At 70.9% G+C, this 105886-nt stretch carries 95 protein-coding genes, 1 tRNA gene and 5 pseudogenes; 43 read left to right on the top strand and 58 right to left on the bottom strand.

The features are described from left to right. Nucleotides 1–498, top strand: a 498-nt coding sequence (locus EF387_RS47185; protein ID WP_162467272.1) for a hypothetical protein, incomplete at its 5' end; no start/stop codon positions are given. Between the two features lie 105 nt (nt 499–603). On the opposite strand, the gene EF387_RS37445 is transcribed toward EF387_RS47185, so the two are convergent. Both EF387_RS37445 and EF387_RS37440 read right to left on the bottom strand, forming a co-directional pair. After that, the gene (locus EF387_RS37445; protein WP_128381066.1) at nt 604–1155 is read right to left on the bottom strand and encodes a GNAT family N-acetyltransferase; all 552 of its coding nucleotides are present in this window, start codon (nt 1153–1155) and stop codon (nt 604–606) included. Between the two features lie 506 nt (nt 1156–1661). Beyond that, nucleotides 1662–2093: a MarR family winged helix-turn-helix transcriptional regulator gene (locus tag EF387_RS37440; RefSeq protein WP_128381065.1), complete on the bottom strand. Its 432-nt coding sequence runs from the start codon at nt 2091–2093 to the stop codon at nt 1662–1664. A gap of 127 nt (nt 2094–2220) precedes the next feature. Here EF387_RS37440 and EF387_RS37435 point away from each other — a divergent pair, with 127 nt between their 5' ends. After that, nucleotides 2221–3249, top strand: coding sequence for an NADP-dependent oxidoreductase (locus tag EF387_RS37435; RefSeq protein WP_128381064.1), 1029 nt, complete (start codon nt 2221–2223; stop codon nt 3247–3249). A 294-nt stretch (nt 3250–3543) separates the two neighbouring features. On the opposite strand, the gene EF387_RS37430 is transcribed toward EF387_RS37435, so the two are convergent. Next, entirely contained in the window at nt 3544–4683 is a 1140-nt protein-coding gene (locus tag EF387_RS37430; RefSeq protein ID WP_128381063.1) for a serine hydrolase domain-containing protein, read from the bottom strand. A 57-nt stretch (nt 4684–4740) separates the two neighbouring features. Then, complete coding sequence (locus EF387_RS37425) at nt 4741–7245, bottom strand: M14 family zinc carboxypeptidase (RefSeq protein WP_128381062.1); 2505 nt, start codon at nt 7243–7245, stop codon at nt 4741–4743. 440 nt (nt 7246–7685) lie between these two features. Between EF387_RS37425 and EF387_RS37420 the strand changes: the two genes are divergently transcribed. After that, nucleotides 7686–8513: an EI24 domain-containing protein gene (locus EF387_RS37420; protein WP_128381061.1), complete on the top strand. Its 828-nt coding sequence runs from the start codon at nt 7686–7688 to the stop codon at nt 8511–8513. A gap of 1 nt (nt 8514) precedes the next feature. Here EF387_RS37420 and EF387_RS37415 read toward each other — a convergent pair whose 3' ends face one another. From EF387_RS37415 to EF387_RS37400, 4 genes are all read right to left on the bottom strand, one after another. Further along, a complete protein-coding gene (locus tag EF387_RS37415; protein ID WP_128381060.1) occupies nt 8515–9828 on the bottom strand; it encodes a pyroglutamyl-peptidase I in 1314 nt (437 codons plus the stop codon). A 250-nt stretch (nt 9829–10078) separates the two neighbouring features. Next, nucleotides 10079–10372 (bottom strand): hypothetical protein, encoded by a 294-nt coding sequence (locus EF387_RS37410; protein WP_128381059.1) that lies wholly within the window; start codon nt 10370–10372, stop codon nt 10079–10081. Between the two features lie 79 nt (nt 10373–10451). After that, the gene (locus tag EF387_RS37405; RefSeq protein WP_162467270.1) at nt 10452–11339 is read right to left on the bottom strand and encodes a helix-turn-helix domain-containing protein; all 888 of its coding nucleotides are present in this window, start codon (nt 11337–11339) and stop codon (nt 10452–10454) included. A gap of 530 nt (nt 11340–11869) precedes the next feature. Next, complete coding sequence (locus tag EF387_RS37400; RefSeq protein WP_128381057.1) at nt 11870–12451, bottom strand: TetR/AcrR family transcriptional regulator; 582 nt, start codon at nt 12449–12451, stop codon at nt 11870–11872. Between the two features lie 126 nt (nt 12452–12577). Here EF387_RS37400 and EF387_RS37395 point away from each other — a divergent pair, with 126 nt between their 5' ends. After that, complete coding sequence (locus EF387_RS37395) at nt 12578–15040, top strand: glycoside hydrolase family 3 protein (protein WP_238431916.1); 2463 nt, start codon at nt 12578–12580, stop codon at nt 15038–15040. A gap of 73 nt (nt 15041–15113) precedes the next feature. Here EF387_RS37395 and EF387_RS37390 read toward each other — a convergent pair whose 3' ends face one another. Beyond that, nucleotides 15114–16028, bottom strand: a complete 915-nt coding sequence (locus EF387_RS37390) for an SGNH/GDSL hydrolase family protein (protein WP_128381056.1) — start codon at nt 16026–16028, stop codon at nt 15114–15116. Between the two features lie 201 nt (nt 16029–16229). Between EF387_RS37390 and EF387_RS37385 the strand changes: the two genes are divergently transcribed. Further along, a complete protein-coding gene (locus EF387_RS37385) occupies nt 16230–16724 on the top strand; it encodes a DUF3145 domain-containing protein (protein ID WP_128381055.1) in 495 nt (164 codons plus the stop codon). Between the two features lie 246 nt (nt 16725–16970). Here EF387_RS37385 and fabF read toward each other — a convergent pair whose 3' ends face one another. From fabF to EF387_RS37360, 5 genes are all read right to left on the bottom strand, one after another. Continuing rightward, nucleotides 16971–18236, bottom strand: a complete 1266-nt coding sequence (gene fabF / locus EF387_RS37380) for a beta-ketoacyl-ACP synthase II (RefSeq protein WP_128381054.1) — start codon at nt 18234–18236, stop codon at nt 16971–16973. An 88-nt stretch (nt 18237–18324) separates the two neighbouring features. Further along, entirely contained in the window at nt 18325–18573 is a 249-nt protein-coding gene (locus tag EF387_RS37375; RefSeq protein WP_103543242.1) for an acyl carrier protein, read from the bottom strand. A gap of 75 nt (nt 18574–18648) precedes the next feature. Then, entirely contained in the window at nt 18649–19680 is a 1032-nt protein-coding gene (locus EF387_RS37370) for a ketoacyl-ACP synthase III (RefSeq protein ID WP_128381053.1), read from the bottom strand. 16 nt (nt 19681–19696) lie between these two features. Continuing rightward, nucleotides 19697–20611, bottom strand: coding sequence for an ACP S-malonyltransferase (locus EF387_RS37365; RefSeq protein WP_128381075.1), 915 nt, complete (start codon nt 20609–20611; stop codon nt 19697–19699). A gap of 89 nt (nt 20612–20700) precedes the next feature. Then, a complete protein-coding gene (locus EF387_RS37360) occupies nt 20701–21906 on the bottom strand; it encodes a PucR family transcriptional regulator (protein WP_128381052.1) in 1206 nt (401 codons plus the stop codon). Between the two features lie 61 nt (nt 21907–21967). Here EF387_RS37360 and EF387_RS37355 point away from each other — a divergent pair, with 61 nt between their 5' ends. Further along, a complete protein-coding gene (locus tag EF387_RS37355; RefSeq protein WP_128381074.1) occupies nt 21968–22621 on the top strand; it encodes a pirin family protein in 654 nt (217 codons plus the stop codon). A gap of 181 nt (nt 22622–22802) precedes the next feature. Here the strand turns inward: EF387_RS37355 and EF387_RS37350 are convergent, their stop codons facing one another. Both EF387_RS37350 and EF387_RS37345 read right to left on the bottom strand, forming a co-directional pair. Beyond that, nucleotides 22803–23633, bottom strand: a complete 831-nt coding sequence (locus tag EF387_RS37350; protein ID WP_128381051.1) for a serine hydrolase domain-containing protein — start codon at nt 23631–23633, stop codon at nt 22803–22805. Nucleotides 23634–23924: 291 nt separating this feature from the next. Beyond that, on the bottom strand, nt 23925–24395 hold the full coding sequence (locus EF387_RS37345; RefSeq protein WP_128381050.1) for a GNAT family N-acetyltransferase: 471 nt from the start codon (nt 24393–24395) through the stop codon (nt 23925–23927). Between the two features lie 96 nt (nt 24396–24491). Between EF387_RS37345 and EF387_RS37340 the strand changes: the two genes are divergently transcribed. Further along, nucleotides 24492–24953, top strand: coding sequence for a MerR family transcriptional regulator (locus EF387_RS37340; RefSeq protein ID WP_128381049.1), 462 nt, complete (start codon nt 24492–24494; stop codon nt 24951–24953). Then, complete coding sequence (locus EF387_RS37335; protein WP_128381048.1) at nt 24953–26017, top strand: aldo/keto reductase; 1065 nt, start codon at nt 24953–24955, stop codon at nt 26015–26017. Before EF387_RS37340 ends, EF387_RS37335 begins: the two co-directional genes overlap by 1 nt. A 385-nt stretch (nt 26018–26402) precedes the next feature. On the opposite strand, the gene EF387_RS37330 is transcribed toward EF387_RS37335, so the two are convergent. The 3 genes from EF387_RS37330 to EF387_RS37320 form a co-directional block, all read right to left on the bottom strand. After that, the gene (locus EF387_RS37330; protein ID WP_202918486.1) at nt 26403–27263 is read right to left on the bottom strand and encodes a DUF4429 domain-containing protein; all 861 of its coding nucleotides are present in this window, start codon (nt 27261–27263) and stop codon (nt 26403–26405) included. Between the two features lie 67 nt (nt 27264–27330). After that, nucleotides 27331–28545 (bottom strand): alpha/beta hydrolase, encoded by a 1215-nt coding sequence (locus tag EF387_RS37325; RefSeq protein ID WP_128381047.1) that lies wholly within the window; start codon nt 28543–28545, stop codon nt 27331–27333. Nucleotides 28546–29101: 556 nt separating this feature from the next. Next, on the bottom strand, nt 29102–29773 hold the full coding sequence (locus tag EF387_RS37320) for a TetR/AcrR family transcriptional regulator (protein WP_420802665.1): 672 nt from the start codon (nt 29771–29773) through the stop codon (nt 29102–29104). Nucleotides 29774–29906: 133 nt separating this feature from the next. Here EF387_RS37320 and EF387_RS37315 point away from each other — a divergent pair, with 133 nt between their 5' ends. Together EF387_RS37315 and EF387_RS37310 are read left to right on the top strand one after the other, a co-directional pair. Then, the gene (locus EF387_RS37315; RefSeq protein ID WP_128381046.1) at nt 29907–31526 is read left to right on the top strand and encodes an MFS transporter; all 1620 of its coding nucleotides are present in this window, start codon (nt 29907–29909) and stop codon (nt 31524–31526) included. 507 nt (nt 31527–32033) lie between these two features. Then, entirely contained in the window at nt 32034–32342 is a 309-nt protein-coding gene (locus EF387_RS37310; RefSeq protein ID WP_128381045.1) for a small hydrophobic protein, read from the top strand. 400 nt (nt 32343–32742) lie between these two features. Here the strand turns inward: EF387_RS37310 and EF387_RS37305 are convergent, their stop codons facing one another. Next, on the bottom strand, nt 32743–33492 hold the full coding sequence (locus EF387_RS37305; RefSeq protein WP_128381044.1) for a potassium channel family protein: 750 nt from the start codon (nt 33490–33492) through the stop codon (nt 32743–32745). A gap of 68 nt (nt 33493–33560) precedes the next feature. Then, a complete protein-coding gene (gene aceE, locus EF387_RS37300) occupies nt 33561–36308 on the bottom strand; it encodes a pyruvate dehydrogenase (acetyl-transferring), homodimeric type (RefSeq protein ID WP_128381043.1) in 2748 nt (915 codons plus the stop codon). A gap of 492 nt (nt 36309–36800) precedes the next feature. Between aceE and EF387_RS37290 the strand changes: the two genes are divergently transcribed. The 6 genes from EF387_RS37290 to EF387_RS37265 all read left to right on the top strand — a co-directional run bounded on the left by EF387_RS37290 (nt 36801) and on the right by EF387_RS37265 (nt 41721). Next, nucleotides 36801–37238 (top strand): DUF3052 domain-containing protein, encoded by a 438-nt coding sequence (locus EF387_RS37290; protein WP_128381042.1) that lies wholly within the window; start codon nt 36801–36803, stop codon nt 37236–37238. A 220-nt stretch (nt 37239–37458) separates the two neighbouring features. Further along, entirely contained in the window at nt 37459–37917 is a 459-nt protein-coding gene (locus EF387_RS37285; RefSeq protein ID WP_128381041.1) for a peroxiredoxin, read from the top strand. Between the two features lie 119 nt (nt 37918–38036). After that, nucleotides 38037–38612, top strand: coding sequence for a TerD family protein (locus EF387_RS37280; RefSeq protein ID WP_128381040.1), 576 nt, complete (start codon nt 38037–38039; stop codon nt 38610–38612). Nucleotides 38613–38949: 337 nt separating this feature from the next. Beyond that, entirely contained in the window at nt 38950–39525 is a 576-nt protein-coding gene (locus tag EF387_RS37275; RefSeq protein WP_128381039.1) for a TerD family protein, read from the top strand. 142 nt (nt 39526–39667) lie between these two features. Continuing rightward, on the top strand, nt 39668–40813 hold the full coding sequence (locus tag EF387_RS37270) for a DUF475 domain-containing protein (RefSeq protein WP_128381038.1): 1146 nt from the start codon (nt 39668–39670) through the stop codon (nt 40811–40813). 170 nt (nt 40814–40983) lie between these two features. After that, complete coding sequence (locus EF387_RS37265) at nt 40984–41721, top strand: TerD family protein (RefSeq protein ID WP_128381037.1); 738 nt, start codon at nt 40984–40986, stop codon at nt 41719–41721. A 68-nt stretch (nt 41722–41789) separates the two neighbouring features. Here the strand turns inward: EF387_RS37265 and EF387_RS37260 are convergent, their stop codons facing one another. Beyond that, entirely contained in the window at nt 41790–42620 is an 831-nt protein-coding gene (locus tag EF387_RS37260; RefSeq protein ID WP_128381036.1) for a TerD family protein, read from the bottom strand. A 210-nt stretch (nt 42621–42830) separates the two neighbouring features. Between EF387_RS37260 and EF387_RS37255 the strand changes: the two genes are divergently transcribed. The 3 genes from EF387_RS37255 (at nt 42831) to EF387_RS37245 (ending at nt 47780) form a co-directional block, all read left to right on the top strand. Next, complete coding sequence (locus EF387_RS37255; protein WP_128381035.1) at nt 42831–44006, top strand: HpcH/HpaI aldolase/citrate lyase family protein; 1176 nt, start codon at nt 42831–42833, stop codon at nt 44004–44006. A gap of 241 nt (nt 44007–44247) precedes the next feature. Then, a complete protein-coding gene (locus EF387_RS37250; RefSeq protein WP_128381034.1) occupies nt 44248–46797 on the top strand; it encodes a phosphoribosyltransferase in 2550 nt (849 codons plus the stop codon). 86 nt (nt 46798–46883) lie between these two features. Beyond that, entirely contained in the window at nt 46884–47780 is an 897-nt protein-coding gene (locus EF387_RS37245) for an HAD family hydrolase (RefSeq protein WP_238431914.1), read from the top strand. A 183-nt stretch (nt 47781–47963) separates the two neighbouring features. On the opposite strand, the gene EF387_RS37240 is transcribed toward EF387_RS37245, so the two are convergent. The 4 genes from EF387_RS37240 to EF387_RS37225 all read right to left on the bottom strand — a co-directional run bounded on the left by EF387_RS37240 (nt 47964) and on the right by EF387_RS37225 (nt 51751). Beyond that, nucleotides 47964–48191 (bottom strand): FmdB family zinc ribbon protein, encoded by a 228-nt coding sequence (locus EF387_RS37240; RefSeq protein WP_128381033.1) that lies wholly within the window; start codon nt 48189–48191, stop codon nt 47964–47966. A gap of 107 nt (nt 48192–48298) precedes the next feature. Continuing rightward, nucleotides 48299–48925 (bottom strand): DUF4383 domain-containing protein, encoded by a 627-nt coding sequence (locus EF387_RS37235; protein ID WP_128381032.1) that lies wholly within the window; start codon nt 48923–48925, stop codon nt 48299–48301. A gap of 321 nt (nt 48926–49246) precedes the next feature. Beyond that, nucleotides 49247–50812, bottom strand: a complete 1566-nt coding sequence (locus EF387_RS37230) for a coiled-coil domain-containing protein (RefSeq protein WP_420802664.1) — start codon at nt 50810–50812, stop codon at nt 49247–49249. Nucleotides 50813–50887: 75 nt separating this feature from the next. Then, entirely contained in the window at nt 50888–51751 is an 864-nt protein-coding gene (locus tag EF387_RS37225; protein WP_128381031.1) for a DUF4097 family beta strand repeat-containing protein, read from the bottom strand. A 282-nt stretch (nt 51752–52033) separates the two neighbouring features. Here EF387_RS37225 and EF387_RS37220 point away from each other — a divergent pair. Further along, nucleotides 52034–52105 (top strand) — tRNA-Val (locus EF387_RS37220). Between the two features lie 95 nt (nt 52106–52200). Here EF387_RS37220 and EF387_RS37215 read toward each other — a convergent pair. The 3 genes from EF387_RS37215 to EF387_RS37205 all read right to left on the bottom strand — a co-directional run bounded on the left by EF387_RS37215 (nt 52201) and on the right by EF387_RS37205 (nt 54083). Beyond that, on the bottom strand, nt 52201–52344 hold the full coding sequence (locus EF387_RS37215; protein WP_420802663.1) for an integrase: 144 nt from the start codon (nt 52342–52344) through the stop codon (nt 52201–52203). Nucleotides 52345–52502: 158 nt separating this feature from the next. Further along, nucleotides 52503–53627, bottom strand: coding sequence for a beta propeller repeat protein (locus EF387_RS37210; RefSeq protein WP_128381030.1), 1125 nt, complete (start codon nt 53625–53627; stop codon nt 52503–52505). A 105-nt stretch (nt 53628–53732) separates the two neighbouring features. Beyond that, nucleotides 53733–54083, bottom strand: a complete 351-nt coding sequence (locus EF387_RS37205) for a hypothetical protein (RefSeq protein ID WP_128381029.1) — start codon at nt 54081–54083, stop codon at nt 53733–53735. 129 nt (nt 54084–54212) lie between these two features. Here EF387_RS37205 and EF387_RS37200 point away from each other — a divergent pair, with 129 nt between their 5' ends. Beyond that, the gene (locus EF387_RS37200) at nt 54213–54533 is read left to right on the top strand and encodes a DUF2277 domain-containing protein (protein WP_420802662.1); all 321 of its coding nucleotides are present in this window, start codon (nt 54213–54215) and stop codon (nt 54531–54533) included. Between the two features lie 65 nt (nt 54534–54598). On the opposite strand, the gene EF387_RS37195 is transcribed toward EF387_RS37200, so the two are convergent. The 5 genes from EF387_RS37195 to EF387_RS37175 all read right to left on the bottom strand — a co-directional run bounded on the left by EF387_RS37195 (nt 54599) and on the right by EF387_RS37175 (nt 60814). After that, nucleotides 54599–55210: a DedA family protein gene (locus tag EF387_RS37195; RefSeq protein WP_128381028.1), complete on the bottom strand. Its 612-nt coding sequence runs from the start codon at nt 55208–55210 to the stop codon at nt 54599–54601. A 232-nt stretch (nt 55211–55442) separates the two neighbouring features. Further along, complete coding sequence (locus tag EF387_RS37190) at nt 55443–55898, bottom strand: DoxX family protein (protein ID WP_128381027.1); 456 nt, start codon at nt 55896–55898, stop codon at nt 55443–55445. A gap of 110 nt (nt 55899–56008) precedes the next feature. Continuing rightward, nucleotides 56009–57988 (bottom strand): FAD/NAD(P)-binding protein, encoded by a 1980-nt coding sequence (locus EF387_RS37185; protein ID WP_128381026.1) that lies wholly within the window; start codon nt 57986–57988, stop codon nt 56009–56011. A gap of 193 nt (nt 57989–58181) precedes the next feature. Further along, on the bottom strand, nt 58182–59828 hold the full coding sequence (locus EF387_RS37180; RefSeq protein ID WP_128381025.1) for an alkaline phosphatase D family protein: 1647 nt from the start codon (nt 59826–59828) through the stop codon (nt 58182–58184). Between the two features lie 341 nt (nt 59829–60169). Next, entirely contained in the window at nt 60170–60814 is a 645-nt protein-coding gene (locus EF387_RS37175; RefSeq protein ID WP_128381024.1) for an HNH endonuclease family protein, read from the bottom strand. A gap of 428 nt (nt 60815–61242) precedes the next feature. On the opposite strand from EF387_RS37175, the gene EF387_RS37170 reads away from it, so the two are divergent. Together EF387_RS37170 and EF387_RS37165 are read left to right on the top strand one after the other, a co-directional pair. Next, the gene (locus tag EF387_RS37170; RefSeq protein WP_128381023.1) at nt 61243–61824 is read left to right on the top strand and encodes a TMEM165/GDT1 family protein; all 582 of its coding nucleotides are present in this window, start codon (nt 61243–61245) and stop codon (nt 61822–61824) included. 256 nt (nt 61825–62080) lie between these two features. Further along, complete coding sequence (locus EF387_RS37165) at nt 62081–62752, top strand: HAD-IA family hydrolase (RefSeq protein ID WP_128381022.1); 672 nt, start codon at nt 62081–62083, stop codon at nt 62750–62752. A gap of 24 nt (nt 62753–62776) precedes the next feature. On the opposite strand, the gene EF387_RS46840 is transcribed toward EF387_RS37165, so the two are convergent. Continuing rightward, complete coding sequence (locus EF387_RS46840) at nt 62777–63553, bottom strand: peptidoglycan-binding domain-containing protein (protein ID WP_155589804.1); 777 nt, start codon at nt 63551–63553, stop codon at nt 62777–62779. A 755-nt stretch (nt 63554–64308) separates the two neighbouring features. Between EF387_RS46840 and EF387_RS37155 the strand changes: the two genes are divergently transcribed. Further along, entirely contained in the window at nt 64309–66366 is a 2058-nt protein-coding gene (locus EF387_RS37155; protein ID WP_128381020.1) for an MFS transporter, read from the top strand. A 212-nt stretch (nt 66367–66578) separates the two neighbouring features. Here EF387_RS37155 and EF387_RS37150 read toward each other — a convergent pair whose 3' ends face one another. After that, the gene (locus EF387_RS37150; RefSeq protein WP_128381019.1) at nt 66579–67082 is read right to left on the bottom strand and encodes a GNAT family N-acetyltransferase; all 504 of its coding nucleotides are present in this window, start codon (nt 67080–67082) and stop codon (nt 66579–66581) included. Nucleotides 67083–67313: 231 nt separating this feature from the next. Here EF387_RS37150 and EF387_RS37145 point away from each other — a divergent pair, with 231 nt between their 5' ends. Both EF387_RS37145 and EF387_RS48790 read left to right on the top strand, forming a co-directional pair. Next, nucleotides 67314–67991 (top strand): hypothetical protein, encoded by a 678-nt coding sequence (locus EF387_RS37145; protein ID WP_128381018.1) that lies wholly within the window; start codon nt 67314–67316, stop codon nt 67989–67991. Nucleotides 67992–68010: 19 nt separating this feature from the next. Further along, a complete protein-coding gene (locus EF387_RS48790; protein WP_238431913.1) occupies nt 68011–68604 on the top strand; it encodes a hypothetical protein in 594 nt (197 codons plus the stop codon). Between the two features lie 161 nt (nt 68605–68765). Here the strand turns inward: EF387_RS48790 and EF387_RS37135 are convergent, their stop codons facing one another. After that, nucleotides 68766–69176 carry a DnaJ family domain-containing protein gene (locus EF387_RS37135; RefSeq protein ID WP_128381017.1) on the bottom strand — a complete coding sequence of 137 codons (411 nt, stop codon included), beginning with the start codon at nt 69174–69176 and terminating at the stop codon, nt 68766–68768. Between the two features lie 115 nt (nt 69177–69291). Between EF387_RS37135 and EF387_RS37130 the strand changes: the two genes are divergently transcribed. After that, nucleotides 69292–69687 carry an FHA domain-containing protein gene (locus tag EF387_RS37130; RefSeq protein WP_128381016.1) on the top strand — a complete coding sequence of 132 codons (396 nt, stop codon included), beginning with the start codon at nt 69292–69294 and terminating at the stop codon, nt 69685–69687. A 150-nt stretch (nt 69688–69837) separates the two neighbouring features. Here the strand turns inward: EF387_RS37130 and EF387_RS37125 are convergent, their stop codons facing one another. Further along, entirely contained in the window at nt 69838–70509 is a 672-nt protein-coding gene (locus EF387_RS37125; protein WP_128381015.1) for an O-methyltransferase, read from the bottom strand. 345 nt (nt 70510–70854) lie between these two features. On the opposite strand from EF387_RS37125, the gene EF387_RS37120 reads away from it, so the two are divergent. Continuing rightward, complete coding sequence (locus EF387_RS37120) at nt 70855–72903, top strand: bifunctional glycosyltransferase 87/phosphatase PAP2 family protein (protein ID WP_128381014.1); 2049 nt, start codon at nt 70855–70857, stop codon at nt 72901–72903. Here the strand turns inward: EF387_RS37120 and EF387_RS37115 are convergent. After that, on the bottom strand, nt 72863–74473 hold the full coding sequence (locus tag EF387_RS37115) for a hypothetical protein (RefSeq protein ID WP_162467273.1): 1611 nt from the start codon (nt 74471–74473) through the stop codon (nt 72863–72865). The genes EF387_RS37120 and EF387_RS37115 overlap by 41 nt on opposite strands. A gap of 231 nt (nt 74474–74704) precedes the next feature. Here EF387_RS37115 and EF387_RS50195 point away from each other — a divergent pair. The 3 genes and pseudogenes from EF387_RS50195 to EF387_RS37105 all read left to right on the top strand — a co-directional run. Then, nucleotides 74705–74833, top strand: a pseudogene (locus EF387_RS50195) (hypothetical protein); the annotation flags it as partial. A 22-nt stretch (nt 74834–74855) separates the two neighbouring features. Continuing rightward, a pseudogene (locus EF387_RS50190) lies at nt 74856–75056 on the top strand (XRE family transcriptional regulator); the annotation flags it as partial. Beyond that, nucleotides 75013–75300 carry a DUF397 domain-containing protein gene (locus EF387_RS37105; RefSeq protein WP_128381013.1) on the top strand — a complete coding sequence of 96 codons (288 nt, stop codon included), beginning with the start codon at nt 75013–75015 and terminating at the stop codon, nt 75298–75300. The pseudogene EF387_RS50190 and the gene EF387_RS37105, both read left to right, overlap by 44 nt. Before the next feature lie 79 nt (nt 75301–75379). Here EF387_RS37105 and EF387_RS37100 read toward each other — a convergent pair whose 3' ends face one another. After that, nucleotides 75380–76615 (bottom strand): cytochrome P450, encoded by a 1236-nt coding sequence (locus EF387_RS37100; protein ID WP_128381012.1) that lies wholly within the window; start codon nt 76613–76615, stop codon nt 75380–75382. 186 nt (nt 76616–76801) lie between these two features. Beyond that, nucleotides 76802–79204 (bottom strand): SpoIIE family protein phosphatase, encoded by a 2403-nt coding sequence (locus EF387_RS37095; RefSeq protein ID WP_128381011.1) that lies wholly within the window; start codon nt 79202–79204, stop codon nt 76802–76804. A gap of 600 nt (nt 79205–79804) precedes the next feature. Between EF387_RS37095 and EF387_RS37090 the strand changes: the two genes are divergently transcribed. Both EF387_RS37090 and EF387_RS37085 read left to right on the top strand, forming a co-directional pair. Beyond that, nucleotides 79805–80974 carry a steroid 3-ketoacyl-CoA thiolase gene (locus tag EF387_RS37090; RefSeq protein WP_128381010.1) on the top strand — a complete coding sequence of 390 codons (1170 nt, stop codon included), beginning with the start codon at nt 79805–79807 and terminating at the stop codon, nt 80972–80974. Between the two features lie 57 nt (nt 80975–81031). Continuing rightward, nucleotides 81032–81691, top strand: a complete 660-nt coding sequence (locus tag EF387_RS37085) for a phosphotransferase (protein ID WP_128381009.1) — start codon at nt 81032–81034, stop codon at nt 81689–81691. A gap of 258 nt (nt 81692–81949) precedes the next feature. Here the strand turns inward: EF387_RS37085 and EF387_RS37080 are convergent, their stop codons facing one another. Beyond that, on the bottom strand, nt 81950–82450 hold the full coding sequence (locus EF387_RS37080; protein ID WP_202918485.1) for a hypothetical protein: 501 nt from the start codon (nt 82448–82450) through the stop codon (nt 81950–81952). A 4-nt stretch (nt 82451–82454) separates the two neighbouring features. Next, nucleotides 82455–82727 (bottom strand): annotated as a pseudogene (locus EF387_RS37075) (serine hydrolase); the annotation flags it as partial. 454 nt (nt 82728–83181) lie between these two features. On the opposite strand from EF387_RS37075, the pseudogene EF387_RS37070 reads away from it, so the two are divergent. Then, nucleotides 83182–83337: pseudogene (locus tag EF387_RS37070) on the top strand (IS5/IS1182 family transposase); the annotation flags it as partial. A gap of 55 nt (nt 83338–83392) precedes the next feature. On the opposite strand, the gene EF387_RS37065 reads toward EF387_RS37070, so the two are convergent. Both EF387_RS37065 and EF387_RS37060 read right to left on the bottom strand, forming a co-directional pair. Then, on the bottom strand, nt 83393–83893 hold the full coding sequence (locus tag EF387_RS37065) for a hypothetical protein (protein WP_238431912.1): 501 nt from the start codon (nt 83891–83893) through the stop codon (nt 83393–83395). 277 nt (nt 83894–84170) lie between these two features. Then, nucleotides 84171–85067: an alpha/beta fold hydrolase gene (locus tag EF387_RS37060; protein WP_128381007.1), complete on the bottom strand. Its 897-nt coding sequence runs from the start codon at nt 85065–85067 to the stop codon at nt 84171–84173. An 85-nt stretch (nt 85068–85152) separates the two neighbouring features. Here EF387_RS37060 and EF387_RS37055 point away from each other — a divergent pair, with 85 nt between their 5' ends. Further along, a complete protein-coding gene (locus tag EF387_RS37055) occupies nt 85153–85743 on the top strand; it encodes a CGNR zinc finger domain-containing protein (RefSeq protein WP_128381006.1) in 591 nt (196 codons plus the stop codon). A gap of 11 nt (nt 85744–85754) precedes the next feature. Continuing rightward, the gene (locus EF387_RS37050) at nt 85755–85964 is read left to right on the top strand and encodes a hypothetical protein (protein ID WP_128381005.1); all 210 of its coding nucleotides are present in this window, start codon (nt 85755–85757) and stop codon (nt 85962–85964) included. Nucleotides 85965–86041: 77 nt separating this feature from the next. On the opposite strand, the gene EF387_RS37045 is transcribed toward EF387_RS37050, so the two are convergent. Further along, nucleotides 86042–87070, bottom strand: a complete 1029-nt coding sequence (locus EF387_RS37045; protein ID WP_128381004.1) for an MBL fold metallo-hydrolase — start codon at nt 87068–87070, stop codon at nt 86042–86044. A gap of 212 nt (nt 87071–87282) precedes the next feature. Here EF387_RS37045 and EF387_RS37040 point away from each other — a divergent pair, with 212 nt between their 5' ends. Beyond that, a complete protein-coding gene (locus EF387_RS37040; RefSeq protein ID WP_128381003.1) occupies nt 87283–88749 on the top strand; it encodes an aldehyde dehydrogenase in 1467 nt (488 codons plus the stop codon). A gap of 3 nt (nt 88750–88752) precedes the next feature. After that, nucleotides 88753–88986, top strand: a complete 234-nt coding sequence (locus tag EF387_RS37035; protein WP_128381002.1) for a ferredoxin — start codon at nt 88753–88755, stop codon at nt 88984–88986. A gap of 319 nt (nt 88987–89305) precedes the next feature. Here EF387_RS37035 and EF387_RS37030 read toward each other — a convergent pair whose 3' ends face one another. From EF387_RS37030 to EF387_RS37020, 3 genes are read right to left on the bottom strand one after another with little or no spacing between them, the layout of a single operon-like run. After that, nucleotides 89306–89683 (bottom strand): hypothetical protein, encoded by a 378-nt coding sequence (locus tag EF387_RS37030; RefSeq protein ID WP_128381001.1) that lies wholly within the window; start codon nt 89681–89683, stop codon nt 89306–89308. Next, nucleotides 89680–89883 carry a hypothetical protein gene (locus tag EF387_RS37025; RefSeq protein WP_128381000.1) on the bottom strand — a complete coding sequence of 68 codons (204 nt, stop codon included), beginning with the start codon at nt 89881–89883 and terminating at the stop codon, nt 89680–89682. The genes EF387_RS37030 and EF387_RS37025 overlap by 4 nt, the downstream gene beginning before the upstream one ends. Before the next feature lie 44 nt (nt 89884–89927). Then, entirely contained in the window at nt 89928–90557 is a 630-nt protein-coding gene (locus EF387_RS37020; RefSeq protein WP_128380999.1) for a TetR family transcriptional regulator, read from the bottom strand. A gap of 205 nt (nt 90558–90762) precedes the next feature. Here EF387_RS37020 and EF387_RS37015 point away from each other — a divergent pair, with 205 nt between their 5' ends. The 3 genes from EF387_RS37015 to EF387_RS37005 are packed head-to-tail and all read left to right on the top strand — an operon-like array spanning nt 90763 to nt 94093. Next, nucleotides 90763–92172 (top strand): glycosyltransferase family 4 protein, encoded by a 1410-nt coding sequence (locus EF387_RS37015; protein ID WP_128380998.1) that lies wholly within the window; start codon nt 90763–90765, stop codon nt 92170–92172. Continuing rightward, nucleotides 92166–93026: a class I SAM-dependent methyltransferase gene (locus EF387_RS37010; RefSeq protein WP_128380997.1), complete on the top strand. Its 861-nt coding sequence runs from the start codon at nt 92166–92168 to the stop codon at nt 93024–93026. The genes EF387_RS37015 and EF387_RS37010 overlap by 7 nt, the downstream gene beginning before the upstream one ends. Beyond that, on the top strand, nt 93023–94093 hold the full coding sequence (locus EF387_RS37005; RefSeq protein WP_128380996.1) for a prenyltransferase/squalene oxidase repeat-containing protein: 1071 nt from the start codon (nt 93023–93025) through the stop codon (nt 94091–94093). Before EF387_RS37010 ends, EF387_RS37005 begins: the two co-directional genes overlap by 4 nt. A 171-nt stretch (nt 94094–94264) precedes the next feature. Here EF387_RS37005 and EF387_RS37000 read toward each other — a convergent pair whose 3' ends face one another. The 6 genes from EF387_RS37000 to EF387_RS36975 all read right to left on the bottom strand — a co-directional run bounded on the left by EF387_RS37000 (nt 94265) and on the right by EF387_RS36975 (nt 99751). After that, nucleotides 94265–94558, bottom strand: a complete 294-nt coding sequence (locus EF387_RS37000; protein ID WP_128380995.1) for a hypothetical protein — start codon at nt 94556–94558, stop codon at nt 94265–94267. Between the two features lie 76 nt (nt 94559–94634). Then, nucleotides 94635–95645, bottom strand: a complete 1011-nt coding sequence (locus tag EF387_RS36995) for an LLM class F420-dependent oxidoreductase (RefSeq protein WP_128380994.1) — start codon at nt 95643–95645, stop codon at nt 94635–94637. A 181-nt stretch (nt 95646–95826) separates the two neighbouring features. Continuing rightward, a complete protein-coding gene (locus EF387_RS36990) occupies nt 95827–96654 on the bottom strand; it encodes a DUF5336 domain-containing protein (RefSeq protein WP_128380993.1) in 828 nt (275 codons plus the stop codon). Between the two features lie 197 nt (nt 96655–96851). Next, nucleotides 96852–97841 (bottom strand): N-acetylmuramoyl-L-alanine amidase, encoded by a 990-nt coding sequence (locus EF387_RS36985; RefSeq protein ID WP_128380992.1) that lies wholly within the window; start codon nt 97839–97841, stop codon nt 96852–96854. A 120-nt stretch (nt 97842–97961) separates the two neighbouring features. Beyond that, entirely contained in the window at nt 97962–98609 is a 648-nt protein-coding gene (locus EF387_RS36980) for a response regulator transcription factor (protein WP_202918487.1), read from the bottom strand. Then, nucleotides 98609–99751: a sensor histidine kinase gene (locus EF387_RS36975; protein ID WP_128380991.1), complete on the bottom strand. Its 1143-nt coding sequence runs from the start codon at nt 99749–99751 to the stop codon at nt 98609–98611. Before EF387_RS36975 ends, EF387_RS36980 begins: the two co-directional genes overlap by 1 nt. A 155-nt stretch (nt 99752–99906) precedes the next feature. Between EF387_RS36975 and EF387_RS36970 the strand changes: the two genes are divergently transcribed. Beyond that, nucleotides 99907–100581: a DedA family protein gene (locus tag EF387_RS36970; RefSeq protein WP_128380990.1), complete on the top strand. Its 675-nt coding sequence runs from the start codon at nt 99907–99909 to the stop codon at nt 100579–100581. 83 nt (nt 100582–100664) lie between these two features. On the opposite strand, the gene EF387_RS36965 is transcribed toward EF387_RS36970, so the two are convergent. Both EF387_RS36965 and EF387_RS36960 read right to left on the bottom strand, forming a co-directional pair. Beyond that, on the bottom strand, nt 100665–101318 hold the full coding sequence (locus EF387_RS36965) for a class I SAM-dependent methyltransferase (RefSeq protein ID WP_128380989.1): 654 nt from the start codon (nt 101316–101318) through the stop codon (nt 100665–100667). A 74-nt stretch (nt 101319–101392) separates the two neighbouring features. Beyond that, nucleotides 101393–103030 (bottom strand): MFS transporter, encoded by a 1638-nt coding sequence (locus EF387_RS36960; RefSeq protein WP_128380988.1) that lies wholly within the window; start codon nt 103028–103030, stop codon nt 101393–101395. Nucleotides 103031–103299: 269 nt separating this feature from the next. Here EF387_RS36960 and EF387_RS36955 point away from each other — a divergent pair, with 269 nt between their 5' ends. After that, the gene (locus EF387_RS36955) at nt 103300–105636 is read left to right on the top strand and encodes an acyl-CoA dehydrogenase family protein (protein ID WP_128380987.1); all 2337 of its coding nucleotides are present in this window, start codon (nt 103300–103302) and stop codon (nt 105634–105636) included. A 126-nt stretch (nt 105637–105762) separates the two neighbouring features. Here the strand turns inward: EF387_RS36955 and EF387_RS36950 are convergent. Continuing rightward, nucleotides 105763–105886, bottom strand: a pseudogene (locus EF387_RS36950) (IS5/IS1182 family transposase); the annotation flags it as partial.

Below are 105886 nucleotides of genomic sequence, written 5' to 3'. Positions count from 1 at the left end.
CGGGGCGGGCGGGCCGAGCGGCGCGACCGGCGGGCCGCGGTGCACCGGCGGCGGCGTCGGGCCGTGCTGCTGATCGGCGCGGGCGTGGTACTGGCCGCGGGCGGGCTGGGGCTGGTGGAGCTGGGCGGCGAGGCACCCGGGGACGAGTCGAGGAACGCGGCGGCGGCGGACGAGGGCGCGTCGGCCACCGCGGACGGCGGAGCCCGCGCGGGTGTGCCCGAGCCCGGTTCGAGCGCGGTCCCGGGTGGTGTCTCCGGCGACTCCTCCGGATCCCCGTCGGCCTCGACGCCGACGAAGACCGCGTCACCGACGAAGGAGCCGTCGAAACGCCCGTCGACGACGGCCCCCGCGGCACCGCCCCCCGCCCGGACGGTGCGCCCGTCCTCCGCACCACCGAAGCCGAAGCCCACCCCGACCTCGAACGATCCCTCCACCGCCCCAGTCCCGACCCCCGATCCCACGCAGACCTGCAAGCGCTTCCTGTGGTGGTGCACCTGACGGCGGCGGCCGGGCGTCGGGGCGGCCGGCCGATGGCCGAACGAAGTGCACACTGGCCGGGCGTCGGTGGCCGGCCGAAGTGCCCACTGGCCGGCTGACGCTCGGTCAGGGCACCTGTGACCGAGCGCCGGGCTTGGGGCCGGTGGGCCGGAGCTCCTTCTCCAGCAGCGTGAAGGACTTCGGCGCCCCGCCCGGCTGCGGCTTTCCCTCCTTGCGGCCCACAACGCGGTAACCGGCGTCCCGGTAGTAGTCGTTGAGGCGCGCGTTGCCTGCCAGGCAGTCCAGGCGCACCCTTGTCCGTCCCGCCGCGGCCACTCGGCGTTCCGCGGCCCTCAGCAACAGCCGGCCCGTACCGCGCGCGGCGGTGCCCCGGTCAATCATGAGTCGGTGCACGTACCCGGCCACGGGCGGCTGTGTACCCCAGGCGGCCTCGTCCTCCCACCACAGCTCCCACGCCCCGGTGACGCGCCCGTCGGCCTGTGCGAGCCAGACCTCGCCATGCGCCATGATCCGGCGGAAGTGGTCCTCGTCCAGCTCCCCGGGCCGCCACTGCCCGGTGATACCGCGGGCCAGCATCCAGCGGGCCGCGTCGTCGCGGAGGCGGACGAGGGTGGCCAGATCGGCCTCGGTTGCCGGGCGGACACGTAGATCATTCACGCGGGGATCCTCGCAGGCCTGTCGATGGCGGTCCGTCGGATCCGTGCCGCTCCCGCCCGGTGACCGGCACGGGTGTACGTGCCCATGTGCTCCCTGGGGCCCCATCGGGCAACGTGCGCCCCGTCGCGACGCCGGGGGCGCCGGCTTGCGATCGCACGCACCACGCCCCGCTCCCTGATCCGGATCACAACCCCAGACCGGCCCTGGGCCCTGTCGTCACATTCCCGTCTGCCGCGCGACGCCATGCACGCTCCCCCAAGCTCTCCGAGCAGGGGGACCTCCACTCGCCGCACCGGGCGAAACCCAAGTACATCCAGTACGAGGACTTCCGCCCGGCACTTCCCCAGCCTCCGGCCGGGAGTACCCCCAGAGCACGCTCCCTCAAGCTCTCGACTTCTCCCCCACTCTCGGCTGCGCTCGAGCGGGGGACCCCCATGAGCAGGGGGGACCCCATGACGCCGCGCGGCCCGCCCTCCGGGCGGACGACGGGAATTCGACGACAGGACCTAGCCGGCCAGCATCCGCTGCAGCAGATCCCGCAGGGAGACGCGTTCCTCGGGAGACAGCGACCCGAGCGGCTCACGCGCGAAGTGGAGTGAGTCGCGCAGCCGGCGAGCCACCATCCGCCCTTCCTCCGTCGCCGCGGCCAGCTTGACCCGGCGGTCCGCGGGGTCGGGGCGCCGTTCCACCAGCCCTCGTGACTCCAGTCGGTCCACGATCCCGGTGACGTTCGACGGCTCACACTTCAGTTCCTGCGCGATACGGCGCATGGGAAGCGGCTCGAGGGACAGCAGACTCAGCAGGCGGGCCTGCGCCCCCGTGAGGGAGTGCTCCGCGGCGGCCTCGTCGTACTCCTCGTGGTAGCGAGCCACAACCGAACCGATCAGTTCGACAACCTCACGGGAGACGGGGTCGACGCGCGCTTGTCCTGTGGCCATGCTCTCCACTTTACCCCTTTACTTGACAGACTTAAATATTAAGGAGCATGGTTGTTTCATGTGCTGAAACATTGCTCGAGGCACACAAGTGGTCCCATAAGGAAACCCGGAAGGAAAGGCACCCGCGATGCCCACCACCCCTCAGCTCCCGGCCACCAGCCGCGAATGGCACCTGCTCAGCCGTCCGGTCGGCTGGCCCAAGCCGGAGGACTTCGCCCTGGTGGAGAGGGAGCTCCCGCAGCCCGGTGAGGGACAGGTGCTGGTGCGGAACAGGTACCTCTCGGTCGATCCGTACATGCGCGGCCGGATGAGCGCCGCCAAGTCCTACGTCGCCCCCTACGAACTGGGTGAGCCCATGCAGGGCGGCGCCGTCGGCGAGGTCGTGGTCTCGAACGCCGAGGGCATCGAGCCCGGCGACCACGTCCTGCACTTCATGGGCTGGCGCGAATACGCCATCGTCGCCGCCAAGCAGGCCGTCAAGGTCGACGCGCAGGCCGCGCCGCTGTCCACGTACCTCGGCGTGCTGGGCATGACCGGGCTGACCGCGTACGCGGGCCTGCTGCGCACCGCCTCCTTCAAGGAGGGCGACTCCGTCTTCGTCTCCGGCGCGGCCGGCGCTGTCGGCAGCCAGGTCGGCCAGATCGCCAGGCTCAAGGGCGCCTCGCGGGTCATCGGCTCCGCGGGCTCCGACGACAAGGTCAAGCTGCTCGTCGAGGAGTACGGCTTCGACGCCGCCTTCAACTACAAGAACGGCCCCGTCGGCGAGCAGCTCCGCGCGGCCGCTCCGGACGGCGTTGACGTCTACTTCGACAATGTGGGCGGCGACCACCTGGAGGCCGCCATCGGATCCCTGAACCGGAACGGCCGGATCGCCGTCTGCGGCATGATCTCCGTGTACAACAACACCGAGCCCGCCCCCGGCCCGAAGAACCTCGCCCGGCTGATCCAGACCCGCGGCCGTATCGAGGGCTTCCTCGTCGGCGACCACTACGACCTGCAGCCGCAGTTCGTCCAGGAGGTCGGCCCCTGGGTCGGCTCCGGGGAGCTGAAGTACCGCGAGACCGTGGTCGAGGGCATCGAGAACAACCTGGAGGCGTTCCTCGGTGTGCTGCGCGGCGACAACACCGGCAAGATGATCGTCAAGCTCGCGGACTGAGCCGCGAGGGCTCACGCGAGGAGAGGCCGCACCCCGGCGGGGTGCGGCCTCCGCCGCTCGAGGGCGGCAGCGCTGCGGGGCGGCAGCGATCGAGGGCCTGAGCCCTGAGGGCCGAGGGCGCCATCCCTGAAGGGCCGAGGGCGTCAGCCCTGAAGGGTCAAGGGCGTCGGCTCTGAGGGGCGCCGGTACCAAACGGCGTCAGCCTTGACGGGCGCCGGTGCCCAACGGTGTCAGCCTTGACGGGCGCCGGTGTTCAACGGTGTCAGCCCCGAAGGGCGCCGGCCTCCACTGGCGTCAGACCGCCCTCGCCGCCCTGTGCACCACGTAAGCCAGCCGCTCGTTCTCCGGCGCCGCGCCGCCCGGGTAGGCGAAGCGGCGGCGCGTGTAGCCGTAGGTGAGGCCGGCGCGCGGGTCGGCGAAGGCCTGGGAGCCGGCCGCCCCGCTGTGGCCGAAGCTGCCCGCCCCGAGGAAGGGGTACTTGTCGGCGGTCGCCTGGAAACCGAGCCCGAACGCCCCGTGGTCACGGATGATCAGGTCACGGCCGACCGAATGGATCTGTCCCACCTCGGCGATCGTGTCCGGCTTCAGCAGCGGTGCCCGGCCGTCCACCTCGCTGATCGCCGCCGCGTACATCCCCGCGAGGCCCCGGGCGCTCGCGATCCCGCCCGCGGAGGCCTGCCCGGCGGCGCGTACGGCACGCAGATTGGCGAACTCCTCGAGCGAGCCGGGCTCCGGGCCGCGCTGGTTGAACGATATGGAGCCGAGGCTGTCCGGGCCGGTCAGGGCAGCGTCCAGCTCGGCCTGCTGGACCGGCGTGGGCAGCATCGGCTGCACACTGCGGAACCGGCCCTCCAGTTCCTCCGGCAGCCCCAGGAAGAAGTCCAGCCCGTAAGGGGCCCGGACGCGCTCCTCGTACACCTCCTGGAGCGTGCTGCCGGTGGCACGGAACACCACCTCACCCGTCAGCGCGCCGATGACGAGCGCGTGGTACCCGAAGGCCGTACCGGGCCGCCAGAATGGCCGCTGGGCGGCGAGCCGTTCGGCGAGAGCGCGGTCGTCGGAGAGTTCGGCGCCGGTGTAGGCGGAGTCCGGACCGATCAAGCCCGCACGGTGGGAAATGAGTTCGCGCAGGGTCACCGCCGACTTCCCGGCCGCCGCGAACTCCGGCCAGTAGTAAGCGACTTCGCGGTCCAGCTCCAGGATGCCGTCCTGGACCAGCAGGGCGACCACCAGATGCGCGGCACCCTTCGTGGACGAATACACCGCGTAGAGCGCGTCCCGGTCACCGGCCCAGAGGTCGACCACCCGCCGTCCGTCCTGAAAGACGCACAACTGCCCTTCATAGTCCGCCTGTTCACCGCCGACGAAGGCCGCGAACTCCTCCCGGACCGTCTCGAACCCGTCCGCGACCGTGCCGTTGATCTCCACCATCAACCCCACTCCCTCGACAAGACGCCGGACCCGGCCGACGCCACCCCGCTCCACCGACTTTCAGGACACGGTGATCAACGCCCGCCCCACCTGCGCGAATTCCCCCTTCGGATGATCCCGGAAGAGCGGCTCGGTTCCGAACAGCACCACGCCCGAGCCACTGACCACCGAGGGCCGTCCCGCCGCGTCGGAGGGCCCGCCGGGGGCCCGCCAGTGCCCGGCGACCAGCGGATTGCCCGTCGCGTACGACTGCTCGACCCGCACCCCGGGCCCGAGGTCCGTGAACCACACGGGGGCGTAGACGAATCCGTGGTCGGGGGCGCCCGCGGTGACCGGCCCCGAGTTCACCACGCGCACCACGCCGTTGGCGTCCGGGTTGCCCGCCACGGGCCTGGCGGCGAGCAGTCCGGCGGCGGAGCTGAGCGCCGCGCCCGTGGTGCCCCGGCCGACGAGTCCCCCGGTCTTGAGGAAGGCGTCGAGCGCCGCGCGCGCCGTCGGGTTCAGGGCGGCGCGGTCCAGGCCGGACGAGACGAACAGGACGTCGGCCTTCGACCAGTCGAAGCCCGCGTTGAGCACGGCCGTCGACACCGGCACCACCTCGAAGTTCATCTCGCGCAGCGCGAAGAGCTCGCCGGGGGTGACGGCTGCGGCGACGCGGGTGCGGTGCAGCGGGACGGTGCCCTTGGCCTGTGTGGCGTCGAAGACCACGTCGTAGGTGCGCGCCAGCCGCTCCGCCCGCGCCCGCGCCGAGGCCGGCACGATCGCACTGCCGTCGGCCGCCTGCCGTACCGGAACCCCCGCGGCGAGCAGGGAGTTGAGAGCCGCGATCTCGCCCGGATCGGCCAGCCGCAGCCGGAGGTCGCCGCGCGGTGCCACGTAACCGGCCTTCGCCGCCGACCGCACCGGGGTGACCGGGACCGCCGGCCATGCGCCGCGCACGTCCGTCACGGTCGCGCCCCACAGCCGGCCCAGGCTCCAGCCCGAGATGTCGTACATCGTCGACACCCTGCCGCTGATGTCACGCCCGTCCGCCAGCAGCACATTGGCCAGTCCCCGCTTGGGCTGGCGCATGTCGACCACGTACGAGCCCTTGGCGTACGCGCGCCCCGCGAGCCGGAAGTCACGGGTGGCGCGGGTGACTCGGACGTCATTGGCCAGCAGATGGCCAACCAGCCGCGCGGCGGCCGTCGCCGAGCGCTGGCCGGCGCCCACCGGGATCACATACGCGCGCGGGAAGTCGGTGGTGTACACGTCCTCCGGGCCGATGCCCGGCACGCCCGGGACCGTCGCCGGCGAGACCGGCACCTGCGGTGCGCCCGTGGCTCCCCGGCGGAAGACCTCGATCTGGTCGGCGAGCAGGGACGCCCGGTGCGTGCGCGTGTAGTCGAGGGCCGCCCGCATCGCCGCTCCCGCGACGGCGACGTTGATCGCCGACCGGCGCCTCAGCTCGGTCACCGGCAGCGTGTCGTAGGCCGCGTTGTTCACCTGCATCGGGAACTCGATGGTGTGCGCGGCGACCGCGCCGTGGAACGGCATGTACTGCGGGGTGAAGATCGGCGGCCAGTCGTCCCAGCCCTCCTGCGAGTCCCGGAACGGGATCTGCGCCGGCTGCACGCCGTCCTTGGCCGGTGTGTAGCCGAGTCCGTTGACCGCGGCCTCCATACCGAGGGCGTTGGCGTAGGAGTTCTTCAGGAACAGGTCGTACTCGTAGTTCTCGCCGTGCGGCGGGGTCGTCGGCTCGATCAGGGTGCCGTTGACGTAGCCGTGCAGGTCGAGCATGACCGCGGGCTGCTTGTCGATCGCGATCTGCCGCATCGCGCGCACCTCGGGCTGCGAGGCGGTGACGAAGTCACGGTTCAGGTCGAAGCCGTTCGCGTTGGCCCGGGTGCCGGCGATGCGCCCGTCCGGGTTCGCGGTGATGTTGAAGTAGAGGCGGTGGCGGGCGAGGAGGTCCCTGGTGGTGGCGTCCTTCGCCGTGGCGAGCCGCTCGATCAGACCGAGGGCGGCGTCCGTGCCCTCCCACTCGTTGCCGTGGATGTTGTTGTTGATGAACAGGGGCGTCTTGTAGGCCTTCTTGACCGTCGCGTTCCCGGCCGCCCGCCCAGCCTCGATGAGTTCGCGCATGCGTTCCTGAGCCTGGGCCTCGCCCGCCGACTCCGGGGCGGTGACGGTGACCAGGTACAGGCGGTGACCGCCGGCCGAACGGCCCGCGATCTCCACGCTGACCCGGTCGCCCAACCGCTGTAAGGCGTTCAGCTTCGGCGCGATGGCGTGATACGGCGTCAGACCCAGCTTGACGGACTTGTCGGCGGGGTTGACCGGGTCGGGTGCGAGCACCTGCTCGCGGGGATAGCCGCGGCCGCCGGTGAGCTCGGTGACCGGGGCGGTCAGGGCCCTGCGGGCCGCCGCGGCCGGGGACTTCGCGGCGCTGTCGGCCGCCGTGAGCGGGGAGCCCTCCCGTACCGGTGTCCTCGGCGTGGGGTCGGCCGTGGCGGGGGAGTGCGGGGTGAGAAGGGCCGCGGTGGCGGCCAGAGTGACGATCAGGACAGGTCTCGGCAGGCGCACGCGTACCTCCGCTGGAAGTGCCTGAGATCGGTACGCGAGATGTACCTGTTCGACTCTCCCGCAACAAGAGCGCCTCGCGGCCACACCAAGCGGGCACCGCCGTCACGGAAGCACCGGAAAGGGCTAAGGGGTCCTCGCACGATGCCCGCCCGGGTCGCGTGGTCTGGCACCGCTCCCCCAAGCTCTCGGCTCCGCTCGAGCAGGGGGCACCCCCATCCAGGGCTCTCCGGCGCCTTGCGATGCACGGCACCAGACCACGCGACCTGATCGGACGCTCATGTGCGAGGACCCATCACAGTGCAAGGGCCCCTGAGCGGTCACCCGGACGGCGCGCACCGGGGCGGCCTGCCAAGGGCCGGGGGAGCGCCGCGCGTGTGGCAGGACCTGTCCGGAAACAGCCCCGGACATCCTCGGCGGACGGCCTCGGTAGAGTTCCGCCCATGCGCGATCTCGGGGTGGGCTTCAACTACCTGCTGAAGGGCCAGCGATGGGTGGCCCGGCACGGCAAGCAGTACGGGTTCGGGCTGGTCCCGGGCCTGATCACACTGGTCCTGTACGCCGCCGCCCTGGTAGCGCTCGCCCTGTGGGGCGAGGACCTCGTCACCTGGTCCACCCCCTTCGCGGACGACTGGTCCAGCCCCTGGCTCGGCCTCTTCCGCGGCTTCCTCACCGCCGTGCTCTTCGCCCTCGGCCTGCTGCTCGCGGTGATCACCTTCACCGCCGTGACGCTGCTGATCGGCCAGCCCTTCTACGAGAACCTGTCCGAGAAGGTCGACCGCGACGTCTCACCGGACGGCACCGCCCCCGAGTCGGGACTCCCGCTGTGGCGCGAACTGTGGATCTCCGCCCGCGACAGCCTCCGGATCGTGATCAGGGCGGCGCTCTGGGCTGTCCTGCTCTTCGCCCTCGGCTTCCTGCCGTTCGTCGGGCAGACCGTGATCCCGGTGCTCGGCTTCGTCGTCACCGGCTTCTTCCTCACCGAGGAGCTCACCGCCGTCGCCCTCCAGCGCCGCCGTGTCGAACTCCGGGACCGGCTCGGCCTGTTGCGTGCCCGCAAGACCCTGATCTGGGGCTTCGGCACCCCGCTCGCGCTTGCCTTCGTGATTCCCCTCGTCGCCGTCTTCCTGATGCCGGGAGCGGTCGCGGGCGCCACGCTGATGGCCCGCGACCTGCTCGGCGAGGAGATCCGGGAACCCGGCGACGAGGACGGTGACGGCGACCGCGACGGCCGTGGCGGCCGCTACGGCCAGACCGACACCACCGCCTGAGTCAGCGGGTCGCGTCGGCGGCCACCGTGAGGATCGCCCGCACCTGGGCGATGATGTCCAGCCGGTTCTGTACGAACTCGGGATCGGTGACCGCGCCGGTCGCGGGATTCGTGTTCCCGGCGCCGAACTGCAGCACCGGCGTGTGCACATGCCCGCCCGGCAGCCGGTCGCGCAGGCCCAGCCGGTCGCGCAGCAGCGTCGCCCGGTAGGCGATCTCGTTGGAGAGGTAGTTTCCGCCGCCGCCCGCCCGGGCCGTGGAACCGGGGGTGGGACCGTCCGGCCGTACCACCTGCTCGGTGCCGCCGGCCGGGATCTCCGTCACCGACGTGTTGTCGTACACGGGGAAGCGGCCGGTGTTCGCCGCCACGATCGCCTGGAACGGCAGGGTGGTCGTGGTCCACTGCGGCTGCGAGGCCGCGTCGCTCACCGGGATGGTCTCGGTACGGCCGATGTTCTCGTTGTCGGGGAACCCGCCGCGCCAGGCGCCGTTGGTGCGCTCGATGTCGAAGCGGCCCACCCGGCCCTGGCTGACGGTGGTGAACAGGTCCACCCGTGGCAGATACGGCCGAAGCGTGCGTTCCACCGTGCCTCCCCCGGAGCCGAATGCCTGGGAGGTGCCTCCGGTGAAGTCCTGCCAGCGGACCGGGAAGACGGCCGTCTCGATCCGGGCCGGGCCGTCCGCGGTCCGGATCACCGTGCCGTCGAGGGCGAGCGCGGTGGCGCCGGACGGGTTGGATATCCGTACGTCCCGGTCGAGCGTGAACGGGTCGAACCCGGTCAGCAGGATCCGCTTGACCCCCTTTTCCCGGGGAAACCGTATGGCGTTCTGCCCGCGTGAGGAACGCTCCAACTCATCGAGCAGCCTGCCGCGCTGTGTGTCCGACAGATTGAATTCCGGCTGCCAGGACCGTACTTCACGCGTCATCCCGAGCCGGGCCCAGTACAGCGGCCGGTCGTCGTCCCGGCTGATGTCCCCGCCCGCGAGTCCCCGCCCCTGCGCCCGGTCCACCGCCCGTCGCCACAGCCCCGATCCCTGCCGCAGAACGATGTGCTCCGCCTGCGCGTACGACCGGGCCCCGGCGAGCGCCCGGGCGAACCGCGGTGCCACGGCGTCGAATCCGGAGCGCCGCAGGATCTCCTGGGGCGCCGCCCGGTCGAGCCGCAGTTCCTCCACGGTGGGCGCGGCGACTGAGTTGCCGGCGGTGGTGACGGTGTCGGTGGTGGTGGCGGTGTCGGCGGCGGCGACCGGTGGCGCCGCCAGCCCGGCGAGCAGTGCGAGACCGGCGGTGCCGAGGCGTATTCGTATGTGGGACACGGGAGTTGAGGTCCTTCCGTGGGGGTGTCGCCGCAGTATCGCGTGACTGGATGGACCTGCGCCATGGGGCGTGACCAGAGTTAACAGCGTGGCGCCGAGCGCACGTCCGGGGGTCCCGGCGCGGTGTGCGCCGGAACCCCCGGTCCCCCGTTCCCCCGTTCCCCCGTCCCCCGTTCCCCCGTCCCTGGTTCCTCAGTGGGGTGCCCGACCGTTCCTCGAAGGGGGCGTCAGGGCCTGGCGGTCGAGTGACTCAGCCGGTGGTGTCGATCCATGGCTCGCCGATGATGCGGCCGCTGTTGCAGCGCAGGCTGGTGGGCTGGCTGGTGCGCTTCCAGGCGGACCACTTCCAGTCTCCGTCGGTGCACCTGATGCCGAGCCGCCACCTGCCGCCGTCGGACATGTCGCTGCACGCGCCCCGCCCGAAGGAGGGGCTGGTCTTCTCGGTCCAGCAGCCGGCGGGGTCGGCGTGGGCGGGTGCGGCCACGACCCCGACCGAGAGGGCCGCCCCCAGCGCGGTGATCGCGACAGCTTGACGTATACGCATGACTCTCCTTGCAGTGTGGGGAGTTTGCCTCACTTCGTCTGGTATGCGGTGAGGTTGATATGAGCATGCGGCACGCCGTTCAGGAAGTCGTTGACCGTCCTCGCACAGCCGTTGACGATTCCCGCACGGCACCCCCGCCGCTCAGTGCCATCCGCCGGTACTGCCCAGGTGGCACCCCGTACGCGGCGCGGAAGACCCGTCCGAAGTGCGCGGCGTCGGGGAAGCCCCAGCGGGCGGCGACGGCGTGGACGGGGCGGCTGCGCAGGAGGGGATCCGCCAGATCGCGTCTGCAGTGGTCGAGACGGCGCCGGCGGATCCAGCCGGCCACGGTCAGGCCGTGGTCCTGGAAGAGCTTGTACAGGTAGCGGGTGGAGATCTGGTGCGCGGCGGCGACGGAGTCGGGGGAGAGGCCCGGGTCGCTCAGATGCCGTTCCACGAAGGCCCGCAGACGGGGCATCAGCGAGTCGGGGGCCGGTTCGTGCGGTGCGGGAGACGCGATCCCGGCAGCCTCCAGTTCATGGGTCAGCACGGCACTCACCAGGTCGAGCAGGACGCCACCGAGGCGGGCGGCGTCGGAGGGCCGGTACCCCTCGGCCTCTTCGTGCAGACGGATCACGAAGTCCGCCAGCAGGGCTCCGACCCCCGTCCAGCCGGGCAGCCGCTTGCCGACCACCTGTCCGATCCGCTCCTGCGGCAGGGGCAGCAGCGCCTTGGGGAAGCGGACATGGATGAGTTCGGCGGTGCCCCACGTGGTGACCACTCCGGACACCGGCCGGCAACTGTCGTAGAGCCGCATGTCGCGCTGGGGTGCGCGCAGCCGCAGAGCCAGCCGGTACAGCGGAGGATCGGACGTCGGGACGGCGGCCGGGACCTGATCTCGCCGGTCCGGGTGCGGTCGGTCGGCAATGGCGGCCAGGGACACTGCGCCCAGCTTCAGCGTGCGTGGTGTCGCCTCGGTCTGAGACAAGGGTGGGCCTCTCTCCTGGTGCGGGAGGTTCGGTCGGGACTGGCGCGCCATCGCTGACAGAGCCTCCGAGCCGTACCGTCCCCGGGGCAAGAGCGCTTGGCTGTCCCGGACAGCCGAGGCGTGTCCGGCCTGGTCAGGAGCCTGTCCCGGACAGGAGGCGGCGGCCGGGGGTGACGGGGTTCCCCGCCGACCGGAGGGTGGCGGGGTCCGGATCGCTCCCGGGAACAGAAAGGGCGGGCAAGGACGCGGGCATGGGCAGACAACACCCGCTTCCGCGGCACAGCGACGTGCACGGGGGAGCGCGCGTGGAGTTCCTGGTCGATGCCCTGGACTGAGCCAATCCCCCGACTGAGCGGGTCCCTCGACTGACCGGACCCCTGGGCAGCCCATGACCGAACCCCTGGGCAGCTTGTGACCGGACCCCGAGGCAGCGCGTGACCGAACCCCCGGGCAGCCCGTGACCGGACCCCGAGGCCCATGACCGGCCTCCAGGGCGGCCCATGACCGGCCTCCAGGGCCGGTCCGACGGCCTACGCCCCCGCTTCACCCAGCAACGCGAGGAAGTCCCGGAACGCACCGGGCATGTCCACCGACTCCGGATCCAGCAGCCACTGGTACTGCAGTCCGTCCATCACGGCCACGAGCAGCGGGGCGGCCCGCTCCGGTGTCAGTCCGCCGGGCAGCCGCTCCCCGTACTCCAGGCGCAGCATCGCCGCCATGTTGGCCCGCACGTTCCCGTACCGCTCGGTGAAGAACTCCCGTGCCGGGTGCCCCTCGGTGACGCTCTCCCCGAGCAGCGCCGAGAAGGTCTGCACGATCCCGGGTCGCATCGCGTTGTACTCGACCAGCGAGGCCAGCAGGTCCATCCGCCACCGGCTGTCCGGCACCGCGTCCCACTGGTCGCGTTCCTCCAGCACCGCCACCAACAGGGCGTCCTTGGTGCGGAAGTAGTGCAGCAGTCCCTGCTGGGTCAGCCCCACGCGCTCGGCCACCGCAGCCATGCTCGCGCCCCGGTAACCGCGCTCGGCGATCACCTCCAGCGCCGCACGCAGAATCTCGGCCCGCCGCTCCTCGGTCCTGGCCCTGCTCGTCATGGCGACACCGTACGGCATGATTCATAACGGAAAGATAACGAAATCTAATCTCTTACAGGAAACGGGGCAGCATGGAGAAATCCAGCCCGGCTCGTCGCCGATGCCCGGCCGGACGCCAACGGACTTCAAGGAGGAGGTGCCGCCGTGGCGGAGACGATCGCGCCGACGACGGGGACGAACGGGGAGGACGACAGCGACCGGGCCCGCGAGGCCGTGGTCGAGACCGCGCTCGGCAAGCTCGACCTGGACGCCAAGACCCGGCTGCTGGCGGGTGAGGGCATGTGGAGGCTGCCCGCACTCGAGGAGATCGGGCTCGGGTCATTGGTGATGTCCGACGGCCCGATCGGCGTCCGCGGAGTGCGCTGGACCGCCGACGACCCCTCCATCGCCCTGCCGTCCCCGACCGCCCTCGCCGCCACCTGGGACCCCGCCCTCGCCCGCCGCGCGGGCCGGCTCCTCGCCCAGGAGGCCCGCCGCAAGCACGTCCACGTCCTGCTCGCCCCCACCGTCAACCTGCACCGGTCCCCGCTCGGCGGCCGCCACTTCGAGGCGTACAGCGAGGACCCGTACCTGACCGGACGCATCGGGACCGGGTACGTCCGGGGCGTACAGGACGGCGGCGTCGGCACCACCGTCAAGCACTTCGTCGCCAACGACGCCGAGACCGACCGGTTCACCGTCGACAACCGCGTCTCCGAGCGCGCCCTGCGCGAGCTCTACCTCGCCCCCTTCGAGGCCATCGTCGAAAACGCCCACCCGTGGGGCATCATGACCGCCTACAACACGGTCAACGGCACCACCATGACCGAGCACCGGTACCTGGTGAATGAGGTCCTGCGCGGCGAATGGGGCTTCGACGGCGTCAACGTCTCCGACTGGCTGGCCGCCCGCTCCACCACCGGCGCCATCGAGGGCGGCCTGGACATGGCGATGCCCGGCCCGCGGACGGTCTACGGTCAGGCGCTCGCCGACGCGGTACGCGACGGCCGGGTCGCCGAGGAGACCGTCGACGCCGCCGTCCGCAACGTGCTGCGGCTCGCCGCCCGCGTCGGCATCCTCCAGGGCGTGCGGCCGGTGGTCACCGAGCCGCCCGCGGACATCGACGGAAAGGCGCTGGCCCGGGAGATCGCCCGCCGCGCCTTCGTCCTCGTACGCAACGAGGGCGCCCTGCCGCTGCCCGAAGGGCGCACGGTCGCCCTCGTCGGCGCCGCCGCCCGCGACGCCCGCGTACTCGGCGGCGGCTCCGCCACCGTCTTCCCCGACCGCGTCGTCTCCCCGCTGGACGGCCTCACCGAGGCCCTCCCCGAAGGCAGCCTCAGCTACGCCGTCGGAGCCGACCCGAACACCGAACTGCTCCCCGCCGACAAGGGATTCAGCCTGCGTGCCGTCTGCCGGGACGCGGCCGGCGACATCATCGGCACCGCCTCCGTACCCGGCGGACAGATTCAGTGGCTGGGCGACGACCTCCCCGAGGGCGTCAGTTACGACACCCTGCACAGCGTCGAACTCACCGGCACCTTCACCCCGCGCGAGAGCGGGCGGCACACCTTCGGCATCAAGGGCGTGGGGGAGTTCACCCTCCGGGTGGCCGGCACCACCTACTTCGACGGCCCCCAACTCCCCGCAGGGGGCGACCCGTTCGAGGCGTTCTTCGCGCCGCCCGTGCCCCGTGCCGAGGCGGAACTCCGCGTTGGCGAGCCGGTGGAGGTGTCCCTCCGGTACGCTCCCGACCTCCCGGAGGACGTCCCGTTGAAGGCCATCGGCTTCACGCTCGCCCACCAGGAACCGCAGCACGACCCGGACGAACTCATCGCCGAGGCCGTCCGGGCGGCCCGAGCCGCGGACACCGCGGTCGTCGTGGTCGCCACCACCGACCGCGTGGAGTCCGAGGGCTTCGACCGCACGGACCTGCGGCTGCCCGGCCGCCAGGACGACCTGGTCCGCGCGGTGGCCGCCGCCAACCCCAACACCGTGGTCGTCGTCAACTCCGGCTCCCCCGTGGAGCTGCCCTGGCGGGACGAGGTCGCCGCCGTGCTGCTGACCTGGTTCCCCGGCCAGGAGGGCGGGGCCGCCCTCGCCGACGTACTGACCGGCGCCCATGAGCCCGGCGGGCGACTGCCCACCACCTGGGGTTCGCTCGACGACGCGCCCGTCACCGAGGTCGTGCCCACCGACGGCAGGCTCGAATACACCGAGGGCGTCTACATCGGCTACCGAGCCTGGGACCGGGCCGGCGCCACCACCGCCTACCCCTTCGGGCACGGCCTCGGCTACACCGACTGGCGCTACGAGTCGATCGAGACCTCGGGCACCACCGTCCGGGTCCGCCTCCGCAACACCGGCGAACGGCCCGGCCGGGAGGTCGTCCAGCTGTATCTGGCCCCCTCGCGGCCCGATCCCGAACGTCCCGCCCGCTGGCTGGCCGGCTTCGCGGCCGTGGAGGCGGGACCCGGCGAGACGGTGGAGGCGGTGGTCGAACTCCCGCGGCGCGCCTTCGAGATCTGGGACGAGACCGCGGGCTCCTGGTCGCACGTCCCGGGCCTGTACGAGCTGCGGGCCGCGCACTCGATCGTCGATACGCGGATCACGACGACCGTGAAGGTGTGAGCCCGCCGGGGGCCCGACCGGTGAACCCGACCGCGCCGGCCCCCACCGTCACCCCCTCTGTCACCCCCCACCGTCAATCCGCCGCCCGCTTCGCCGTCACCACCCGGTACGCCATCTCCGCCAGCCGCGCCTGGCCGTTCTTGCTCGGATGGAACCAGTCCCACTGGCTCAGCTGTGCCTCGCCGAAGCGGTAGTCGAAGACCGCGCCGCCGTCGAAGCGGCAGCGGCGGTCCTTCGCGCAGACCTCCTTCAGCACCTTGTTGTAGGCGATGACCCGGTCCTGCACCTGGGTGCGACGGCCGTTCGCGGCCGAGTCCAGGGCGTCCGGGTCGGCCAGCATCGACGGACAGATGCCCAGGCTCCACACCCGCTTGCTCAGCGGGTTGGCGCGCCCCGTCGACCACAGCCGCATCAGGTCCGGAACGCTCGCCACATAGACCTGCGCCCGGGGCAGGGCGCTGCGCAACGTGTGCAGGGCCTCCTCGAAGTCGGCGCGGAACTCCGCCACCGGAGTCATCGCGGAGACCGAGACCCGGCAGGCGTCGTTCGCCCCCGCCAGCACGGTCACCAGTTCCGGTTTGCGCGTGACGGCCCGGGCCATCTGACCGGGCAGGTCCGCCATCCGCGAGCCGGTCACCGCGTAGTTCCAGCTGCGCTCCGCGGCCCCGGTGCGCCCCAGCAGCCGTACGGCGAGGCTCTTGACGCCTGCGTCGGTGCCGGTGGCCCAGGACGCCTCCGGGCAGTCCGAGAGCACCGAGCAGGCGTCGAAACCCCGGGTGATCGAATCACCGACGGCGGCCAGCGACCGTGGGCTGGTGTCCCAGGTGGGCGAGGGCTTGGGGGAGGGTCTCGCGGAGGCGGAGGCGTCCTTCGGAGCGGGCGAGTCACCACCGACGGCGTCGCACCCGGCGATGCCCAGCAGTGCGGCCGTCCCCGCCGCCAGCGCGGCGGTGGCGGCGGCAAAAGCTCCCCGGCCTCGTTTGCGCATCCGCGAATTCCCCTCTGTCGTCGTGCAACGGGCTGCCCCTCAGTACGCGTCCCACCGAGTGAAACCTCAGCGTTTCGCGGCGCCAGGACCGACGGTACGTCACACTCCCGGCGCCGCCGCGCGGTAGCCTCGCCCCCGTGGCCGCCCTGCCACTGCTGTTTCGCCAAGTTACAAGATGTCCTGATCTGTCCGGAGGTTCGGGTGACGACACGTGGAGTCCTGTACGTGCACTCCGCGCCGCGCGCGCTCTGCCCGCACGTCGAATGGGCAATCGCGGGCGTGCTCGGTACGCGCGTCAACCTCGACTGGATCAGGCAGCCCGCCGCTCCCGGCACTTGGAGATCGGAGTTCTCCTGGCAGGGCGAGGCCGGCACCGCCTCCAAGCTTGCGTCCGCGCTGCGCGGCTGGCAGATGCTGCGCTTCGAAGTCACCGCCGAGCCGTGCGCCACGGCTGAGGGCGAGCGCTACAGCTGCACCCCCGAACTGGGCATCTTCCACGCGGTCACCGGTATCCACGGCGACATTCTGATCCCCGAGGACCGGCTGCGCGCGGCCCTCGCCCGCTCCCAGCGCGGCGAGACCAGCCTGGAGTCCGATCTCGCGAGGCTCCTCGGCAAGCCCTGGGACGACGAACTGGAACCCTTCCGCTACGCCGGCGAGGGCGCTCCCGTCCGCTGGCTGCACCAGGTCGTCTGAAACTCGTCTGACCACCCTTCAGTTCCCTTTCGGGCGGCGCGGTCTCCGCGGTCGTCGTCCGCTCGAAGCCCTCGTGTGTCCCGTCGACCGGCTCCCAGCCACCCCCAGCGCACGCGGGCCCCTCGAACGCCTGAAGGGCCCCACCGACCGGTGGGGCCCTTTCACAGTCCTGCGGGTTCACGATCGTGCGGGTCGACAGCCCTGCGCGTTCACAACCCTGCGGGGGGATTAACTCCCCCCGCTGACTCAGACGGTCCGGAACGCCAGCACCACGTTGTGCCCGCCGAACCCGAACGAGTCGTTCAGCGCCGCGATCCGGCCCTCGACGGGCAGCTTGCGGGCCTCACCGCGGACGATGTCGGCGTCCGCCTCGGGGTCGAGGTTGTCGATGTTGATCGTGGGCGGAGCGATCCGGTGGTACAGCGCCAGGATCGACGCGACGGACTCGATACCGCCGGCGCCGCCGAGCAGATGCCCTGTCATCGACTTGGTGCCGGAGACGGCCATGTGGTCGGTGTCGTCGCCGAACACCTTCCGCAGGGCCTTCAGTTCCGCGATGTCACCCGCGGGTGTCGAGGTGGCGTGCGCGTTGACGTGCATGATCTCGGCGGCGGCCAGGTCGGTGCAGTCCATCAGGTTCTGCAGGGCGTGCGAGATGCCACGGCCCTCCGGCTCCGGCTGCACGATGTCGTGGCCGTCGGCCGAGATGCCCTGGCCGACCGCCTCCGCGTAGACGCGGGCGCCGCGCTTGGCGGCGTGCTCGGCCGACTCCAGGACGATCACACCGGCGCCCTCGCCGAGGACGAAGCCGTCGCGGGCGACGTCGTAAGGACGCGAGGCGCCCTCGGGGTCGTCGTTGTTCTTGGACATCGCCATCATGTTGCCGAACGCGGCGATCGGCAGCGGGTGGATCGCCGCCTCCGTGCCGCCCGCCACCACCACGTCGGCGCGGCCCGAACGGATCATCTCGATGGCGTAGCCGATGGCCTCCGCGCCCGAGGCGCACGCCGAGACCGGGGTGTGCACACCGGCGCGGGCGCCCACGGCGAGGCCCACGTTGGCGGACGGACCGTTCGGCATCAGCATCGGCACGGTGTGCGGGGAGACCCGGCGCACACCCTTGTCACGCAGTACGTCGTACTGGTCGAGCAGCGTGGTGACACCGCCGATGCCGGAGGCGATGACCGCGCCGAGCCGGTCCGGGTCCACGGACGTGTCGTCACCGGCCTTGTCGGTGAAGCCTGCGTCGGCCCACGCCTCCTTGGCCGCGATCAGCGCGAACTGCGCCGAACGGTCCAGCCGGCGGGCCTGCGGGCGCGGAATGACCTCGCCCGGCTCCACGGCGATCTGCGCGGCGATCTTCACGGGAAGGTCGGCCGCCCAGTCCTGCTCCAGGGGGCGGACGCCGGACCGGCCGGCGATCAGTCCCTCCCAGGTGGAGGCCACGTCGCCACCCAGCGGTGTGGTTGCGCCGATACCGGTGACGACCACGGTGCGATTGGTCGAGCTCACGGGAATTCTTTCTCCAGCGGTACGAGGATTCAGAGGATTCAAACGGCGCCACCGCCGGGTGGCGGGGCCTCAGGGCCTGATCGGCGGATCAGCCCTGGTGCTTGAGGATGTAGTCGGTCGCGTCGCCGACGGTCTTGAGGTTCTTGACGTCGTCGTCGGGGATCTTGACGTCGAAGCGCTCCTCGGCGGCGACGACGACCTCGACCATGGACAGCGAGTCGACGTCCAGGTCGTCGGTGAAGGACTTGTCCAGCTGGACGTCCTCGACCGGAATCCCGGCGATCTCGTTCACGATCTCCGCGAGACCGGCGACGATCTCTTCCTGAGTGGCGGCCATGTCAGGCGCTCCTTCGTATGTATCCAGAGGGTGTGGCGGTAATCCGTGCCGGACCGGGTGATCCGACAGCGGTGCCTAGGGGAGGGTAACGACCGTGGCGGCGTAGACGAGACCCGCCCCGAAGCCGATGACGAGCGCGGTGTCGCCGCTCTTCGCCTCGCCGGTCGCCAGGAGCCGCTCCATCGCGAGCGGGATCGAGGCGGCCGAGGTGTTGCCGGTGGTCTCCACGTCCCGGGCGACCGTGACGTGCTCCGGCAGTTTGAGGGTCTTCACCATCGAGTCGATGATCCGCATGTTGGCCTGGTGCGGGATGAAGACGTCCAGGTCGTCCGGGGTGATCCCGGCCGCGTCCAGCGCCTGCTGGGCGACCTTCGCCATCTCGAACACGGCCCAGCGGAACACCGCCTGGCCCTCCTGCGTGATCGCGGGGAACTTGACGTTGCCCTCGCTGTCCAGCGGCAGGGTGGAGAGATCACCGGTCCGGAAGCGGTCCCACGGAACGGTCTGCTTGATCGTGCCGGCCTTGTCGCCCTCCGAACCCCACACGGTCGGGCCGATGTGCGGTTCCTGGGAGGGGCCCACGACGACCGCGCCCGCGCCATCACCGAACAGGAACGCCGTCGCGCGGTCCTCCAGGTCGGTCAGGTCGCTCAGCCGCTCGACACCGATGACGAGGACGTACTCCGCCGAACCCTCGACGACCATGCCCTTGGCGAGCGTGAGCCCGTACCCGAATCCGGCGCAGCCCGCCGAGATGTCGAACGCGGCGGCCTTGTCCGTGCCGAGCTTGTCCGCGATCTCGGTCGCCACCGCGGGGGTCTGGCTGAAGTGCGAGACGGTGGAGACGATCACGGCGCCGACCTGCTCCGCGGAGATCCCGGCGTCGGCGATCGCCTTGCCGGACGCCTCGATCGACATCGCGGCGACGGTCTCCTCGTCGTTCGCCCAGTGCCGGGTCGCGATGCCGGAGCGCGAGCGGATCCACTCGTCCGAGGAGTCGATCTTCTCCAGGATCACCTCGTTGGGCACCACCCGAACGGGGCGGTAGCCGCCCACGCCGAGGATGCGTGCGTACGGCGCGCCCTTGCTCGGCTTGATCTTCGACATGCTCTCGGGCTCCTTGTCAGGCGCTCTGCTCGGCGATGAGCTCGCGAGCGGCATCGAGGTCGTCGGGGGTCTTCAAGGCGATCGTTCGTACTCCCGGCAGCGCACGCTTGGCGAGACCGGTCAGGGTGCCGCCGGGGCACACCTCGATCAGCGCCGTCGCACCCAGTTTCTTGAAGGTCTCCATGCACAGGTCCCAGCGGACCGGGTTGGCGACCTGGCCCACCAGCCGCTCCAGCACCTCCGCGCCGGTCGCCACGGACTGCCCGTCCTTGTTCGACACGTACGCGACCTTCGGGTCCGCGGGCGTCAGCGCCTGCGCGGCCTGCTTCAGGGCCTGCACCGCGGGCGCCATGTGGTGCGTGTGGAACGCGCCCGCGACCTTGAGCGCCACCACCCGGCGGACACCCTCGGGCTTGTTCTCGTCCAGTGCCTTGAGTTCCTCGGCGGTGCCGGCGGCCACGATCTGGCCAGCGCCGTTCACGTTCGCCGCGGTCAGACCGAGCTTCTCCAGGTGCGGAAGGACCACGTCGGGCTCGCCGCCGAGCAGCGCCGCCATCCCGGTCTCGGTGACGGCGGCGGCTTCGGCCATGGCCAGGCCCCGTTTGCGTACGAGGGTCAGGGCGGCCGTGTCGTCGAGGACACCGGCGAAACCGGCGGCGGTGATCTCGCCGACGCTGTGCCCCGCGACGGCGCCCGGGGTGCACTCGCCGAGCGCGGACGCCGACAGCAGCCCCGCCGCGACCAGCAGCGGCTGAGCCACCGCCGTGTCACGGATGGCCTCCGCGTCGGCCTGTGTGCCGTAGTGGGCGAGGTCGAGACCGATGGCGTCCGACCAGGCGGCGATGCGGTCGGCGGCACCGGGGAGTTCGAGCCAAGGGGTCAGGAAGCCGGGCGTCTGGGCGCCCTGGCCGGGAGCGACGAGTACGAGCACTCTCACACTCTCTCTTGTGGACGGTGCGGCACGCCCGTGGGGACAAGGACGAAGAACCGCAAAGGGAATTGTGGAGCCCCGACAAAAGCCTAGAGTTGGGGATCACCTTCGGCCAGACGCCCCAGGATCAGCGCGATCCGCAGTGTGAACGCGGAGCGTACATCAGAAGGCGACCAGCCGGTGACGTCAGTCACACGTCGGAGCCGGTAGCGGACGGTGTTCGGGTGTACGAAGAGCATCCGGGCGGCCCCCTCCAGACTGCTCGCCTGCTCCAGGTAGACACTCAGGGTCTCCAGCAGGGCGGAGCCGGCCTCCTCCAGCGGTCTGTAGATCTCCTCCACCAACTGCTCGCGGGCGAACGGGTCACCGGCGATGGCGCGTTCCGGCAGCAGATCGTCCGCCAGGACCGGCCGCGGGGCGTCCTGCCAGGCGAAACACGCCTTGAGCCCGGCCGCGGCGGCCTGCGCGGAACGCGTCGCGGCCAGCAGGTCGGGCACGATCGGGCCCGCGACCACCGGACCTGCGGCATACGGTCCGATGAGCGCCTTCGCCACCTGCAGCGGATTGTTGCTGCCGCCCGCGATGACGACCAGCCGGTCGCCGAGGACCCCGGTGAGCACCTGCAGCTTGGCGTGCCGGGCGGCCCGCCGGATGGCCTCCACGGTCAGCTCGCTGTCACCGTCCGGAGCGGTGCCGAGGACGACACACACGTGTTCCGGCGAGTTCCACCCGAGGGCCGCGGCCCGCGACACGGCCCCTTCGTCGGCTTCCCCGCTGAGCACCGCGTTCACGACGAGGGACTCGAGCCGTGCGTCCCAGGCGCCACGGGCCTCCGCCGCCTGTGCGTACACCTGGGCGGTGGCGAAGGCGATCTCGCGGGCGTAGACGAGGAGTGCCTCGCGCAGCACGCCCTCGTCACCGGGGGCCGCCACCTCGTCGATGGCGCTCTCCATCACCTCGATGGTGGTGCGCACCATCTCCACCGTCTGCCGCAGGGTGATCGCCCTGGTCAGTTCGCGGGGCGCGGTGCCGAAGACGTCCGTCGAGATCGCCTGCGGGGCGTCCGGGTGCCGGAACCACTCGGTGAACGCGGCGATACCGGCCTGCGCGACGAGACCGATCCAGGAACGGTTCTCCGGGGGCATGGCCCGGTACCACGGCAGGGTCTCGTCCATCCGCGCGATGGCTTGCGCGGCGAGACTGCCGGACGACTTCTCCAGCCGTTTCAGCGTGCCGGCGTGCGGGTGCACGTGATACGCGGTCGGCTGGGTCTTGCGGAGTTCTGGTTCGGGCACGGGACAAGACTGCCTTATCCGGACGGACGCGTGCGGCGGCGGGGCTACCGTGGGGAAGGTGATGGACGTACGGCGCGGTGACGAGCGCTACCGCGGAGGGGATCCAGGGGCCGGGATCCACTCCCTGCACGCCTTCTCCTTCGGGCCGCACTACGACCCCGACAACCTCCGCTTCGGTGCCGTGATCGCCTGCAACCAGGAGCACCTGGCACCCGGCGCCGGTTTCGACGAGCACCCGCACAGCCACACGGAGATCGTGACCTGGGTGGTCGAGGGCGAGCTGACGCACCGCGACTCGACGGGCCACGAGACGGTGGTCCGGCCCGGCGACGTCCAGCGCCTGTCCTCTGCGGGCGGGGTCCGCCACGTCGAGCGCAACGACGCCGACGTCCCCCTCACCTTCATCCAGATGTGGCTGGCGCCGCTGGAACCGGGGGGCGACCCGGCGTACGAGATCGTCCGCGGCATAGCGGACTCGACGCCGTACGCGGTCCCGGAGGCGGGCGCGATGCTGCACGTGCGGCGCCTGGCGGCGGGGGAACGGACGGCGATTCCGGACGCACCGCATGTGTACGTCCATCTGGTGCGCGGCGAACTGCGTCTCGAGGGCACGGAGTTGACCTCCGGGGACGCGGCGCGGATCGCGGGGGCGAAGGACGTGGAGGCGGAGGCGTTGTCGGGGGCGGAGGTGTTGGTGTGGGAGATGTCGGCGTAGGCGCGGGGCGGGCGTGGTCGGCCACATCCCACGCCGGAGCCGGGGATGTGTCAGCCCGTCCGGCACTTGAGGACGAGGCCGTTCAGGCCGATGCGGGGGCCGGGGGCGGCAGCGCCCGGAGTTACGGGAAGGGCAGGGGCGGAGGGGGCGAACAACAACCCACCCCGGCCCCACGCGGGGCTCAGCCCCGCAACTCCGCCAGCACCGCGTCCGTGAACGGCGGCCACGCCTCGACCGCCCACGGCCCGAACGCCCGGTCCGTCAACGCCACACACGCCGCTCTCGCCACCGGGTCCACCCACAGGAACGTGCCCGACTGGCCGAAGTGGCCGAACGTGCCCGGCGACGACGAACTGCCCGTCCAGTGCGGTGACTTGGAGTCGCGGATCTCGAAGCCGAGCCCCCAGTCGTTGGGGTTCTGGTGGCCGTACCCGGGCAACACCCCCTTGGTCCCGGGGAACTGCACCGTCATTGCCTCCGCCACCGTCCGCGGATCCAGCAGCCGTGGCCCCTGCACCTCCGCCGCGAACCGCACCAGGTCGTCGACGGTGGAGACCGCGTCCTTGGCGGGCGAGCCGTCCAGCACCGTGCCGGTCATCCCGAGCGGCTCCAGCACCGCCTGCCGCAGGTACTCCCCGAAGGGGATCTCCGTCGCCTTCGCCACATGGTCGCCGAGTACCTCGAACCCGGCGTTGGAGTACAGCCTCCGCTCCCCGGGCCGGGCCGTCACCCGGTGCTCGTCGAAGGCGAGCCCCGAGGTGTGCGCCAACAGGTGCCGTACCGTCGACCCTTCCGGCCCGGCCGGCTCGTCCAGTTCGATGGCGCCCTCCTCGTACGCGACGAGCACCGCGTACGCGGCCAGCGGCTTGGTGACCGAGGCGAGGGCGAAGGGCCGGTCGACGGCACCGTACGAGCCGACGAGAGAACCGTCCGCCCGCACCACGGCGGCCGCCGCGTGGGGAACGGGCCAGTTCTCGATCGACGCAAGGCTCTGCAGGCTGTTCAGGGGCATACCCCGAGCGTAAGCGGCTCAGGGGTCCTTGCACTATGCCCGCCCGGGTCGCGCGGCCTGGCACCGCTCCCCCAAGCTCTCGGCTGCGCTCGAGCAGGGGGCACCCCCATCGCCGCGTTGCCGAAAAGCCCTAGTGGCTCCTCCCCCACCGTCGACTCCGCTCGAGCGGGGGCACCCCCATAGAGGGCTCTCCAGCGCCTTGCGATGCTCCCCCACAGCCCGAAAGGCGTGGGAGGTGCCCCCAGCACCAGACCACGCGACCTCATCGGACGCTCATAGCGCAAGGACCCCTCAGAGGTGCAGCCGCATGGAGGGGTCCGGCTTGCGTACGAAGCCCAGCGCGGCGTAGAGCGGTTCGGCCTCGGCGGACGCGTTCAGGTCGACCGCGCCCGCGCCCTTCTCACGGAACCAGTCCAGCAGCGACTCCATGCACGCGCGGGCGTAGCCGCGGCGTCGCGCGTCCGGGTCGGTGGCCACGCTGAAGACGTAACCCACCGAGCCGTGCGGATTGTACGAACTGCCGATCCGGTACTCGATGGTTCCGCACGTCAGCGCCGCGAGCGCGTCGGGCCGGTCGGGATGGTCGACGACGAACGCGGCGAAGTCCCCGTCGACCGAGGCGAGTCGGGCACGTAGGGTCGGCAGCGACTCGGCGTGCCACTCGGTGGACCCCCCGCCCCCGAATACCGAATCGATCATCACCTGACGCAGGCGGAGCAGTTCCTGGGCGTCCTCGGGGAGGGCACGGCGTACGAGACTCATGATCCGCACGGTAGCCAGCGGGGCCGTGCGCCGTCGTCGGAATTTCATAGGAATCGGCTTGCTTGGAGTCCACTCCAAGGCCATAGCGTGGGAGCCATGACGGTGATGGAGACCTCAGCCACCAGTACCGACAGTTGTGCGGGCCCGCGCCATGCGGACCGACGCCCCGACGGACAGGACAACTACACCATCAGCGAGGTCGCGGCCTTCACCGGTCTCACCGCGCATACCCTGCGCTGGTACGAGCGGATCGGGCTGATGCCGCACATCGACCGCTCCCACACCGGGCAGCGCCGCTACAGCAACCGCGACCTCGACTGGCTCGACCTCGTCGGCAAGCTCCGGCTGACGGGTATGCCGGTGGCCGACATGGTGCGGTACGCCGAGCTGGTGCGCGAGGGAGACCACACCTATTCGGACCGCTTCGAGCTGCTTCAGGCGACCCGCCGGGACGTACTGGACCGGATCGCCGAACTCCAGGACACGCTCGCGGTCCTCGACCGAAAGATCAACTTCTACGCGGACGCCGGGCGCGCCCTGGCTTCTGAGAGGGCCTGATGACGGACGGGCAGACGGATCGACAGACGGACCGACAGACGGATCGGCAGGCGGGGCACCGGCTGCCGAAGGTGGCGCTGGGCTCGGACGGCCCCGAGGTCGGGGTGCAGGGGCTCGGCTGCATGGGCATGAGCTTCGCCTACGGCCCCACGGACGCGGACGCGGCCCGGGGCACCCTGGAGCGGGCGCTGCAACTGGGCGTCACGCTGTACGACACGGCGGACGCCTACGGGGACGGCGAGAACGAGCGGTTCCTGGCCCCCTTCGTCAAGGCGCACCGTGACGAGGTGGTGATCGCGACCAAGTTCGCCCTCACCGTGCCACCGGGCGAGCCGACGAAACGGATCATCCGCAACGACCCGCCCTACATCAGGCAGGCCGTCGAGGCGAGCCTGAAGCGGCTCGACGTCGATGTGATCGACCTCTACTACATGCACCGGCGCGATGTGAATGTGCCGATCGAGGAGACCGTCGGCGTGATGGCCGAACTGGTCCGCGACGGCAAGGTCAAGCACCTGGGACTCAGCGAGGTCACCGCGAAGGAGCTGCGCGCGGCCCACGCCGTGCACCCGATCGCCGCCGTGCAGTCGGAGTGGTCCCTGTTCAGCCGGGACATCGAGCGCAGCGTGGTACCGGCCGTGCGGGAGCTCGGTGTGACGCTGGTGCCCTACTCGCCGCTCGGCCGCGGCTTCCTCACCGGTTCCTTCGTGAGCGCCGACCAGGAACTTACGGGCGACGACTTCCGCCGCCACATGCCGCGCTTCACGGGCGACAACGCGACCGCGAACGCGGCCCTGCTGGAGCCGGTCCGCGCCGTCGCGGACGCGCACGGTGCCTCACTCGGGCAGGTCGCGCTGGCCTGGGTCCACCGGCAGGCGGAGGTCCATGGCCTGCCGCTCGTACCGATCCCCGGCACCCGCAAGCCCTCGCGGCTGGAGGAGAACGTGGCGGCCGCCCGCCTCGTGCTCACCGAGGAGGACTTGGGACTCCTGGACCCGATCGCCGCGAAGGTCGCGGGCGACCGGTACGCGGACATGTCGTTCACGTCGGCGGGCCGGGAGTAGGGCCAAGGGCAGGGACGGGGGCAACGGCGAGGACGGGGCAAGGGGCAGGGACGAGGCCAAGGGCAGGGCGGGGGAGGGGACCCGGGGCGGGCCTTCCCGCGGGAGCTACCGAACACTTGCCCAGTGCTCCGCCCTTCAGGGTGGCGGTGTAGGGCATCCTTGCCGTAGCGGCCCGGAGGAGAGCAGAACCAGGGCTGGGATCGCGTTGTTCGGACAGGCGGAGCTGTCCGACCTACCGCCGGACGGGCGGAAAGTAACGCCTGTGGAGGCTCATGTAAGACCGGCTCTCGCAAGAGAGCGGGCGAGGGCCTGTGAAACAGGAACCCAAGGTCGCACCGCGCAGCGGTGTGGACCGGAATCGCCTGCGTTCACGCAGGCGAGGGCGTCAAAGCTCGGCCAGCAACTCCGCCTTCTTCGTGGAGAACTCCTCGTCCGTCAGCAGCCCCGCCTGGTGCAGTTCCCCCAGGTGGTGGATGCGTTCGGCGATGTCGGCGGGGTCCCGGCGGGCCGCCCGGCCCGAGCCGGGGCCCGTCGGTCCGGCCGAGCGGACCGCCGCCAGGACCGCCGCCGCGAACGGCAGCGACTCGTGAACGGGTCCATAGCCGAGCCCGAAGACGACAGCGGCGGGATCCTGGTCCACCTGTGCCGGCCGCCCCGGACCGTCCTCGCGCCGCAGCAGCCGCAGATGACCCTCGAACACCTCGGGGGAGCGCCACTCGACCCCGCTCAGTCCGGAGACGGGGAAACTCTGGTCGCCCGCCTTCCACTTCGCCGTCGAGGCCCCCGTCCACGACCATCGGAAGGACACCGACTTCCCGTCGAACGACGCCTTCCCGTCGTACGCCTTGAACCGCCGCGGCGCCTCGGGCGGCGCCACCAGATAGCGCTCGGCGGGCTCGTCGCCCGCGCCCGCCGGAAGCATCGCCCGCAGCTCGTCCGCGTAGTACTCGGCGAGCGTCTCCCGCTCCGCGGGGAGCACCAGCCGGTACGGGTCGCAGCTCTCCCTGAGCTGGCCCGCCGCGGCGTCCATCAGTGGATCGGCGCCCTGCCGGGGAACGGCGTGCAGCACCACGGTCCCGCGCTTGCCCGGAGTGAGGGTCACCTCCGAGATCGCATCGAGCGGGACACGCCGTTCGCCGAGCGCCTGGAACAGCTTCGGCGTGCGAATTCCCCGTTCGAAGCGGATGAGCACGGAGTCGGACTCGAACTCCCAAGCGGCATGAAATCCGGCCAGTACGTCACCCATGCGGGTCATCGTAAGCGGGGAGCCCATCTCGCGTCCCGCCCTCGGGCGGCCGCGATTCTTCCGGGCTCTACGCGCGTCCGACTGCCACCGCGCCCGGCAGACCGGTCAGACACGCGTCATCCTTCGCACACGCGACAGCTCGGTACGCGCCAACTCCGATCGCCGCGAGGTTGCGCAGGCTCGTCGTGCCGGGGGTGAAGTAGCCGGCGTGACCGTGCGCGCCGTCCGCGGACAGCAGCCGTGCGCCGAAGGCGCCGGAGACCGGGTCGGCGCCGTGGCCGATGCCGCCGAACTCCAGGTGCGGCACGTCCTGGATCCAGTCGCTCGCGTCCCGCATGGCCCACACCTGGGCGGAGGTGCGCAGCCCGGCGGCCGTCGCGGCGCGCATCCCGGGGCTGCCCGCCACGGCGATGTCCGTGACCCGGTCGGGCAGGTCGTGCGCGGCGACCCCGCAGACCACCGAGCCGTAGCTGTGGCAGTACAGCGCGACCGACGAGCGGCCGGGCAGCGTGCGGACCAGCTCGTTCAGCCGTACCGCGCCGTCGTCCGCGCGCATCGCGGTGGCCGCGTCCATGCCGAGGCCGCTGGGCGAGGTGTAGTCGGCCCAGGCGATCACGGCGGTACGTACCGAGGGATCGGCCGTGCGCTCCTGCTCGAACAGCGCGCCCGCCATGCCGACCGGTGCCGAGTACGGGCGGTTGGTGCGCTGGAACGTGAGCAGGTCGGTGTCCACGCCCGGCACCACGACCGAGATGCGGTCGGCGCGGTCCAGGTCGCCGAAGACCTCCGCGATCCGCCCCGACCCCATCGGGTCGAAGGCGAGGATCTGGCGGCCCGCCCCGAGCAGGTCCTCGTAGCGGTGCATACGGCGGCCCGCCAGCTGCTGCCCGCCCGGCGAGAGCCGGCTGTCGCGCATGCGTTTACGTTCCAACCTGCGCTGTTGCTCGATCGCGAGGCGGTTGGCGCGATAGCGCAGCTCCACCGGGGCACCCTCCATGTTGCCGACCGCGAGGGGATAGCGGGCGGCGAGCCGGGTGCGCTGGGCGGCGGTGAGCGTGGCGAAGAAGTGGGCGAGGTATCCGGCCGACGCATCGGGGTCGGGCAGCCGGTGTCCGCCCAGGTGGCCGCGCTCCCAGGCGGAGAGGGAGGCTTCGAGCGGTGAGGCCCCCCGGTGGTTGCGCACGGCGGTCCAGCCGGTGGTCGCCAGCATGACGAACACCACGGCCAGCGCGAGCAGGGCGCGCCACACGTTGAGCTGCGGGGAGGAGTCGAAGGAAGTCACTGACAGGACACACTAGGAGACGGGGAGACCTTCTCGTGACATGCGTGAGACAGATCACGTTTCACGGGGGGTAATTGGGGCGTTCAGGGCGCGATCGGGATGGGCGTCCTTATGTGCTGTTTAAGTTAGCGAACGTGGAGTGGCCTTGTGGTGACGGGTGGTTGGCGGGGGAGTGCTGCTCGCCCACGGCTGCTCACGGGATGTGAGCGAACGTGAAACACGTCACGGCGTGAGGTGTTTCACACGAGCGGCCCGCTTGCCGGGTTCGCGCGGACCCGGGTCCCCGGCGGTGACGGCATTCCGGCCGGAGTGAGCGACCGGTCGACGACCTCGTCGGTCTCGAAGGCGGCCACCGTCATCGATGTCCGCCGCCGGCCCGGCGGTCGCGGGTTGCGTCTGCCGGGCCGGTCGCCGCGCGCGGCCGCGGAACCGGTGTGGCTTGTCGGGCAGTTCCCCGCACCCCTGAGCGGCCTCCCGCCGTCCCAGCCCGGAGGGCGACCCCGACTGCGGCCGACCTCGGCTCCGGTGCGCGCACCGCGGCTCCGGTCCGCGGACCTCAGCGTCGGTCCTCGCCGTGCCAGTTCTCCATGAGGGCCGGTCCCACCTGGTCCAGGTATCTGGCCGTCAGTTCGCGGATCGCGGCCACGCTGTAGTCCTCGCCGGCGCCCCAGAGCCGGCCCGTCACCCGCATCACCCCGCCGAACGCGGCCACCGCGACCCGGGGTCGTGGGTCGGTGTCCACGTCCACGCCCTCGCGGTCGGCGATGAGTGCCGCGATCCGTTCCTCCATCTCCTCCGAGCGGCGCAGATGGACGGCGAGCAGGGCGGGCGTCGACTCGATCAACCGGTAGGTCCGCATGTGCAGTTCGATCGGGATGATCTCCTCGACGGCATCCCCGATGTTGTCCCAGCTCTCCAGGACCGCCTTGCGCAGCGCCTCCAAAGGCCCCTCGTGCGGCGGGCGTTGGCGTACCGCGTCGAGGAAGTGCGATTCGACCATGTCCTGCACCGCGAAGGCCGCCTCCTCCTTGCCGGCGAAGTACCGGAAGAAGGTGCGCTGCGAGACGTCAACGGCCTCGGCGATCTCGTCGACCGTGGTCCGCTCGTACCCCTTGGTCGTGAACAGTTCGAGGGCGGCCCGCAGCAGGGCGTCCCGGGTCCGCTGCTTCTTGCGCTCGCGCAGGCCCGGCACCACCGTCCCGGGGTGCTGTGGGGCTGCCTCCCGGATCTGTTGGCCCGTCTTCACTCCAAGGCCCTCTTTTCGTCAATTTGTGCAGCTCAAAATACCTGTGAGCTACATGACAGTTACCGACTTGTGAAATGGTTTGTCAACTGTCAGTGGCTGTCATTAGCCTCGACGCATGACTAGTCAGACCACCGTCGACGCCACCGGGCCGGCCGACAAGATACCGGTCGCCCCGTCCGACCCGACCCCGGCCAAGGGGCTGCGCGGCCACCCCTGGCTGACGCTCTTCGCCGTGGCGATCGGCGTCATGATGGTGGCCCTCGACGGCACCATCGTGGCCATCGCCAACCCCGCCATCCAGAAAGACCTGGGCGCCAGTTTCGCCGACGTCCAGTGGATCACCAACGGTTACTTCCTCGCTCTCGCCGTCACCCTGATCACCGCGGGCAAGCTCGGTGACCGCTTCGGCCACCGCCAGACCTTCCTCATCGGCGTGGTCGGCTTCGCCGCCGCCTCCGCCGCCATCGGACTGTCCAGCAGCATCGCCCTCGTCGTCACCTTCCGGGTCTTCCAGGGCCTGTTCGGCGCGCTGCTGATGCCGGCCGCGCTCGGTCTGCTGCGCGCGACCTTCCCCGCCGAGAAGCTCAACATGGCGATCGGTATCTGGGGCATGGTGATCGGTGCCTCCACCGCCGGCGGACCGATCCTCGGCGGTGTGCTGGTGGAGCACGTGAGCTGGCAGTCCGTGTTCTTCATCAACGTGCCGGTCGGCGTCATCGCGCTCGTCTTCGGTCTGTGGATCCTGCTGGACCACCGCGCGGAGAACGCCCCGCGCTCCTTCGACATCCTCGGCATCGCGCTGCTCTCCGCCGCCATGTTCTGCCTGGTCTGGGCGCTCATCAAGGCCCCGGAGTGGGGCTGGGGCGACGGCAAGACCTGGGCGTTCGTCGTCGCGTCCGTGGCCGGGTTCGTGCTCTTCGCCTTCTGGGAGACCAAGGTGAGCGAGCCGCTGATCCCGCTCGCCCTGTTCCGCTCGGTCGCGCTGTCGGCGGGTGTGGTGCTGATGGTCCTCATGGCCATCGCCTTCATGGGCGGCCTGTTCTTCGTCACCTTCTACCTGCAGAACGTGCACGGCATGAGCCCGATCGACGCGGGTCTGCACCTGCTGCCGCTGACCGGCATGATGATCGTCGGTTCGCCGCTCGCGGGCGCGCTGATCACCAAGCTGGGCCCGCGGATCCCGCTGGCGGGCGGTATGGCGGCCACCGCCATCGCAATGTTCGGCATGTCGACACTGGAGACGGACACCGGAAGCGCCGTCATGTCGATCTGGTTCGCGCTGCTGGGCCTCGGTCTCGCGCCCGTCATGGTCGGCGCCACGGAGGTCATCGTCGGCAACGCGCCCATGGAGCTGTCGGGCGTCGCCGGTGGTCTTCAGCAGGCCGCGATGCAGATCGGCGGCAGCCTCGGTACGGCCGTGCTGGGCGCCGTGATGGCCTCCAAGGTCGACAGCGACCTCGCGGGCAACTGGGCCGACGCCAAGCTGCCGCCGATGAACGAGGCGCAGTTGGCCCAGGCCGCGGAGGCGGTGCAGGTCGGTGTCCCTCCGCTGGCACCCAACACCCCGGCCCCGATCGCCGAGAAGATCACCGCCGTGGCCCACGAGACGTTCATCTCCGGCATGGGCCTGGCCTCCCTGGTCGCCGCGGGAGTCGCCCTGGTGGCGGTGTTCGTCGCCTTCCTGACCAAGCGCGGCGAGAACGCGGAGGCGGGCGCGGGGGTCGGCCACATCTAGCCGCACCGGAGTCATTCCGGCTCGGCGGCGTCGATCCGGCCCTGAGCAGTCCGGCCTGGCGTCGGTCCGGCCTGGCGTCGGTCCGGCCTGGCGTCGGTCCGGCCTGGCGTCGATCCGGCCCTGAGCCGGCCCGGCCCGGTGTCGGTCCGGAACCGGGAGAGCCTTCCGTGCACATCGGTCGAGCCCCGCGGGACGTGTCCCGCGGGGCTCGACGCGTTCTTCCGTACCGCGCCGCACCACCCGCAGCGTGCCCTCCCGATTCGTTCGCCTATCCGGGTGACGCCCTTTCATATCGCTTCCGCCGGGGCCTCGCCGCAGGTCAGAGTGGGTGTCAAGTGATCAGCGGGGCAAGGGGGTTGCGCGTCTTGCATACGACGATCCCGTTACGGAACCCATGTACCGCGTCGCGCTGCCGGAGGGGGACAGCGCGCCGCATGCCTGAGGGGGCCGAACCGGGGTACCCGGCACATCAAGCCCGAACCCACAGGTTCAGTACACGAGGGAGTGATGATGGCGGGCTTCGGACACACGACGCGCAAGCACCCCCGGTCACGTGGCCGGATGAGGTCAGGGGCTGGGCCGGACCGCGCGACGCTCGGAATCATCGGAGTCATCTGCGCGATCGCCGGGTTCTTCGTGCTGGGGATCGTCCTCGGACCGGTCGCGATCGTCTGCGGCTGGCTCGCGATGGGCCGCAGCTGGACCGGAACGCACTCGGTCCCGGCCCTGGTGGCCCTCGTGCTGGGCACTATCGACACGCTCCTGGCCATCCTCTGGCTGGCCGGGGCCACGACTCCCGCGGGCGGAATCTTCTGACCCGCGGGAAGTGAGGGAAAGGCCGCCCGGCGCCGGGGACGCCTGGGGAGGTGCAGCGCCGGGCAGAAATGGGCCCTCGGCAATGTTGCCGAGGGCCCGTTTCGTTCGTCCGCGCGCGTTCCCTGGGCTGGCTGCCCCAGGCATCGTCCCCCAGGGGGACCGCCCCCGGCATCGTCCCGGAGCTCAGCGGCGCCTTCGACGGGGCACGGCGGCCTTCGTCCGTCGGGCCCCGCCTTCGACGGGGCACGGCGGCCTTCGTCCGTCGGGCCCCGTCGGGCCCCGTCTGGTCGTACGGCTGGGGCGCCTTCGACGGCACGGCGGCTTCCTCCGGCGGCCTTCGTACGGCTCTGATCCCAGAAAGGCCGGCTCACCGAGGGCTCACCGAGGGTTCACCGACGGCTCACCTCGGTTGTTCCTCCCGTTCCCGTGCCTCGCTCAGCGCCGCCACCTGGGCCCGGAGGGCACGCACCTCGTGCGTCAGGGCCTCGATCGCCGCCGTCTGCTTCCGTTCCTCCGCGTCGTCCATCTCGAAGCGCGAGATGAACCACGCCGCGATGTTCGCGGTCACCACACCCAGCAGCGCGATCCCGGAGAGCATCAGCCCCACCGCCAGCATGCGTCCGAGGCCCGTCGTGGGGGCGTGGTCCCCGTACCCGACCGTCGTCATGGTGGTGAACGACCACCAGACCGCGTCGCCCAGCGTCTTGATGTTCCCGTCCGGCGACTCCCGCTCCACCGACAGCACGGCCAGCGAGCCGAACATCAGCAGTGCCACCACCGACCCGGCCACATAGGTGGTGAGCCGGATCTGTGAGGCCATCCGCGCCCGCCGTCCCACCAGCAGCAACGTGGAGACGAGCCGCAGCAGTTGCAGCGGCCTGAACAGCGGCAGCAGCACGGCGCACAGGTCCAGCCAGTGGGTCCGCACGAAGTGCACGCGATGGCGGGCGAGCACCAGCCGGACGATGTAGTCGGCGGCGAACGCACCCCACACCGCCCACTCGACCCGAGTACAGGCCTCCGTCAGGGACCGGCCGGCGTCGGGTGCCACGATCGGCACCGCGAACGCGATCGCGAAAACCACCGCCAGTGCCATCAGAGGGCGTTGCGTGCGCCGTTCCCAGCGCTCCTGCGCCGACTGTTCCTTCATGGGCGCATCGTAGAAAAAGCGTGGGGGTGGCGGGACCGAAGTCCCACCACCCCGGACGTCGGTCACCGCTACGCGTCGCCGCCGGCGGCACCCGGATCGGCCGCCGCCACGTCGAGCAGCTGGTAGCGGTCGATGGCCTGCTTCAGCACCGAGCGGTCGGCCTTGCCCTCGCGGGCCAGCTCCGTCAGCACCGTGACCACGATCGACTCGGCGTCGATGTGGAAGTAACGGCGGGCCGCGCCCCGGGTGTCGGCGAAGCCGAACCCGTCCGCGCCGAGCGACTGGTACGTGCCGGGCACCCAGCGCGCGATCTGGTCGGGGACGGACCGCATCCAGTCCGACACCGCCACGAACGGACCCTCTGCACCGGCCAGCTTCTGCGTGATGTACGGGACGCGCTGCTCCTCCTCCGGGTGGAGCAGGTTGTGCCGCTCCACTTCGACGGCCTCGCGCCGCAGTTCGTTCCAGGAAGTCGCCGACCAGACGTCCGCGCGGACGTTCCACTCCTCGCCGAGGATCCGCTGCGCCTCGAGGGCCCACGGGACGGCGACACCGGACGCCATGATCTGCGCCGGGATCGAGCCCGACGTGCCCGCGCCGAGGCGGTGGATGCCCTTGACGATGCCCTCGACGTCGACGTTCTCCGGCTCCGCCGGGTGCTGGATCGGCTCGTTGTAGACCGTCAGGTAGTAGAAGACGTCCTCGCCGTGCGGGTGTTCGGGCGAGGAGCCGTACATCCGGCGCAGACCGTCCTGCACGATGTGCGCGATCTCGTAGCCGTACGCCGGGTCGTACGCGATCGCCGCCGGGTTGGTGGAGGCCAGCAACTGCGAGTGCCCGTCCGCGTGCTGGAGTCCCTCACCGGTCAGCGTCGTACGGCCCGCGGTCGCACCCAGAACGAAACCGCGTGCCAGCTGGTCGGACATCTGCCAGAACTGGTCGCCGGTGCGCTGGAAACCGAACATCGAGTAGAAGACGTAGACCGGGATCAGCGGCTCGCCGTGCGTCGCGTACGCCGAACCCGCCGCGATCAGCGAGGCCGTGCAGCCCGCCTCGGAGATGCCGTCGTGCAGCATCTGCCCCGTCGGCGACTCCTTGTACGCGAGCAGCAGATCACGGTCCACGGCCTCGTACTGCTGGCCCAGCGGGTTGTAGATCTTCGCGCTCGGGAAGAACGAGTCCATGCCGAAGGTGCGGTACTCGTCGGGTGCGATCAGCACGAACCGCTTGCCGATCTCCTTGTCCCGCATGAGGTCCTTCAGCAGCCGGACGAACGCCATGGTTGTGGCGATCGACTGCTGACCCGTCCCCTTCTTCACGGTCGCGTACGTCTTGTCGCCCGGCAGTTCGAGCGGCTTGGACCGCACCACGCGCGTGGGGACGTACCCGCCGAGCGACTTGCGGCGGTCGTGCATGTACTGGATCTCGTCGGAACCGCGGCCCGGGTGGTAGTACGGCGGCAGGCCCGACTCCAGGTCCCTGTCGGCGATCGGCAGGTGCAGCCGGTCCCGGAAGCCCTTGAGGTCGGCGACCGTCAGCTTCTTCATCTGGTGCGTGGCGTTACGGCCCTCGAAGTTCGGGCCGAGCGTCCAGCCCTTGACCGTCTGCGCCAGGATCACCGTCGGCTGGCCCTGGTGCTCCTTCGCCGCCTTGTACGCCGCGAAGATCTTGCGGTGGTCGTGACCGCCGCGACCGAGGTGCAGGATCTGGTCGTCGGTCATGTTCTCGACCATCGCGCGCAGCCGGTGGTCGTCGCCGAAGAAGTGGTCGCGGATGTACGCGCCCGTCTCCGTGGCGTACGTCTGGAACTGGCCGTCCGGCGTGGTGTTCAGCTTGTTGACCAGCACCCCGTCGCGGTCCTGCGCCAGCAGCGGGTCCCAGGTGCGGTCCCACACCAGCTTGATCACGTTCCAGCCGGCGCCCCGGAACTGCGACTCCAGCTCCTGGATGATCTTGCCGTTGCCGCGCACCGGGCCGTCGAGCCGCTGGAGGTTGCAGTTGACCACGAAGGTGAGGTTGTCGAGCCCCTCACGCGCGGCGATCGACAGCTGCCCGAGCGACTCCGGCTCGTCCATCTCGCCGTCCCCGAGGAAGGCCCAGACGTGCGACTTGGAGGTGTCCGCGATCCCGCGGGCCTCCATGTAGCGGTTCATCCGTGCCTGGAAGATCGCGCCGAGCGGGCCGAGACCCATCGACACGGTCGGGAACTCCCAGAAGTCGGGCATCGACCGCGGGTGCGGGTAGCTGGACAGCCCGAACGGCGCCTTCGACTTCTCCTGCCGGAAGGCGTCGAGCTGCTGCTCGTCGAGGCGGTCGAGGAGGAACGCGCGGGCGTAGATGCCCGGCGAGGCGTGCCCCTGGAAGAAGATCTGGTCGCCGCCGTCGCCCTGGTCCTTGCCGCGGAAGAAGTGGTTGAAGCCGACGTCGTACAGCGAGGCCGAGGACGCGAAGGTCGCGATGTGCCCGCCGACGCCGATGCCGGGCCGCTGCGCCCGCGACACCATGACCGCGGCGTTCCACCGGGTCGCGTTGAGGATCTTGCGCTCGATCTCCTCGTTGCCGGGGAAGAACGGCTCGTCCTTGGTCGCGATGGTGTTGACGTAGTCCGTGCTGCGCATCTCGGGCACGGCCACGCGCTTCTCGCGGGCCCGCTCGATCAGGCGCAGCATGAGATAGCGGGCCCGGGCACGGCCGCGCTCGTCGACGGCGGCGTCGAGCGAGTCGAGCCACTCCTGGGTCTCTTCGGGATCGAAGTCAGGAACCTGACTCGGAAGGCCGCCAATGATGATCGGGTTGCGATCGGATCCGGAAGCCACGCTGTTCCTTCGCTGTCTGAGGGGGCTTGAACGCTTTCTCGCGCGCTGGGCGCTCTCTGGGGCCTGCGGGGGCTGGAACTGGACTGTTCCCCATCGTGTACCCCCGACCCCCAAACGTCATCTCTACTGGGAGGTAACCCGGAGGTGTGACGTGCGGCTTGGGGCAGCCGCGGCCAAATCGCAACGATACGCCCAGCCCATGGCGTGTACCGCAAAGTCGTTCGGATCTCAGCCGGATCCGAGGGTCAAAGTCGGCAAAACGGTCGGATCGCTGTGGCGTGTGTCACCCGATGTCCCGATATCCTGCCTGGCATTGCGGCGACACGGCCGGGATCGTCACCGTTTCGGCGGTCTGGAGGGCCGGGTACTTGCGCGATCCGCCCCGCCCGTGTGGACTACGGCCAATGCTTCGCGCACGCGCGTGGCTGAACTTCCCCTACCTTTGACGAGCCGGGGGAGACCCAATACCGCATCAAGATCAGGAGGCAAGCCGTGAGCGCGACCGCGGACCACGCGGAGGAGCGGACGAACCCTGCCGCGAGGCTGGGGTTCCAGCCCGAGCAGGTGGTCCAGGAGATCGGCTACGACGACGACGTCGACCAGGAGCTCCGCGAGTCCATTGAGGAAGTCATCGGCAGCGAGCTGGTGGACGAGGAATATGACGACGTCGCCGATGCCGTCCTACTCTGGTTCCGCGACGAGGACGGCGACCTGACCGACGCGCTGGTCGACGCGCTCTCGCTGGTCGACGACGGGGCCCCGGTCTGGCTGCTGACGCCGAAGACCGGCCGTGACGGCTACGTCGAACCGAGCGACATCAACGACGCCGCGCAGACGGCGGGTCTGTCGCAGACCAAGAGCATCAACGCGGGCAAGGACTGGACCGGGAACCGGCTGGTCACCCCGAAGGCGGCCAAGGGCAAGCGCTGACGCACCCGCCGCGACGTGTTGGACCCCCGCCGGGCGGTTGCCCGGCGGGGGTCTCGTCGGTCCCGGGGTCGGTCCCGGGGTCGGTCCCGGTCCGGATCCGTCGTGTACGGGTCGTGTGCGGTGGTGTACGGCCGGTCGTGTCCACAGGGGCGCGGCCGCATCCGGATCACTGCGTACCCTGGGCCCCACGGAACAGCCCACCGAAGGGAAGCGTGTGACGATGGCGATCGAGGTCGGTACCGAGGCCCCGGACTTCGAGCTGAAGGACAACCACGGAGCGACCGTAAGGCTCTCCGACTTCCGCGGCGAGAAGAACGTGGTCCTGCTCTTCTACCCGTTCGCCTTCACCGGCGTGTGCACCGGCGAGCTCTGCGCGCTGCGCGACGAGCTGCCCACGTTCGTCAACGACGACACCCAGCTCCTGGCCGTGTCCAACGACTCCATCCACACCCTGCGCGTCTTCGCCGAGCAGGAGGGCCTGGAATACCCCCTGCTGTCCGACTTCTGGCCGCACGGCGAGGTCTCGCGCGCGTACGGTGTCTTCGCCGAGGACAAGGGCTGCGCGGTGCGCGGCACCTTCATCATCGACAAGGAGGGCGTCGTCCGCTGGACCGTCGTCAACGCCCTGCCGGACGCCCGTGACCTGAACGAGTACGTGAAGGCGCTCGACACCCTCTGATTCTTCGGTTCCAAGGCCTGCGTGGGGCGGGAACCCGTCACTAGGATCGACTCGTTGATCCGATGGCAACGCACGACGGGGCTCCCCGCCCCTGGACACCAGACAAATATGGAGGACTCGTGGGAGTCAGCCTCAGCAAGGGCGGCAACGTATCGCTGACCAAGGAGGCGCCGGGCCTGACCGCGGTCATCATCGGTCTGGGGTGGGACGTCCGCACCACGACCGGCACCGACTTCGACCTCGACGCCAGCGCACTGCTGCTGAACCCGTCGGGCAAGGTCGGCAGCGATGCGAACTTCGTCTTCTTCAACAACCTCAAGAGCCCGGACGGCTCGGTGGAGCACACCGGCGACAACCTCACCGGTGAGGGCGAGGGCGACGACGAGCAGATCAAGGTCAACCTCGCGGGCGTCCCCGCCGACGTCGAGAAGATCGTCTTCCCGGTGTCGATCTACGACGCCGAGAACCGCCAGCAGTCGTTCGGCCAGGTCCGCAACGCCTTCATCCGCGTGGTGAACCAGGCGGGCGGAGCGGAAATCGCCCGTTACGACCTCTCCGAGGACGCCTCGACGGAGACCGCCATGGTCTTCGGCGAGCTGTACCGGCACGGTGCGGAATGGAAGTTCCGCGCGATCGGTCAGGGGTATGCATCGGGTCTGCGCGGTATCGCGCAGGACTTCGGTGTGAACGTCTGAGCGTTCTGGTGCCGCGGCAGGCAACGTTTGCCCGTCAAGGAGCGGCGTCCGGGGCGTCCTCTGGGGGTACCCCTGCTCGAAGAGCTTGGGGGAGTGCCGGCCGGAAGTCCTCGTACTGGACGTACTTGGGCTTCGGCCGGTGCGGTGAGAGGGCGTCCCGGGCGTCGCGACGGGGCGAACGTTGTCTGTTGCGGCACTAGCTCTCCTCGATCCGGCGCCGCACACCTCGGAGTGCGGCGCCGGACGCGCACATGTACACAGCTTCGACAACTGAACGCTGCAGGACCCGGGCCGGCCGGGGGGCGGGCGCGGGATTCATCTCGGGGAGGACAAGATCATGGGCGTCACGCTCGCCAAGGGGGGCAATGTCTCCCTCTCCAAGGCCGCACCGAACCTCACGCATGTGCTGATCGGGCTCGGCTGGGATGTCCGCACCACCACGGGAGCCGACTTCGACCTCGACGCCAGCGCGCTGCTGTGCAACTCGGGCCGGGTGCTCGGTGACGAGTGGTTCATCTTCTACAACCAGCTCAAGAGCCCGGACGGCTCGGTCGAGCACACCGGCGACAACATCACCGGTGAGGGCGACGGCGACGACGAATCGATCCTGATCGACCTCTCCAAGGTCCCGGCCCACTGCGACAAGATCGTCTTCCCGGTGTCGATCCACGACGCCGACAACCGCGGGCAGACCTTCGGCCAGGTCAGCAACGCCTTCATCCGTGTGGTCAACCAGGCCGACGGCCAGGAACTGGCCCGCTACGACCTCAGTGAGGACGCGTCCACGGAGACTGCCATGATCTTCGGCGAGGTCTACCGCTACGGCGGCGAGTGGAAGTTCCGCGCCGTCGGCCAGGGGTACGCGTCCGGACTGCGCGGCATCGCCCTGGACTTCGGGGTGAACGTCTCCTGAAGACCCTCGGGCCCAGGCCTTCCGGTCGTTCCGGGGCCACTCGGTCCGGCCGGAAGGCGACCCCTCTAGACTCTGTGGTCAACGTTAGGTAAAGCCGAGTACGGCGCGGGGGAGCCCCGTACACATACGGATTGGGTTGCCAGTGGTTCTGAAAACCTTCGGCTGGTCGTTCGCGGTCACCGCGCTCGGCTTGGTCGCGGCGGTGCTCTACGGGGGGTGGACGGGCTTCGGCGTCGTGGCGATCCTGTCCATCCTCGAGATCTCGCTGTCCTTCGACAACGCGGTGGTCAACGCCGGGATCCTGAAGAAGATGAATGCCTTCTGGCAGAAGATCTTCCTCACGATCGGTGTGCTGATCGCCGTCTTCGGCATGCGACTGGTGTTCCCCGTCGTGATCGTCGCCATCAGCGCCAAGATCGGCCCGATCGAGGCCGTCGACCTGGCGCTGTCCGACAAGGACCAGTACAAGGAACTGGTCACCGACGCCCATCCGGCGATCGCCGCCTTCGGTGGCATGTTCCTGCTGATGATCTTCCTCGACTTCATCTTCGAGGACCGCGACATCAAGTGGCTGGCCTGGCTTGAGCGCCCGCTGGCCAAACTCGGCAAGATCGACATGCTGTCGGCCTGTATCGCGCTGATCGTCCTGCTGATCACCTCGATGACCCTGGCGACCGAGGCCCACCTGCACGCCGGACCCGCGGACAAGGCCCAAACGGTCCTGATCTCCGGTGTGGCGGGGCTGATCACCTACATGGTGGTGGGCGGCCTCTCCGGCTACTTCGAGAACAAACTCGAGGAAGAGGAGGAGCGCGAGCACGAGGAGGAGGAAGAGGCCAGGGCCAAGGGCAAGCAGGTCTCGGCCGTCAAGCTCGCCGGCCAGGCCGCGTTCTTCATGTTCCTCTACCTCGAGGTTCTGGACGCCTCCTTCTCCTTCGACGGCGTCATCGGCGCCTTCGCCATCACCAACGACATCGTCCTGATGGCGCTCGGCCTCGGTATCGGCGCCATGTACGTCCGGTCGCTCACCGTCTACCTGGTCCGCCAGGGAACCCTCGACGACTACGTCTACCTGGAGCACGGCGCGCACTACGCGATCGGGGCCCTCGCCGTGATCCTCCTCGTCACGATCAAGTACGAGATCCACGAGGTCATCACCGGCCTCGTCGGTGTCGCCCTGATCGGCTGGTCGTTCTGGTCCTCCGTGCGCCGCAACAGGGCACTCGCCGCTGCTGAGGGAAAAGGTGAGACCTCGGACGACAAGGCCGAGGTGTCGTCCGGGGTGTAATGCCGTGCCGGGCCCGTGGTCGGCCCGTCGACACGGGTGTGAACCGGGCCCGGGTGCGGAACGCTCAGTGCGGGGCGGCCATCGAGGACGAGTCCTCGGGGCCGCCCCGTTGCTGCGGGGCAGAGGGCGCGCATCGGGCATGCGCGCGAGAGCGCGAGCTGGGGGCGGGAATGTCCTTCTGGGACGGTCTGTGGCGTGGGAACCAGACACACTTCGAGTCGGGTAGCTCGGCCACCAATTCCATCGAGCTGACCAAACGGCACCACACGGTCTCACTGACCAAACAGGGCGCGGCCACGGGAAACCTGCGGGTGAACCTCTCCTGGCGGATGCGGACGTCCGACATCGGCGCCTCGAAGCGCGGCAGTCTGCTGAGGCATCCGCTCAAGCTGTTCACGCCCGAGGTGGTGCAGGCGCACACCCAGAGCATGGTCAACGTGGACCTCGACCTGGGCTGCCTGTACGAACTCAGCGACGGCGCCAAGGGCGTTGTGCAGCCCCTGGGCAGCTTCTACGGGGAGCTGAACGCGCCGCCGTACGTCAAACTCAGCGGGGACGACCGCTTCGGCTCGGGCTCCGGTGAGACGATCTTCATCAATCTCGACCACCGTGCCGACATCAAGCGACTGCTGCTGTTCGTCTACATCTACGACCAGACCCCGGCCTTCGACCGTACGCACGCCATCGTCACCCTCTACCCGAGCAACGGCCCCCGCATCGAGATCGGCCTCGACGAACGCCACCCCCAGGCTCGCTCCTGCGCGGTGGTGATGATCGAGAACGTCAAGAACGAACTGATCGTCCGCCGGGAGGTCAAGTTCGTCTACGGCTTTCAGGCCGAACTCGACCGCCTCTACGGCTGGGGCCTGCAGTGGGGGCGCGGCTACAAGTCGAAGGTGGAGCGCTGACCGTCGCCCGCCGACGCCGGTGCGGGCGACGTGCGCCGGTGCGGGCGACGTGCGCCCGGCCGGGAGCCTCAGCGGGCGAGGAACTGGGGGCCCTGCGGTGGCAGACGGAAGTCCGGGTCGGGGAGGGCGGTGACCGGCTGGTGGGGATAGCCGTAGGCCGGGGCCGTCTGGGCCGAGGTCGGCTGCGGGTAGCCGTAAGCGGGCTGGGCTGCCGCGGCCGGCTGCTGCGTGGGCTCCGGTGGATAGCCGTAGCCGGGCTGCTGGGGCGGGAGCGGGAGCGAGACCGGCGGGGACCCCACGGTGGCCGGAGGGGCCACGGTGGCCGTCGGAGCGCCGGTGGGCGCGGCGGCGGCCTCCGACTCGTCGACGGTGATGCCGAAGTCCGTGGCGAGCCCCTGCAGCCCGTTGGTGTACCCCTCGCCGAGCGCCCGGAACTTCCACACCTCGCCGCGCCGATAAACCTCACCGCAGATCAGGGCGGTCTCCTCCCCGGTCTCCGGCTTGATGTCGAAGTACGCCAGCGGCTCGCCGTCGGCGGCCGTGGCGTCGTACAGCAGGATCCGCAGCGAGCGCACCTGGTCGAACGTGACACCGTCCGCCGACGCGACCAGCAGGATCCGCGCCACCGCGGCGTCGAGCCCCGACAGGTCTGTCTGGATCGTGTCGGTCAGGCCCTCGGTGACCCGCTTCTTGCCGAGCCGCCACACCTTCCCGGAGGGGTGCCGCGGCTGGTTGTAGAAGACGAAGTCCTCGTCGGACCGCACGCGTCCGTCGGGCCCGAGGAGCAGTGCCGAGGCGTCGACGTCCGGAACCCCCTGCCCCGCGGTCCAGCGCAGCACGGCGCGCACCGCCGTGGCGTCCAGCGGGACGTTCGATCCCTTCAACATCGCGTGCGTCATGCGGTCATCCTGCCCTCTCGGTTCCGGTCACGACAATGCGGGGGTGGCCTGAACACGGCCGATCCCGCGGGGCACGGCTGGGTACCCGACCTGGTGGAGTTACCTGATGTTCATGCCCGGTGGGAACCCCGGACATGGATCCCTACGTACTATTACCGGCCACAACCGGCCCACATAAATCTGGCCGACTTGTCACCCCGGGGGAGCTTCATGCGTCATTTCGGGCACATCGCCCCTGAGGTGCGGCAGCGCCTCTTCCACCAGGAGCCGTGCGTCTTCACCGCCGACTCCCCGCCCCGAGTGCTCTCCGCCGCTCTCGGGGCCACCCTGTACAGTCCCGCGACCCGTCCCCAGCTCGCCGACGACGTCCTCAAGCAGGCGGGCCGCGGGGTGGTGTCCATGGTGCTGTGCCTGGAGGACTCCATCGACGACGCCGACGTGGCGGACGCCGAGGAGAACCTGGTCCGCCAGTTCGCCGACCTCGCCGACCTCGCCGCCCGGCCGGGCGCCGAGCTGCCGCTGCTGTTCGTCCGGGTCCGCACCGCCGAACAGATCCCCGACCTCGTCCGACGACTCGGCGCAGCCGTACGCCTCCTGTCCGGATTCGTACTGCCGAAGTTCACCGAGGAACGCGGCGTATCGTTTCTGGAGGCGCTCGCCGTCGCCGAGGCCGAGTCCGGACGCCGGCTCTTCGCCATGCCCGTCCTGGAGTCGCCGGACCTGCTGTACCTGGAGTCACGCGTGGAGACCCTCACCGGGATCTTCCGCGTCGTCGACAAGTACCGCGACCGGGTCCTCGCCCTGCGCCTCGGCGTCACCGACTTCTGTTCCTCCTACGGCCTGCGCCGGGCGCCCGACATGACCGCGTACGACGTCCAGATCGTCGCCTCCGTGATCGCCGACGTGGTGAACATGATGGGCCGGGCCGACGGCACCGGCTTCACGGTGACCGGACCGGTCTGGGAATACTTCCGGGTCCAGGAGCGGATGTTCAAGCCGCAGCTGCGGCAGAGCCCCTTCCTGGAGGTGCAGGCCGTGGAACTGCGTGAAGCGCTGATCGAGCACGCGATGGACGGACTGCTGCGGGAGATCTCCCTCGACCAGGCCAACGGTCTGCTCGGCAAGACCTGCATCCACCCCTCGCATGTGCTGCCCGTGCACGCGCTGTCCGTGGTCAGCCACGAGGAGTTCAGCGACGCCCAGGACATCCTGAGGCCCGAGCGGGGCGGCGGGGGCGTGCTGCGGTCCGCTTACACGAACAAGATGAACGAGGTGAAGCCGCACCGCGCCTGGGCCGAGCGGACCATGCTGCGCGCCGAGGTCTTCGGGGTGGCGAACGAGGACGTCGGCTTCGTCGACCTGCTCGCGGCGGGGCTGCCCCGTTGACGGCCGGGGCCCGCGCCCGTGCGCTGTTCGGCGGCACGGCCGCCGGGCGGGCAAAATCGTACTGACGCACCCTTGACGTGCCGCTGAGCCTCGAAGCACTCGTGCGCGAGTACTCACTCCTACGCAAGCACTCACTCCTACGCACCTACGCAAGCAATCACCATCAAGCACTCACTCGTCGACAAGCAGCACTCGTCATCTGGCACTCGGTCGTCATCAAGCAGTCGCACTCAAGGAGTCGATGAACAACGTGGTCTGGTCCGGGACATGGGTCGCCGAGCGGCTCGGAGTCGAACTCGTCGGCGACGCGCAGTTGAGCGATCTCCTGGGGCTCGCGCTCCGGCGCAACCCCAAGCGCGCCCATCTGCTCGTCTCCAACGTGCTGGGCAAGCACGTGCCGCAGTCGCCCGCGGTTATCTACGGGCACGGGTTCACGCTCGGCCGGCGGGTGCGGGAGCTGCTGGGCCCCGAGGGCAGCCCGGCCGCGGTCGTCCTCGGCTACGCCGAGACGGCCACCGGCCTCGGCCACTCGGTCGCCGACGGCCTGGGCGCCGCACCCTGTCTGCACTCGACCCGGCGGCCGGTGCCCGGAGTGGCCCAGGCCGGCGGCTTCGAGGAGTCCCACTCCCACGCCACCTCGCACCTCCTGCTGCCGGAGGACCCGGCGCTGCTCGCGGGCGACGGGCCGCTCGTGCTGGTCGACGACGAGTTCTCCACGGGCAACACGATCATGAACACGATCCGCGCGCTGCACGAGCGCTATCCGCGCGAGCGGTACGTGGTCGTGGCGCTGGTCGACATGCGCTCCGCCGCGGACCAGGGACGGCTGGCGCACTTCGCGCGGGAGATCGGCGCCCGGGTGGACCTGGTGGCGGCGGCGAAGGGGAGCGTACGGCTGCCGGAGGGGATCCTGGAGCGGGGGCAGACCCTGGTGGCCGAGCACGAAGGGGCATCCGGCCCCTCCGAGCCCGTTCCCGGCGGGTCCCCGGACGTCACCCGGGTCGACCTCGGATGGCCGGCCGGAGTGCCCGACGGAGGCCGGCACGGCTTCACGCCCGAGCACCGCACACGCCTCGAAGCGGCCCTCCCCGCCATGGGCGCCCGCCTCGCCGCGGCGCTGCCGGCCGGTGCCCGGCGGGTCCTGGTGCTCGGCTCGGAGGAGCTGATGTACGCGCCGCTGTGCCTCGCACGGCTGCTGGAGCAGACGGTTCCGGCCGAGATACGGTTCTCGACCACCACACGCTCGCCCGTCCTGGCCGTCGACGACCCCGGCTACGCGATACGCAGCCGTCTCGTCTTCCCGGCCCATGACGACCCCGCCGACGGATCCGGCGAACGCTACGCCTACAACGTCGCGGGCGCCGGCTTCGACGCCGTCGTCGCCGTCGTCGACTCCACCGGCGACACGCCCCAACTGCACGCTTCCGAAGGCCTGTTGGCGCAGCTCGCCGCGCACACGCCGAGCGTGCTGCTCGCCGTCGTCCCCTCCTATGTGCCGTCGTACGCGACCTCGTACGTGCCGTCGTACCCGACCTCGTACACGGCTCCTCACGCGACCGAAAGGCCCTCCATGCTGCCCGAGCCCCTCCGCGGCCCAGCCTTCTCCTCGTACGCGCCCGACGAGGTCGGCTGGCTGCTGCAGGACCTCTCGGACGTCACGTTGGAGGCGCCGACCGAGGAGCGCGAGGAGGCGATCCAGAGCGGCGGCGCCCACTACGCGGAGTCGCTGCCGGTGGAGTACCAGCCGAGCGCGCAGTACCAGGAGCTGTTCCGCGCGGCGCTCGACACCTTCGCCGCGCGGATAGCCCAGGCGGTCGGCGTGGTCACCGAGACCGTGCTCGCGGAGCGGTCGGAGCGGTCGGGGCGCTCGGGGCGGTCGGAGCGGTCCGAGCCGTCGGAGTGGTCGGCGCGGCCCGGGGGTCCGGTCCTCGTGTCGCTGGCCCGCGCCGGCACCCCCGTCGGTGTGCTCATGCGCCGCTGGGCGCGCCACCGGCACGGTCTCGACCTGCCGCACTACGCCGTGTCGATCGTGCGCGGCCGGGGCATCGACGCCAACGCGCTGCGCTGGCTCGCCGCCCACCACGACCCCGCCGACGTCGTGTTCGTCGACGGCTGGACCGGCAAGGGCGCCATCACCCGTGAACTCGCCGAGGCTCTGCGGGAGTTCGAGGCGTCCGACGGCATCACCGGCTTCGACCCGGAGATCGCGGTCCTCGCCGACCCGGGCTCCTGCGTGCGGACGTACGGCACCCGCGAGGACTTCCTCATCCCCTCCGCATGCCTCAACTCCACGGTTTCCGGGCTGATTTCGCGTACGGTGCTGCGCTCGGACCTGGTCGGTCCGAACGACTTCCACGGCGCCAAGTTCTACCGCGAACTCGCCGCCGCGGACGTCTCGGTGGACTTCCTGGACGCCGTCTCGGCCCGTTTCGCCGAGGTCGAGGACACGGTCGACACGCAGACCAAGGAACTGCTCGCCGGTGACCGTACGCCGACCTGGGAGGGCTGGGCGGCCGTCGAGCGGATCAGCGAGGAGTACGGGATCCACGACGTGAACCTGGTCAAGCCGGGCGTCGGCGAGACCACTCGGGTGCTGCTGCGTCGCGTACCGTGGAAGATTCTGGCGCGGGCCGGGGCGGGGGCCGACCTGGACCACGTACGCCTGCTCGCCGAGCAGAGGGGGGTACCGGTGGAAGAGGTGGCCGAACTGCCTTACACATGCGTGGGGTTGATCCACCCCAAGTACACGCGGGGTGCGACCGGGGCCGACGGCAAGGCGGTGACGGTCTGATGACGTCGTCCACGAGCGGGACCACTTCGACCGCGTCGGCGTCCACGAGCGGGGCCACGATCGCTGCGGCGTCCACGAGCGGGCCCATGATCACGTCGGCGTCCACGAGCGGGATCACGATCGAGTCGGCGTCCACGAGCGCGACCCCTGCGACCGCTTCGGCGTCCTCCACGTCCACGGTGCTCGTCGCGAGCGATCTCGACCGTACGCTCATCTACTCGTCCGCGGCGCTCGCGCTGACCATGCCCGACGCGCGTGCACCCCGGTTGCTCTGCGTCGAGGTGCACGAGAGCAGGCCGCTGTCGTACATGACCGAGACCGCCGCCCGGCTGCTCACCGACCTCGGCGGGTCCGCGGTCTTCGTGCCCACCACCACCCGCACCCGCAAGCAGTACCAGCGGATCAACCTCCCGGGTCCGCCCCCGAAGTACGCGATCTGCGCCAACGGCGGGCATCTGCTCGTGGACGGCGTCTCGGATCTCGACTGGCACGCCTGGGTGACCGACCGCCTCAGCGACGAGTGCGCGCCGCTGGCCGAGGTGCGGGAGTATCTGACGGTCACCTCGGACCCGTCCTGGGTGCGCAAGCACCGTGTCGCCGAGGACCTCTTCGCCTATCTCGTCGTCGAGCGCGATCTGCTGCCCGAGCAGTGGGTCAAGGAGCTGGCGGTGTGGGCGGACGAGCGTGGCTGGACGGTGTCCGTGCAGGGCCGGAAGGTCTACGCCGTGCCGAAGCCGCTGACCAAGAGCGCGGCCATGCTCGAGGTGGCCCGGCGCACCGGGGCCGGCCTCACCCTCGCGGCCGGTGACTCCCTCCTCGACGCCGACCTGCTCCTCGCCGCGGGCCTGGCCTGGCGCCCCGGCCACGGCGAACTCGCCGACGTCGGCTGGACCGCGCCACACCTCACGTCCGTGCCGGAGGCGGGGGTGCTGGCGGGGGAGGAGATCCTTCGGGGGCTGCTGCGGACGGTGGCCGAGGCCTGACGGGGTTGCTGCGGTCCGTGACCGAGGTCTGACGGGGTTGCTGCGGTCCTGGGGGAGGTCTGACCGGGTTGCTGCGCACCGTGGCGGAGGGGTGAAGGGCCGGCGGGGCTACACGTGCGGCACCCCGTCTCCCGACCTCAGCAGCCGCGCAGCAATCCTCCGCCGCGGCAGCCGTGCCGGGCTTCAGCCGCAGCATCCTCCGCCGCAGCAGCCGCCGCCTCCGCCGCCTGCGGCGGGGGCCTGGCGGGGCGCGGCGGCGTTCGCCGTGCCGCCGACCGCGACGGTCGACAGGAGCTTCACGGTGTCGTCGTGCCCGGCCGGGCAGGCGGCGGGGGCGGAGGACTCGGCCATCGGCCGGCTCATCTCGAAGGTGTCGCCGCAGGTCCGGCAGCGGTATTCGTAGCGAGGCATGGGCACAGGTTAGCGGGCGTGTGCCGGAGGTGGGTCTGTTCGCTGGGTCTGTTCGCCCCCTACGCCGCTCCCTCCCGCTACCTCCGTCCCGCCCTCCACCGCTACCGCTACCTTCCTCCCGCCCTCTGCCGCTCCCTCCCGCCCTCCCGGGCCCGCCGCTCCAGCTCCAGATACCGCGCCCGCCGACTGTCCTGCTCCTTCTCCAGCGCCCGCGCCCGCCGCTCCGCCTCCGCGCGCTCGGGATTGCGGGCCTGCCAGTAGGGGTTGTCGTGCGGCAGGGCCGAGCCGACCCGGCCGTACATTCCGAACCACATCAGCACCACGCCGAACACAAAGCTGAACAGGACGTTCTGGATCCGGAAGGCGAGGAAGTTGAAGCCGGTCTCCAGCAGCGCCAGATTGACGAAGCCGCTGACGACGAAGAGCACGCCCAGGACCATGTTGAGGGTCGAGGCGAAGTTGCCGCCGACCACCATGCCGACGAAGAGCAGCCCCCCGACACAGATGGACAGCACGCTGAGCGCGCCGTTGGTGTTGAGTCCGGCGACGGTGTCGCCGCCGGTGTCGAAGAAGCCGACCTGGTCGAGGAGCCCGAGGATGCCGAACGCGAGCAGCACGAGACCCATCAGGCCCGCGCCGACGCGGTAGACCGTGCTGAGGCGGTGATCGACGGGCAGATGCTCGTCGAGCCGGATCCGGCGCCGCTTCCCCCGACGCAGTCGCTGGGGGGCCATGTCGCCTCCTTCTGATGCACGTACGCGCTTCCGATGCACGTACGCGCTTCTGCCGCACGTCGGGAGGCACCTGGTGGACCCCGGAGGCACTGGCGGAACCCAGAGGCACCAAACGAAGGCACCCAGAGGGCCAAGAGGCACCTGGAGGCTGCGGCATCGGGAGGCACGTACATTCCAGCATCCGCCCGCCACGGTCCGAACGCCACACATCGCCCGCGCCCACGCGCCCTCAGTGCGCGGCCGTGCACGCTCCGCCCGCCTGCCCGAGTGCGCGGCCGTGCCACGCCCGCCTGACTGTGCCGACCGCCGCGCCCGGTCGTCTCAGTGCGCTGCCGCGCCCCGCTCGTCACGGATCTGGGCGACGACGTGGGCGACGGTCTGCCGGACCGTCTCGGTCTCGGTGAGGAAGTGCCAGTAGTCCGGATGGCGGCCCTCCAGCGTGGTGATCGCCCGCTCCAGCCGCGCCACCGAGTCGTCCAGGGGGCGGGCGTGCCTCGGGTCGGGGGTCGCGCGGCCCGCCATGGCCAGCCGCTGGGCGTCGCGGATCGCGAACCGGGTGCGGTCGATCTCCTGCTGAGGGTCCTTCTGTACGGCGTTGAGCCGCTTCAGCCGGTCGCCCGCCGCAGACACGGCCTCGTCGGTGGTGTTCAGCAGGGCGCGCACGGTGGACAGCAGGGCGGTCGCGTCGGGCCAGCGCTGGGCGTCCCGGGCGGCCTGGGCCTCCTTCAGCTTGAGCTCGGCCTGGCGGACGTTCTCCGCCGCGTGGTCCGGGACCTGCTGGAGGTCCTGCCAGCAGGCGGCGGCGAACCGGCGGCGCAGTTCGCTGAGGACCGGTTCGACCTGGCCGGCCCGGGTGGTCAGGGCCTGGGCGCGGGTGCGCAGCGAGACCAGCCGGTGGTCGATCTCGGCGGCCCGCTCCGGCAGCCGCTCGGCCTCCGCCCGCACGGCCTCGGCGTCCCGGGCGACCCGCTCGGCGCGCTGAAGCGTCTGCGGTACGCCGTGCTGCCCCGCGCCCTGGTTGAGCTTGGTCAGCTCGGGGCCGAGGGCGGCGAGCCGGGCGGCCAGGTCATCAGCCCTGAGCCCTGAGCCCCGTACGGCATCCAGTGCGTTGGAGGCGGCGAGCAGGGCCTGGCGGGCGCGTTCCACGGCGGGGGCGAGCCGGGCCAGCTGGGTCTCGGCCTTGCTGAGCAGCGGCCCGAGCCCGTCGGCGAACCGGTCCAGGTCCCGTTTGACGTTGTCCAGGTCGTCCTTGGCCCGGGTGAGTTCGGTGCGGGCGCGGGCCGCGACGGAGGACTCGAGGTCGTCACGGTCGAGGTCATGGGCGTCGACGGCGTTGATGTACTGGTGACTGACCTCGTCGATCCGCCGCCCCAGCGCCTCGAAGTCGGAGACGGCGCGGCGGGCGGCGGGCGAGTCGTCGACAGCGGTGATGGTCTCTATCGAGATCCGCAGGTCGCGCTGGGCGGTGTCCAGCTCGTAGAAGGCGGCAGCGGCGGCGTCCTTGGCGGCCTGCGCCTCCGCCCGCTGGCTCTCGGACCGTCCCCCGAACCAGCGCCGGGTGCCGCCGCCGGCGAAGGCGGCGGGAAGGGCGGCGAGGAGGGGGAGGGGGAGAAGCAGGAGGGTGAGCAGGCCCCCGCCCCCCGTGCCGCCACCGCGTCCCGTGGCGGGCTCGGCGCCGGCGCGTCGTGCGGCGGGCGGCTCGGCGCCGATGCGTCCTGTGGCGGGGGGCCCGGCGCCGATTCGCCCTGCGGCGGGCGCGGTGCCGGTAACGGCTCCCGACCCCCCGGTGTTGTGCGCTCGTCGACAAGGCTTGTGTGCACGTCGATGGAGGAGTGGTCGCGCCTCTGGCGCAAACGGTGTGTCCGGCTGGTGAGGTGTCGCCGTCACATCCCTCTCCCGTGCTGTCATCCGTAAGGCCCGGTGCCATTCTCCCACCGGACAAGGACGAACAACACGGGCCGATCAGTTCGCGCTCTTGACCGTGATTTTGCCGTCTCCGGTTCGGGCGGAGACGACGTGCGGGCTGTCGTCGGCACGCGGAACGGATACGTCGACGGAGCCGTCGTTGCTCTCGGCCGACACGCGGTACGACACCTCGCCCGAGCCCTTGGCCGACCCCTGAGCGTCACGCGGCAGCGCGATGCTGATGGAGCCGTCCTTGGTCTGGGACTCCACGAGGTCCGGTACGACGCCGAGTTCCAGGTGGACCGAGCCGTCCCCGGTGCTGGCCTTGACGCGCCGCGCCTCGATGCCGCTCGCTCGGATGGAACCGTCCCCGGTGCGCAGTGTGAGCGGTCCGGAGGCCTCGTCGACCCGTACGGATCCGTCGTCGGTGCGCAGGTTCAGCGGGCCGGAGGATTCCGTGACGCGTACGGAACCGTCGCCCGAGTGGACGTCCACGGCCGTGCGGAAGCCGCGCGCGGTCACGCTGCCGTCGCCGTTCTCCACCTTCACGGCGATCCCCCGCGGGACCTCGATGCGGTGCTTGAGCGAGCAGTTGGCGATCATGCCGCTGCACTTCTTCCGCAGCACGAGCCGGTCCCCGTCGACTTTCCAGGTCACCTTCGGGTCGTCGCCGACGACGACCTCACCGGAGAACCACCGGGTGACCCGCACCTCCTTCACGTCGGCCGCGACGAGCTCGAGAGCGGAGTCGTCCGAGTCGACCGTCAGCGTCCGCCCCTGCAGGGCGAACGACTTGCGATCCGGATGCTCGTCGTCCTCCGCACCCGCACATCCCGCGGCGAGGAGGACCACGGCCGCGACGACCCCGCCGACGGCGACGCCACGTACACGAACGGAACGGTGAGCACGGGTGACGGCCATGGACTTCCCCCTGAGAACCTGTGAACCACTGAAGGCCCGACGACGAGCCAATGACGAGCAACGACGAGCGACGATGAGCAACGACGAGTCAACGCCCCGGCCGACCGGCGGACGCGAGCACCTGAGAACGAATTCGACGGTACGGACGGAACGCCCGGCCCGGGATCCGGTCCGCTCCCGAATCAAGGGTGGGGATAGCCCCCCGGCGCTCCCCCTGACGGCCCTGCCCGCATACGGGTTTCGGCGCAGCCCCCCGGGCCATGTAGGCTTTCCTCTCGTCCCGGGCACGTAGCTCAGCGGTAGAGCGCCGCCCTTACAAGGCGGATGTCGGCGGTTCGAAACCGTCCGTGCCCACTTGATCGAGGACATGAGCGAGGCCCAGGTCAGCGGGTGGTTACCCGGAGACCTGGGCCTCGATCTTTGCTGGCGACTCGGGGCCGCCGTGCCACTTACGTGCCAGATGGGCCACGCGGAGGCCGCTTCACCTTCTTGATCTGACCGTCCACGTAGTCGGCGATCTGATGGTCACGGCCGTTGACGAGGTGCTGATAGATCAGCGCGGCCCGCACCGACGAGTGGCCCATGCGGTGCATCAGCTCGCGCGTGGTCGCGCCACCGGCGTGGACGGGTGCGCGGCCGCAGGTGTGGCGCCGGCGGCAGCGGCGCAGGCGCTCCCGTCTCTGGTGCGCCGCGGAACGCTTCGATCACGGGACCCATCGTGATGGGGTGGGCCTTGTAGCCGGAGCTGGCTTCAGCGCCTCAGGCTGACGATCGCCGAGGCGTCCCCGACGGTGCCGACGCCGATTATCTTGTCGGTGCCCGGGACCGACGTGATGGCGTTCAGACGGAGTGACTGCTTCGGGCCGGATGCGGTTCCGTAGGGGTCCGGCAGTTTCGACTGGGCGATCCCTTCGCAGAGCCCGTCCGCGGTGAGGTACCGGCCGGCATTGAGGACCGCCCCGCGCCTGCCGTCGGTGACCCAGGGGCCGCGGTCGCTGCAGGCTCCCTCGGGCTTCGGCAGCTCGATCCAGCCGGTGCCGTTCCAGCGCCGCCGGATGGTTTCCGCGGCGGGGTCGGACTCGTCGTCCTCGCTGATGGAGGTGTGTTCGCCGTAGACCCGGACGTCGTCCTTCGCCAGCGCGACGACCTCCGTGAAGTAGGCCAGCTGTTCGGGGGCCGGGACCGTGTAGTGGTACTCCGGCGTCCGTACGGGCTGCCAGTCGTGGCCGTCCCAGTGCAGAGTGGCGGGCTGGGCGCCCGGCAACGACAGGTGCTCGTCGGGACCGTCGGGGTAGTCGTAGCCGACCGCCCACAGGTCGTCGGGCGCGACGCCGTCGAGCGCGGTGACGGTGACGGGCAGGTCCATGGCGGTCCAGCCCGTGCCGTCCCAGTGGTACGCCCCGGTCTCGCCGTCGAGGACCCAGATGTCGTCCGCGGTGAAGGCCCGAACGTCAATGACCCGGTGGCCATCGGGGAGTTCGGGCAGCGCAGTCCAGCGCGTGCCGTCCCAGCGGGCCATCCATGACGCGTTCTCGTCGTCGAGGCTCGCCGTGAACAGGAAGCCGCCGGAGTCCACGGCGTCGAAGCGCACATCGTCGAAGACCTTGGCGCCGAACGAGGCCGGCATGGGGCGGTGTTGCCATCCGGTGCCGTCGTAGTGCAGGAGGAGGCCGTCGCCCGCCGCCCACATGTCGTCGTCAACGGTCGCGATCACGGCGGACAGCGTGCCCGTGTCCGTGAAGACCTTGTCGTACTGCCAGGCCTTACCGGAGTCGATCACGGCGCGCAGGGTCACCACGGAGAGGAACAGCAGCAGGAGCACGGCGAGCGCGGCGTTGACCTTGAGGATGCGCGTGTTCGCGTATGTGTCGCCCACCTTCTACCCCCAGCCCCCAGAGCCCAAGCCCAGCCCCAGCCCCCGCCGTGGCCGTGGCCGCAGAGCATACGCTTCGGGCTCCGAGGGGTCCGGTGGCCGGTGCCGCTACTGGTCCCCGGGCTCTTCGGGCGGCAGTTCGTGCGTGTGCTTAAGCCGCATCCGGGCCGTCACCCGTTCCGTCGCGGCGACCTCCGACCAGAAGCGGTGGCACGTCACGAAGACCGCGAGTTCCCGTTCGCGTTCGCGGAGCTTTTCGACCTCCGCCTGTTCGTCGGCGGTCCAGCCCGGGGAGGCGGGACGTTCCACTTTGCGCCAGCCGTGATCGTCGCTGAAGCCGTCCAGCGGCTCCACCGACCAGGGGAGCCGCTTCAGGAGAGCCAGGAGCTCCGCCCGGACCTGGTGCAGCTCCTCCTGACCGGCGAGGAGGTCACTCGGGAAGTCATAGGTCGCAGCCACCCCACAATGGTACGCCTGTTCGAATTTGCGATGCGAGTTTCTTCCGGTAACTCGCGGGGAGGTGCCGGCCGCACCGGTGACCGTGGATTTCGTCGTACGGCGGTCCGTGGGCTGAGGGAGACTGGACGCATGTGCCGCAGCATCAAGACACTCCGTCCGCCCGTGCTCCCCGAAGAGGCCACCGAGGAGGAGATCCGCGCGGCCGCGCTCCAGTACGTGCGCAAGGTCTCCGGCTTCCGTGCCCCGGCCGCGCACAACCGCGAGGTGTTCGACCACGCCGTGGAGGTGATCGCCGCGGCTACGGCCGAGTTGCTGGGCGGCCTCCAGATCCGGGGACAGGGGCAGCAGTCGCAGTCACACCAGCCGCCTCAGTCACGGCCGCAGCCGCAGCCGCAGCCGCCGTCACTGGCGCAGGGCCAGGCTCAGGTTCCGGTCCAGCACGCCGGCTGAGCCAGTCCTGCCCGCCTGACCGTCGTCCCGCCGGACAGTCGTCCCACGTGACCGTCGTCCTGCGCTCAGTCCTGCGCCGCCGGCCTGCGTACCAGGTATGCCGCGCCCGCGCCCGCCCCGAACAGCGCCGCCAGGGACACCGCCGTCGCCAGCCAGGTGGCGCCGAGCCACTGGCCGCCGAAGTAACCCAGTCCCACGCTGTACGCGGCCCACGCCACGCCCGCCAGCATCGACCACGGGAGGAAGTCGCGGACGCTGCGGTGGGCGGCGCCCGCGGAGAAGGAGACGACGGAGCGGCCCGCGGGGGCGAAGCGGGCCAGCACCACCAGGATGCCGCCGCCCCGGGCGAGCGCCGAGCCGAGACGTTCCTGTGCGGTGGTGAGGCGGCGCGAGCGGGCTATCGCACGGTCCAGGCGCTCACCGCCGCGCCAGGCGAGCCGGTAGGCGACGAGGTCGCCGAGGACGGAGGCCGTCGCCGCGGAGAGCAGCAGCACCAGGATGTGGGGCGCCTCCTGCGGCATGTGGCCGGTGGCCGAGCCGGCCGCCGCGGCCGTCGCCGCCGTGATCACGAGCACCCCGCTGGGCAGGACCGGCACAAAGACGTCGAGCAGGACGGACGCACCCACCAGGGCGTATATCCACGGACTGCCGGTCAGTGACCCGACACTCTCAAGCACCGAAACTCCCCACACTTCCCCCGTGACACGGCCCGACCGCGACAGCGCGGGGGCCCAGCGACAGCGCGGGGCGGCAGGGACGGCCTTTTACGGTCATACAGCGTATGCCTGAGGGCAACGCAGCGTACGCGCGGCCCTCGCGCCGAGATCAACCCGAGATCAAGAGGAGTTGGAGCCGTGTCATGCGCGCGCCCGTCTCCCCGTACCGGGAGGCGGGCGCGCGGGTGGTGGATCAGGCCGCGACCGGTGTCTTCTCCGCCTCGGACCGCTGTGCCGTGCGCCCACTGCGCGAGGCGATCAGGCGGTCCAGCCCGAACGCGCCGGAGCCGGTGAAGACGAGCAGCAGCATCGACCAGGAGTACATCGCGGCGCCCTCGCCGTTGTTCTGCTTCGGCCACAGGCCCATGGGCTGGTGGACCTTGAAGTACGCGTACGCCATCGCGCCGGACGCGACGAAGGCGGCGACGCGGGTGCCGAGGCCGAGCAACACCAGGCTGCCGCAGACGAGTTCGATGACGGCCGCGTACCAGTTGGGCCAGGCGCCCGTGGCCACGGTGCCGCCCTTGCCGTCCGCGCCGCCGATCACGCCGAAGAGCGAGGCGGCGCCGTGGCAGGTGAAGAGCAGGCCGATGACGATGCGGAACAGGCCGAGAGCATATGGCTGGGCGCTGTTGAGGCGTCCGGTCATGTGGGGGACTCTCCTTAGGACTGGGTAGTCGGTCTGGGTTTTCGGTCTGTGTCGCCCGGTTGTGTTACTCGTGGGGAGGGAACCGAGCGAGTGGTCCAGGTTAGGAGCGCCTAATCAATACTTGCAAGTTCAACATTCGGCCATGATTCCGCTTCCGCTTCGCCGTCAGAACCGCCGTGCCCAGGCCGGCCAAGGGTTCGTAGCACCGCCCGGGCCACCGCGTCGGCGTCCGAGAGCGTGACCGAGTCCACACCGGGTCGGGCCCCGGCGGCGGTCACCCAGTGCACCCCCTCGGTGGGCACACCCAGCGCGAAACGGCGGGGGTGCGGCCGTCCCCGCCGGTCGATCAGACGGTACGGGCGGGGTGTCACGTCCAGCCCTCCGGTTTCGTAACCGTCGACGGTGTGCGGGCGGCACTGGCCGGTCCTCAGCAGCCGGGCGAGCAGGGCGTCGGCGCTGCGCCGCAGGTCGGGCTCGGGGAGACGGGCCTCGATCAGGGTGGTGGCACGGACGGTCGAGCCGGGGACGTCGGGGGAGTGCGCGACGAACGCACCGTCCTCGGCGCGGAGTTGGAGCCGGGGGCCGACCACCTCCAGCACGCCCGCCTCGATCAGTGCGGCCATCTCCTCGATACGGCGGCGGGGCGGTCCGATGGAGAGGTAGGCGTTGAGCGGGGTGTACCAGCGGTCCAGATGTTCCCTGCGTGAACTCCCGGCGATACCACGGTGGTCCACGATCTGGCGCAATTCGTTGCGCAGGTCTCGCAGTACGTCGAGGGCGGCCTTCAGCGGGCCCCGGACATTGCCGAGGGCGGCCTCGGCGGCGTCCGCGCGCAGATGGCCGAGCAGCCAGCGGCGGAAGTCGCCGGGAGCGGTGAAGACCTCGTCCTTGTACGGGCGGGACAGCCGGTCCCAGCACCAGCGCCGTGCCTCCGGAACCCCGAACTCGTCCAGCAGCGCGGCCTCTTCGGGGCCCCGATGGGCGACGGCGAGAAACCGGAGACCGAAGTCCGCGCCCAACAGCGCGCTGTAGTAGACCCCTTCGACCTCCTTGGCCACCAACGGCCATATCTCCGTGCGGAAGTCGGGGGCGTCGCCGGAGTCCGCGCGTTTCCGGAAGCCCGCGACCACCTCCGGTGTGAGGACGAGCGGGAGGTGACGTCCGTACGGGCCCTTCGCGTTGTCGCCGCGCGCGTGGTACGGAATGCCGCGCCGTGAGCCCGCGTAGAGCTTGGGCTCGCGGCCGGACGGTAGATAGCGCAGCGCGCCGCTCCGCCCGGTGAAGCGGCCGCCGCGGCCCTGCGTCAACAGGGCCATGTGATCGAAGAAGTTGAGGCCGAGACCGCGCAGGAGTACGGGTTCGCCCGGAGCCAACGGGGAGAGGTCGAGGTCGGCGGGGTTGGCCGGGGGCAGATGGCGCAGTCCGGGCCGCTTCGGGTACTCCGTCGGATCGACCACCGCCGGTAGGTGTCCTTGTGTCAGTACGACCGCCGACAGACCGGTCAACTCCCGTCCGTCGTCCAGGAGCAGGGTCTGCGGGCCGTCTCCCGCATCGTCCGAAGGGCCGTTCCCCGACTCGTCCCTCGACTCGTTCCTCGATTGGTCCCACGACTCGTTCACCGACTCGTCGCCCGTGTCGTCCGTCGCGCCGTCGAGCCGGACGGCCCGGGCCCGGTGTACTTCGACCCGCACGGAGGGCGGCGCATCGTGTACGACACGGGCGAAGAACCACTCCAGGTAGCGTCCGTAGAGGGCCCGGGTGGGGTAGTCGTCGGGGCCGAGCTCGCTCGCGCTCCCCTTCGCCCACTCGTAGAGGCTCGGGCCCGGTCTGATCGGGCCGGAGCAGTCCACCGTCTCGTCGGTGAACAGCGTGACCTGGGACGCCACCGTGTTCATCAGGAGTTCCGGTGACTGGGCCGTGCGCCACACCCGGCCCGGGCCCGGTGGCCAGGGGTCCACCACGTGCACGATCAACTGCGTGCGAGCTGGCAGGAGTTCGGGGGCGGAGGCGCAGAGGCGTTCCAGGACGCTGGTGCCGCGCGGGCCGGCGCCGACGACGGCGACGGACCTCGCTGCGATCGCTGCGGACAAAGGGGTGACTCCAGGACGTGGGGGGCACTGGGCGGCAAAATGCTCGCTGGAGGCGGACGTTCCGCCTCATCATGCACGGCGGAACGCGGCACGCCGAGCCTTTGGCCCGTGCGGTGTGGGGCGCGTCACGAGCATCAGGGGCAGCAGGGGCGATCGCCGTATTTACCGGGTGAGTCCGCGTATGTACGGGGGTTCACGGGGTCAGCAGGGACTCCTCCGTGGTGCTCAGACGTGTCGAACCGTCCTGTCCGGCCCGGGCCTGCTCGAGCCGTAGCCGGGCCGAACGCCCTTGCAGTACCAGCGTCATGAGCTGGTTGCCGAACCAAGGGCCGCCGGTCTTGCGCCAGCTGACGGGCGGTCGGTCAAGGCGGCCGTGCCGGGCGAACCGGCGGCCGAGTGCCCGGGCCACGGCGCTCCAGCCGAAACGGAAGCCGACGCGAATCGACAACGGGATGGAGTTGTGGACGGGGGAGCAGGTCAGCTGCAGCACGCGGGCGGTGGGGCCGCCGTCCGGCCAGGAGGGCTCGGCGATATAGGCGTGGTGCACATCACCGGAGAGCACGCACACGGTCGCCGGCGCTTCCGGCCCGGAGCCGGCCTCCGCGAGAAGCGCGGTCAGCGCCTCGAAGGAGGAGGGAAAGGCGGCCCAGTGCTCCAGATCGGCCCGTCTGCGCAGGTCCTCCCCGAACCGCGCCCAGCGCGGCCCGCGTTCACCCCGGCACAGTGCCGCGTTCCAGCCCTCCGCGTCGTGCACGAGGTGGGGCAGCAGCCAGGGCAGGGAGGTGCCGACGAGGAGGTGGTCGCAGGAGCCCGGTGAGTCCAGCGCCTGTTCGCGCAGCCACCGTGCCTCGCCCTCGTCGAGCATGGACCGCTTGTCCTCCTGGAGCACCCGGGCCGCGCGGGTGTCCACCATCAGCAGCCGCACCCGGCCGAAGTCGCGCCGGTAGCTCCAGCGGGCCGTGGTGAAGTCGGCGTCCGCGCGGGCGGCGAAGGCGCGCAGCGCGTCCGTGCCGTCGGGGGTCGCCCGGACCTCCGCGTAGAGCGGGTCCGCGGCCAGGGTGGCCGGTGGGAGGTTGCCGAGGTGCTGGTAGACCCAGTACGACATCAGTCCGCTCAGCACGCGCTCGCGCCACCACGGAGTCTCCCGCATGTCCGCCAGCCAGGAAGCGCTGGTGTTCCAGTCGTCGATCACGTCGTGGTCGTCGAAGATCATGCAGCTGGGCACGGTGGAGAGCAGCCAGCGGATCTCCGGGTCCAGCCAGGATTCGTAGTAGAGGCGGGTGTACTCCTCGTAGTCCGCGACCTGGCTGCCCGGGGGCTCCTCCAGACCGCGGCGGGCGGCGATCCAGCGCTGGGTGGCCTGGGAGGTCTCGTCGGCGTAGATCTGGTCGCCCAGCAGGACGAGCACATCGGGGCGTTCGGCTGCGCCGTCCGGGGTTGCCGCCATGCGCGCGGCCAGTGTGTCGAGGGCGTCCGGACCGACCGGGTCGTGCTCGTCGGCGGGCGGGGCGGCCCAGCGGCAGGAGCCGAACGCGACGCTGACCTCGTCGGAGCCGGGTTCGGGGGTGTGGATCCGGGAGGGCGGGAAGCGGGAGTCCGCGAGCGGCCACACCCGCTCGCCGTCCAGCAGCACCTCGTACGTCGGGCTCGTCCCCGGCGTGAGGCCGTCCACCGGCACCAGCGCGTAGTGGTGCCCGGCGATCTGGAAGGTGCGGGACGTGCCGCCGGCGCCGTCGGCGCAGCGCACCTCGGCCGTACACGGACGGCTCGCCTCGACCCAGACGGTCGCGGACGAGCCGTCCACGTATCTCAGCAGTGGTCCCAGCCGCAGCCTCGCCACAATTGATCACCCTCCTCCGTCGACCCGTACGGTACGGAACGACGGAGGTGATTGGGGAGGTTCCGGGTGAAATCTTGTGGGGAGGCGGTGGGGATCGGCCGGAAGACGGTCGGACGGTTCCGGAAACTGTGCGGGGAACTGCTCGGCTGCCTGGATGTGCTCGGCTGCCGGGAAGCGTTCGGCTGCCTGGATGTGCTCGGCTGCCGGGAACTGTTTGGCTGCCTGGAACTGCCTGGTCGGCGGCCTCGTGCCCAGGCACTTGGCTGCCTGGGACTGCTTGGCTGCCTGGATGTGCTCGGCTGCCGGTAAGCGCTCGGCAACCGGGAACTGCCGGGGAACGGTCAGCAGCTCGCCAGGTAGTTGGTGAGCGCGCTCTTCTCGGCGGAGTCGACCGACAGGTCGTAGTAGTACTTCACCTGCACCCAGGCGCGGACGTACGTGCAGCGGTAGGCGGTGCGGGACGGCATCCACGTGGCCGGGTCCTGGTCGCCCTTCGACTGGTTCACGTTGTCGGTGACGGCGATGAGCTGCGGGCGGGTGAGGTCGTTGGCGAACTGCTGGCGCAGCGAACTGCTCCAGGAGTCGGCGCCGGAGTCCCAGGCCTCGGCCAGCGGGACGAGGTGGTCGATGTCCAGGTCCGAGGCGGCGGTCCAGGTGGCGCCGTCGTAGGGGGAGTACCAGGAGCCGCTGGTCGCGGCGCAGGTGGAGCTGGTGACGACGTTCGTGCCGTCCCGCTTGAGGACCGTCTCGCGGGTGTTGCAGGCGCCGCTGATGGTGATCCAGTGGTTGAACAGGTCGCGGTCGTAGCCGGTGCGGTCCTCGGTGGCCACGGTCAGCGTGGCGAGGTAGCTGCGGGCGGTGGCGGCGCTGACCGGGGTGGGCAGCGCGGCGGAGGCGGTGGGGCCGTTGAACATCCCGGCCATGGCTATCAGGCCGGTGACGGCTGCTAGTATGCTGAGCCGTCGACGCGCGTAGACCTTGGGCATGCGAACTCCCTGGGGATGTGGGGAAGTTGACGATGCGAGCAAGCCAGATGCTCGCGGCACCGCGTTTCCGGAAGATGTGCGTCAGGTGAGAAGTTAATGACGTGGCCATGTCAACGGAAGCCTTTTGACGTGACCTGTGAGCCGCCTGTCCCCCTCGCTCGCCCTCGCCCCGGTCGCTTGCGGGGTCGCGATGCCGGTCGCGTAGCATGGGCGGTGCAGAAGGGGAGTAGCTCTTCGCCGGACCGTCGACATACTGCTCAGCTCGGCTGAGCCGGCGCCCGGAGGCAGCCCCGTGGGGCCCGCCAGCGAGACCTTCGGCAAGCAGTGCATCCGCACCCCGACCAGGTGCGGTTCCGTGTGCTGCCGTGCCGAGGTGTCGTGTCACAGTCAGCGCTCTCGGTGGGGTGGCCCCGACCGATTGAGGCATTTTGATCAGCTTGAGCGTGACGGCGCTCGTCTTCGGCGTCGTCTTCCTCGCCGAACTGCCCGACAAGACCGCCCTCGCGGGGCTCGTCCTCGGGGCGCGTTACCGGGCCTCGTACGTCTTCGCGGGCGTCGCCGCGGCCTTCACCGTCCATGTCGTGCTCGCCGTGGCCGCCGGGTCCGTGCTGACGCTGCTGCCGCAGCGGCTCGTGCACGCGATCACCGGGGTGCTCTTCCTTGGGGGTGCGGTGATGCTGCTGCTGAAGAAGGATGAGGGGGAGGAGCGGGTGGGGCGGCCCGGGGACCAGGGGTTCTGGAAGGTCGCCGGGGCCGGGTTCATGCTCATCCTGGTCGCCGAGTTCGGTGACCTCACCCAGATCATGACGGCCAACCTCGCGGCCCGCTACGACGATCCGGTCTCGGTCGGACTCGGTGCGGTCCTCGCGCTGTGGGCGGTGGCGGGGTTGGGCATCGTCGGCGGAAGGGCGCTGATGAAGCGGGTGCCCTTGGGGCTGATCGCCAGGATGGCCGCGGTGGCGATGGCGGGGCTCGGGGTGTGGAGCCTGTATGGCGCGGTGGTGGGCTGAGGCGTGCCGCTCCCGTCCGTGGGTTTCAAGCGCCCTCATGGACAGGTGCCGTCATGAACAGTGCCGTCATGAACAGTGCCGTCACGAACCAGTGCCCTCGTGAACAAGTGCCCTCATGAATCGGTGGCACGACGGCGAGCTATTTTGTATCGTGGTTAAACAAAGTGGCCCCGCCCACTCTCCCTGACCGGTGGGCGGGGTCGCCTTTTTCTTCGGGGCCGGGGACCGGTCCCTCTCCCGCGTCTGGAGTTCGCCGATGACGGCCACGTCCGTGCTGACCGCCCGTGCCCTCCTGCTCGACATGGACGGCACCCTCGTCAATTCCGATGCCGTGGTGGAGCGGTACTGGCGGCTCTGGGCCGTCGAGCACGGCCTCGATCCCGTCGAGGTGATGAAGGTCGTGCACGGGCGGCAGGCGCACGCCTCGATGGCGTTGCTGCTGCCCGAGCGGCCGATGGCCGAGAACCACGCCGACAACGCGCGCCTGCTCGCACAGGAGACCGCCGACATGGACGGCGTCGTGGCGGTCCCGGGCGCGCCCGCGTTCATGGCCTCGCTCGCGGGGCTGCCGCACGCCCTGGTGACCTCCGCCGATGTCGCGCTGTCCACCGCGCGCATGGCCGCCGTGGGGCTGCCGCTGCCGGAGGTGCGGGTGACGGCGGAGTCGGTCGGCGCGAGCAAGCCGGATCCCGAGGGGTTCCTGAAGGGGGCCGCCGAACTGGGGGTCGCACCCGAGGACTGTGTGGTGTTCGAGGACTCCGGTGCCGGGATCGCGGCGGGGCGCGCCGCCGGGATGCGCGTCGTGGGCGTCGGGCCGCGGGCCCATGCCCACGGGCCGGACGTCGTCGTGGCCGACCTCACCGAGGTCCGCGTCGAAGCAGTGGCCGTTGGGGACGGGACCGTCCGGCTGCGGCTGCACATCGGCTGAGCCGGCCCGCCGGCCCGGCGCGCCTCAGGGCTCCTGTGTCTCCGACTCCAGGCTCTTGCGCGTCACCCTGTCGTACACGCCCGGTTCGGTGACGTCGAGGTCCCGGCTCAGTTGGTAGCGGCGTACGGCGTCCTCGGTCGGGAAGCCGTACTCGCCGTTCGCCTCGCCGAGGAAGAAGTTGATCGAGCGCAGGCGTTCCTGCAGTTCCACGACCTCCTCGCCGGTGTCGCCGGGTCCCAGGAGGGGTGGATCGCTGCGGTCCTGGCCGGACGACGACTCGTCGGCCGTCGGCGTCGGGGTGGGCGAGGGCTCGCTCGGCGTGGAGGCCTTCGACGTGGACGGGGCGGCCGTCGTGGGGTGCGGTGCGGCCGGTCGTGTCGGCTCGCTCCGCGCGGGAGCGCTGGGGGCCGGGGTCGTCGGCGTCGGTTCCGGCGGGGTCGTCGACGGTGCCGCGGGAGACGCGGAGGTGGCCGGCGTGGTGGTCGGAGCGCTGGCCCGGACGTCCTTGGGGAGGGCGTGGTCGTCGGTCGGCGGATCGAAGCTGAGCAGTGCGTTCGCGAACCAGGCGGAGACCACGACGATCACCGCCGCTCCGGCCGTTCCGAGGAGCGCCAGCCGTCGTCCTGACCTCTTCGAGGACTTCGACGACGAGGATTGCGGGTGCTCGGGGTACTCCGCGTAGACGGGGTCGAGGCCGGGGTCGGGGGTGTCGGCGCCCGGTATGGGCCGGGTTTCCGGTGGCGCGGGAGCGCCGAATAAGAACTCGTCCCGGGATGCGTCCGGTACCGGTGCGAGCGGCATGGTCCGCTCGGTGTCGGCAGGGGCGGCGAGCGTGGAAGGGCCGACAGGTATGGAAGGGCCGGCGGGCATGGAAGGGCCGGCGGGCATGGAAGGGCCGGCGGGCGTGGAAGGGCCGACGGGGCCCCCGTGGTCGGCAGGGTGGCCCTGCGTGTGCCCCGGCCACTCCGGGGCCGGGTCGACGGCCCGCTGAGACGATCCTGCCGACGGTGCCAACGGTGCCGACGGTGCCGGCGATCCAGGTGGTCCCGGCGGTCCCGGCGGTGTCGGCGCTCCCGGAGGTGTCGCCGGTGCCGCGGGTGTCGTCGGTGCCGCCCCGGCGGGCGCGCCGTACGCGGGGTAGGTCGTCGCGGGCCCGTGCGGGGCACCGGGCGACGACGAGTACTCCGGTGCCCCGGCCGCCGAGGGGCCGTCCAGCGAGACGTAGGGGCGGATCCGCAGCGGATCGAAGTCCTCCGCTGCCGCCGCCTCCGCCGTGCGCGCCTCCAGCGCCGCTTCCGAGGCCCGCTGGGCGCAGTCGCAGGACGGGGCTCCCGTGGAGCTCCGAGGTGCGTCGCATTCCGGGCAAGTCTGTTCAGGTCGGTCGTTCACACGTGGTCCCTCCCCCCGAGAACTCCAGAGATTATGCGCATCGTCACCACAGGGTCTCCCGACAGCCTTGTGAATCCCCACCGGCGAACAGGACTCAACAGGCCATAACCGGTCACACAGATCAGGATGGAAGTTGGACTCCGGCGGGAGGCACCACGGGAGGTCTCATGGCCCAGGACACGAACCACACGAACACCTCCGTACCCACCCCTTCAACGCGACCCCGTGGCGTCCTGGTTCCCATCGGCGCCCTGCTGCTCGGCATGTTGCTGGCGGCGCTCGACCAGACCATCGTCTCCACCGCCCTTCCCACGATCGTCAGCGAATTGGGGGGCCTGGAGCACCTTTCCTGGGTGGTCACCGCCTATCTGCTCGCCTCCACCGCGGCGACTCCGCTGTGGGGCAAGCTCGGTGACCAGTACGGCCGAAAGAAGCTGTTCCAGGCCGCAATTGTGATCTTTCTCATTGGGTCCGCCTTGTGCGGAATCGCCCAGAACATGCCCGAGTTGATCGCCTTCCGGGCCGTGCAGGGCCTCGGTGGCGGGGGACTGATGGTGCTGTCCATGGCGATCGTCGGCGACTTGGTGCCACCGCGCGAACGCGGCCGGTACCAAGGCCTGTTCGGGGCGGTCTTCGGCGCCACCAGCGTGCTCGGACCGCTGCTCGGCGGCCTGTTCACCCAGCATCTGAGCTGGCGTTGGGTGTTCTACGTCAACCTGCCGGTGGGAGTGGTCGCGCTCCTCGTGATCGCCGCCGCGCTGCACATCCCGGTACGCGCCGAACGGCAAGTCATCGACTACCTCGGCACGTTCCTGATCGCCTCCGTCGCCACCTGCCTGGTGCTCGTCGCCTCGCTCGGCGGCACCACCTGGGCCTGGGACTCGCCGCAGATCGTCGGCCTTGCCGCGCTGGGCGTCGTACTAGCGGTGTTCTTCGTCCAGGTGGAGCGGCGGGCCGCCGAACCGGTCCTGCCGCTGAAGCTGTTCAGAATCCGCACCTTCACGCTCTCCGCGCTCATCAGCTTCGTCGTGGGCTTCGCGATGTTCGGCGCCATGACCTATCTGCCCACGTTCCTTCAGGTGGTCCAGGGTGTCTCGCCCACCTTGTCCGGGGTGCACATGCTGCCGATGGTGCTCGGTCTGCTGCTCGCCTCCACCGTCTCCGGGCAGATCGTCAGCCGCACCGGCCGCTGGAAGGCGTTCCCGGTCGCGGGCACCGCCGTCACCACAGTCGGCCTGCTGCTGCTCCACGAACTCGACGAGAACAGTTCCACCGCCGAGATGAGCGCGTACTTCTTCGTCTTCGGCCTCGGACTTGGCCTGGTCATGCAGGTGCTGGTGCTGATCGTGCAGAACGCCGTCGCTTACGAGGACCTCGGCGTGGCGACCTCCGGCGCCACCTTCTTCCGCTCCATCGGAGCCTCGTTCGGGGTCGCCGTCTTCGGCACGGTCTTCGCGAACCGGCTCGGCGAACGGCTCGCCGACGCGCTGCGCGGACGCCAACTCCCGCCCGGTACCGGCCCGGACGCCCTGGAGTCCGACCCGCGCGTCATCGCCGAACTGCCGCCCGCGCTGCGCCCGCCGGCCGTGCACGCTTACGCGTCCTCCATCACCGACGTCTTCCTCTACGCCGCCCCGGTTGCGCTGCTCGCCTTCGTGCTCGCCTGGTTCCTGCGCGAGGACCGGCTGCGCGCCTCCGTCACGGCACCCGACATCACCGAGACACTCGCCACCAACCCCGTCGAGCGGTCCTCGTACGACGAGGTGTGCCGGGCGCTGTCGCTGCTCGGCACCCGGGAGGGCCGGCGGGAGATCTATGTGAAGATCACCGAGCGGGCCGGTTACGACCTGCTGCCCGCGGCGAGTTGGCTGCTGCTGCGGATCCGGCGGTACGGGCGGGTCGAACCCGGACGGCTCGCCGAGCGCAGCGCCGTACCGCTGGCCGTGATCATCGAGGCGTCCCGGCAGGTCGAGGAACGGCGCCTCGCCGTGCGCCGGGGACTCGACCTCATGCTCACGGAGCAGGGACGCGAGATCGCCGAACGGCTGTCCGCAGCCCGGGAGGAGTCACTGGCGGAGCTGCTCGGGGACTGGTGGGGTCCCGGCCGCCCTACCGATCTCATCCAGCTGGTACGGGAGTTGAACGGCGAGCTGTGCGGTTCGGACGCGGAACGGCCCCACGAAGAGCAGGGCGGCACCCGGCGGCCGTACGGAGCGGGGGTCTGAGCATCAGCCGGTCAGATTCGCGTGAGCCGCTCGGCTCCTGCGCCGGCCGGTCAGTTCGCGTCAGCCACTCGGCTCTCGCATCAGTCGGTCAGCTCGCGTCAGCCCCTCTCTCTTGCGTCAGCAGGTCAGTTCGCGTGAGCCGCTCAGCTCTGGCGTCAGCCGGTCAGTTCCCGTCAGTCGGTCAGCTCTGCGTCAGCCAGTCCGCTCTCGCGTCAGCCGGTCAGCTTCTTCGTGAACCAGTGCTCGGCGTACTCATGGCCGTTGTACGGCTCCGTCTCCTCGTAACCGAGCCGGGCGTACAGCGCGCGGGCCTCCACCAGGTCGCCTCGCGTGTCCAGGACCATACGCTCGGCACCGAGTGCCCGGGCGGCGTCCTCGGCGGCCGTGACGAGCAGCGCCGCCCCGCCCCTGCCGCGCAGCCCTTCGCGCACGAAGACCCTCTTCAGTTCGGCGGTGGCCGCGTCCAGCAGCCGTACGCCCGCGGTACCGGCCGGCTCACCTCGGTGCCGCGCGATCAGCAACACTCCGCCGGGCGGCCGCAGATAGTGACCGGTGTCAGCGGCCACCTCGCGCTCCAGTTCCTCGGGATCGGTGTCGCGTCCCTCGTACCGCTGGTACCAGCGGTCGCTGACCTCCGTGTAGTACGCGCGCCACAGGTCGGCGGCGGCGGGCGAATCGACGGGCTCGGGGGCGATGTTCCAGGTCACGAGAGCCATTTTCCGGCCGTCATGGTGAGCCGACGCAAGCCGATTTCGTCCAGGTCGACACTTCCAAGTCGACTACGTCCTCGGCTGCTTGCGGCCTCCAGCCGTACGTGGGTGGCCTGTCGGCAGGACCGTCCGGGGAGTTTGCGCTTCGTTTGAGGGCGGGCTTCCCGGCAACCCGGACGAGTAAGACGCCCACTGGGCCGGCCGGGCCCGGTAGGGCCGAGAACCCGGAAGGCATCCATGTCCACAGGCGTGATCATTCTTCTGATCGTGATCGTGGCGGTCGTCGTCGGCGGGGCGCTCGCACTGGCCGTCAGGAACCGTGGGCCCGCAGGCGGGCACACGCTGAAGCGACGCTTCGGGCCCGAGTACGACAGGACCCTCGCTCGGCACGACGGCGACGCCAAGGCCGCGGAGCGCGACCTGAGCGAGCGCGTCAAACGGCACGGGTCGCTGCGCGAGCGACCGCTGGAGCCGGCGGAGCGCGAACAGTACGAGACGCGCTGGGCGGTCATCCAGGAGCGGTTCGTCGACTCGCCGCGCGAGGCGGTCGCCGAGGCGGACCGGCTGCTCGGCGAAGTGGCCGCGGCGCGGGGCTTCCCGGACGGCGGGCGCTACGACGAACAACTCGAGGCCCTGTCCGTGCACCACGCGCATCACGTGCACGGCTACCGGCGCGTGCACCGCGCGGTGCACACGCCGACGGCCGCGGACGGCCGGCCAGGCGCGGACACCACCGGCGGTACCGAGGAACTGCGCGAGGCGCTCGTCGAGGCACGAGGGCTGTTCGATGCGCTGGTGGCGCCGGAGCGCGGAATCGGCACCCGGCGGCACGACGAGCGTTCCCCGCGGCACCGGCAGGCCGGACGTTCGCACAGCGGACGGGGCCATCTTCGGTGGGCGCTCACCAGGAGGTAGGGAAGGGGAGTTGAGGCAGATGACGGATACGACACCTGGTCCGGCGAAGGGCAGGGGTGTTGGTGGGTTCGGCCGGCGTGGCGATGGGGTGGCGCCGTCCGGCGCTGATCCGGACGCCGCACGTCGGCTGGACGCCGATCCCGAGCTCGACCAGCGTTCCGAGCACGGACTCGACCAGCGTTCCGAGCGCGGGCTCGACCAGCGCTCGGAGCGCGGGCTCGACCAAGGTCCCGCTAGCGGGCTCCATCGCGAGCCCGCGCGGGAGTTCAAGCACGGGTCCGGCCGACAGCAGGGGTCCGACCCCAGGCACGGGTCAGAGCACGCGCCCGGGGCCGGTGGTGACGGTCTGCTGGCGCACGGGGCCACGGACAAGCTGGCGCACCGTCTGCACGACGCCGTCAGCGGGTTCGTCGACGGGCCGCGCGGTGCCGTGGAGGAGGCCGACAAGGTACTGAGCGAGGTCGCCGCCCAGCTCGCGGAAGCCGTCGAACACCGTCGCCGTACCCTGCGCACTTCGTGGCAGGCGTCGGCGGACGACGCGGCCGACACGGAGCAGTTGCGGCTGGCGTTGCGCGGGTACCGGGAGATGGCGGAACGGTTGCTCCGCGTCTGAGGACGGCGTGCGTACGGGGCCCCGTGGCCTGTGTGGTCGCGGGGCCCCGTAGTCATGGTCGCAGCCCTGTAGTCATGGTCGCAGCCCTGTAGTCATGGTCGCGGGGCCCCGTAGCCATGGGTCGTGCGGCGTAGCCATGCCGTGCGGCGAGGGTTCGCTCGTCAGCCGGGCGCCCCGTGGTGCCCCCGCCACTCCTCCACCACGGCCTCCACGTCATACGGCTTCAAGCCCAGCGGCGGCCCCGGCGGCGGTTTGAACATCATCTCCTTGATCTTGCCGTTGAGTTCGGTGATGAGCTTGCGTACGACCCGCTCGGAAGGGGCCGCCAGCGCCGCCGCCAAGGTGTCCTCCGCCTCTTTGCGGAGAGCCAGGGTCGGCGGGAGTACGGTCAGGCCCTCGCGGGCCATCTTCTGCTTGACCCACCACATCTCGTCGTAGTCGGTGTCCAAGCCACTCGGGAACGGCTTGCCCGCGCCGGGAAGGCGGGAGAAGTCGCCGCGCGCCTCCGCGTCGCGGATCTGCCTCTCGGCGAAGGACTCGAAGCTGACACCGGGTGGTTTCCGCTCGGTCATGAAGCCATTGTGCCCGGAAGACGTCTCGTACGACTTATCATGCGGCGGCGGCGTCTGGACCACGGTCCACGTGCGGCGTCGTGGAACTGACAGCGGGAAATCGAAGGAGCGGCACGTGCTGGAGCTCACCATGGCCTCGGTCTCCGAGGCGGACACAGGTGCGACGGCCGGGATGCTGATGGCCGACGCACCGAGCGAGCCGGGCACCATGCTGCGCGTGGGCCGGGACCGAGGCGTGTGCCGGCTGGTCACCCCGGACGACTGGCTGTTCGTCTCCCGGGTGCACCTGGAGTTCCTGTGCGGTCCTGACGGCAGCTGGCAGGTCACCTGGCTGCGCGGCTCGGCCGCGGACCCGTCCTCCCAGGTCAGCATGAGCATCGGCAACCAGGCGCCCCAGCCCCTCGCGTACGGCGGCACGGCCCCGCTGCCCCGGGGCGGCAGCGGTGAGATCATCGTCCGGGACCGCACCGCACCACGCAGCGTGAACGTGGGCTTCTACCACGAGGGCTGACCCACCGGCCCCCACGGGGCCTGTCCGCGCTAGGGGGCCGTGTCCTCGCCGCCTGTGACGGCCGTGTCCTCGCCCCCACGGAGGCCGCCCCGCCTCGCCTCTGCCCCTACGGCAGCCCGCGCGTGCCCGTACGGCAGCCCGCGCGTGCCGCTACGGCAGCACGCGCGCCAGTGCGAACCCGTCGTAGCCCTTGCTGCCCACCGTCTGCACGGCCGTCCCGTCCAGGTTCGGGTGCCGGGCGATGAGCTCGAGTGCCGCGCGGGTGCCCTGCACGCTGAGGGCGTCGCTGTCGGGGTTGGTCACCGCGCCGCCGCGGATCACGTTGTCCACGACGATCACACTGCCGGGGCGGGTCAGCTTCAGGGACCACTCCAGGTAGTGCGGGTTGTTCTCCTTGTCGGCGTCGATGAAGACCAGGTCGAACGGGTCCGGGCGCTCGGCCTCCAGTGTGGCCAGGGAGTCCAGTGCGGCACCCACCCTGACCTCGGCGATCTTGTCGAGACCGGCCCGGGCCAGGTTGGCGCGGGCCACTTCCGCGTGCCGGGGCTCGTACTCGAGGGTGATGAGCGTGCCGTCCGCGGGGAGGGCACGGCCCAGCCAGATGGTGCTGTAGCCGCCCAGGGTGCCGATCTCCAGGACGCGGGTCGCGCCCTGGACGCGGGCGATGAGATGGAGCAGCTTGCCCTGGTTCGGGGCGACGTTGATGTGCGGGAGCCCGGCGGCGTCGCTGTCGCGCAGGGCGGCGGTCAGCGCCTCGTCCTCGGGTGCGAGGAGACCGGTGAGGTAGGCGTCGACGTCGTTCCAGAGCTGCGGGTCGCTCATGCGGGAGCCTTTCGAACGTCTAGTTAGACTCGCTAAGTTCATGCGCCACCCAACATAGCGGGCCGCGCCGCCGCACGGAGTGCCGGAACGCCGCGCGAGCGGACGTTCCGCGCCAAGTCGCAGGCACCCCGTCCGAACCTCCCCGTGATCCCATGTTCGCCCCTCTCGGGCGCGAGAGAACCAGCCAACCACCATCGTCATCCGGACTGACCCGGATGAATGGCCGCGGACCCTCAGGTGAAGCCGGGGCAGCCCGCGTCTTCTCTGCGGGGACGGTGCTCGCCGCTTAGTGTGCTGACAAGGGAAGTGAGCAGGTGATGAGCAGGGCGGGAGGGTCGGCTGGGCGTGGCGAACGTGGACCGGAGCAGCCCGGGTAACGCTTCCCGGGCGGGTGTGGCGGGGGCACGGCTTGGGGCCGTCCGAGCCGTGCTCTGGCTGCTCGCGGCCCTGCTGGCGGTACGGCAGACCGCTGAGGTTCTGGGCACCCCGAGGGGCGAGCGGCTGACGGATCTGGAGACCTGGGTCGGTCCCTACGGCGTGCTGCACGTCAGCGGCTCCCTGTACGACTCGACGTACGACTCGACCGAGTTCACCGGAACCCCGTTCGGGGGCCTCGTCCTCAAACCCCTGACCAATGCCGCGGAACAGGCCCTCGGCTGGGGCTGGACCTTCGGCACGCTGCTGCTGGTGGTCGCCCTGGGCCTGGTCGCCGCACGCGCCCTCCCGGGGCCGGTGTCCCGGCGCACCTCACTGCTGGCCGCCCCCGTGGCGATCAGCCTGCTGATGCTCTCGCTGCCGGTGCGCAACACCTTCACCCTCGGCCAGGTCAGCGTGTTGCCGGTGCTGTTGGTGCTGCTCGGCTGCTTCGTGGTCAAGGGCGAGCGCGTCTCCGGGATCCTCATCGGCCTCGGCGCTGCGCTGCAGCCGACCCTGTTGCTGTTCGCCCCGCTGCTGTTGCTGACCAGACGGCGGCGCGCCGCCGTCTCCACCGGCGTCACCTTCGCCGCCACGGCCGCCGTGGCCTGGGTGGCGATGCCCCGTGACTCGTGGACCTACTGGGTGCACCACATGGCGGGCGTGGGCCTCGGCAACGTCTCGGACGGCTTCGCCAACCAGTCCCTGCACGGTGCCCTGCTGCGCTTCGGGCTGCAGGGCCCGGTGGAGGTCCTGGTGTTCTGCCTCCTCGCCGCCGCCGTCACCGTGTTCGGCATGCGGCGCGCGGTGAAGTACGCACGCGACGGTCAGCTGCTCCTCGCGGTGGCCCTGACCGGTTGTGTCTCGGTGGCCATCGCGCCGACCGCCTGGCAGCACCAGCTGCTGTGGGTGCTGCTCGCCGCTGTGGGCCGGGTCGGCAAGCGGTCCGCCGACCGCCCGGTGTGGCCGGTCACGGTCGTCCTGGTGATGACGCTGAGCAGCGAGCTGCTGCTGCCCAAGATGAAGTTCGAGTTCATGCAGAAGGTCGGCGCGACCCTGCCGCTGGCCGTCGCGATCGTCGCCGCCTGCGCGGTGCCGTTCCTGCTGCGGACCTCGGAACACTGGCAGCGGCCCGTCCCGACGGTGTACGAGGCTCCCGTGCCCGCCCGGTGGGCCTGGATTCCACTGCTGCCGTTCTGGCGCCGGGTGCTGAGCCGCCCCAATCTCCTCCTCGAGCTGCTGCTGATCCGGATCGGCTTCGCCGCCTACACGAACGTGCGGGCCGCCGCCACGGGCAGCCGCCCCGCCGCCGAGGAGCACGCCGAGCAGATCCTGACCGTCGAGCGCTTCCTGCACCTGGACTTCGAGCTGGAGATCAACCGCTGGGTGGCGGGCGTGAACTGGCTGGAGGCGGCCTCCGACTACTACTACGAGACCTTCCACTTCCTCTTCCCGCTGCTGATGCTCGGCTTCCTGTACGTGTGGCGGCCCGCGCTCTACCGCTGGGGCCGGACCCCGCTGGGCTTCGCGACCCTGCTGGCACTGCTCGGTTTCTGGCTCTATCCGCTGGCCCCGCCCCGCCTGATGCCGGACATGGGCTTCATCGACACCATCAATGGCGCGCAGGACCTCACCGAACCCAAGTTCGGCGGCCTCACCGAGCTCACCAACCAGTACGCGGCGATGCCCTCGCTGCACATCGGCTGGTCGTTCTGGTTCGGGATCATGTTCTTCTGCGTGATCCGCCACAGAGCGCTCAGACTGCTGGGCTTCCTGCACCCGGCGATCACCCTGTTCACCATCGTGGCCACCGCCAACCACTGGCTCCTGGACGCGGTGGGCGGGGTGGCCGTGGTGGCGGCGGGCTTCGCCCTGCAGTACGTGCTGTGCGGACCGCGCTCGGCGGCCGCGAGCGCAGGAAAGGACCGCGGCGACTCCGTCAGCAGCGCTGCTGCCGTGGCAGTCGGTACGAAGAGCTGATCCGGTACGTGCCCGGCTCGGTCACGGTCAGCCGGGTCCACTCGCCCGCCCGCTCGAGGCAGCCCCGGCCCGTACGCAGCCAGGGGGAGTGGGCGACGCGCACGTCCACCGAGCCGGGCCGCCCGACACGGACGGTGAACCCGGCCCCGTCGGAGCGGACGACGGAACCCGGCCCGGTGACCAGTGGGGTCGCGTCGTCGACGCGGTACACACGCCAGTGCTCGTCCCGCCACACGAGCTCCAGCCAGTCCGGCTCGGCGCGCACCAGGGCCGCCTCCTCCTCGGCGGCCCAGTCGGGGGTGCCCTGCGGCAGTACGACCAGACCGACCGCCCAACGGTCCAGCCAGGCGCGGTAGCGGCGGGCCGAGAAGGATCCGTCGTAGAAGAGCGGCCCGCGTTCCACGTCGAGCTGCCGGTTCCAGCCGCGCGCGGTGTTCACGTACGGGGCGAGGGCGGTGGTCTCGCGGTGGTTGACGGCGGGCACCACCTCCACCCGGGTGCGGTCGGCGCCGAGCCGGTCGAGTGCTGCCACCACGCCACGGGTGTCGGTGGCCCAGGCGGGCACGGGGGTCGACATCCGCAGCACGTCGACGGCGTGCTGTCCCACCCAGTTCACGGAGAACGCCAGCGCGACCGCGAGCGCGCCCCGTCGTATGAGGTGCGGCCCGGGGGCGAGGAGGGCGGCGAGCAGCACGGGTGGGGCGAAGAGCTCCGCGAGCCGGACGACGTTCGACCCGACCGGCGAGGACACCAGCAGGGCCAGCACGACCCCCGCCATGTACACCAGCGTCCCCAACCGCACCACACGCCAGTCGTGCGGTGCCACGAGGACGACGACGGCACCGAGTATCAGGGGTTCCCAGATGTCGCCGGTCCCCATCGGCTGCCGGCCGCCGATGGGGAACAGCAGGGTGGTGGCCGCCACCGTCAGGACCGGAGGCACGAGGAGAGCGGCGGCCTGCGTGAACTCCCGCGCCAGCAGCCATCCCGCTCCGGCGACGAGCAGGAAGAGCCCGGCGGCCGGACTCGCGAGCGTGGCCAGGACGCTCAACAGCGCGGCGAGCACGGGCCGTTGCCGGGCGGCCCGCGGAGCAGAACCCGTGAGTGCCAGACACGCGGCCAGCCCTATGGCCGTACCGATGGCGAACGTCGACCGGCCGGACGCGACGTTGCACCACAGGGTGAGGACGGCGAGCAGCGCGGGTAAGAGGGGCCGGCTCATCCCGCTGCGTACGAAGAGGACGGCCGCGAACCAGGACGCGGCCAGTCCGGCGAGGACCGTGACGGTCCGTACGCCCAGCGCGGCCATCAGATACGGCGTCAGAACGCTGTAGCCGCCGACGTGGCTGCCGCCGTACCAGGAGAGGTTGTACGGGGAGCCGGGATGGCGGGCGACGAAGTCGCTCCAGGCGATCTGCGCCGCCAGATCCCCACCGCCGGTGCCCAGCAACCGGGCCCACAGCACGTAGAGCGGAAGGGCGAGCGCCACCGACAGCACGGGGACGCGGTGCTGTCGCCAGGCCCGTCGGTCGACGGCGGCCGGGAACGACAACTGCTGCTGCCCCGGCATCCCGGCCGACTCGGTGGAGGACGGCACAGGTCGTAGGTCCGTTCCGGGCGGGTGAGCGGGACGGTCGGTAAGACGCCACACGCGATCAAATGGTTCACCGGCGTGGGTGATTGAGTTCGTTCACGCCACGCGGAGGAAGGCGGTTGGCTACCCTCGGCAACTGAGTGGATCCAACCAGCTTCGCGCCAGCGTCGAACCAGCTTCCAAACAGCTTGGAATCCGGGCCGAGTTGTGCATGAAGGAGTGCCGGTGACCCACGTCAACGCCCTCGACCCCAGCGCCTCACCGCTCGACTACTACGGCTTCGAACTGCGCCGCTACCGCGAGGCGGCCGGGCTCACCCAGCAGCAACTGGGGGCCATCGTCAGCTACACGGGTTCATCCAGTCATCGTCTACACCGAGGGCTACGGGGCGGGGCATCCGACGGCCAACCCGGACACTGTCCAGGACTGTTCGCTCCGTTACGATCACCTCCAGGCGGCTGCCCTGTCCATCCATGACTCGGCCGCGCTGATCCGGCGCACAATGGAGGAACGCTATGGAGAGCAGCAACGCTCGTCCGACGGACATCCGTTGGCGTAAGTCGAGTTACAGCGGTGATCAGGGCGGCGAGTGCGTGGAGTGCGCCCCACTCGGCCCGCTCGCCTGGCGCAAGTCCTCGTACAGCGGTGACCAGGGCGGTGATTGCGTAGAGATCGCCCAGACCCCCTCCGCCGCCGTAGCAGTCCGCGACTCCAAGAACCCCGACGGCCCCGCGCTCACCTTCACCCCGGGCGCCTTCGACGCGTTCGTCGGTGCTCTCGGGGGAGGCAGGGGCGGGGCGTAGGGGGGATGGCCCCTGCCTCCCTCGTAGACAGGCCGACGGGGCCGGGAAAGTCCGTCGGCCTGGGTCTTGTCGGCGTCGCTCAACCGGCGGTCACCTGGAGTTCCTTCACGCCGTTGATCCACGCCGAGCGCAGCCGGCGCGGTTCGGCGGCGAGGCGGAGGTTCGGCATGGCGTCCGCGACCGCGTTGAAGATCAGGTCGATCTCCAGTGTGGCCAGGGACTTGCCGAGGCAGAAGTGCGGACCGCCGCCGCCGAAGCCGAGGTGCGGGTTGGGGTCGCGGGTGATGTCGAAGCTGTCGGGGTTCTCGAAGACCTCGGGGTCGTGGTTGGCGGAGGAGTAGAAGATGCCGACCCGGTCGCCCTTCTTGATCCGCTGTCCGCCGAGCTCGGTGTCCTGGGTGGCGGTGCGCTGGAAGGAGTTGACCGGGGTGGCCCAGCGGACGATCTCCTCGGCCGCCGTCGCCGGGCGTTCGCGCTTGAAGAGGTCCCACTGGTCGGGGTGGGTGAGGAACGCGTACATGCCGTGGCTGATGGCGTTGCGGGTGGTCTCGTTGCCCGCGACGGACAGCGCGAGCACGAAGAAGCCGAACTCGTCCGAGGCGAGGTTGCCCTCGTCCTCGGCGGCCACCAGCCTGGTGACGATGTCCTCGGCCGGGCACTGCTTGCGGTCCGCGGCCATGTTCATGGCATAGGCGATGAGTTCGGTTGCCGACTCGGCGCCGACCTCCTCGGTGATCGCGTACTCCGGGTCGTCGTAGGCGATCATCTTGTTGGACCAGTCGAAGATCTTGGCCCGGTCGTCCTGGGGGATGCCGATCAGTTCGGCTATCGCCTGGAGGGGCAGTTCGCTGGCGACCTGGGTGACGAAGTCGAACGAGCCGCTGTGCGTCAGGGCCTGTTCGGCGATCGCGGTGGCCCGGGTGCGCAGTGCTCCCTCCAGGGCGCGGATCGCACGCGGGGTGAAACCGCGCTGCACGATCTGGCGGACCCGGGTGTGCTCGGGCGGGTCCATGTTGAGGATGATCAGCCGCTGGGCGTCGATCGCGTCCCGCTGGATGTGCTCGTTGAAGCGGATGATCGCGGTGTTGAGGGAGGAGGAGAAGAGCTCCGGGTGCGTGGAAACGTACTTGACGTCCGCGTGCCGGGTGACGGCCCAGTAGCCCTCGTCGCCGAAGCCGGCCAGGTTGTGCGGCTGCGGGATCCAGTGGACCGGCTCGGTCCGGCGCAGTTCGGCGAACTCCGGGAGGGACACACGGGTGTGCAGCAGATCGGGGTCGGTGGGGTCGAACCCGTCGGGCAGCGCTGGACAGGGCATCGGCAACTCCAGCTGGTTCCGATTCGTCTGACGGTCAATCAGAAAATGGAATTTGCCGTGACGGTAATAACGCGTTCTACAACTCGCAAGGGGCGCGGGCGTGCCAATCCTGGCGCGGGGGCAAACCGCCGTCGGACGGGCCCTGGGGCATGCGTCGGCCGGCAGGCGCCACTTCCGGCACAGGTCCTACTCCCGTGGGAACTCCGGCAACATCTGTTCCGCCCAGATCTTCTTGCCCGCGGCGGTCTGGCGGGTGCCCCAGCGCTGGGTGAGCTGGGCGACCAGGAGCAGGCCGCGGCCGCCTTCGTCGTAGGTGCGGGCGCGCCGCATGTGGGGCGCGGTACTGCTGGCGTCGGAGACCTCGCAGATGAGGTTCCCCGCCTCACGGATCAGCCGCAGCTCGATCGGTGGCTGGGCGTGCCGGATGGCGTTGGTGATCAGTTCGCTGACGATCAGCTCGGTGACGAACACCGCGTCGTCCAGGCCCCAGGCCTCCAGTTGCGCCACGGCGTCCTTGCGGGTCTGGGCCACTGCCGCGGGCTCGGCCGTCACCGCCCAGGTGGCGACCTGCTGGGCGCTCAGTGCCCTGGTGCGGGCGATGAGCAGGGCGACGTCGTCGGTGGGCCGGGGCGGGAGCAGGTCGCTCAGAACGGTGCCGCACAGGCCGTCCAGAGTGGCCGCCGGGCGGACGAGAGCGCGATGGAGCAGGGACACTCCGGTCTCGATGTCACGCTCGCGGGACGAGACCAGACCGTCGGTGTAGAGCGCGAGCAGACTGCCTTCGGGCAGCTCGACGTCGACCGCCTCGAACGGCAGCCCGCCCAGCCCCAGCGGCGGACCGGCGGGGAGGTCGAGCAGGCGGACGGAGCCGTCCGGGCTCACCACGGCCGGCGGCGGGTGCCCCGCCCGCGCGAGAGAGCAGTGGCGGGAGACCGGGTCGTAGACGGCGTACAGGCAGGTCGTGCCGATGCCGCCGGAGGGTGCTTCCCGGCCGGTCGCCTGCTGGGAGTCCTCACCCTCGGTGGCCAGGCGGGCCACGAGATCGTCGAGACGGGTGAGCAGCTCGTCGGGGGGCAGGTCGATGTCGGCGAGGGTGCGCACGGCGGCCCGCAGCCTGCCCATGGTCGCGGAGGCGTGCAGGCCGTGGCCGACGACATCGCCCACCACCAGCGCCACCCGGGCCGCGGACAGCGGGATCACATCGAACCAGTCCCCGCCCACCCCCGCCCCCGCGGAGGCGGGAAGGTAACGGTGGGCGAACTCCACCGCCGTCTGCTCGGGCAGGCGCTGCGGCAGCAGACTGCGCTGCAGGGTGACCGCCGTGCCGCGCTCGCGGCTGAAGCGCCGGGCGTTGTCGATGGAGACCGCCGCCCGGGCGGCCAGTTCCTCGGCCAGCACCAGGTCGTCCTGCTGGAAGGAATCCGGGCTCCGGTGGCGGACGAAGACGACGACACCGAGGGTGGTGCCGCGTGCCGAGAGAGGCACGGTCATCGCCGAGTGCATGCCGAAGTCGCGGACCCGGGCGGCCCGCAGCGGATCCTTGGCGATCCACTCGCTGATCGCTGGGTCGGTGACATTACGCAGCACGGCCCGCCCCGACCGCAGGCTCTCGACCGGCGGGGATCCTTCCGGATACCGGTCCGTCGCACCCAGGGCGACGGCGGCCTCGGGGATGTCCGGATACACGGACCGGTGGGCGACGCGGCGCAGCGCTATGGGGCCGTCCGCCGCCACCGCGCCCGGGTGCGGCTCGTCCACGTCGTCGAGGGAGGTCAGCAGGTCGACGCTGACGAAGTCGGCCAGCTCCGGGACCACGACCTCGGTCAGTTCCTCGGCCGTCCGCGTCACGTCCAGGGTGGTGCCGATGCGCCGGCCGGCACCGGCGATCACCGCGAGCCGCGTGCGGGCCCAGTACTGGTCCGTCATGTCCTGCCCGGTGGTCAAGACGCCCAGGACCCGGCCGTCCGTGTCCTCCACCCGGACGACATGGACCGACCAGGTGTGCTCGCGTGTCTCCCCGGGAGCGCGAGCGCGGGTCTCGAGGTGCTGCGGCTCTCCGGTCTCCAGCGCCCGCACCATGCTCCGCTCGACGTCCTCCACGTACGGCACGCCGGGCAGCACCTCGGACAGCATGAGACCGCGCAGGGCGTCGTCGTCCAGGCCCAGGGTGCGCTGCCCGCTGTCGTTGGACCGGCGGTGGCGCAGATCCGTGTCGAACACCGACATCGAGCCGCACGGGGACTGTGCGAAGGCCCGCCGCGCCAGGGTGTCGTCCTCGGGGCGCGGTTCGGCCGGGGCCGAGAACAGCAGCCAGTGCCCGCCCCCGTCGTCAGGGGTGCGGTGGTGAGCCAGGACCGGGGCTCCGAGACGGTGGCCGTCGCGGTGCCGCAGCAGGAGCCTGCCGTTCCACCGCGGCAGCCGGGTACGGGTGAGCAGGTCGTGGGCGGCGATCTCCTCGGCCAGCAGAGTCGCCGCCGGCCGGCCCACGATCTCCGCCGACGGATAACCGAGCAACCGCTCGGCGCCCGCGCTCCACTCGGTCACCGTGCCCTGATCGTCGACGACGGCGCGTGCGGTGAACTGTTCCATTGCTCGCTCATCTCGCTCCCGCGGCGATTCCTCCGTCTCTCGCCTCTGGCCCGGGCGAGGAGCCGAAAGCCGACCAAAGTCAAAATCCAGACTATGCCCGGACGGCGATCGAGGCCGGACGCGGCCCCCCCCGTGCGCCCGATGCCCGCACGCCCGATGCCCGCACGCTCGAGGCGCTCCGCGAGGGGGATCCGCCGGCGCCGGGGTGGCGGGCTGCCGACGCCGGGTCCGGCGGATCGGACTCGGATTGCATTTCGCGCATGGTGACCGGGGTCGGGCTCGGTGCCGGGGGAGCGACGGGGGTCGGGGCCGCGGAGGGGGCCGGAGGCGCCGCCGGCCCACGAGGCGATAACGGGTTCTACCGGCCGCCGGGCGGTGCGCTGGCGTGCCCGGGGCCCGTCGCGGGCGTGCGGAGTTCGTGCGGATCACGACTTCGGAGGCTGCAAGACCCTTGCGGCGCGGGGGCTTCGCTCAGCAGACTGCAAGTAGAACTAGAACGCGTACTAGTTCAGCGTGGCGGGTGGGCCGGGACGCCCGCGCCGCGCGGGTGAGCGAGGGCCTGCCCTCGAAGGGCGGGCCTCTAGGAGAGGACTCCATCCCATGGCCGCGGAACCCGTGATCGTCGAAGCCGTACGCACCCCCATCGGCAGGCGCGGCGGCGCGCTCGCCAATCTGCACCCCGCCTATCTGCTGGGCGAGACCTACCGTGAACTCCTCGGCCGCACCGGCATCCCCGCCGACTGCGTCGAGCAGATCGTCGGCGGCACGGTGACCCATGCCGGCGAGCAGTCGATGAACCCGGCACGGACGGCATGGCTGACCATGGGGCTGCCGTACGAGACGGCCGCGACGACCGTGGACTGCCAGTGCGGTTCCTCGCAGCAGGCTTCCCACATGGTGGCCAACATGGTCGGCGTGGGCGCCATCGACGTCGGGATCTCCTGCGGGGTCGAGGCGATGTCGCGGGTGCCGCTGGGGTCGGGGTCCAAGCACGGGCCGGGCAAGCCGTTCCCCGAAGAGTGGAACGTGGACCTGCCGAACCAGTTCGAGGCGGCCGAGCGGATCGCCCGGCGCCGCGGACTGACCCGCGAGAACGTGGACGGGCTCGGGCTGCTCTCCCAGGAACGGGCCGCCGTCGCCTGGTCCGAGGAGCGCTTCAAGCGCGAGACGTTCGCCGTTCAGGTGCCGACGACGGAGGACGAGCAGCGCGCCGGACAGGGAATGTGGCGGCTCGTCGACCACGACGAGGGGCTGCGCGACACCTCCATGGAGGCGCTGGCCGCCCTCAAGCCGATCATGCCGACGGCCGTGCACACCGCGGGCAACTCCTCGCAGATCTCCGACGGCGCCGCGGCCATCATGTGGGCCTCCAAGCGGATGGCCCGCGCGCTCAAGCTCAGGCCGCGCGCACGGATCGTCGCCCAGGCACTGGTCGGCTCCGACCCCCACTTCCACCTCGACGGGCCGATCGACGCGACGCGGGCGGTGCTGGGGAAGGCCGGGATGTCGCTGAAGGACATCGACATCGTCGAGATCAACGAGGCCTTCGCGTCGGTGGTGCTGAGCTGGGCGCAGGTCTTCGAGCAGGACCTCGAGAAGGTCAACGTCAACGGCGGGGCGATCGCCCTCGGCCACCCGGTCGGGGCCACCGGAGCGCGCCTGATCACCACCGCACTGCACGAACTGGAGCGCCGCGACAAGGAGTTCGCGCTCATCACGATGTGCGCGGGCGGGGCGCTGGCTACGGGGACGATCATTCAGCGGCTGTAGGAGCCCGCCGACCGGACTGCCGTGGCGCACGTTCACGTGCGGGATAGGCTCGCGGCCATGCGGACGGGGAGACTGCTCGGCTCGGGGCGTACGGCGGATGTGTACGCGGTCGACGAGGAGTGGGTACTGCGGCGCTATCGGGACGGTTTCGGCGACGCCACGGCCGAGGCGGCGGTGATGGCGCACGTGCGCGGCCACGGCTATCCCGTGCCGGAAGTCCGTTCGGCGACTCGCAGCGACCTGGTGCTGCAACGGCTGTCCGGGCCCACGATGCTGGGGGCGTTCATGGCGGGCACGCTCGCCCCGCGCGAGGGAGGCGAGACGCTCGCGCGGCTCCTCCGCGCCTTGCACGCCGTCCCCGCCCGCCGCTCCGCGGATCCCGGGACCCGCGTCCTGCACCTGGATCTGCACCCGGACAACGTGCTGATGGCCCCCGACGGTCCGCGGGTGATCGACTGGGCCAACGCGGAGGAGGCCTCCCCGGGCCTGGACTGGGGCATGTCGGCCGTCATCCTCGCGCAGGCGGCGGTGGGCGACGAGCCCTACGCCGCCGCGGCCGCCGAGACCCTCGCCGGGCTGCTGGCCGACCCTTCGGACCTGACGGAGCAGGGACTCACGGAGGCCGTCACGCGCCGGGCGGCGAACCCGACGATGAGTCAGCAGGAGGTGCGGCTCCTCGGCTCGGCGGAGAAGCTGATCCGATCGCTGGTGCCCTGACTCAGGCGCGCCGTCATGGCACCCGTACCGGCGCGAGCGTCGGCGCGTTGGACGATCCAGCTGAACTCCGGTCTGGCCCAACGTGACCACGCCCGAGTCGATGGAGCGCAGATGGCGGCCTCGAGCGGCACGGCCCGGACGCGGTGCTGATCGTGGGCGGCGCCCCGGTGCCCCGACGCGGCGTCGTGCAGCCACTCAAGCGGTGTCCGTGGGCAGGCCCGGCCGGTGCCGGGGCCAAAGGACCGGAGCACGGCGCGGTCAGTGGGAGTCTGGTCTGGGGATATGGACGCCGGCGGCGCGGAGCTTGGTTTCGACGAGCGCGGTCAACCGGGCCGCGGCAGGTGCCTGTTCTTCGCCGTGGTGGGCGATCAGTTCGTACCGGGTCGCGGCCTCGGTGCGGGCTTGCAGGCCGGTCACGATTTTCAGCTGTGCGGGGCTGGCGAGGTAGTGGTCGGCCAATGCGGTGGCGAGTTCGGCGATGCGGGGGTCGTCAGGCTCCCAGGCCGCGGATTCGGCGGCGCGCTTGCTCAAGGCGACGAACCGGGGGTCTTGCAGGGCGTGCTCGACATGCGTGAGGTAGTCGTCGAAACCTTCGGGAACCAGAGCCTTGGCGAGCACCCAGCCCTCCCGGGCGGCCGCCACTTGGTCTGTGGTGAAGCCGAGGCCGGGCATCCGCTCCAGAAGCGCCACAGCGCGGTCAGGCAGCAGCGTCCGGTTGCCGTCGGCGAGCCGGAGCAGCGTGTCGCGCCGGGTGATCAACTTCGGCCGCCGGGGCGTCCAGTCTGATCTTGCCCTCGGCCACCAGTTGCAGCACGAGGGCCGCGGTGAAGGTCTTGGTGTTGCTGCCGATCCGGACGCGCCCGTTCGTCGGCGGCTTCGCGGCCTCCCCCAGCTTGCTCACCCCGGCACTGCCGACCCATTCGCCCCGTTCATCGTGCACGCGCAGCGTAATCCCGGTGAGACCTGAATCGACGATCTCTTCCAGGGCCTTGCGGAGCTCCGGGCGATCCTGCTGGCCGGAAAGGGTGATGGGCATGGTGGTCTCTCCCCTGAAACTGTTATGTCCGGGTCGGCTTCGGTGGTGGCGTGCCGACGCGACGAGCGTCCACCCTGACCCGAGGTCAACCTCAACCGTGATCCAGCTCACGTCTGCCTTTTACGGGGTGGTTTCCCGAGTGCCAGCCGCATCTCGCACGGGTTCGGTGGTGTTCCGTAAGGCGATCGGTGACCGTACGGTGGCCGTATGGGGAGGGACGGAGTGCCCCGGCTGCGGCTGATCGTGGTCACAGACGCACCGGGCCACCCATGTGCCTGGGGGTGCGGTGGTCCGCCGATGCCGTCGGCGAAGGCGACGGCCCTGTTCTGTTCGACCGCCTGCGTCCGGGCCGACTCCGCCTACGGCGGGAAACTGGTGACCTGGGTGAAGAAGTACCTCGACATCACGCGGTACGGGGCCTGTTGTAGGCAAGCTGATCGGCATTCCAGTTGGGAACGCCTCTCACCGCAAGGTCCGCGCGCAGGTCGAGCACATCTTCACCCGCATGAAGACCTGGAAGGTCCTCCGCGACTGCCGGCTCAAAGGCGACGGCGTCCACCACGCATTGCTCGGGATCGCTCGCCTGCACAAGCTGACCCTCGCGGGGTGACCGGCAGGAGACAGCCAGGACAGTCAGCACGATGAAGCCCCGGGAAGCAGGCTGGCTATGAATCCTCCCTCAGCCGCGCCCAAGTATGACTGTCCAGGCTGTCATGGGGGCCAATGCGGGAGAGCTCGGCGCCGTCGCGTCCCAGGGCCACGATGACGGGGCGGGCTTTGCGGCTGATACAGGGGGACGTCCAAACAGCGATGAGCTTGCACTGCTCGGGATTCTCGATCCGGCGGGCACCGATGAGAACTTGACCCACATCTCGCCCGAGGCGCACCTTGACGCAACTGATCCACGGGGCTGCGGTGATGGAGCGTGGAGGGACATTGCTGCGGGTGAGGCTGCGGACGCCCCCGCCGTTGCGAACGTCCAGCACATCGACGTTGACAGGATCGTCTCCGGAGCCGCAGCCACCCCCCACGTACCGCCACTGCTCTTCGTACCACTCCAGGACCGCAATGTGCTCACACGTGCGCGGTGACCTCGGACGCCACACCATCCAGACCGCCCCGACACCGGCAGTGGCATCGACGTCCGCCGAGACCACGGTCAGCACGCGCCGCGGAATCCACCACGGCTGTGGCGTATTTCCCGCCAGCACCCGTCGCACCACGCGCCGCAGAAAGGCCTCCGATCGGGGTCCCGTCCACACGGCCTCTCCCCATGCCCGCATGCGCCTGCGATACCCGGCACGCGAGGACATCAAGCCCCAACTGTGCGGATGCAGGCGTCTCGACGGCCGCCCGCCGCGGTCGTGCGTCAGGGCGCGGCCAGGACGAGGCGGGTTCGGCGGTGCCTTGCGGATGGGTGTCGCCCTGCGGAAGGGGTGCCGGTCAGGCCGGGAGGTGGTCGAGGAAGTCGGCGATGAGCGGGGCGATGTCCGGGAGGTGGTCCTCCAGGGCGAAGTGGCCCGTGGGGAAGAGGTGGAGATCCGCTTCGGGTACGTCGCGCAGGTAGGTGCGGGCGCCGGATTCGGTGAAGAAGGGGTCGTTCGTGCCCCAGGTGATGAGGGTGGGCGGGCGGTGCTCGCGCAGCCACGCCTGCCATTCGGGATAGGCGGCGATGTTGCTCTTGTAGTCGTAGAGCAGGGCGAGTTGGGCCTGATTGCGGCCGGGCTGGTCCAGGAAGTGCTGGTCGAGCAGCCAGCCCTCCGGTGCGACCAGCGTGGGGTCGGCGGTGCCGCCCTCGTACTGGCCGCGGGTGGCGGCGAGGGTGAGCAGGTCGCGGATGGCGGCCTCGGCGCCGGGGGTGTCCGGGGTGAGCGCGGTTAAGTCGCGAGCAGCGTCGGACAGTCCCTCGGCGTAGGCATTGCCGTTCTGCACGACGAGTCCGGTCACCCGCTCGGGATGGCGCAGTGCCAGGCGGAAGCCGACCGGGGCGCCGAAGTCGAAGAGGTACATCGCGTACCGGGTCAGTCCGAGCCGTTCGGTGAAGCCCTCGACGATGTCGGTCAGACGGTCGAAGGAGTAGGTGAAGCCGTCGGGGGCGCGGGTGTGCCCGAAGCCGGGGTAGTCGGGCGCGATCAGCCGATAGTGCCTGCCCAGGCTGTCGATCAGTCGCCGGAACTGGTGTGAGGCGGAAGGGAAGCCGTGCAGGAGCAGCACGACGGGGGCGTCCGTGCGCTCCCGCAGTGACTCCCGGTAGAAGACCTCCACGCCGTCGACCTCGACGAAGCGGTGGGTCGCGCGAGCCGGGACCGAGATGTGGGAGAGGGCCGCGGGGATCGTCATTTCACATGCCTCCATAGCGAGTTGATGCATTAGGTATAGCTTCCCAAGTTCTAATGCGTCAACTGACTCATGTACCGTTAGGTGTATGCGTGACAGTGAACCGCTGACCGGCGAGCCCCTGGCCCTGGACCTCGTCAACACCCGCCCGGCAGGCGGAGACGGCCGCATCGACCTGCTCGACACACCGGAACGCCTGGCCGCCTGGCTCGCGCTGGAGGAAGACCGGCTCGGCCCCGAAACGGGCGGCGCCGTACCGACCGAAGCCGACCTCGTCGCCATCCACGCCGTACGCGCCCACATCGAGGCGGCGGTCCAGGCCCTACTGCACGGGCAGCAGCCCCCCACCGACGCTCTGCGTGCCCTGACTGACGCCCAGCGCGCCGCGCCCGCCGTCCGCGAACTCTCCTGGCTGGACGACACGGTGACAGCGACACTCCGTCGCACGGGCCCACTCGGTGTCCGTCTCGCCGCCCTGCTGGCCGAGTCCGCGGCCGACCTGCTCACCGACCCCGCCGCCATCGGCAAACTCCGAGGGTGCGAGGCCGAGGACTGCGTGATGGTCTTCCTGCCCGCCCACCCCCGCCGACGCTGGTGCTCCCCCGCCCGCTGCGGCAACCGTGCCCGCGTCGCCCGCTACTACCAGCGCCACAAACAGCCCGCAGAGCGGCAGCAGTGAGAGCGGCAGCAATGACAGCGGACGTCGACGCGTGGCCTCCCGGGCGCCTGTGGGAACTCACCGGCGGCAACCGGATGAGCTCACCGGACCTGCGCGCCACCCGCCGCGCCTACGAGGGCCACGTACGCCGCGAGATGGGCGACGGGGCCTACGAGTCGGCGTACGCGGAGGGCCTGTCGATGACGTACGAGGAGGGGCTCGACTACGCGGTCGCGGAGTGAGCCAGCGAGTGAGCCGCGGAGTGAGCCAAGGAATGAGCCGCGGCGTGAATGCCCCCGGGTGCGCGGCCGGGAGCGGGTCAGAGCGCCACGTACGTCACCGGATCGCTCCCCGCCACCGCCTCCGCACGCCCCAGTTTCACCAGTCGTCGCACATGCGCCTCGGCCTCGGAGACCGCGATGTTGCGCGAGCCGAAGGGGATCTGGTCCCAGGGGCGGTTCCACTCCATGCGCTCGGCCAGCTGCCACGGGGTGAGCGGGGTGCCGAGCAGGGCGAGCAGACCGGTCAGGCGCTCCTCGTGGTGCGCGAGCAACTCCCGTACGCGGGCCGGGGCATCGGCGAAGGCGTGCTGGTGGGCCGGGAGCACCTCCGCCGGGGCGAGCCGGCCCACGCGTTCCAGGGAGTCGAGGTAGTCGCCGAGGGGATCGGTCACAGTGGCGTCGTCCGGGTCCTCGTACAGGCCGATGTGCGGGGTGATCTCGGGCAGGAGGTGGTCGCCGGAGAACAGCCGGCCGTGGCCCGGGAGCCGGGCCGGGTGTTCCTCCTCGAGATGGAGGCAGACATGGCCGGGGGTGTGGCCCGGCGTCCAGATCGCGCGGAGGCGGCGGCCCGGCAGTTCGAGGAGTTCGCCGGGGACGATCTCCCGGTCGGGGAGCGCGGGGGAGAACCCGGGGAGGGAACGGCCGCCGCGCGCGGCGCGCAGCGGTGCCACGTGCTCCTCGGGCGCGCCCGCTGCGCTCAGCTTGGCCGTCATGTAGGCGAACCAGCGCTCCGGCCGGTTCTCCCGGGTGCGCCGTACGACGGAGATGTCGGCGGCGTGCATCGCGATCCAGGCGCCGGACGCCTCGCGCACCTTGCCCGACAGACCGTGGTGGTCGGGGTGGTGGTGGGTGATGACGACGCCGTGAATCTCGGCGGCGGAGGTGCCGCAGGCCGCGAGCCCGTCGGTGAGGGCGTCCCAGGACGACGGGTCGTCCCAGCCCGTGTCGATCAGCACCGGGCCGCGGTCGGTGTCGACCACGTACACCAATGTGTGGCCGAGCGGGTTGTCCGGGATCGGAACCCTGAGGGACCGTACGCCCCCGCCGTGATCGGCCGCCTGCGCCATGGGCACCCCAATCCCCGATCGCCGTCTTCCGGGCCACTATAACTAGAACTCGTTACATCCGGAGGCGGCGATGGGCTCCTGAGTAGCCTGCCGGATGTGTCCGGGCCGTGGACTCCTCAGAGTAGAACTGGTATCAGTTCCGATGTCGGCCATGTCTGATGGATCGTCAGAGAGCTTGCCCGGGGAGGCCTTCGGGCGGGGAGGCAGTCGCCATGACGGAGCTCGTGAACCTACGTGAACACGGACAGCTGTTCATCGGCGGGGAGTTGACGGATCCCCTCGGCCAGGACGTCATCGAGGTGATCTCGCCGCACACGGAAGAGGTCATCGGACGCGTCCCGCACGCCTCGGCCGCCGACGTCGACCGGGCCGTCGCCGTCGCCCGCACCGCCTTCGACGAGGGCCCCTGGCCGCGGATGACGCTCGACGAGCGGATCGAGGTCGTCACCCGCATCAAGGACGCGTTCGCCGTGCGTTACGAGGAGATCGCCCGGGTCATCAGCTCCCAGAACGGCACCCCCTACACCTCGTCCGTGATGGTGCAGGCGCTCTCCTCGATGATGGTGTGGGACGCGGCGATCACGACGGCGCGCGGATTCACCTACGAGGAGGGGCGTGACGGCGCACTCGGCAGGATCCTGGTGCGGCGTGAGCCCGTCGGTGTCGTCGCGGCCGTCGTGCCGTGGAACGTGCCGCAGTTCACCGCCGCGGCCAAGCTCGCGCCGGCACTGCTCGCGGGCTGCACCGCGATCCTGAAGGTGTCACCGGAAACCCCGCTCGACGCCTATCTGCTGGCGGACATCGTGACCGAGGCGGGGCTGCCCGAGGGAGTGCTGTCGATCCTTCCGGCGGACCGGGAGGTCAGCGAGTACCTGGTCGGCCACCCCGGCGTCGACAAGGTGTCCTTCACCGGATCGGTCGGCGCGGGCAAGCGCGTCATGGAGGTCTGCGCGCGCAACCTCACCCGGATCACCCTGGAACTGGGCGGCAAGTCGGCCGCGGTGATCCTGCCGGACGCCGACGCCGCCTCAGCGGTGGCGGGCATCGCGCCCTTCGCCTGGATGATCAACGGCCAGGCCTGTGTGGCGCAGACCCGGATCCTCGTGCCGCGCGTCCGCTACGACGAGTTCGCCGAGGCCTTCACCGCCGCCGCGGCCGCCCTGAAGGTCGGGGATCCGCTCGACCCGGAGACGGAGCTGGGACCGCTGGTCGCGCGGCGGCAGCAGCAGCGCAGCCTGGACTACATCCGCATCGGCCAGGAGGAAGGCGCCAAGATCCTCACCGGCGGCGGACGCCCGGCCGGCCTCGACCGCGGCTGGTACGTCGAGCCGACGCTCTTCGGTGACGTCGACAACTCCATGCGGATCGCCCGCGAGGAGATCTTCGGACCCGTCATCTGCCTGCTGCCGTACGGCGACGAGACCGAGGCCGTGAAGATCGCCAACGACTCCGAGTACGGGCTGAGCGGGAGCGTGTGGACCGCGGACGTCGAGCGCGGCATCGAGGTGGCGCGGCAGGTCCGCACGGGCACGTACTCCGTGAACACCTTCAGCCTCGACATGCTCGGCCCGTTCGGCGGCTACAAGAACTCAGGTCTCGGGCGGGAGTTCGGGCCCGAGGGATACAGCGAGTACCTGGAGCACAAGATGATCCACCTGCCCAACGGGTGGGAGGGCTGAGAGGTGGGTGACCGCTGGCACGTGGAGGTGGACCGCTCCCTGTGCATCGGCTCCGCCCAGTGCGTCCACCACGCCCCGGACGGCTTCCGCCTCGACTCGGCCAGACAGTCCCACCCGGCCGACCCGGAGACGGACGCCAACGAGAAGGTACTGGCGGCGGCGGAGAGCTGCCCCGTGGAGGCGATCACGATCACATTGCTGGGGAGCGGGGAGGCGGTGTTTCCGCCCGAGGAGTGACCTCCCCTCGGGCGGGGGTGCCCTCGGGTGGGTGCGCCCCTCGGGTGGGTGTGGCTCTCGGGCCGGTGTGCCCCTCGGGCCGGTGTGGCTCTCGCGTGGGTGTGGCTCTCGGGCCGGTGTGGCTCTCGGGCCGGTGTGCCCCTCGGGCCGGTGTGGCTCTCGCGTGGGTGTGCCCCTCGGGCCGGTGTGGCTCTCGCGTGGGTGTGGCTCTCGGGCCGGTGTGGCTCTCGGGCCGGTGTGCCCCTCGGGCCGGTGTGGCTCTCGGGCCGGTGTGCCCCTCGGGCCGGTGTGGCTCTCGGGCGGGTGTGGCCCTCGGGGGCTATCGCCAGGAGGCGATGGCGCGGGCGACGTCGCGGAGGTCGGCCTCCTGGGCGCGGATCGCTCCCGCCAGCAGGTGGACCTCGTCGCGCTTGGGGTCGACGGGCTGCTCGGAGGCCGCCATGTAGAGCGCTGCGCATGCCCAGCCGATGACGGCGTTGAAGTCCCCGAACGGGCGAAGAAGCAGCGCGGTGTGGAAGAACGTGGCGGCGCGTGCGGCCGGCTCCTCGTAGTAGAGCTGGCCGTGCGGCTGCTCGAAGAGGTGTCGGTCCGCCATGGCGTTGAGAGCACCCCAGTCGGCGACAGGGGTGTTCACGGGCGTGACGTGGGTCTGGATCTCCAGGATCCACCCCGCGTCCACCCGGATGACAGGGCTCAACGCATTCCCTTCGGCATGTCCTTGAACACGTCCATGGCCCACGCCACGGTTTTGTCCGCGTCCTTGAGGAACGCCGCCCGCTGTACATCCGCGAGGATTATGTCGTGCGCGTGGGCGCGCATCGACTTGCCGAGCGAGGCCGCGTGCGCCTTTGCCACGGCGAGCTCTTCCTCGGTGAATTCCACTGTGATCATCGGCATGGACGTCATGCTATCAGCGGTGCAATAAGTGGCGATAGCAACTGTCAATCGCTGGTTGACGGCAGATCGATCAGCCGGCACACCGTCTCGATGTCGATCTTGACCTGGGCGATCGACGCGCGGCCGGAGAGCCAGGTGATCAGGGCCGAGTGCCAGGTGTGGCCGATCACGCGGACCGCCGAGAGCTGGGCCGGGGTCGGGTCCGTGAGACCCATCGCGTCGAGGATGATCGCCGTCGTCTGGCGGGAGACCTGGTCCACCTCGGGGCTCACGCTGCGGTCCGCGAACGTCAGGGCGCGGACCATCGCGTCGGCCAGATGGGGCTCCCGCTGCAGGGCGCGGAAGGCACGCATCAGTGTCTCCGCGACCCGCTCGGCGGGCGTCTCACCGCTCGGCGGCTTCTTGCGCAGGGTGCCGTGCATGTGCTCCAGCTGGTCCTGCATGGTGGCCACCAGAAGATGCACCTTGGACGGGAAGTACCGGTACAGCGTGCCCAGCGCGACCTGCGAGGACTCGGCGACCTCACGCATCTGCACGGCGTCGAAACCGCCCCGGCTGGCCAGCTGCGCGCTTGCGTGCAGGATGCGGCGGCGGCGCGCCTCCTGGCGCTCGGTGAGAGGCGGCGACGGCGACTCCGAGTGCGCGATCTGCGCGATTCTGCTGTCCGCTGGCATGGGTCTCGTTCCGTGACGTGCGGCTGGGAAGAGTGATCAGAGTTTGGCAGGGCCCAGGCCGTGGTGCGAATCACCTGATCCACTGCTCCCAGCCGGGCTACCTGCCGGTAGATTCAATGCTCCCTGAACGATCAAGTCTGTAACTTGTTCTAGATTAGCCTCCCCGCGTAACCTCGCGGGAAATGCAGGGAGAAGGGGGCCCGGAGTGACCGCTGAGGCCATGGAGGCGGGGCCCCAGGAGGGGCCGGCCGCCGACGGTGGAGCACCGTTGCGCATCGCGCTCCTGACCTACAAGGGGAACCCGTTCTGCGGTGGCCAGGGTGTCTACGTACGGCACCTCTCCCGCGAACTCACCCGGCTCGGCCACCGCGTCGAGGTCATCGGCTCCCAGCCGTACCCCGTGCTCGACGAGGGCGCCGGACTCGGCGGGCTGAGCCTGACCGAACTGCCCAGCCTCGACCTGTACCGCCAGCCCGACCCCTTCCGCACCCCGAAGCGGGAGGAGTACCGGGACTGGATCGACGCCCTGGAAGTGGCGACGATGTGGACCGGCGGCTTCCCCGAGCCGCTCACCTTCTCGCTGCGGGCCCGGCGCCATCTGCGCGCCCGGCGCGGCGACTTCGACGTCGTGCACGACAACCAGACCCTCGGCTACGGCCTCCTGGGAGATGTCGGCGCGCCCCTCGTCACGACGATCCATCACCCCATCACGGTGGACCGCCAGTTGGAGCTGAACGCCGCCGAGGGCTTCAAGCGCCGGGCGTCCGTGCGGCGCTGGTACGCCTTCACCCGTATGCAGAAGCGCGTCGCGCGCCGGCTCCCCTCCATCCTCACCGTCTCCGGCAGCTCCCGGCAGGAGATCGTCGACCACCTCGGCGTACGCGACGACCGTGTCCACGTCGTCCATATCGGCGCCGACACCGACCTGTTCGCGCCCGACCCGGCCGTACAGCGGACACCGGGCCGCATCGTCACCACCTCCAGCGCCGACGTGCCGCTCAAGGGCCTGGTCTTCCTCATCGAGGCGCTCGCCAAGGTGCGCACCGAGCAGCCCGCCGCCCACCTCGTCGTCGTCGGCAAGCGGCCCGAGGGCGGGCCCGTGGCACAGGCCATCGAGCGCTACGGCCTCGACGGCGCCGTGTCGTTCGTGAAGGGCATCTCCGACGCCGAGCTGGTCGACCTGGTGCGCTCGGCCCAAGTGGCCTGTGTGCCCTCGCTTTACGAGGGGTTCTCGCTGCCCGCCGCGGAGGCGATGGCGACCGGTACGCCGCTGGTGGCCACCACCGGCGGAGCGATACCCGAGGTCGCCGGCCGTGACGGGGAGACCTGCCTGGCGGTGCCGCCCGGTGACTCCGGGGCGCTCGCCGTGGCCCTGGGCCGGCTCCTGGGCGACGCGGAGCTGCGGGCACGGCTCGGGGCGGCCGGCCGGGAGCGGGTGCTCGAGCGCTTCACCTGGGCGAAGGCCGCCGAGGGCACCGTGGCGCGCTACCGCGAGGCCATGGAGGGCTCCGCGGGCTCCGGCGGAGGCGCCCGAGCCGTCGGAGGCGCCCGAGCCGTCGAAGACGTTGCCGAAGAACAGATCGAAGCCAACCTCGAAAGCAGGGCCACGTGCTGACCGTCGACTTCTCCCGGTTCCCGCTCGCCCCGGGCGACCGTGTGCTGGACCTCGGCTGCGGTGCCGGACGGCACGCGTTCGAGTGCTACCGGCGTGGGGCCCGGGTCGTCGCACTGGACCGCAACGCGGAGGAAATCCGCGAGGTCGCCAAGTGGTTCGCGGCGATGGCGGAGGCGGGCGAGGCACCCGCCGGGGCCACCGCCACCGCGATGGAGGGCGACGCGCTCGCGCTGCCGTTCCCCGACGAGTCCTTCGACGTCGTCATCATCTCCGAGGTGATGGAGCACATCCCCGACGACAAGGGCGTGCTCGCCGAAATGGTCCGCGTGCTGAAGCCGGGCGGACGCATCGCGGTCACCGTCCCGCGCTACGGCCCCGAAAAGGTCTGCTGGACACTCAGCGACGCCTACCACGAGGTCGAGGGCGGCCACATCCGTATCTACAAGGCGGACGAGCTGCTGGCGAAGATGACCGAGGCCGGCCTGGAGCCGTACGGCACCCACCACGCCCACGCCCTGCACTCGCCCTACTGGTGGCTGAAGTGCGCGTTCGGCGTCGACAACGACCAGGCGCTACCGGTCCGCGCGTACCACAAGCTGCTGGTCTGGGACATCATGAAGAAGCCCCTCGCCACCAGGCTCGCCGAACAGGCGCTGAACCCGCTGATCGGCAAGAGCTTCGTGGCCTACGCGACCAAGCCGCACCTGCCCGAACTCGCCGGCGAACAGCCCGCCGAGGCGCACACCACCGAGCAGGACACGAAGGCCCAGCCCGCCGAGCCGGGGCCCGCCAAGGCCCAGCCGTCCAAGGCCCAGCCCGCCAAGGCGCGGCGCTCCAAGGCGGCCGCCAAGTGACCACTCCCCGGACAGAACACCTCGTCCTGCCCGGGGTCCTCACCGCAGAGGAGGCCGCCGCCACGGTTCGCGGCATCCTCGCGGTGCAGCGCGCGGACGGAGCCATACCGTGGTTCCGCGGGCACCACCTCGACCCGTGGGACCACACCGAGGCCGCGATGGCACTGGACGCGGCGGGGGAGCACGACGCGGCGGAACGCGCCTACGAGTGGCTGCGCCGGCACCAGAACGAGGACGGCGCCTGGTACGCCGCCTACGCGGACGGGGACGCCGACGACGTCACCGACCGAGGCTGCGAGACCAACTTCGTCGCGTACGTCGCCGTCGGCGTCTGGCACCACTACCTCGCCACCGGCGACGACACCTTCCTGGACCGCATGTGGCCCATGGTCCACGCCGCCGTCGAGTTCGTGCTGCTGCTCCAGCAGCCCGGCGGACAGATCGGCTGGAAGCGCGAGGCCGACGGCACCGCCACCGAGGACGCGCTGCTGACCGGGAGTTCGTCCATCCACCACGCACTGCGCTGCGCGCTCGCCATCGCCGAACAGCGCGAAGAACCGCAGCCGGACTGGGAGTTGGCGCTCGGCGCGCTGCGGCACGCGATACGCCGGCACCCCGAGCGGTTCCTCGACAAGGACCGCTACTCGATGGACTGGTACTACCCGGTGCTCGGCGGTGCGTTGACCGGTGCCGAGGCCAAGTCCCGTATCGAGGAGGGCTGGGACCGCTTCGTGGTGCCCGGACTCGGCGTCCGCTGCGTCGTCCCCAACCCCTGGGTCACGGGCGGCGAGTCGGCCGAACTCGCCCTCGCGCTCTGGGCGACCGGCGAGTCCGACCGCGCGCTGGAGATCCTCCAGTCCATCCAGCACCTGCGCGATCCCCGGACCGGCCTGTACTGGACCGGATACGTCTACGACGACCGTGCCGTCTGGCCCGAGGAACTCACCACCTGGACGGCCGGCTCGGTCCTCCTCGCCGTGGCCGCGCTCGGCGGCGACGAGCCCACCTGCGCGGTCTTCGGCGGCGAACGCCTACCGACGGGGCTGGCGTTCGACTGCTGCTCCTGACGCCGCTCCCCTTGGGTGCACTTCATCCACGACTCGCTGAACGTGGGAGAAAAGGCGTTCGCCTCCAAAGGCGGGCACTCACCGGTTTCCTCCCGTAGCGCGCACCGCACCGGGGCCGCCCGAGAGGCGGCCCCGGGTGTCGTCGGGCTCCCGTCCGGGTTCAGTGCGGGCTCAGTGGCGGTGCATACGGTTGGCGATCGCGTGGCCCACGAAGAGGTACACGACGGCCGCCAGGCCGTAGCCCGCGACGACCCGTGCCCAGGCCTCGTCGAAGGTGAACAGGTCGCGGGACCAGCCGGCCAGCCAGGTTGCCGCGTCGTGGACGAACTGCACCAGGTCATTGCCCCGGTTGGCGTCCAGCAGGTACATCAGAATCCACAGACCGAGGATGACGGCCATGATGTCCGCAATGATCGCGATGACCGTCCCTGCCTGATTGGAACCGTTGCGAGAATGAGGGGACATACCTCCCGGGTTGCCCTTGAATCCTGAATGAAACCTGGGCATCCCCGTACGGGCCCCGGCAACCCGGGGGTCGGCGTCACGAGTTGAGATCGGCGAGCACCCTCAACGTCTCCGGGTCCCGGGTCAGGACCAGCAGGTCGGTGATCGGGCCCTTGCGCCACGACTCCAGGCGTTCGGCGATGCGTTCGCGGGGGCCGACCAGGGAGATCTCGTCGGCGAAGGCGTCCGGGACGGCGAGCACCGCCTCCTCGCGGCGGCCCTCGAGGAAGAGGCGTTGGATCCTGCGGGCCTCCTCCTCGTATCCCATCCGGGCCATCAGATCGGCATGGAAGTTGCGCGCCGCGTGGCCCATGCCGCCGATGTAGAAGCCGAGCATCGTCTTGACGGGGAGCAGCCCTTCGGAGACGTCGTCGCAGACCCGCACCTGGGCCATCGGCGCCACGAGGAAACCTTCGGGCGCCTCGGCCAGCGAGGCCTCGTACACGTCCGCCCGCTGCGGTGACCAGTACAGCGGCAGCCAGCCGTCGGCGATCCTGGCCGTCTGTGCGATGTTCTTCGGGCCCTCGGCACCCAGGAGCACCGGCAGATCCGCCCGCAGCGGATGCGTGATCGGCTTCAGCGGCTTGCCGAGGCCCGTACCGTCCGCCCCCCGGTAGGGATGCGTGTGGAAGCGGCCGGCCAGTTCGACGGGGGCCTCCCGCCTGAGCACTTGGCGTACGACGTCCACGTACTCCCGGGTCGCGGTCAGTGGCGACTTCGGGAACGGACGCCCGTACCAGCCCTCCACGACCTGCGGCCCCGACAGACCGAGGCCGAGCAGCATCCGCCCGCCGGAGAGATGGTCGAGGGTCAGCGCGTGCATCGCGGTCGTGGTGGGGGAGCGGGCCGCCATCTGGGCGACGGCCGTACCCAGCCGGATGCGCGAGGTGCGCGCGGCGATCCAGGTCAGCGGGGTGAACGCGTCGGACCCCCACGACTCGGCGGTCCACACGGAGTCGTAGCCGAGACGTTCGGCCTCCAGCGCGAGGTCGACGTGGGTCGGGTCGGGGCCGCGGCCCCAGTAGCCGAGTGCGAGACCGAGCCGCATGGCACCTCCAGCGCGCCTGAACCGACTTCTGACGGATCATCAGAACGGATCGTCAGGCGGACTGTACGGCAACGGCCCCACGCCCGGAAGAGCGTGGGGCCGTTGCCGACGGCGAAAGAGGTGCAACAGGCGGAACAGGCGGAACGGACGGGGTGCGACGGGTGGACGGTGCCAACCTCGGTCAGCCGCGCTGGATACCGCTGGTGTCCTGCAGCACGCCCCGACGGCCGTCCTGCGTCTGGGCGATCAGCGCCGGACCGCGGCTCTCGACCGCCAGGTACCAGGTCCCCGGCGCCAGTTCGGCGATCGGCGTGGGCGAGCCGTCCTCCGAGAACAGCGGACGCGGCACCGGCACCGCGAACCAGAACGGGGAGAACTCCGCGGCGGGCTGCGCCGCCTGGGTCTGCTGCGGCTGCTGCTGTGCGGGCTGGCCGCCGTACGGCTGCTGCGGCTGACCGCCGAAGGGCTGGCCCTGGCCCTGCTGGGGCTGCTGGGCTCCCGGGTAGCCGTAGCCACCGGGCGGCTGGGCGCCGTGCGGTTGCTGGGTCTGCGGACGCGGCGCCGGCAGAAGGGCGCCCTTGAGGGCGGGGACGAGCGGGGTGGCGATGGCGGCGGCGGCGAGGAGCACCGAGCCGACCAGCATCAGGATGAGTCCCGCTCCCGCGTCGATGGCCACGCCGCCCCCGTTGTCCGCACCCCCGGCGGGGTCGAAGACGTTGGCGAGCGCGCTCCACGCGGCGAAGACGGCGAACGCGACGCCGAACTGGCCCAGGTCCACACCGGCCGGCTTCGGCAGCTGCATCCCCCTGGAGAGCACGACGAGCACCGCGCCGACGATGCCCGCCAGGACTACGCCCATCAGTACCGGCGCACTCTCCCAGGCGTTCGGGAAGTCGGCGTCGTCCGAAACCCCGTCGACGGAGTAGATGTCGAGGAACGAGGAGATCAACAGCAGAACCGCTGCACCGATCACCACGCCGTCGCCTCGAGTGAGGGAGCGGATATTCACTTCAAGGTCCTTCGTCAGTCGTCTCGTCATCGGTGGAGGCGCCAGCTGTCGCCGATGTCGCCGGCAACGTGTCGCCGTCACGTCGCACTCGCGAAGCGCGGGGATGGCCCCACATCGTACGGTCGACACTATCGCTCGTACGGTCGGGGTGTCTGCCGGGATCGGGCGTAATGCGACTGTCCTTCCTCACCCCCGCCCTACCCCCGCAGGAAACTCACGATTCCCTCAGAGATGCCCTGCGCCGCCTTCTGCCGCCACGCACCACTGGTGAGCAGGGCCGCGTCCTTGGCGTCGCGCATGTTGCCGCACTCGATGAACACCTTGGGGACGGTCGACAGGTTCAGGCCGCCGAGGTCGGTGCGGACGTCCAGGCCGGTGCCGCCGCCGATGTAGTTGGAGGGCGCGCTGCCGGTCTCCCGGAGGAAGTTGCCCGCGATGCGTTCGCCCAGCTCGCGGGAGGCGGCCACGATGGGGCGGGTGTCGGCGCCCCCGGCGTCCACCGACCCCGGCATGATCACGTGGAAGCCGCGGTTGCCGGCACCCGAACCGTCGGCGTGGACGGAGACCACGGCGTCCGCACCCGCACGGTTCCCGAACCTGGCCCGTTCGTCCACGCACGGACCCCAGGGCCGGTCGCCGTCCTGCGTCAGCCTCACCGTGGCGCCCTGCGCCTCGAGGATCGTCCGCAGGCGGCGGGAGACGTCGAGGGTGAACGCGGCCTCGGTGTAACCGTCGTTGGTGGACGTGCCGGTGGTGTCGCACTCCTTGCGGTTGGTGCCGATGTCGACCTGGCGGTTGATCTCGCCGATGTGCTTGGAGTTGCCGGGGTTGTGCCCCGGGTCGATGACGACGACCTTGCCCCGCAGCGGGCCGGACCCGCCGCCGGAGGAGGGCGGAGACGTCCGGGCGGTCACCGAAGGCGCGGAGGGCGCCGCGCTCCGCTTCGCGTCCTCCGTGCCGTCACCACTGGGCGCGGGGTCCGGCGTGTGGTTCAGGACGGACGACGAATCCCCGGCCCCCGGCGTGGACGGCTTGGCCCCGTCGGACCCACCGGCATCCCCCACCGCCTGCCACAGTAGGGTCCCGGCCACCCCGGCGGCCACGAGAGCGGCCACCGTCATGACGAGCGGCCCGCGCCGGGGGCGGCGCGGCGGCTGGGGATCGAAGTCGGGGCCCACGTACGACACGGGTGCCACCTTACGGCGTGCCCGCGGGCGGGCAGGGACCGTGCCGCGCCGCCCGGCCCCGCATGCCCGTGCCGCGGGCCGGTACGCCCGGGCCGGGGTCCCGAACGCTCGGGCCGTGGCTCAGGAACCCAGGTAGTGGAGCACGGCGAGAATACGGCGGCTGTATCCGGTGGTTCCGGTCAGCCGGAGCTTCTCGAAGATCGCGTTGATGTGCTTCTCCACGGCGCTCCGGGAGATGTGCAACTGCTCGGCGATGGCCGCGTTGGTGTGTCCTTGGGCCATCCTGGCGAGCACTTCGTGTTCGCGTTCGGTCAGACGCCGCAGTGGGTCCGTATGGCTGCTGTGGGCCAGCAGACGGCGTACCACCTCGGGGTCGAACGCGGTCCGGCCGGAGGCGACCCGGTCGAGGGCGTCGAGGAACTCGTCGATCTGCACCACTCGGTCCTTCAGCAGGTAGCCGACGCCCTCACCGCTGTCGCCCCCGCTGCCGGTCAGCAGCTCGGTGGCGTACCGCCGCTCCACGTACTGGGACAGCACCAGCACCCCCGTCCCCGGCCAGCGGCGCCGGATCTCCAGGGCGGCGCGGAGCCCCTCGTCGGTGTGGGTGGGCGGCATCCGCACGTCCACCACGACCGCGTCCGGCGGGTCCTCGGCCACGGCGGCCAGCAGGGCGTCGGCGTCCCCGACGGCTGCCGTGATCTCGTGGCCCTCATCCGCCAGCAGCCGTACGAGCCCCTCGCGCAGCAGCGTCGAGTCGTCGGCGAGCATCACCCGCACGGCAGCTCCGCGGTGATGACGGTGGGGCCCGCCGCGGGGCTCACGACCGTGAACCGTCCGTCGAGCGCCGCAACCCGCCGGGCCAGTCCGAGCAGCCCGCCTCCCGTGGGGTCGGCCCCGCCCTTTCCGTTGTCCTCGATACGCACGACCACCATGGTGCCCTGTCGCGTGACGCGGACGGTGACGAGTGTGGCCCCGGAGTGCTTCGCGGCATTGGTGACGGCCTCGGCGACGACGAAGTACGCCACCGTCTGCACGGCGGCGGGCGGCTCGCCGCTCAACTCGCAGGTGAGGCGCACCGGTAGGCCGGCCCGCTCGGCGACCGTCTCCAACGCCGCCGCGAGACCACCCCCGTCGAGCGCCGCCGGGTACACGCGCCAGGCCACGTCCCGCAGTTCGGCCAGCGCCCGCCGTGACTCCTCGTGCGCCTGGCGCAGCAACTCGTGGGCCTTCTCGGGGTCCGTGGCGCGGCGGGAGCGGCCCAACAGCATGCCCAGCGCCACCAGTCGCTGCTGGACGCCGTCGTGCAGGTCGCGTTCGATCCGCCGCCGTTCGTCGTGCACCGCCTCGATCACACCCGCCCGGCTCTCCGTGAGCTCGCCGATCCTGACCTCCAGCAACTCCCGGTCACCGGGCCCGAGGAAACGCCGGGCCAGCCACACGTCCAGCAGACCGACGCCGTACACGCCCTGTGCTGACAGGAACAGCAGGAACAGACCGCCGAACCCAGCGACCACCACATCGCCGGGATGGGCGACGTCCCCGTACACGGGCCACCACCACACCGGCAGGGAGGTGTAGGCGACCCCGGCCAGCAGGCTCAGCAGCACCGCCCCGCCGAGCCCGCCGAGCGCGCACCGCAGGGCCAGGTAGCGCAGGACGGAACCCTCGGCCCGTGGTACGTCCAGTTCGACGCCGTAGTACGCGGCCACCCGGCGCCGTTCGGCGTCGGCCAGCGAGCGGGCCGCGCGGTAAACGGCGGACCGGTGCGGGCCGCCGTCGGCGCGCTGGACCAGCGTGGCCAGCAGCCACAGTCCCCCCACGACCACGAGGACGAGTTCGACGACGGCGGTCAGCGCGCCCAGGAGGACGCCGAGGGTGACCCGTAACCAGCGGCGGAGGAGCGTACGCATGACCGGCAACGTACCCAAGGGGCTCGGCCGTACGGGACTGCGGAAAACCACACGATCGCGCTGTGGGATTCCCTCCCGGAGTCTGTGGTGTTCCCTCCCGGAGTATGCGGGGACCCGCATACCGGAGGGGAGTTCGTCTGCCTAGCGTCAAACGCATGATCTCTGTCGCTGAATCCGAGATGCCCGCGGGTGGCGTCGCAGGCTGGGCCGCCGGCCTCATGGACTCCATCGGCGCCGTGGGCGCCGGGGCGGCCGTCGCCCTGGAGAACCTCTTCCCACCGCTGCCCAGCGAAGTGATTTTGCCGCTCGCGGGTTTCGCGGCGAGTCAGGGCCGGATGAGCCTCCTCGCCGCGGTGCTGTGGACGACCGTCGGATCCGTGGTCGGGGCCCTCGCCCTCTACGCCATCGGTGCGCTGCTCGGCAGGGAGCGCACCATCGCCGTCGCCGCCCGGATCCCCCTGGTGAAGCCCTCCGACATCGAGCGGACCGAGGCGTGGTTCGCCCGGCACGGCACCAAGGCCGTCCTCTTCGGCCGCATGGTCCCCATCTTCCGCAGCATGATCTCGATCCCGGCCGGCGTGGAACGGATGCGCCTGCCCGTCTTCCTCGGCCTGACCACGCTGGGGAGCCTCGTCTGGAACGCCGTCTTCGTCCTCGCCGGCTATCTGCTGGGCAGCCGCTGGCACCAGGTGACCGATCTGGCCGGCCTCTACTCCAAGGTGGTGCTGGCGTTCGCCGCGCTCGCCGTGGCCGCGTTCGCCGGGCTGCGGCTGAGGCTGCGCCTGCGCTTACGCAAGGCGCGCAAGGGGGCCCACCGGGTGACCCGTTGAGTCGTCCGGCGGGGGAGGCGTTCGGCCGTGAGGTGCGTGGCGCGGATGACTTCGGCCGTGCCGCGTCCGGTGGGCAGGCGTCCTCAGATGCCGGGGCCCGTCCGGCGCAGCACGCGCAGGGAGTCGGTGGCCGGGAGCTCGGTGAACGCGCCGGATTCCAGGGCCCGCATATAGACGCGGTACGGGGCCTGGCCGGTGAACTCGTCCACGGGATCGGGGAACACGTCGTGGATCAGCAGGAGGCCGCCCTCGGCGACGTGCGGGGCCCAGCCCTCGTAGTCCGCGGTGGCGTGCTCGTCGGTGTGGCCCCCGTCGATGAAGACCAGACCGAGCGGGGTGCCCCAGATCGCGGCGACCTGCGGGGAACGGCCGACCAGGGCGATCACGTGCTCCTCCAGCCCGGCCCCGTGGAGCGTGCGGCGGAACGTGGGGAGCGTGTCCATGAGGCCGGTCTCTGGGTCCACCGTCTCCGGGTCGTGGTAGTCCCAGCCCGGCTGCTGCTCCTCGCTGCCGCGGTGGTGGTCCACGGTGAGCGCGCTGACGCCCGCCTCGCGGGCCGCGTCGGCGAGCAGGATCGTGGAGCGCCCGCAGTACGTGCCGACCTCCAGCAGCGGCAGGCCCAGCCGCCCCGCCTCGACGGCGGCCCCGTACAGTGCCAGCCCCTCGTGGACGGGCATGAACCCCTTGGCCGCCTCGAAGGCGGCGAGGATCTCGGGCTTGGGGGCCGCGGGCGGCATGGTGGCTCCTGTCGTCGGGCGGGCGGGAGCCCACATCGTGTCGCACCTCCTGGGCGTGGGGGCGCTCGGGGGGCCTACCTACCGTGACCCGCCGGCACCGATGTACTCGGGACGGAGCGCTCGGCTGTGCCCGGGACGGAGCGCTCGGCTGTGCCCGGGACGGAGCGCTCGGCTGTGCCCGGGACGGAGCGCTCGGCTGTGCCCGGGACGGAGCGCTCGGCTGTGCCCGGGACGGAGCGCTCGGCTGTGCCCGGGACAGAGTCTCCCGCGCTGCTCGCACGCAACCGGAGCCGGGACGCCCCGGTGCGCCGCCCGGGCAGGAACACCGCGAAGAGCAGACCGACGACGACCGCGCCGGTGGCGATCAGGAACGAGATCCTGAAGCCCTGCATGCTGGGCACCGCGACCCCGCCCACGGTGTTCGCCGTGTCGGCCAGCACCATGCCGATGACGGCGCTCGACACGGATGTACCGAAGGAACGCATCAGGGTGTTGAGGCCGTTCGCCGCGCCGGTCTCGGACGGGGCGACGGCGCCGACGATCAGCGCGGGGAGCGAGGAGTAGGCGAGGCCGATGCCCGCGCCGAGGACCACCGAGAGGACCACGGTCTGCCAGGCGGCGCTCATCAGGCCGAGGCCGGCGCCGTAGCCGATGGTGATGATCAGCATGCCGATGATGAGGGTGGTCTTCGGGCCGTACCGGGTGGACAGCCGGGCGTAGACGGGGGCGGTGAACATCATCGTCAGGCCCAGCGGTGCCACGCACAGGCCCGCGACCACCATCGACCGGCCGAGCCCGTAGCCGGTGGCCGTGGGCAGTTGCAGCAGCTGGGGCAGGACCAGCGAGACCGCGTAGAACGCGACACCGACCATGATCGAGGCCAGGTTGGTCAGCAGCACCTCGCGGCGGGCGGTGGTGCGCAGGTCCACCAGCGGGGCGTCCTTGCGCAGCTCCAGCAGACCCCACAGCACGAGGACGACGACCGCCGCGCCCAGCAGACCGAGCGTGCGGACCGAACCCCAGCCCCAGTCGCTGCCCTTGGTGATGGGCAGGAGCAGCAGCACCAGGCCGGCCGAGAGCCCGATCGCGCCGAGCCCGTCGAAGCTGCCCTTCGCCTTGACCGTGGACTCCGGTACGAGGAACAGCGTGAGGAGGATCGAGACCGTGCCGAGGGCGGCGGAACCGAAGAAGAGGGCGTGCCAGTCGGCGTGCTGGGCGATCAACGCGGCGGCGGGCAGGGCTAGTCCACCGCCGACGCCGATCGAGGAGCTCATCAGGGCCATCGCGGAGGCGAGCCGTTCGCGGGGGAGCAGGTCGCGCATCAGGCCGATCCCCAGGGGGATGGCGCCCATCGCAAAGCCCTGGAGGGCCCGGCCGACGATCATCACGGGCAACTCGCTGGTGAAACCGCAGATCAGCGAGCCGAACACCATGACCGCGAGGCTGGCGAGCAGCAGCCGCCGCTTGCCGTGCAGGTCGCCGAGCCGGCCCATGATGGGAGTGGCCACGGCGCCCGCGAGAAGCGTGGACGTCATGACCCAGGTCGCGTTGCCGGGAGTGGCGCCCAGCAGCGTCGGCAGATCCTTGATGACGGGGACGAGCAGGGTCTGCATGACCGCGACCACGATGCCCGCGAAGGCGAGCACCGGGACGATGCCCGCGGGTGCGCCTCCGGTCTGGTGCTGCGTCGTGGGCGTCGTGGTGCGAGTCATTGAGCGGGGCCTCCGGGGCGGGGGGCGGGACGCGGCGACGGGCGTCGGGCGGACCTGGGACAGGTGGGATACGTGAGAGATGAACCCCGTGTACCGGGGCAACTATTCCCGTTCGCGAAAGCCTTGTTCGCGAAAGCCTTGTTCGCCAAACCCTTCCGTATCCGTTTGTCTGATGGGTCGTCAGCTATTCCGTAGAAATGCAACGTGTTCTACTCTGACGTCCTTCCGGGCCCGGCAGAGGGCCGTGACCGCGGCCTATGGGGATGCGCATGGGTATCGGAATCACCGGCGAGCAGCAGGAGTTGGCGTCGTCGGTACGCGGCTGGGCCGGACGGGCCGTGCCGCCCGGGGAGGTCCGCAAACTCCTCGACGCCCCCGCCGCCGGCCGCCCGCCCCACTGGGACGCGCTCGCCGCGCAGGGACTGCTCGGGGTCCATCTGCCGGAACCGTACGGTGGCGGCGGGGACCTGGTCGATCTCGCGGTGGTCGTGGAGGAGGCGGGCCGCGCTGCACTTCCGGGGCCGTTCCTGGCGAGCGTCCTGGCATCGGCGGTCCTCGAACGCGCCGGGGCGCCGGAGTTGTTGCGGGCGCTGGCGAGCGGGGAGCGGATCGGAGCCGTCGCACTCGGGCCGGGATCCCTGCGCGCGACCCCCGCCGCCGCCGGTACCTACGTACTCGACGGAACCTCCGAGCCGGTGCTCTCCGGCGGCGACGCCGATGTGCTCGTCCTCGCGGCCGAAGAGGTCCCGCTACCCGGCCGCGCCCCCGACGGCGCCCCGGTCGTCTGGATGGCCGTCGACGCAGGCGAGTTGGCGGTCAGGGCCCACACGAGCGCGGACCCCACGCGCCCCACCGCCGAGGTGTCCGCCACCGGCGTACGCGTACCCGCCGACCGCGTGCTGCGCATCGACTCGGCACTCGTACGCGACCTCGCCGCCGTCCTGTTCGCCGCCGACGCCTGCGGCACGGCCGCCTGGGCGCTGCACACGGCCGCCGAACACGCCAAGACACGCGAGCAGTTCGGCCACCCCATCGGCCGCTTCCAGGGCGTCAAGCACCTCTGCGCCGACATGCTCGTCCGCCTCGAACAGGCCCGCGCCCTGACCTGGGACGCGGCCCGCTCCCTCAGTGAACGCTCCGGTGAGGGCGGTGAGGGCGGTGAGGGCGGTGAGGGCGGTGAGGGCGGTCAGGCCGTTGAGGCCGGTCATGAGACTGGTGAGGCACCCGCGACCCCCGAGGAGGCCGGTGAGGCGCCTGCGCCCCCCGAGGAGGCCCCCGAGGCTCGCCGGGAGGCCCGCGAACTGGTCGTCGCGCTCGCCGCGGGAGCCGCTCTCGACGCCGCCCTCTCCTGCGCCAAGGACTGCGTGCAGATCCTCGGGGGCATTGGCTTCACCTGGGAACACGACGCCCATCTGTATCTCCGACGGGCCCTCGTGGCACGCCAGTTGGCGGGCACCGGCGACGCACACCGCGCACGCGCGCTGCGGCTGGCGGAGGCCGGAGCGCGCCGGGAGCTGCGCCTCGAACTCCCGCCGGAGGCGGACGCGTACCGCCGCGGGACCCGCCAGGCGATCGGCGGCGCACACGGCCTCGACCCCGCCGCGGTGCGTCGGCTGCTCGCCCCCACCGGCTACGCCGCCCCCCATCTGCCGCCGCCTTACGGACTCGGCGCCGGAGCCGTCCAACAGCTCGCCATCCAGGACGAGTTGGCCCGTGCCGGGCTCCGGCTCAGCGACCTGGGGATCGCCACCTGGGTCGTCCCGTCCCTCATCGCCTATGGGACCGAGGAGCAGCGGAAGCGCTACCTGCTGCCCACGCTCAGCGGTGAGCTGCTGTGGTGCCAGCTGTTCTCCGAACCGGACGCCGGGTCCGACCTGGCTTCGCTGCGCACGAGGGCCGAGGCCCTGCCGGACGGACGCTGGCGGATCAACGGGCAGAAGGTCTGGACGAGTTCCGCCCACCGCGCCGACCACGGCATCCTGCTGGCCCGCACCAATCCGGACGCGCCGAAGCACAAGGGGCTCACCTACTTCGTCGTCGACATGAAGAACACCGACGGCATCGACGTCCGCCCGCTGAAGGAGATCACCGGCGAGGAACTGTTCAACGAGGTCTACTTCGACGACGTCCTGCTGCCCGCCGACGCCGTGGTCGGCGCCGTCGACGACGGCTGGCGCGTCGCCCGCAACACGCTCGGCAACGAACGCGTGCACATGGCCGACCAGTTGACCTTCGACACCGGCCTCGAAGCGCTGCTGACCCGCACCCCCGCCGCCGACGGGCCCGCACGCGTCCGGGCCGCCGTGCTGCTGTCCGAGGCGCACGCGCTCGCCTGTATCGCGCTGCGCACCACCCTGCGGCAGGTGTCCGGTGTGGAGCCGGGTGCCGGGGCCTCGATCCGCAAGCTGGTGCAGACCGCGCACCAGCAGAAGGTGGCCGAACTGGCCCTCGAACTCCTCGGACCCGCGGGCGCCGTGTGCGAAGGCCCCGCAGCCCGCGCCGTCCACGGATTCCTGCTCTCCCGCTGTCTGACCATCGCGGGCGGCACGACACAGGTGCAGTTGAACGTGGTGGCCGAGCGGATCCTGGGGTTGCCGAGGGACTAGGCCGTTTCGTTTGGATCAGCGGGCCGACCACAGGAAGATGCCAGCGATGTGGAGTCCGGCCAGGTAGATCGTTGCGGTCTTCTCGTAGCGGGTGGCGATGCCTCGCCACTGCTTGAGGCGGTAGGCCGCGTGCTGGTGGGCACGCACGATGGTGGAGTCCACCGAGACGGCCCAGTCGAGGTCCTCATCGGCGCCGGCCATGGGCCGTCAGCGCGGTGAACACCCGCTCCCAGGTGCCGTCAACGGCCCA

The sequence above is a fragment of the Streptomyces cavernae genome (genome assembly GCF_004023625.1).
Classification (GTDB): domain Bacteria; phylum Actinomycetota; class Actinomycetes; order Streptomycetales; family Streptomycetaceae; genus Streptomyces; species Streptomyces cavernae.
This window is presented reverse-complemented; position numbering and strand designations above follow the sequence as displayed.

What these genes read in the sequence shown, in the direction of transcription:
- EF387_RS37440 (WP_128381065.1), bottom strand. Translation starts at nt 2,093, where the DNA reads ATGGCCACAGGACAAGCGCGCGTCGACCCCGTCTCCCGTGAGGTTGTC.
- EF387_RS37435 (WP_128381064.1), top strand. Translation starts at nt 2,221, where the DNA reads ATGCCCACCACCCCTCAGCTCCCGGCCACCAGCCGCGAATGGCACCTG.
- EF387_RS37420 (WP_128381061.1), top strand. Translation starts at nt 7,686, where the DNA reads ATGCGCGATCTCGGGGTGGGCTTCAACTACCTGCTGAAGGGCCAGCGA.
- EF387_RS37410 (WP_128381059.1), bottom strand. Translation starts at nt 10,372, where the DNA reads ATGCGTATACGTCAAGCTGTCGCGATCACCGCGCTGGGGGCGGCCCTC.
- EF387_RS37400 (WP_128381057.1), bottom strand. Translation starts at nt 12,451, where the DNA reads ATGCCGTACGGTGTCGCCATGACGAGCAGGGCCAGGACCGAGGAGCGG.
- EF387_RS37390 (WP_128381056.1), bottom strand. Translation starts at nt 16,028, where the DNA reads ATGCGCAAACGAGGCCGGGGAGCTTTTGCCGCCGCCACCGCCGCGCTG.
- EF387_RS37375 (WP_103543242.1), bottom strand. Translation starts at nt 18,573, where the DNA reads ATGGCCGCCACTCAGGAAGAGATCGTCGCCGGTCTCGCGGAGATCGTG.
- EF387_RS37370 (WP_128381053.1), bottom strand. Translation starts at nt 19,680, where the DNA reads ATGTCGAAGATCAAGCCGAGCAAGGGCGCGCCGTACGCACGCATCCTC.
- EF387_RS37355 (WP_128381074.1), top strand. Translation starts at nt 21,968, where the DNA reads ATGGACGTACGGCGCGGTGACGAGCGCTACCGCGGAGGGGATCCAGGG.
- EF387_RS37350 (WP_128381051.1), bottom strand. Translation starts at nt 23,633, where the DNA reads ATGCCCCTGAACAGCCTGCAGAGCCTTGCGTCGATCGAGAACTGGCCC.
- EF387_RS37345 (WP_128381050.1), bottom strand. Translation starts at nt 24,395, where the DNA reads ATGAGTCTCGTACGCCGTGCCCTCCCCGAGGACGCCCAGGAACTGCTC.
- EF387_RS37340 (WP_128381049.1), top strand. Translation starts at nt 24,492, where the DNA reads ATGACGGTGATGGAGACCTCAGCCACCAGTACCGACAGTTGTGCGGGC.
- EF387_RS37335 (WP_128381048.1), top strand. Translation starts at nt 24,953, where the DNA reads ATGACGGACGGGCAGACGGATCGACAGACGGACCGACAGACGGATCGG.
- EF387_RS37330 (WP_202918486.1), bottom strand. Translation starts at nt 27,263, where the DNA reads ATGGGTGACGTACTGGCCGGATTTCATGCCGCTTGGGAGTTCGAGTCC.
- EF387_RS37315 (WP_128381046.1), top strand. Translation starts at nt 29,907, where the DNA reads ATGACTAGTCAGACCACCGTCGACGCCACCGGGCCGGCCGACAAGATA.
- EF387_RS37310 (WP_128381045.1), top strand. Translation starts at nt 32,034, where the DNA reads ATGATGGCGGGCTTCGGACACACGACGCGCAAGCACCCCCGGTCACGT.
- EF387_RS37305 (WP_128381044.1), bottom strand. Translation starts at nt 33,492, where the DNA reads ATGAAGGAACAGTCGGCGCAGGAGCGCTGGGAACGGCGCACGCAACGC.
- EF387_RS37285 (WP_128381041.1), top strand. Translation starts at nt 37,459, where the DNA reads ATGGCGATCGAGGTCGGTACCGAGGCCCCGGACTTCGAGCTGAAGGAC.
- EF387_RS37275 (WP_128381039.1), top strand. Translation starts at nt 38,950, where the DNA reads ATGGGCGTCACGCTCGCCAAGGGGGGCAATGTCTCCCTCTCCAAGGCC.
- EF387_RS37265 (WP_128381037.1), top strand. Translation starts at nt 40,984, where the DNA reads ATGTCCTTCTGGGACGGTCTGTGGCGTGGGAACCAGACACACTTCGAG.
- EF387_RS37260 (WP_128381036.1), bottom strand. Translation starts at nt 42,620, where the DNA reads ATGACGCACGCGATGTTGAAGGGATCGAACGTCCCGCTGGACGCCACG.
- EF387_RS37255 (WP_128381035.1), top strand. Translation starts at nt 42,831, where the DNA reads ATGCGTCATTTCGGGCACATCGCCCCTGAGGTGCGGCAGCGCCTCTTC.
- EF387_RS37250 (WP_128381034.1), top strand. Translation starts at nt 44,248, where the DNA reads ATGAACAACGTGGTCTGGTCCGGGACATGGGTCGCCGAGCGGCTCGGA.
- EF387_RS37245 (WP_238431914.1), top strand. Translation starts at nt 46,884, where the DNA reads ATGATCACGTCGGCGTCCACGAGCGGGATCACGATCGAGTCGGCGTCC.
- EF387_RS37240 (WP_128381033.1), bottom strand. Translation starts at nt 48,191, where the DNA reads ATGCCTCGCTACGAATACCGCTGCCGGACCTGCGGCGACACCTTCGAG.
- EF387_RS37235 (WP_128381032.1), bottom strand. Translation starts at nt 48,925, where the DNA reads ATGGCCCCCCAGCGACTGCGTCGGGGGAAGCGGCGCCGGATCCGGCTC.
- EF387_RS37225 (WP_128381031.1), bottom strand. Translation starts at nt 51,751, where the DNA reads ATGGCCGTCACCCGTGCTCACCGTTCCGTTCGTGTACGTGGCGTCGCC.
- EF387_RS37215 (WP_420802663.1), bottom strand. Translation starts at nt 52,344, where the DNA reads ATGCACCGCATGGGCCACTCGTCGGTGCGGGCCGCGCTGATCTATCAG.
- EF387_RS37200 (WP_420802662.1), top strand. Translation starts at nt 54,213, where the DNA reads ATGTGCCGCAGCATCAAGACACTCCGTCCGCCCGTGCTCCCCGAAGAG.
- EF387_RS37190 (WP_128381027.1), bottom strand. Translation starts at nt 55,898, where the DNA reads ATGACCGGACGCCTCAACAGCGCCCAGCCATATGCTCTCGGCCTGTTC.
- EF387_RS37175 (WP_128381024.1), bottom strand. Translation starts at nt 60,814, where the DNA reads ATGCCCAAGGTCTACGCGCGTCGACGGCTCAGCATACTAGCAGCCGTC.
- EF387_RS37165 (WP_128381022.1), top strand. Translation starts at nt 62,081, where the DNA reads ATGACGGCCACGTCCGTGCTGACCGCCCGTGCCCTCCTGCTCGACATG.
- EF387_RS46840 (WP_155589804.1), bottom strand. Translation starts at nt 63,553, where the DNA reads ATGCCGCTCGCACCGGTACCGGACGCATCCCGGGACGAGTTCTTATTC.
- EF387_RS37155 (WP_128381020.1), top strand. Translation starts at nt 64,309, where the DNA reads ATGGCCCAGGACACGAACCACACGAACACCTCCGTACCCACCCCTTCA.
- EF387_RS37150 (WP_128381019.1), bottom strand. Translation starts at nt 67,082, where the DNA reads ATGGCTCTCGTGACCTGGAACATCGCCCCCGAGCCCGTCGATTCGCCC.
- EF387_RS37145 (WP_128381018.1), top strand. Translation starts at nt 67,314, where the DNA reads ATGTCCACAGGCGTGATCATTCTTCTGATCGTGATCGTGGCGGTCGTC.
- EF387_RS48790 (WP_238431913.1), top strand. Translation starts at nt 68,011, where the DNA reads ATGACGGATACGACACCTGGTCCGGCGAAGGGCAGGGGTGTTGGTGGG.
- EF387_RS37135 (WP_128381017.1), bottom strand. Translation starts at nt 69,176, where the DNA reads ATGACCGAGCGGAAACCACCCGGTGTCAGCTTCGAGTCCTTCGCCGAG.
- EF387_RS37125 (WP_128381015.1), bottom strand. Translation starts at nt 70,509, where the DNA reads ATGAGCGACCCGCAGCTCTGGAACGACGTCGACGCCTACCTCACCGGT.
- EF387_RS37115 (WP_162467273.1), bottom strand. Translation starts at nt 74,473, where the DNA reads ATGCCGGGGCAGCAGCAGTTGTCGTTCCCGGCCGCCGTCGACCGACGG.
- EF387_RS37105 (WP_128381013.1), top strand. Translation starts at nt 75,013, where the DNA reads ATGGAGAGCAGCAACGCTCGTCCGACGGACATCCGTTGGCGTAAGTCG.
- EF387_RS37100 (WP_128381012.1), bottom strand. Translation starts at nt 76,615, where the DNA reads ATGCCCTGTCCAGCGCTGCCCGACGGGTTCGACCCCACCGACCCCGAT.
- EF387_RS37095 (WP_128381011.1), bottom strand. Translation starts at nt 79,204, where the DNA reads ATGGAACAGTTCACCGCACGCGCCGTCGTCGACGATCAGGGCACGGTG.
- EF387_RS37090 (WP_128381010.1), top strand. Translation starts at nt 79,805, where the DNA reads ATGGCCGCGGAACCCGTGATCGTCGAAGCCGTACGCACCCCCATCGGC.
- EF387_RS37085 (WP_128381009.1), top strand. Translation starts at nt 81,032, where the DNA reads ATGCGGACGGGGAGACTGCTCGGCTCGGGGCGTACGGCGGATGTGTAC.
- EF387_RS37060 (WP_128381007.1), bottom strand. Translation starts at nt 85,067, where the DNA reads ATGACGATCCCCGCGGCCCTCTCCCACATCTCGGTCCCGGCTCGCGCG.
- EF387_RS37055 (WP_128381006.1), top strand. Translation starts at nt 85,153, where the DNA reads ATGCGTGACAGTGAACCGCTGACCGGCGAGCCCCTGGCCCTGGACCTC.
- EF387_RS37050 (WP_128381005.1), top strand. Translation starts at nt 85,755, where the DNA reads ATGACAGCGGACGTCGACGCGTGGCCTCCCGGGCGCCTGTGGGAACTC.
- EF387_RS37045 (WP_128381004.1), bottom strand. Translation starts at nt 87,070, where the DNA reads ATGGCGCAGGCGGCCGATCACGGCGGGGGCGTACGGTCCCTCAGGGTT.
- EF387_RS37040 (WP_128381003.1), top strand. Translation starts at nt 87,283, where the DNA reads ATGACGGAGCTCGTGAACCTACGTGAACACGGACAGCTGTTCATCGGC.
- EF387_RS37025 (WP_128381000.1), bottom strand. Translation starts at nt 89,883, where the DNA reads ATGCCGATGATCACAGTGGAATTCACCGAGGAAGAGCTCGCCGTGGCA.
- EF387_RS37020 (WP_128380999.1), bottom strand. Translation starts at nt 90,557, where the DNA reads ATGCCAGCGGACAGCAGAATCGCGCAGATCGCGCACTCGGAGTCGCCG.
- EF387_RS37000 (WP_128380995.1), bottom strand. Translation starts at nt 94,558, where the DNA reads ATGTCCCCTCATTCTCGCAACGGTTCCAATCAGGCAGGGACGGTCATC.
- EF387_RS36995 (WP_128380994.1), bottom strand. Translation starts at nt 95,645, where the DNA reads ATGCGGCTCGGTCTCGCACTCGGCTACTGGGGCCGCGGCCCCGACCCG.
- EF387_RS36980 (WP_202918487.1), bottom strand. Translation starts at nt 98,609, where the DNA reads ATGCTCGCCGACGACTCGACGCTGCTGCGCGAGGGGCTCGTACGGCTG.
- EF387_RS36975 (WP_128380991.1), bottom strand. Translation starts at nt 99,751, where the DNA reads ATGCGTACGCTCCTCCGCCGCTGGTTACGGGTCACCCTCGGCGTCCTC.
- EF387_RS36970 (WP_128380990.1), top strand. Translation starts at nt 99,907, where the DNA reads ATGATCTCTGTCGCTGAATCCGAGATGCCCGCGGGTGGCGTCGCAGGC.
- EF387_RS36965 (WP_128380989.1), bottom strand. Translation starts at nt 101,318, where the DNA reads ATGCCGCCCGCGGCCCCCAAGCCCGAGATCCTCGCCGCCTTCGAGGCG.
- EF387_RS36960 (WP_128380988.1), bottom strand. Translation starts at nt 103,030, where the DNA reads ATGACTCGCACCACGACGCCCACGACGCAGCACCAGACCGGAGGCGCA.
- EF387_RS36955 (WP_128380987.1), top strand. Translation starts at nt 103,300, where the DNA reads ATGGGTATCGGAATCACCGGCGAGCAGCAGGAGTTGGCGTCGTCGGTA.